Source organism: uncultured Bradyrhizobium sp., assembly GCF_947648125.1.
In the GTDB taxonomy this organism is placed as follows: Bacteria; Pseudomonadota; Alphaproteobacteria; order Rhizobiales; family Xanthobacteraceae; genus Bradyrhizobium.
Genome location: NZ_CANSMR010000006.1, coordinates 226,507 through 332,589 on the forward strand (window position 1 = coordinate 226,507; position 106,083 = coordinate 332,589).

General features: G+C 65.0%; 98 protein-coding genes and 1 riboswitch (1 of these 99 only partly in view). Of the genes, 69 read left to right on the plus strand and 29 right to left on the minus strand.

The genetic code is table 11. The features are described 5' to 3' along the window. Nucleotides 1-249, plus strand: partial view of a benzoate-CoA ligase family protein gene (locus tag Q0030_RS14165; protein ID WP_298367786.1) — the end only. It extends 1,395 nt beyond the left edge of the window; only the last 249 of its 1,644 coding nucleotides appear in the window; its start codon lies beyond the left edge, outside the window; its stop codon occupies nucleotides 247-249. A gap of 35 nt (nucleotides 250-284) precedes the next feature. Here Q0030_RS14165 and Q0030_RS14170 read toward each other — a convergent pair whose 3' ends face one another. Both Q0030_RS14170 and Q0030_RS14175 read right to left on the minus strand, forming a co-directional pair. Continuing rightward, on the minus strand, nucleotides 285-1,820 hold the full coding sequence (locus tag Q0030_RS14170) for a DHA2 family efflux MFS transporter permease subunit (protein ID WP_298368046.1): 1,536 nt from the start codon (nucleotides 1,818-1,820) through the stop codon (nucleotides 285-287). An 86-nt stretch (nucleotides 1,821-1,906) separates the two neighbouring features. Then, nucleotides 1,907-3,094, minus strand: coding sequence for an HlyD family secretion protein (locus Q0030_RS14175; protein ID WP_298367789.1), 1,188 nt, complete (start codon nucleotides 3,092-3,094; stop codon nucleotides 1,907-1,909). Between the two features lie 156 nt (nucleotides 3,095-3,250). Here Q0030_RS14175 and Q0030_RS14180 point away from each other — a divergent pair, with 156 nt between their 5' ends. Together Q0030_RS14180 and Q0030_RS14185 are read left to right on the plus strand one after the other, a co-directional pair. Then, nucleotides 3,251-3,961 carry a TetR/AcrR family transcriptional regulator gene (locus tag Q0030_RS14180; protein ID WP_298367791.1) on the plus strand — a complete coding sequence of 237 codons (711 nt, stop codon included), beginning with the start codon at nucleotides 3,251-3,253 and terminating at the stop codon, nucleotides 3,959-3,961. Further along, on the plus strand, nucleotides 3,961-4,377 hold the full coding sequence (locus Q0030_RS14185; protein WP_298367793.1) for a hypothetical protein: 417 nt from the start codon (nucleotides 3,961-3,963) through the stop codon (nucleotides 4,375-4,377). Before Q0030_RS14180 ends, Q0030_RS14185 begins: the two co-directional genes overlap by 1 nt. 22 nt (nucleotides 4,378-4,399) lie before the next feature. On the opposite strand, the gene Q0030_RS14190 is transcribed toward Q0030_RS14185, so the two are convergent. Further along, nucleotides 4,400-6,097 carry an ATP-binding protein gene (locus Q0030_RS14190; RefSeq protein ID WP_298367796.1) on the minus strand — a complete coding sequence of 566 codons (1,698 nt, stop codon included), beginning with the start codon at nucleotides 6,095-6,097 and terminating at the stop codon, nucleotides 4,400-4,402. Between the two features lie 157 nt (nucleotides 6,098-6,254). Continuing rightward, entirely contained in the window at nucleotides 6,255-7,181 is a 927-nt protein-coding gene (locus tag Q0030_RS14195; RefSeq protein WP_173641924.1) for a LysR family transcriptional regulator, read from the minus strand. A 167-nt stretch (nucleotides 7,182-7,348) separates the two neighbouring features. Between Q0030_RS14195 and Q0030_RS14200 the strand changes: the two genes are divergently transcribed. From Q0030_RS14200 to Q0030_RS14255, 12 genes are all read left to right on the plus strand, one after another. Continuing rightward, nucleotides 7,349-8,368, plus strand: a complete 1,020-nt coding sequence (locus tag Q0030_RS14200; protein ID WP_298368049.1) for a class 1 fructose-bisphosphatase — start codon at nucleotides 7,349-7,351, stop codon at nucleotides 8,366-8,368. A gap of 12 nt (nucleotides 8,369-8,380) precedes the next feature. Then, complete coding sequence (locus Q0030_RS14205; RefSeq protein ID WP_298367803.1) at nucleotides 8,381-9,256, plus strand: phosphoribulokinase; 876 nt, start codon at nucleotides 8,381-8,383, stop codon at nucleotides 9,254-9,256. Then, a complete protein-coding gene (gene tkt, locus Q0030_RS14210) occupies nucleotides 9,253-11,274 on the plus strand; it encodes a transketolase (RefSeq protein WP_298367806.1) in 2,022 nt (673 codons plus the stop codon). The genes Q0030_RS14205 and tkt overlap by 4 nt, the downstream gene beginning before the upstream one ends. A 15-nt stretch (nucleotides 11,275-11,289) precedes the next feature. Continuing rightward, entirely contained in the window at nucleotides 11,290-12,372 is a 1,083-nt protein-coding gene (fba, locus tag Q0030_RS14215) for a class II fructose-bisphosphate aldolase (protein WP_298367808.1), read from the plus strand. Between the two features lie 30 nt (nucleotides 12,373-12,402). After that, nucleotides 12,403-13,866, plus strand: coding sequence for a form I ribulose bisphosphate carboxylase large subunit (locus Q0030_RS14220; protein ID WP_097670781.1), 1,464 nt, complete (start codon nucleotides 12,403-12,405; stop codon nucleotides 13,864-13,866). 12 nt (nucleotides 13,867-13,878) lie between these two features. After that, complete coding sequence (locus Q0030_RS14225) at nucleotides 13,879-14,304, plus strand: ribulose bisphosphate carboxylase small subunit (RefSeq protein WP_298367811.1); 426 nt, start codon at nucleotides 13,879-13,881, stop codon at nucleotides 14,302-14,304. A gap of 110 nt (nucleotides 14,305-14,414) precedes the next feature. Further along, nucleotides 14,415-15,344 (plus strand): CbbX protein, encoded by a 930-nt coding sequence (gene cbbX, locus Q0030_RS14230; protein WP_298367814.1) that lies wholly within the window; start codon nucleotides 14,415-14,417, stop codon nucleotides 15,342-15,344. After that, a complete protein-coding gene (locus tag Q0030_RS14235; protein ID WP_298367817.1) occupies nucleotides 15,341-16,057 on the plus strand; it encodes an HAD family hydrolase in 717 nt (238 codons plus the stop codon). Before cbbX ends, Q0030_RS14235 begins: the two co-directional genes overlap by 4 nt. A gap of 603 nt (nucleotides 16,058-16,660) precedes the next feature. Continuing rightward, the gene (chvE, locus tag Q0030_RS14240; RefSeq protein WP_298367819.1) at nucleotides 16,661-17,734 is read left to right on the plus strand and encodes a multiple monosaccharide ABC transporter substrate-binding protein; all 1,074 of its coding nucleotides are present in this window, start codon (nucleotides 16,661-16,663) and stop codon (nucleotides 17,732-17,734) included. Between the two features lie 57 nt (nucleotides 17,735-17,791). Beyond that, complete coding sequence (gene mmsA, locus Q0030_RS14245) at nucleotides 17,792-19,372, plus strand: multiple monosaccharide ABC transporter ATP-binding protein (RefSeq protein WP_298367822.1); 1,581 nt, start codon at nucleotides 17,792-17,794, stop codon at nucleotides 19,370-19,372. Beyond that, the gene (gene mmsB, locus Q0030_RS14250; RefSeq protein WP_298367825.1) at nucleotides 19,369-20,559 is read left to right on the plus strand and encodes a multiple monosaccharide ABC transporter permease; all 1,191 of its coding nucleotides are present in this window, start codon (nucleotides 19,369-19,371) and stop codon (nucleotides 20,557-20,559) included. The genes mmsA and mmsB overlap by 4 nt, the downstream gene beginning before the upstream one ends. A gap of 57 nt (nucleotides 20,560-20,616) precedes the next feature. After that, nucleotides 20,617-21,450: an inositol monophosphatase gene (locus Q0030_RS14255; RefSeq protein WP_298367827.1), complete on the plus strand. Its 834-nt coding sequence runs from the start codon at nucleotides 20,617-20,619 to the stop codon at nucleotides 21,448-21,450. Between the two features lie 273 nt (nucleotides 21,451-21,723). Here Q0030_RS14255 and Q0030_RS14260 read toward each other — a convergent pair whose 3' ends face one another. Next, on the minus strand, nucleotides 21,724-22,950 hold the full coding sequence (locus Q0030_RS14260) for an ABC transporter substrate-binding protein (protein ID WP_298367830.1): 1,227 nt from the start codon (nucleotides 22,948-22,950) through the stop codon (nucleotides 21,724-21,726). 174 nt (nucleotides 22,951-23,124) lie between these two features. Here Q0030_RS14260 and Q0030_RS14265 point away from each other — a divergent pair, with 174 nt between their 5' ends. Beyond that, a complete protein-coding gene (locus tag Q0030_RS14265; protein WP_298367831.1) occupies nucleotides 23,125-24,756 on the plus strand; it encodes an NAD(P)/FAD-dependent oxidoreductase in 1,632 nt (543 codons plus the stop codon). Nucleotides 24,757-24,925: 169 nt separating this feature from the next. Here the strand turns inward: Q0030_RS14265 and Q0030_RS14270 are convergent, their stop codons facing one another. The 6 genes from Q0030_RS14270 to cobU form a co-directional block, all read right to left on the minus strand. Next, on the minus strand, nucleotides 24,926-25,972 hold the full coding sequence (locus Q0030_RS14270; protein WP_298367833.1) for a LacI family DNA-binding transcriptional regulator: 1,047 nt from the start codon (nucleotides 25,970-25,972) through the stop codon (nucleotides 24,926-24,928). 164 nt (nucleotides 25,973-26,136) lie between these two features. Further along, nucleotides 26,137-26,874 carry a CbtA family protein gene (locus Q0030_RS14275; protein ID WP_298367835.1) on the minus strand — a complete coding sequence of 246 codons (738 nt, stop codon included), beginning with the start codon at nucleotides 26,872-26,874 and terminating at the stop codon, nucleotides 26,137-26,139. Between the two features lie 10 nt (nucleotides 26,875-26,884). Continuing rightward, the gene (locus Q0030_RS14280; RefSeq protein ID WP_298367837.1) at nucleotides 26,885-27,097 is read right to left on the minus strand and encodes a CbtB-domain containing protein; all 213 of its coding nucleotides are present in this window, start codon (nucleotides 27,095-27,097) and stop codon (nucleotides 26,885-26,887) included. After that, nucleotides 27,094-27,438 carry a hypothetical protein gene (locus Q0030_RS14285; RefSeq protein ID WP_298367839.1) on the minus strand — a complete coding sequence of 115 codons (345 nt, stop codon included), beginning with the start codon at nucleotides 27,436-27,438 and terminating at the stop codon, nucleotides 27,094-27,096. Before Q0030_RS14285 ends, Q0030_RS14280 begins: the two co-directional genes overlap by 4 nt. After that, the gene (bluB, locus tag Q0030_RS14290) at nucleotides 27,416-28,048 is read right to left on the minus strand and encodes a 5,6-dimethylbenzimidazole synthase (RefSeq protein ID WP_298368051.1); all 633 of its coding nucleotides are present in this window, start codon (nucleotides 28,046-28,048) and stop codon (nucleotides 27,416-27,418) included. Before bluB ends, Q0030_RS14285 begins: the two co-directional genes overlap by 23 nt. A 32-nt stretch (nucleotides 28,049-28,080) precedes the next feature. Then, complete coding sequence (cobU, locus tag Q0030_RS14295; RefSeq protein WP_298367841.1) at nucleotides 28,081-28,584, minus strand: bifunctional adenosylcobinamide kinase/adenosylcobinamide-phosphate guanylyltransferase; 504 nt, start codon at nucleotides 28,582-28,584, stop codon at nucleotides 28,081-28,083. A 167-nt stretch (nucleotides 28,585-28,751) separates the two neighbouring features. On the opposite strand from cobU, the gene cbiB reads away from it, so the two are divergent. Together cbiB and cobD are read left to right on the plus strand one after the other, a co-directional pair. Continuing rightward, nucleotides 28,752-29,675, plus strand: coding sequence for an adenosylcobinamide-phosphate synthase CbiB (cbiB, locus tag Q0030_RS14300; RefSeq protein ID WP_298368053.1), 924 nt, complete (start codon nucleotides 28,752-28,754; stop codon nucleotides 29,673-29,675). 11 nt (nucleotides 29,676-29,686) lie between these two features. Further along, a complete protein-coding gene (gene cobD, locus Q0030_RS14305) occupies nucleotides 29,687-30,652 on the plus strand; it encodes a threonine-phosphate decarboxylase CobD (RefSeq protein ID WP_298367843.1) in 966 nt (321 codons plus the stop codon). Here the strand turns inward: cobD and Q0030_RS14310 are convergent. Both Q0030_RS14310 and cobO read right to left on the minus strand, forming a co-directional pair. Continuing rightward, nucleotides 30,649-32,097 (minus strand): cobyric acid synthase, encoded by a 1,449-nt coding sequence (locus Q0030_RS14310; protein ID WP_298367845.1) that lies wholly within the window; start codon nucleotides 32,095-32,097, stop codon nucleotides 30,649-30,651. The genes cobD and Q0030_RS14310 overlap by 4 nt on opposite strands. Nucleotides 32,098-32,111: 14 nt before the next feature. Beyond that, a complete protein-coding gene (cobO, locus tag Q0030_RS14315; RefSeq protein ID WP_298367847.1) occupies nucleotides 32,112-32,765 on the minus strand; it encodes a cob(I)yrinic acid a,c-diamide adenosyltransferase in 654 nt (217 codons plus the stop codon). Between the two features lie 36 nt (nucleotides 32,766-32,801). Further along, a riboswitch (cobalamin riboswitch) is annotated at nucleotides 32,802-33,018 on the plus strand. Nucleotides 33,019-33,110: 92 nt separating this feature from the next. Here cobO and Q0030_RS14320 point away from each other — a divergent pair. Genes Q0030_RS14320 through cobJ form a run of 7 tightly spaced genes read left to right on the plus strand, consistent with a single transcriptional unit; the run spans nucleotide 33,111 to nucleotide 41,018 of the window. Continuing rightward, the gene (locus tag Q0030_RS14320) at nucleotides 33,111-33,485 is read left to right on the plus strand and encodes a DUF1636 domain-containing protein (protein ID WP_298367849.1); all 375 of its coding nucleotides are present in this window, start codon (nucleotides 33,111-33,113) and stop codon (nucleotides 33,483-33,485) included. Continuing rightward, complete coding sequence (gene cobW, locus Q0030_RS14325; RefSeq protein WP_298367851.1) at nucleotides 33,482-34,516, plus strand: cobalamin biosynthesis protein CobW; 1,035 nt, start codon at nucleotides 33,482-33,484, stop codon at nucleotides 34,514-34,516. Before Q0030_RS14320 ends, cobW begins: the two co-directional genes overlap by 4 nt. Further along, nucleotides 34,516-37,764: a cobaltochelatase subunit CobN gene (gene cobN, locus Q0030_RS14330; protein ID WP_298367854.1), complete on the plus strand. Its 3,249-nt coding sequence runs from the start codon at nucleotides 34,516-34,518 to the stop codon at nucleotides 37,762-37,764. The genes cobW and cobN overlap by 1 nt, the downstream gene beginning before the upstream one ends. Next, nucleotides 37,761-38,924 (plus strand): precorrin-3B synthase, encoded by a 1,164-nt coding sequence (gene cobG / locus Q0030_RS14335; RefSeq protein WP_298367856.1) that lies wholly within the window; start codon nucleotides 37,761-37,763, stop codon nucleotides 38,922-38,924. Before cobN ends, cobG begins: the two co-directional genes overlap by 4 nt. After that, on the plus strand, nucleotides 38,924-39,553 hold the full coding sequence (locus tag Q0030_RS14340; RefSeq protein WP_298367861.1) for a precorrin-8X methylmutase: 630 nt from the start codon (nucleotides 38,924-38,926) through the stop codon (nucleotides 39,551-39,553). Before cobG ends, Q0030_RS14340 begins: the two co-directional genes overlap by 1 nt. A gap of 2 nt (nucleotides 39,554-39,555) precedes the next feature. Then, nucleotides 39,556-40,287: a precorrin-2 C(20)-methyltransferase gene (locus tag Q0030_RS14345; RefSeq protein ID WP_298367864.1), complete on the plus strand. Its 732-nt coding sequence runs from the start codon at nucleotides 39,556-39,558 to the stop codon at nucleotides 40,285-40,287. Continuing rightward, nucleotides 40,284-41,018 (plus strand): precorrin-3B C(17)-methyltransferase, encoded by a 735-nt coding sequence (gene cobJ, locus Q0030_RS14350; RefSeq protein ID WP_298367867.1) that lies wholly within the window; start codon nucleotides 40,284-40,286, stop codon nucleotides 41,016-41,018. The genes Q0030_RS14345 and cobJ overlap by 4 nt, the downstream gene beginning before the upstream one ends. Here the strand turns inward: cobJ and Q0030_RS14355 are convergent. Next, nucleotides 40,994-41,743 carry a cobalt-precorrin-6A reductase gene (locus tag Q0030_RS14355; RefSeq protein WP_298367869.1) on the minus strand — a complete coding sequence of 250 codons (750 nt, stop codon included), beginning with the start codon at nucleotides 41,741-41,743 and terminating at the stop codon, nucleotides 40,994-40,996. The genes cobJ and Q0030_RS14355 overlap by 25 nt on opposite strands. On the opposite strand from Q0030_RS14355, the gene cbiE reads away from it, so the two are divergent. From cbiE to cobF, 6 genes are read left to right on the plus strand one after another with little or no spacing between them, the layout of a single operon-like run. Then, nucleotides 41,742-42,923 carry a precorrin-6y C5,15-methyltransferase (decarboxylating) subunit CbiE gene (gene cbiE, locus Q0030_RS14360; RefSeq protein ID WP_298367872.1) on the plus strand — a complete coding sequence of 394 codons (1,182 nt, stop codon included), beginning with the start codon at nucleotides 41,742-41,744 and terminating at the stop codon, nucleotides 42,921-42,923. The two genes, Q0030_RS14355 and cbiE, sit on opposite strands and share 2 nt — an antisense overlap. Next, entirely contained in the window at nucleotides 42,920-43,288 is a 369-nt protein-coding gene (locus tag Q0030_RS14365; RefSeq protein ID WP_298367876.1) for a cobalamin biosynthesis protein, read from the plus strand. The genes cbiE and Q0030_RS14365 overlap by 4 nt, the downstream gene beginning before the upstream one ends. Beyond that, nucleotides 43,285-44,070, plus strand: coding sequence for a precorrin-4 C(11)-methyltransferase (cobM, locus tag Q0030_RS14370; RefSeq protein WP_298367878.1), 786 nt, complete (start codon nucleotides 43,285-43,287; stop codon nucleotides 44,068-44,070). The genes Q0030_RS14365 and cobM overlap by 4 nt, the downstream gene beginning before the upstream one ends. Beyond that, nucleotides 44,067-45,377, plus strand: a complete 1,311-nt coding sequence (locus Q0030_RS14375; protein WP_298367881.1) for a cobyrinate a,c-diamide synthase — start codon at nucleotides 44,067-44,069, stop codon at nucleotides 45,375-45,377. The genes cobM and Q0030_RS14375 overlap by 4 nt, the downstream gene beginning before the upstream one ends. Then, the gene (cobA, locus tag Q0030_RS14380) at nucleotides 45,374-46,102 is read left to right on the plus strand and encodes a uroporphyrinogen-III C-methyltransferase (RefSeq protein WP_298367884.1); all 729 of its coding nucleotides are present in this window, start codon (nucleotides 45,374-45,376) and stop codon (nucleotides 46,100-46,102) included. The genes Q0030_RS14375 and cobA overlap by 4 nt, the downstream gene beginning before the upstream one ends. Before the next feature lie 7 nt (nucleotides 46,103-46,109). Further along, nucleotides 46,110-46,859, plus strand: coding sequence for a precorrin-6A synthase (deacetylating) (cobF, locus tag Q0030_RS14385; protein WP_298367886.1), 750 nt, complete (start codon nucleotides 46,110-46,112; stop codon nucleotides 46,857-46,859). A 37-nt stretch (nucleotides 46,860-46,896) separates the two neighbouring features. On the opposite strand, the gene Q0030_RS14390 is transcribed toward cobF, so the two are convergent. From Q0030_RS14390 to Q0030_RS14400, 3 genes are all read right to left on the minus strand, one after another. Next, nucleotides 46,897-47,091 carry a hypothetical protein gene (locus Q0030_RS14390; protein WP_223968606.1) on the minus strand — a complete coding sequence of 65 codons (195 nt, stop codon included), beginning with the start codon at nucleotides 47,089-47,091 and terminating at the stop codon, nucleotides 46,897-46,899. Nucleotides 47,092-47,446: 355 nt separating this feature from the next. Then, nucleotides 47,447-47,953, minus strand: coding sequence for a DUF417 family protein (locus tag Q0030_RS14395; protein WP_298367890.1), 507 nt, complete (start codon nucleotides 47,951-47,953; stop codon nucleotides 47,447-47,449). 36 nt (nucleotides 47,954-47,989) lie between these two features. Continuing rightward, nucleotides 47,990-48,526 (minus strand): peroxidase-related enzyme, encoded by a 537-nt coding sequence (locus Q0030_RS14400; RefSeq protein ID WP_298367893.1) that lies wholly within the window; start codon nucleotides 48,524-48,526, stop codon nucleotides 47,990-47,992. Nucleotides 48,527-48,656: 130 nt separating this feature from the next. On the opposite strand from Q0030_RS14400, the gene Q0030_RS14405 reads away from it, so the two are divergent. Then, entirely contained in the window at nucleotides 48,657-49,652 is a 996-nt protein-coding gene (locus tag Q0030_RS14405; protein WP_298367895.1) for an AraC family transcriptional regulator, read from the plus strand. 53 nt (nucleotides 49,653-49,705) lie between these two features. On the opposite strand, the gene Q0030_RS14410 is transcribed toward Q0030_RS14405, so the two are convergent. From Q0030_RS14410 to Q0030_RS14425, 4 genes are all read right to left on the minus strand, one after another. Then, nucleotides 49,706-50,380: a peroxiredoxin-like family protein gene (locus Q0030_RS14410; RefSeq protein WP_298367898.1), complete on the minus strand. Its 675-nt coding sequence runs from the start codon at nucleotides 50,378-50,380 to the stop codon at nucleotides 49,706-49,708. A gap of 165 nt (nucleotides 50,381-50,545) precedes the next feature. Further along, entirely contained in the window at nucleotides 50,546-51,424 is an 879-nt protein-coding gene (locus tag Q0030_RS14415) for a LysR family transcriptional regulator (RefSeq protein WP_298367901.1), read from the minus strand. A gap of 95 nt (nucleotides 51,425-51,519) precedes the next feature. Then, entirely contained in the window at nucleotides 51,520-52,446 is a 927-nt protein-coding gene (locus Q0030_RS14420) for a response regulator transcription factor (RefSeq protein ID WP_298367902.1), read from the minus strand. After that, entirely contained in the window at nucleotides 52,436-55,804 is a 3,369-nt protein-coding gene (locus tag Q0030_RS14425; RefSeq protein ID WP_298367905.1) for an ATP-binding protein, read from the minus strand. Before Q0030_RS14425 ends, Q0030_RS14420 begins: the two co-directional genes overlap by 11 nt. 168 nt (nucleotides 55,805-55,972) lie before the next feature. Here Q0030_RS14425 and urtA point away from each other — a divergent pair, with 168 nt between their 5' ends. The 7 genes from urtA to Q0030_RS14460 all read left to right on the plus strand — a co-directional run bounded on the left by urtA (nucleotide 55,973) and on the right by Q0030_RS14460 (nucleotide 62,667). After that, nucleotides 55,973-57,235, plus strand: a complete 1,263-nt coding sequence (gene urtA / locus Q0030_RS14430; RefSeq protein WP_050400067.1) for an urea ABC transporter substrate-binding protein — start codon at nucleotides 55,973-55,975, stop codon at nucleotides 57,233-57,235. Nucleotides 57,236-57,356: 121 nt separating this feature from the next. Beyond that, nucleotides 57,357-58,283: an urea ABC transporter permease subunit UrtB gene (gene urtB / locus Q0030_RS14435; protein ID WP_298368056.1), complete on the plus strand. Its 927-nt coding sequence runs from the start codon at nucleotides 57,357-57,359 to the stop codon at nucleotides 58,281-58,283. 17 nt (nucleotides 58,284-58,300) lie between these two features. Continuing rightward, the gene (gene urtC / locus Q0030_RS14440) at nucleotides 58,301-59,437 is read left to right on the plus strand and encodes an urea ABC transporter permease subunit UrtC (protein ID WP_298367912.1); all 1,137 of its coding nucleotides are present in this window, start codon (nucleotides 58,301-58,303) and stop codon (nucleotides 59,435-59,437) included. 12 nt (nucleotides 59,438-59,449) lie between these two features. Beyond that, a complete protein-coding gene (gene urtD, locus Q0030_RS14445; RefSeq protein ID WP_298367915.1) occupies nucleotides 59,450-60,205 on the plus strand; it encodes an urea ABC transporter ATP-binding protein UrtD in 756 nt (251 codons plus the stop codon). 11 nt (nucleotides 60,206-60,216) lie between these two features. Beyond that, nucleotides 60,217-60,906, plus strand: coding sequence for an urea ABC transporter ATP-binding subunit UrtE (gene urtE / locus Q0030_RS14450; protein WP_050400072.1), 690 nt, complete (start codon nucleotides 60,217-60,219; stop codon nucleotides 60,904-60,906). An 87-nt stretch (nucleotides 60,907-60,993) separates the two neighbouring features. Beyond that, nucleotides 60,994-62,223, plus strand: coding sequence for a formamidase (gene fmdA, locus Q0030_RS14455; protein ID WP_176532317.1), 1,230 nt, complete (start codon nucleotides 60,994-60,996; stop codon nucleotides 62,221-62,223). A gap of 96 nt (nucleotides 62,224-62,319) precedes the next feature. Further along, entirely contained in the window at nucleotides 62,320-62,667 is a 348-nt protein-coding gene (locus Q0030_RS14460; protein ID WP_298367923.1) for a zinc ribbon domain-containing protein, read from the plus strand. A gap of 182 nt (nucleotides 62,668-62,849) precedes the next feature. Here the strand turns inward: Q0030_RS14460 and Q0030_RS14465 are convergent, their stop codons facing one another. The 5 genes from Q0030_RS14465 to Q0030_RS14485 all read right to left on the minus strand — a co-directional run bounded on the left by Q0030_RS14465 (nucleotide 62,850) and on the right by Q0030_RS14485 (nucleotide 67,660). Continuing rightward, nucleotides 62,850-63,635 carry an ABC transporter ATP-binding protein gene (locus Q0030_RS14465; RefSeq protein ID WP_298367925.1) on the minus strand — a complete coding sequence of 262 codons (786 nt, stop codon included), beginning with the start codon at nucleotides 63,633-63,635 and terminating at the stop codon, nucleotides 62,850-62,852. Further along, nucleotides 63,632-64,405, minus strand: a complete 774-nt coding sequence (locus Q0030_RS14470) for an ABC transporter permease (protein ID WP_298367928.1) — start codon at nucleotides 64,403-64,405, stop codon at nucleotides 63,632-63,634. The genes Q0030_RS14465 and Q0030_RS14470 overlap by 4 nt, the downstream gene beginning before the upstream one ends. Before the next feature lie 78 nt (nucleotides 64,406-64,483). Next, nucleotides 64,484-65,428 carry an ABC transporter substrate-binding protein gene (locus Q0030_RS14475; RefSeq protein WP_298367930.1) on the minus strand — a complete coding sequence of 315 codons (945 nt, stop codon included), beginning with the start codon at nucleotides 65,426-65,428 and terminating at the stop codon, nucleotides 64,484-64,486. A gap of 133 nt (nucleotides 65,429-65,561) precedes the next feature. Next, nucleotides 65,562-66,305 carry a histidine utilization repressor gene (gene hutC / locus Q0030_RS14480; protein ID WP_298367933.1) on the minus strand — a complete coding sequence of 248 codons (744 nt, stop codon included), beginning with the start codon at nucleotides 66,303-66,305 and terminating at the stop codon, nucleotides 65,562-65,564. Beyond that, a complete protein-coding gene (locus Q0030_RS14485) occupies nucleotides 66,302-67,660 on the minus strand; it encodes a formimidoylglutamate deiminase (RefSeq protein WP_298367935.1) in 1,359 nt (452 codons plus the stop codon). Before Q0030_RS14485 ends, hutC begins: the two co-directional genes overlap by 4 nt. Nucleotides 67,661-67,745: 85 nt before the next feature. Between Q0030_RS14485 and hutI the strand changes: the two genes are divergently transcribed. From hutI to hutU, 3 genes are read left to right on the plus strand one after another with little or no spacing between them, the layout of a single operon-like run. Further along, nucleotides 67,746-68,960: an imidazolonepropionase gene (hutI, locus tag Q0030_RS14490; protein WP_298367938.1), complete on the plus strand. Its 1,215-nt coding sequence runs from the start codon at nucleotides 67,746-67,748 to the stop codon at nucleotides 68,958-68,960. Then, a complete protein-coding gene (gene hutH / locus Q0030_RS14495) occupies nucleotides 68,957-70,516 on the plus strand; it encodes a histidine ammonia-lyase (RefSeq protein ID WP_298367941.1) in 1,560 nt (519 codons plus the stop codon). Before hutI ends, hutH begins: the two co-directional genes overlap by 4 nt. 18 nt (nucleotides 70,517-70,534) lie before the next feature. Further along, a complete protein-coding gene (gene hutU, locus Q0030_RS14500; protein ID WP_298367943.1) occupies nucleotides 70,535-72,205 on the plus strand; it encodes a urocanate hydratase in 1,671 nt (556 codons plus the stop codon). Between the two features lie 47 nt (nucleotides 72,206-72,252). Here the strand turns inward: hutU and Q0030_RS14505 are convergent, their stop codons facing one another. Both Q0030_RS14505 and Q0030_RS14510 read right to left on the minus strand, forming a co-directional pair. Next, nucleotides 72,253-73,455, minus strand: a complete 1,203-nt coding sequence (locus tag Q0030_RS14505) for an ABC transporter substrate-binding protein (protein ID WP_298368059.1) — start codon at nucleotides 73,453-73,455, stop codon at nucleotides 72,253-72,255. A 54-nt stretch (nucleotides 73,456-73,509) separates the two neighbouring features. Further along, nucleotides 73,510-74,649, minus strand: a complete 1,140-nt coding sequence (locus Q0030_RS14510) for an acyl-CoA dehydrogenase family protein (protein ID WP_298367945.1) — start codon at nucleotides 74,647-74,649, stop codon at nucleotides 73,510-73,512. Between Q0030_RS14510 and Q0030_RS14515 the strand changes: the two genes are divergently transcribed. The 4 genes from Q0030_RS14515 to Q0030_RS14530 are packed head-to-tail and all read left to right on the plus strand — an operon-like array spanning nucleotide 74,587 to nucleotide 79,914. Then, nucleotides 74,587-75,597 (plus strand): GntR family transcriptional regulator, encoded by a 1,011-nt coding sequence (locus Q0030_RS14515; protein WP_298367948.1) that lies wholly within the window; start codon nucleotides 74,587-74,589, stop codon nucleotides 75,595-75,597. The two genes, Q0030_RS14510 and Q0030_RS14515, sit on opposite strands and share 63 nt — an antisense overlap. A 56-nt stretch (nucleotides 75,598-75,653) precedes the next feature. After that, nucleotides 75,654-76,463: an enoyl-CoA hydratase-related protein gene (locus Q0030_RS14520; protein WP_245452754.1), complete on the plus strand. Its 810-nt coding sequence runs from the start codon at nucleotides 75,654-75,656 to the stop codon at nucleotides 76,461-76,463. A 9-nt stretch (nucleotides 76,464-76,472) separates the two neighbouring features. Continuing rightward, a complete protein-coding gene (locus Q0030_RS14525) occupies nucleotides 76,473-78,710 on the plus strand; it encodes an acyl-CoA dehydrogenase family protein (RefSeq protein ID WP_298367954.1) in 2,238 nt (745 codons plus the stop codon). Nucleotides 78,711-78,720: 10 nt separating this feature from the next. Next, nucleotides 78,721-79,914 carry a CoA transferase gene (locus Q0030_RS14530; protein ID WP_298367956.1) on the plus strand — a complete coding sequence of 398 codons (1,194 nt, stop codon included), beginning with the start codon at nucleotides 78,721-78,723 and terminating at the stop codon, nucleotides 79,912-79,914. Nucleotides 79,915-79,923: 9 nt separating this feature from the next. On the opposite strand, the gene Q0030_RS14535 is transcribed toward Q0030_RS14530, so the two are convergent. Beyond that, the gene (locus Q0030_RS14535; protein WP_298367959.1) at nucleotides 79,924-80,400 is read right to left on the minus strand and encodes a MarR family winged helix-turn-helix transcriptional regulator; all 477 of its coding nucleotides are present in this window, start codon (nucleotides 80,398-80,400) and stop codon (nucleotides 79,924-79,926) included. Nucleotides 80,401-80,614: 214 nt separating this feature from the next. Here Q0030_RS14535 and Q0030_RS14540 point away from each other — a divergent pair, with 214 nt between their 5' ends. The 23 genes from Q0030_RS14540 to Q0030_RS14650 all read left to right on the plus strand — a co-directional run. Next, a complete protein-coding gene (locus tag Q0030_RS14540; RefSeq protein WP_298367962.1) occupies nucleotides 80,615-80,941 on the plus strand; it encodes a hypothetical protein in 327 nt (108 codons plus the stop codon). 13 nt (nucleotides 80,942-80,954) lie between these two features. After that, nucleotides 80,955-82,274, plus strand: coding sequence for a Rieske 2Fe-2S domain-containing protein (locus Q0030_RS14545; protein WP_298367965.1), 1,320 nt, complete (start codon nucleotides 80,955-80,957; stop codon nucleotides 82,272-82,274). Between the two features lie 12 nt (nucleotides 82,275-82,286). Continuing rightward, entirely contained in the window at nucleotides 82,287-83,249 is a 963-nt protein-coding gene (locus tag Q0030_RS14550; protein ID WP_298367967.1) for a PDR/VanB family oxidoreductase, read from the plus strand. A gap of 28 nt (nucleotides 83,250-83,277) precedes the next feature. Further along, complete coding sequence (locus Q0030_RS14555) at nucleotides 83,278-84,501, plus strand: ABC transporter substrate-binding protein (protein WP_298367969.1); 1,224 nt, start codon at nucleotides 83,278-83,280, stop codon at nucleotides 84,499-84,501. A gap of 53 nt (nucleotides 84,502-84,554) precedes the next feature. Then, nucleotides 84,555-85,838, plus strand: a complete 1,284-nt coding sequence (locus Q0030_RS14560; protein ID WP_298367972.1) for a CoA transferase — start codon at nucleotides 84,555-84,557, stop codon at nucleotides 85,836-85,838. Next, nucleotides 85,835-87,031 (plus strand): acetyl-CoA acetyltransferase, encoded by a 1,197-nt coding sequence (locus tag Q0030_RS14565; protein ID WP_298367973.1) that lies wholly within the window; start codon nucleotides 85,835-85,837, stop codon nucleotides 87,029-87,031. Before Q0030_RS14560 ends, Q0030_RS14565 begins: the two co-directional genes overlap by 4 nt. Next, on the plus strand, nucleotides 87,028-87,477 hold the full coding sequence (locus Q0030_RS14570; RefSeq protein WP_298367975.1) for an OB-fold domain-containing protein: 450 nt from the start codon (nucleotides 87,028-87,030) through the stop codon (nucleotides 87,475-87,477). Before Q0030_RS14565 ends, Q0030_RS14570 begins: the two co-directional genes overlap by 4 nt. A 274-nt stretch (nucleotides 87,478-87,751) precedes the next feature. Beyond that, entirely contained in the window at nucleotides 87,752-88,906 is a 1,155-nt protein-coding gene (locus Q0030_RS14575) for a transporter substrate-binding domain-containing protein (RefSeq protein WP_198961004.1), read from the plus strand. Beyond that, on the plus strand, nucleotides 88,903-89,544 hold the full coding sequence (locus tag Q0030_RS14580; RefSeq protein WP_092125390.1) for an ANTAR domain-containing protein: 642 nt from the start codon (nucleotides 88,903-88,905) through the stop codon (nucleotides 89,542-89,544). The genes Q0030_RS14575 and Q0030_RS14580 overlap by 4 nt, the downstream gene beginning before the upstream one ends. Nucleotides 89,545-89,671: 127 nt before the next feature. After that, entirely contained in the window at nucleotides 89,672-90,922 is a 1,251-nt protein-coding gene (locus tag Q0030_RS14585) for a transporter substrate-binding domain-containing protein (RefSeq protein WP_173641995.1), read from the plus strand. Between the two features lie 125 nt (nucleotides 90,923-91,047). Further along, nucleotides 91,048-91,917 (plus strand): urea ABC transporter permease subunit UrtB, encoded by an 870-nt coding sequence (gene urtB, locus Q0030_RS14590; protein WP_298367989.1) that lies wholly within the window; start codon nucleotides 91,048-91,050, stop codon nucleotides 91,915-91,917. Nucleotides 91,918-91,933: 16 nt separating this feature from the next. Further along, a complete protein-coding gene (gene urtC / locus Q0030_RS14595; RefSeq protein ID WP_298367991.1) occupies nucleotides 91,934-93,073 on the plus strand; it encodes an urea ABC transporter permease subunit UrtC in 1,140 nt (379 codons plus the stop codon). Continuing rightward, nucleotides 93,070-93,822, plus strand: coding sequence for an urea ABC transporter ATP-binding protein UrtD (gene urtD, locus Q0030_RS14600; RefSeq protein ID WP_298367993.1), 753 nt, complete (start codon nucleotides 93,070-93,072; stop codon nucleotides 93,820-93,822). The genes urtC (Q0030_RS14595) and urtD (Q0030_RS14600) overlap by 4 nt, the downstream gene beginning before the upstream one ends. After that, on the plus strand, nucleotides 93,815-94,507 hold the full coding sequence (gene urtE / locus Q0030_RS14605; RefSeq protein WP_298367995.1) for an urea ABC transporter ATP-binding subunit UrtE: 693 nt from the start codon (nucleotides 93,815-93,817) through the stop codon (nucleotides 94,505-94,507). The genes urtD (Q0030_RS14600) and urtE (Q0030_RS14605) overlap by 8 nt, the downstream gene beginning before the upstream one ends. 32 nt (nucleotides 94,508-94,539) lie before the next feature. Beyond that, the gene (locus tag Q0030_RS14610; protein WP_092125395.1) at nucleotides 94,540-95,577 is read left to right on the plus strand and encodes an aliphatic amidase; all 1,038 of its coding nucleotides are present in this window, start codon (nucleotides 94,540-94,542) and stop codon (nucleotides 95,575-95,577) included. An 81-nt stretch (nucleotides 95,578-95,658) separates the two neighbouring features. Beyond that, nucleotides 95,659-96,993, plus strand: coding sequence for a cytosine permease (locus Q0030_RS14615; protein ID WP_298367998.1), 1,335 nt, complete (start codon nucleotides 95,659-95,661; stop codon nucleotides 96,991-96,993). Nucleotides 96,994-97,027: 34 nt separating this feature from the next. Beyond that, on the plus strand, nucleotides 97,028-98,047 hold the full coding sequence (locus Q0030_RS14620) for an alpha/beta fold hydrolase (protein ID WP_298368000.1): 1,020 nt from the start codon (nucleotides 97,028-97,030) through the stop codon (nucleotides 98,045-98,047). Nucleotides 98,048-98,096: 49 nt separating this feature from the next. Continuing rightward, nucleotides 98,097-98,909, plus strand: coding sequence for a CbbQ/NirQ/NorQ/GpvN family protein (locus tag Q0030_RS14625; protein WP_298368002.1), 813 nt, complete (start codon nucleotides 98,097-98,099; stop codon nucleotides 98,907-98,909). A gap of 14 nt (nucleotides 98,910-98,923) precedes the next feature. After that, entirely contained in the window at nucleotides 98,924-101,212 is a 2,289-nt protein-coding gene (locus Q0030_RS14630) for a VWA domain-containing protein (protein WP_298368004.1), read from the plus strand. Between the two features lie 203 nt (nucleotides 101,213-101,415). Continuing rightward, nucleotides 101,416-102,090: a TonB family protein gene (locus Q0030_RS14635; protein WP_298368006.1), complete on the plus strand. Its 675-nt coding sequence runs from the start codon at nucleotides 101,416-101,418 to the stop codon at nucleotides 102,088-102,090. A 10-nt stretch (nucleotides 102,091-102,100) separates the two neighbouring features. Beyond that, complete coding sequence (locus tag Q0030_RS14640; RefSeq protein ID WP_176532285.1) at nucleotides 102,101-102,604, plus strand: RNA polymerase sigma factor; 504 nt, start codon at nucleotides 102,101-102,103, stop codon at nucleotides 102,602-102,604. A 94-nt stretch (nucleotides 102,605-102,698) separates the two neighbouring features. Continuing rightward, the gene (locus tag Q0030_RS14645) at nucleotides 102,699-103,697 is read left to right on the plus strand and encodes a FecR domain-containing protein (RefSeq protein ID WP_298368009.1); all 999 of its coding nucleotides are present in this window, start codon (nucleotides 102,699-102,701) and stop codon (nucleotides 103,695-103,697) included. A 145-nt stretch (nucleotides 103,698-103,842) separates the two neighbouring features. After that, on the plus strand, nucleotides 103,843-106,083 hold a 2,241-nt coding region (locus Q0030_RS14650; protein WP_298368011.1), incomplete at its 3' end, for a filamentous hemagglutinin N-terminal domain-containing protein.

A 106,083-nucleotide genomic window follows, 5' to 3' on the forward strand; every position in this document is an offset into this window, starting at 1 on the left:
GGGCATCCCGATGTCGCGGAATGCGCGGTGATCGGCGCACCCGACGAGGAGCGGGGGCAGATCGTCTCGGCCTTCATCGTGCTGAAGCAGGGCGCGCGCAACGACGATGGCGAGGTCAAGGCGTTGCAGGATCACGTCAAGGCGACGATCGCGCCGTACAAATACCCCCGCGCGATCGCTTTTGTCGAAGCGCTGCCGAAGACCCAGACCGGGAAGATCCAGCGCTTCAAGCTGCGCGAGGCAAGTTAGGGGAGGGCGACGGCCTGCGGCCGCCGCCCGAGAGATCAATGCGCTGCGCCGCCGCCGGCGACATTCTTCGGCTTGCCGGTCAGCACGATCGCGATCGCGGCAAGCACCAGCACCACGCCGATCACCGCGAAAGCATCACTGAAGCCGAGCACCAGCGCCTGGCGCTTCACAATGTTGCCGATCGCCACGATCGCCTGGTTGTGTGCGGTTGCGGGGTCCGAGATGCCGTGGCTGAGGAAGTAGTTGGTGACCTCGGCGATCCGGGTACGCACTTCCTCGCGGCCCAGATGCACGGACTGGCCGATGATGTTGGAGTGGAACTGCTCGCGCTTGGTGACGATGGTGCTGAGCAACGCGGTGCCGATCGCGCCGCCGAGGTTACGCATCATGTTGGAGATGCCGGAGGCCGCCGGCGCATCCTGCGGCGCAACGCTGCCGAGGCTGACGGCTGACAGCGGTGCCAGCATGATCGCCTGGCCGACCGCACGGACGATATTCGGGACGAAGAACTGGTCGCCGGAGTAATCGAGCGACATCTGTATGTTCATGAAGGATGAGACCGCGAACAGGATCATGCCGGTGAAGGCGATGAAGCGCGCGTCGAAGCGCTGCATCAGCTTCGGTACCAGCGGGATCAGGATCAGCTGCGGCAGGCCGGTCCAGGCCAGCACCTGGCCGATCTGCTCGGCATTGTAGCGCTGCACCTGGCCGAGATAGGCCGGCAGCAGGTAGACCGAACCGAACAGCGCGAAGCCGACGAACACCGCCGAGATGGTGCCGAAGCCGAAGCTCCGTTGGGTCAGGAGGCGCAGCCGGAGCAACGGTTTCTCGACCACGAGCTCGATCCAGACGAACAGGGTCAGGCTGACGACGGCGATCACCGCAAGCTTGACGATGAAGGGCGAGCCGAACCAGTCGTCCTTGTTGCCCTCCTCGAGCACAGCCTGCAGCGACGCGAGGCCAATCGCCATCGTGATGATGCCGAGCCAGTCGCCCTCGCGCAGCAGATGCAGCTGCATCGGCTGACGTTCCAGCGTGAGATAGAGGGTGACGACCATGACGGCGGTCGGAACCACGTTGACGAAGAAGATGGTCTGCCAGCCGTAATTCTCGGTCAGGTAGCCGCCGATGGTCGGGCCGATCGCCGGGGCAAACGTCACGGCGAGCGCGAACATCGCAAGGCCGATCGGCTGTTGCACCTTCGGCAGCTTGGTGAAGACAAGCGTGAAGGCCATCGGGATCAGCACGCCGCCGAAGAAGCCCTGCAGGCCGCGCATCGCGATCATCGAGGGCAGGTCGTGGGTGAAGGCACAGGCGACCGAGAAGATCGCAAACAGGGTGGCGAAGCCAATGATGATCTTGCGGAACGAGAACACCCGGCTGAGAAAGTCGGTCAGCGGGATCACCACGATCTCGCCGATCAGGTAGGACGTCGAGATCCAGGAGCCGTTGTCGACGCCGGTGCCGATGCCGCCCTCGATGTTGAGCAGCGAGGCGTTGGTGATCTGGATGTTGAGGATCGCCATGAAGGCGCCGATCATCGCGGCGACGATGGAGATCCAGACGGCCATGCTGGCGCGGTTGGGGTCGACTGCTGCGGCTACCGCGCGGGGCGCAGCAGCCGGGGAAGAGAGCGCGAGGTCGGACATGACATCACCTATTTGAAAGAGGCGACAGCGAGCTTGGGAGAGGCGCTGGAGCGCGGAGTTTCCTCGGCGGGATGCGACAGCGTCGCGATGGACGGGATCACCGACATGCCCGGCCGCAGGTCGACATTGGTTGCGTCGAGCACGATCTTCACCGGGATGCGCTGCACCACTTTGGTGAAGTTGCCGGTGGCGTTGTCCGGCGGCAGCAGCGCGAACTCCTGGCCGCTGGCGGGCGCGAGGCTGTCGACATGGCCGCGCACGACCTGACCGGGGAACATGTCGACTTCGATCTCGACCGGCTGGCCCTTCCGGACATTGGTGAGCTGCGTCTCCTTGTAATTCGCGATCACGTAGGCGCCGGTGGCCGGCACCAGCGACATCAGTTGCGTGCCGGCCTGGACGAACTGGCCGGTGCGCAGGGTGCGGTTGCCGACGACGCCGTCGATCGGCGCGGTGATGGTGGTGTAGCCGAGATTGAGTTCGGCTTGATTTTGCAGGGCGGTAGCCCGTCCCAACGCCGCAACCGCCTGGGCGATCTCGGCCTTGAGCAGTTCGACCTGGCGTTCTGCAGAGGCGAGGTTTGCGGTGTCGCGGGCGATGGCGGCCTGCGCGCTGGCGTAGCGCGACTGCGCCTGCTGCGCATTCTGCACGCTGCCGTAGCCGGTGCCAGCGAGGTCGGTGTAGCGCTTGTTCTCCTGCTCGGCGAAGGTCTGCGTCGCGGTATCCACCGCAAGCGTCGCGCGCGCCGCCTCGATCACCGAGTGCTGCACGTCGAGCTGGGCGCGTTTGCTGGTGATCGCAGCTTCAGCGGCAGCGACGTCAGCCTTCGACTGATCAAGCGCGACCTTGAAATCGCGCTCGTCGATCCGCGCCAGGATCTGGCCGGCGCGTACATGTTCATTGTCGCCGACCAGCACCGCGCTGAGATAGCCTGACACTTTCGGTGCGATCGTGGTGTTGTCGGCCTTCACATAGGCGTCGTCGGTCGAGACCTGAAAGCGGCCGACCGTCCAGTAATCCCAGCCATACCAGGCGCCGCCCGCGAGCAGGGCGAGGGCTGCGCCGGTCATGAGCAGGCGGCGAAGCTTGCCCTTGGCTGCGGGCGGCTTGGCCGCCTCCGGATTTGCGATCAACTGCTTGGCGGTCTCGGCCGGAACCTGGCTCTCGGCCTTGAAGGACGTTTCGTGCTGGCTCATGGCAGGTGCTCCTGATCGTTCTATCCCTCTGGGAAACCGTACGAATTCGGATTTCGGCGACCCGGGATAATTAGGAAACTTGATGTTTTCCAAAATAGAGCCCATATTGGGACTGTCAATAGAATGACAGTCATCATCTAAAAGCATGGCTCGCGGATGAACCGGAATGGCAAAGACCAGACAGAGCAGACCGCGCCGGCGCCGGAACGGCGCGGGCGCGGGCGGCCGCAGCTTCGTTCCGACGACGAGACGCGTGCGCTCATCTATGAGGCGGCGCGGCGTGAGTTCTCGGAGCGCGGCTTCGCCGCGGCCAGCATCGCCGACGTCGCCTGCCGCGCCGGCGTTTCCACCAAGACGCTCTATCGTTTGATCCCGACCAAGCTGGCGCTGTTCGAAGGCATGGTGACCGACCGGGTGGACCGGTTCGTGTCCATCGTGAATCTCGGCGCCTGCGATGGCCGCAACGTTGCGGCGGCCCTGGAGGCCGCGCTGCTGACCTGCGCCGAGCTCATTCTCGATGCCGAGGTCATCGCGCTGCAGCGGATCATCCTGGCCGAGAGCGACAAATTCCCTGACATCGCCGAGACGTTCTATGAAAAGGCCATGCAGCGCTCGATCGCCGCGCTGGCGAATTGGCTGGGCGTACAGCAGCGGCGAGGGCGGATCGTGCTCGATGACACCGAAGCCGCAGCCGGCATGCTGCTCGGCATGTTCGTGTTCAAGCCGCAGCGTGACGTCATGTTCGGCCACAAGCCGGTGCCGGCGCGCAGCGAGATCGAAGCGCGCGCCAAGGCCTGTGCTGCGCTTTTCCTGTCCGGATGCGCCGTGCCGGCCGACCAGACCAACAAGCAGAGCGGAGGCGCGTGATGCCGGAGCCGGCCGCGACCGTCGAAGCGCAGATCGCGCGCGACGACCAGGCCAAATGCGAGGATGTGCTGACGTGCTGGATGGCGGCGCTCAATCGCTATGATGCGTCCGCGATGGACGCACTGATGCACTTCCCGCATGTGCGGATCGCCGGCGGCGTGGTCACCGTCTATCAGCAGCCCGGCAACAATCCGATGGACTTGTTCGAGCGGCTGCGCAAGCAGGACGGCTGGCATCACAGCGCCTGGAACGAGACCAAGCTCGTGCAGTCCTCACCGGCCAAGGCGCATTACGCCGTCCGCTATGCGCGCTACCGCGAGGACGGATCGCTGATCGGGGTCTACGATTCCCTCTATGTGCTGAGCCTGCTCGGCGGCGCCTGGAAGATCCAGAGCCGCTCGAGCTTCGGTCCCTGAGCAAGCCGCGCTACAAGTCGCGCTACTTGGCCGCCACCGCCGATGCGGGAGGCTGGGTCAGCACCTGCCGGATCATCCGGGCGAGATCGGCCTTGCGATAAGGCTTGGGCAATAGCGTCACGTCCGGGTCGAGACGGCCGTGATGGATGATCGCGTCCTCGGTATAGCCCGAGGTGAAGAGCACGCGCACCGAGGGCAGCTTGGCGATCACAGCGTCGGCCACCTGCCGGCCGTTCATGCCGCCGGACATGATGACGTCGGTGAACAGCACGTCGCAGACGAAGCCCTTCTCGACCGCAGCCAATGCTTCCGGACCGTTGGCGGTAACCATCGTGTGGTAGCCGAGCTGCTCCAACTGGGCGGCGACGTAATTGCGGACCAGCGGATCGTCCTCGACGACCAGGATGGATTCGTGGCCGCCACGCGTGTCGACCGGTGCGGGCGGCTCGACGTCGACCATGTCGCCCATGCTGCGCGGCAGATAGAGCTTGATCGACGTGCCGTGGCCTTCTTCGGAATAAATCTTGAGGTGCCCGTTGGACTGCTTGATGAAGCCGTACACCATGCTGAGCCCGAGGCCGGTACCTTTACCGGTATCCTTGGTGGTGAAGAATGGTTCGAACACCTTGTCGCGGATTGCCGCGGGGATGCCGCCGCCGGTGTCGCTGACCGCGACCATTACATATTCGCCGGCCCGCACATCGGGGTTGGCCGCGGCATAAACCTCGTCGAGGATGACGTTGCTGGTCTCCAGCATCAGCTTGCCACCATCGGGCATCGCATCGCGGGCATTGACGGCGAGATTGAGCAGCGCGGTCGCCATGTGGTTGGGGTCGATGAAGGCGGGCCAGGCGTCGGCCTCGAGCGCGGTATCGATTTCGAATTGCTCGCCGAGCGACGGGCGCAGCAGCCGCGCGGTGTCCTGCACCAGCGTGTTGAGGTTGGCTTCACGCGGTTGCAGCGGCTGCTGGCGCGAGAAGGCCAGCAGATGCTTGGTCACCTCGGCGCCGCGGAAGGCGGCATCGCTGATCATCTTGGTGACGGACGACAGCGCGGCGTCGTGCTCGACGGCTTCGGCGAGGATGTCGATCAGGCCGGTGATGACGGTCAGGATGTTGTTGAAGTCGTGCGCGATGCCGCCGGTGAGATGCCCGACGGCCTCCATCTTCTGCACCTGGCGCAGCTTCTGCTCGGCCTCGAGCTGCTCCCGCGCGGCCTCGACCTCGCGGGCGCGCATGAAGATTTCGGCTTCCATCTGCTCGGTGCGCTCGCGCAGCCGGTCGGTCAGCTTGTCCTGCTCGGCGCCGCGCTGCTTCAGCTGAATGAAGCTGGTGACGTCTTCCACCCGATGGATGATGTAGCTGAACTGTCCGCTCGGCCCGAACACCGGCGTATTGCGCGGGCTCCAGTAGCGCTCCTCGAATCCGCCGCCTTCTGACTCCGGCTTGCGGATATCGTATTTCTGTACCGACATCGTGTCGGGGCGACGGAACTGGACCACACGTTCCAGCGAGGCGCGCAGGTTGCGCACCCCGTCGGCGGCCGGATCGTCCGGATTATCCGGAAATACGTCGAACAGCCCGCGCCCAAGGATCGCGGCGCGCTCGGTCTTGGTGGCGCGCAGATAGGCGTCGGTTACTGCCACGATGCGGAAGTCAGGCTGCGTCAGCACCAGATAGAGGCCGGGCGCCGCCTCGAATAACGCCTTGAAGTCAGGCATCGGCGGGGACTGGTTCTGCAGTTCATCCTCCCTCGCAGGGATACGGTCCGCACGTGACCGCAACCAAGATGTGGCACGCGTTCGTGGGAACTTCAATGCTTAACATACGGCGTTAACTCGATTTTCTCGATCGAACGGGCCTTCCGGCGGCGCGCGGCTAGCGCGAATTCGGCAGATAGCGCCAGCCCTCCTTGCCCAGGAAGTCCAGCATGGCCTGCGCGGGCGGCAGCAGGATCTTGTCGGTGCGCCTGATTGCGTGCCATTGCCGGACGATCGGCAGGCCCTTCACCTTGAGCACCACCAGCCGGCCATCCTCCAGCTCATGGAACACCGTGTGCTGGGAAATGAAGGCGATGCCGAGCCCGGCCATCACAGCCTGCTTGATGGTCTCGTTGCTGTCCATCGCCATGCCGAGCTTCGGCTCCAGTCCGACCCGCTCGAAATATTGCTGCATCAGCATCCGCGTGCCTGATCCCTGCTCGCGGGTGATGAAGGTTTCATTGGCGAGCTCCGATGTCGCGACGTGCCGCCGCCGCGCCAGCCGATGATCGGGCGCGGCGATGATGAAGTGCGGATGCCGGCCGAGCGGCTTCATCTCGACCTCGACATCGGCCGGCGGCCGGCCCATCACGGCGATATCGAGATCGTAGCCGCGCAGCGCGTCGCGGATCTCCTCGCGGTTGCCGATCCTGAGCGTGACCTCGATCTTGGGAAAGCGCCGCGAGAACGCCGCGATCGCGAATGGCACGAAGTATTTCGCGGTCGAGACTGCGCCCATCGCGACGCGGCCGCCGCTGCGGCCCGCGATCATGTCGAGCGACTGCTCGCAGTCCTTCAGCGCTGCCTCGATCCGCTCGATGAGCGCCAGAACATGCGCGCCGGCATCGGTCAGCGCCATGCCGTCGCCGGTGCGCTGGATCAGCGGCAATCCCGCGAGCGCCTGCAGGTTGCGGAGCTGCAGCGTCACCGCCGGCTGCGTCAGGTTCAGCTGGTTGGCCGCCGACGTGATCGATCCGGCTCCGTGCACGGCCGACAGCGCGCGCAGCTGGCGGATGGTGAGGTCCCGCGAGAAGTTCCCGGCCATCACAAGCTCCATAAGAAATACTTTGCCCAGACCAAAGATAATAAAATTTCCCTAATTATGCAATTCGCGCGTTGATACGGCGAAGGCGACTCCCCTGAGGTCGCCTCTCGACACCTCGGGACAGAGGGCGCGATCAAAGGGAGAGGCCGGTGGAGATTCGTCCTGCATTGCATGCCCATCTGGAGTGGCCGACGCAGCACAACCCGTTGCGCGCCGCGACCGTTGCGGTGATCGAAGCCCTTGCCGGCGCCGCGATCGAGCTCTCGCGCATCATCGCCGCCGGCCCGCTCGCCGGCATCGGCGGCGAGAGCGGTGGAATCAATCCCGACGGCGATCGTCAGAAGACCATCGACATCGTCGCCGATAGCCTGATGCGCGAGGCGTTGCGCACCGCGCCGGTCGCCGCGGTGCTCTCGGAGGAGGTCGAGCTGCCAGAGACGCTCGATCCCGATGCGCCGCTCTGTGTCGCGATCGATCCGCTCGACGGATCGGCCAATCTCGAGAACAACATCTCGATCGGCACGATCTTCTCGATCCGGCCGAAGGGCAACGACATCCTCTCGACCTTCTTCGAGCCCGGCACGGCGCAATGTGCCGCAGGCTGCTTCATCTACGGTCCGCAGACCGTGCTGGTGCTGGCGCTCGACCAGTGCGTCGACTGCTTCACGCTCGACCCGCGAACCGGCGAATTCGTCCTGACCGCGCGCGACCTGCGGGTGCCGCAGGATGCGTCGGAGTTCGCCATCAACGCCTCGAACCGGCGGCACTGGAGCGGCCCGGTGCGCAACTACATCGACGACTGCCTTGCCGGCGTGAACGGCGAGCGCGGCCAGGACTTCAACATGCGCTGGATCGGCTCGCTGGTGGCCGAGGCCTACCGCATCCTGATGCGCGGCGGCGTGTTCCTGTATCCGGCAGATGCGCGCCAGGGCTACCGTGAAGGCCGGCTGCGCCTGCTGTATGAGGCGCATCCGATCGCACTGATCATGGAATGGGCTGGCGGCGCCGCCTCGAGCGGCCGGTCACGCATCCTCGAACTTTCGGCACGTACGCCGCATCAGCGCGTGCCGCTGATCATGGGATCGGCCCGCGCCGTGCGCGACGTCGATGCGATCCACCTGACCGTCGAGCCGTTGTTCGAGAGCAGCGATGCCCCGCTGTTCGCGCGGCGCGGCCTGTTCCGCTGAAGGGGGGAGCGCATGTCTCGTCGACATCCCATCATCTCGATCACAGGCTCGTCGGGCGCCGGCACCACTTCGGTGAAGAAGACCTTCGAGAACATCTTCCGCCGCGAGAATGTGGTCGCGGCCTATATCGAGGGCGACGCCTTCCACCGCTACGACCGCGCCGAGATGCGCAGCCAGATGCTGGATAGGGCCGAGCGCGGCGACAAGCATTTCAGCCATTTCAGCCCCGAGACCAATCTCTTCGAGGAGCTGGAGAAGCTGTTCAGCGACTATGCCGAGACCGGCACCGGCACGACACGGCACTATGTGCACGACGAGGAGGAATCGCGGCTCTACGGCGCCAAGCCCGGCACCTTCACCGCGTGGGAAGCGTTGCCGGAGAATTCCGACCTCTTGTTCTACGAGGGCCTGCACGGCGCCGTGGTCACCGACAAGGTGAACGTCGCGCAACACTCCGACCTCAAGATCGGGGTCGTGCCTGTCATCAACCTCGAATGGATCCAGAAGCTGCATCGCGATCGCAGCCATCGCGGTTACTCCACCGAGGCGGTGACCGACACCATCCTGCGCCGCATGCCCGACTACGTGAACTACATCTGCCCGCAATTCAGCGAGACCGACATCAACTTCCAGCGCGTGCCGACGGTCGACACGTCGAACCCGTTCATCGCGCGCTGGATCCCGACGCCGGACGAATCGATGGTCGTGATCCGGTTGAAGAACCCGCGCGGCATCGATTTTCCCTACCTGCTCTCGATGATCCCGAACAGCTTCATGTCGCGCGCCAATTCGATCGTGATTCATGGCGCCAAGCTCGACCTCGCGATGCAGCTCATCCTGACCCCGCTGATCCTGCAACTGATCGAACGAAAGAGGCGAACGATATGACCGCACTTGCGTCCGTTGCCAGCCGGCCCGACGTCAGCCATGACGAGATGGCCAACGCCATCCGCTTCCTCGCCATCGACGCGGTGGAGCAGGCGAAGTCCGGCCATCCCGGCATGCCGATGGGCATGGCCGATGTCGCGACCGTGCTGTTCACCGACTTCCTGAAGTTCGATCCGGCCGACCCGGCCTGGCCCGACCGCGACCGCTTCGTGCTGTCGGCAGGGCACGGCTCGATGCTGCTCTATGCGCTGCTCTATCTGACGGGCTACGAGAGCATGACGCTCGATCAGCTCAAGGCCTTCCGGCAATGGGGATCGCAAACCCCTGGACATCCCGAGTATGGGCATACGCCGGGTGTCGAGACCACGACCGGGCCGCTCGGGCAGGGGATCGCGACCGCGGTCGGCATGGCGCTCGCCGAGCGCTTGATGAACGCGCGCTTCGGCGACGATCTCGTCGATCACTACACCTATGTGATCGCCGGCGATGGCTGCCTGATGGAAGGCCTCAGCCATGAGGCGATCTCGCTCGCCGGCCATTTGCGGCTGAACCGGCTGATCGTGCTGTTTGACGACAACCAGATCTCGATCGACGGCGCCACCTCGCTGTCCTGTTCGGACGACCAGACGGCGCGGTTTGCGGCCAGCGGCTGGAACGTCTGCCGTATCGACGGCCACGATCCGCAGGCAATCTCTGCCGCGATCAGGCAGGCGCGGTCGAGCGATCGTCCGTCGCTGATCGCCTGCCGCACGGTGATCGGGTTCGGTGCGCCGAACCGGCAGGGCAGCGAGAAGGTGCATGGCGCACCGCTCGGCGCCGATGAGGTGGCGAAGACCCGCAGTGCGCTGCGCTGGCCGTATCCGGCGTTCGAAATCCCCGATGCGGTGCTGGCCGAGTGGCGCGAGCTCGGCGGCCGCGGCCGTGACGCACGGCGGGCCTGGATCGAGCGCTCGCGCAGCGCCTGCAATGGCGACAAAGGCGAGCGCTCTCCGTTCCACGATGCGCTGAACCGGAAACTGCCCTGCGCCTATGCCGAGGCGATGGCCAGGCTTGTCGGGCGGTTTGCCACCGAGCGGCCGAAGCTCGCTACGCGGCAGGCCTCGCAGCAGGTCATCGACGTAATCGCCGAAGCGTTGCCCAATCTCCTTGGTGGCTCGGCCGACCTCACGCACTCCAATCTCACGCTGGCGAAGTCGCAGGTCTCGGTGCGGCCGGAAACGCTTGATGGCAGCTACATCCACTACGGTATCCGCGAGCATGGCATGGCGGCTGCGATGAACGGCATCGCCCTGCATGGCGGGTTCATTCCCTATGGCGGCACCTTCCTCAGCTTCGCCGATTACAGTCGGCCGGCGATCCGGCTTGCAGCATTGATGGGCATCCGCGTCATCCATGTGATGACCCATGATTCGATCGGGCTTGGCGAAGACGGGCCGACGCATCAGCCGGTTGAGCATCTCGCGGCGCTGCGGGCGATCCCGAATGTGCTGGTGTTCCGTCCGGCCGATGCGGTCGAGACGGCGGAAGCCTGGGACTGTGCGCTGAAGGCAGAGACCTCGCCGTCGATCCTTTGCCTGTCGCGCCAAGCGCTGCCGACGGTTCGCGACGGCAGCAAGGACAACCAGGTCGCGCTCGGCGCCTACGTTCTCGTCGAGCCGGCCTTCGGGCGTGACGTCACCCTGATTGCAACGGGTTCGGAGGTGTCGATCGCGCTCGAAGCCGCAAAGCTGCTGGCGGAAGAAGGGGTACAGGCCGCGGTCGTCTCGGCCCCGTGCTTCGACCTGTTCCGCCAGCAGCCGCGCGACTATCGCGCCCAGGTGCTGGGCAGCGTCCCGCGCGTCGGCGTGGAAGCGGCCGTCGAGGGTGACTGGGCCCGCTGGCTCGGCGACGACGGCGTATTCGTCGGCATGGCCGGCTTCGGCGCGTCGGCGCCGGCGGACGTGCTCTACCGCGAATTCGGCATCACGCCGGCGGCGATCGCAGCTGCAGCAAAACAGCTCATGCAACGAGCGAATTGAAAGGAGGACGCCACCATGGCGCGGATAACACTGAGGCAATTGCTGGACCACGCCGCCGAACGCGGCTACGGCGTGCCGGCCTTCAACATCAACAACATGGAGCAGGGCCTCGCCATCATGGAGGCGGCGGCGGCCTGCGATGCGCCGGTCATCATCCAGGCTTCGCGCGGCGCGCGTTCCTATGCCAACGACATCATGCTGGCGAAGATGATCGACGCGCTGGAGGAGATGTATCCGCAGATCCCGCTCTGCCTGCATCTCGATCACGGCAACGAAGAGGCCACCTGCGCCACCGCGATCCGCTACGGCTTCACCTCGGTCATGATGGACGGCTCGCTCAAGGCCGACGCCAAGACCGCGGCCGATTACGACTACAACGTCGATATCACCCGCCGGGTCGTCGACATGGCGCACTGGGTCGGCGCGTCGGTCGAAGGCGAGCTCGGCGTGCTTGGTTCGCTCGAGCACGGCGGCGGCGAGCAGGAGGACGGTCACGGCGTCGAAGGCAAGCTGAGCCATGATCAGCTGCTCACCGACCCGGACCAGGCGGTCGATTTCGTTCGCGCCACCAAGGTCGATGCGCTCGCGATCGCGATGGGCACCTCGCACGGCGCCTACAAGTTCACGCGCCGCCCCGACGGCGAGATCCTGGCGATGCGCGTGGTCGAGGAGATCCATACGCGGCTGCCGAACACGCATCTGGTCATGCACGGCTCGTCCTCGGTGCCGCAGCCGTTGCAGGACATGTTCAACCAGTTCGGCGGCGAGATGCCACAGACCTGGGGCGTGCCGGTCGAGGAGATCGTCCGCGGCATCAAGCACGGCGTGCGCAAGGTCAACATCGACACCGATTGCCGCCTCGCGATGGCCGCCGCCTTCCGCAAGGTCGCCGTGCAGTCGAAGAGCGAGTTCGATCCGCGCAAATTCCTCAAGCCTGCGATGGATGCGCTGCGCGAACTCTGCCGTGACCGCTTCGAGCAATTCGGCACGGCCGGCAATGCCGCCCGGATCAAGGTGGTTGCGCTGCCGGAGATGGCCCGACGCTATCGCGCCGGCGCGCTCGATCCGCAGATTGGAAAGATCACCCAGGCCGCCTGAGCAAATGGCAGCGAACGACAGGAGATTTCGATGAACATACAGCAGTCGATCACGGTGCGCGGCAAGGATCGCTACAAGTCCGGCGTGATGGAATACAAGCGGATGGGCTATTGGGAGCCGAACTATGAGCCCAAGGACACCGACGTCATCGCCTTGTTTCGCGTCACGCCGCAGGACGGCGTCGATCCGACCGAAGCCTGCGCGGCGGTGGCGGGCGAATCCTCGACTGCGACCTGGACCGTGGTGTGGACCGATCGGCTGACCGCCGCGGAGAAATACCGGGCCAAGTGCTATCGCGTTGATCCGGTGCCGAACTCGCCGGGCAGCTACTTCGCCTATATCGCCTATGATCTCGACCTGTTCGAGCCGGGCTCGATCTCGAACCTGACTGCCTCGATCATCGGCAACGTGTTCGGCTTCAAGCCGCTGAAGGCGCTGCGGCTGGAGGACATGCGGCTGCCGACCGCCTATGTGAAGACATTCCAGGGCCCGGCGACCGGCATCGTGGTGGAGCGCGAGCGGCTCGACAAGTTCGGCCGTCCCTTGCTCGGCGCCACCGTGAAGCCGAAGCTCGGCCTGTCCGGCCGCAACTACGGCCGCGTCGTCTATGAAGCGTTGAAGGGCGGGCTCGACTTCACCAAGGACGACGAGAACATCAATTCGCAGCCCTTCATGCACTGGCGCGAGCGCTTCCTGTACTGCATGGAGGCGGTCAACCGCGCGCAGGCCGCGACCGGCGAAATCAAGGGCACCTATCTCAACGTCACCGCGGCGACCATGGAGGACATGTACGAGCGCGCCGAGTTCGCCCATGAGCTCGGCTCCAACATCGTCATGATCGATCTCGTGATCGGCTACACGGCGATCCAGTCGATGGCGAAGTGGGCACGCAGGAACAACATGATCCTGCATCTGCATCGCGCCGGCCATTCGACCTACACCAGGCAGCGCAGCCACGGCGTCTCGTTCCGCGTGATTGCGAAGTGGATGCGGCTCGCCGGTGTCGACCACATCCATGCCGGCACGGTGGTCGGCAAGCTCGAAGGCGACCCCAACACCACGCGCGGCTACTACGACATCTGCCGTGAGGACTTCAATCCGATGCAGCTCGAGCACGGCGTGTTCTTCGACCAGAACTGGGCGAGCCTCAACAAGCTGATGCCGGTGGCCTCCGGCGGCATTCATGCCGGCCAGATGCACCAGTTGCTCGATCTGCTCGGGGAGGACGTCGTGCTGCAGTTCGGCGGCGGCACGATCGGTCATCCCCGCGGCATCCAGGCCGGCGCCACCGCCAACCGCGTCGCGCTGGAAGCCATGATCCTCGCCCGCAACGAGGGGCGCGACTACGTCCATGAAGGACCGGAGATCCTGGCGAAGGCGGCGCAGACCTGCACGCCACTGCGCGAGGCGCTCGATGTCTGGAAGGACGTCACCTTCAACTACGAGTCGACCGACGCCCCCGATTTCGTTCCCACGCCGAGCATGGCGGTCTGACAGGAGTTTCTCATGCGCGTGACCCAAGGTTGCTTCTCTTTCCTGCCCGATCTCACCGATGAGCAGATCGCCGCACAGGTGCAATACTGCCTCGACAAGGGCTGGGCAGTGAACATCGAGTTCACCGACGATCCGCACCCCCGCAACACCTATTGGGACATGTGGGGCCTGCCGATGTTCGACTTGCGCGATGCGGCGGGCATCATGAAGGAGCTCGCCGATTGTCGGCAGGTCTATGGCGACCGCTACATCAGGATCTCCGGTTTCGATTCCAGTCCCGGCTGGGAGTCGGTTCGCATCTCCTTCATCGTCAACCGGCCGCCCGAGGAGCCGGGCTTCCGGCTCGATCGCCAGGAGGCTGCCGGACGCAACCTCCGTTACGCGACCCATTCCTATGCGGCGACGCGCCCCGAGGGCGAACGCTACACCGATCGTTGACCGCGTCCGGCTGGCAAGCCAGGCGGGTTGCTCCCTCGACCGTCTGGTCCGGATGCACTTCTCCGTCGTCGCCGCAGCGGCGACGGAGCTTTTCTCGAAGCGAGAGGATGATGACCCAAGCGCAAGAACAGATCCGCGAGACGCCGCCCGAGACCATCGACCTCCGGCATGAATTCGCTGACCTCGGCATCGGTGACGTGCTTGACCAGCTCGATTCCGAATTGATCGGCCTCAAGCCGGTGAAGACCCGCATCCGGGAGATCGCATCGCTGTTGCTGGTCGAACGCATCAGGCAGAAAATGGCGCTGGCGACGACATTCCCGACCCTGCACATGTCGTTCACCGGCAATCCCGGCACCGGCAAGACCACGGTCGCACTCAGGATGGCCGGCATCCTGCACAAGCTCGGCTTCGTCCGCCGCGGTCACGTCATCAGCGTCACGCGCGATGACCTTGTCGGGCAATATATCGGCCACACCGCGCCGAAGACCAAAGAGATATTGAAGAAGGCGATGGGCGGCGTGCTGTTCATCGACGAGGCGTATTACCTGTACCGCCCCGAGAACGAGCGCGACTATGGACAGGAGGCGATCGAGATCCTGCTGCAGATCATGGAGCAGCAGCGCGAGGATCTGGTCGTGATCCTGGCTGGCTACGGCGACCGCATGGAGAAGTTCTTCCAGAGCAATCCGGGGTTCCGCTCGCGCATCGCGCATCACATCGACTTCCCGGACTATTCGGACGGCGAGCTGCTCTGGATCGCCGAACTGATGTTGCAGCAGCAGAATTATCGTTTTTCCCCGGAAGCACGCGAGGCCTTTACCCGGTACATCGGCATTCGCAAGGAACAGCCGCTGTTCTCCAATGCGCGCTCGATCCGCAACGCGCTCGACCGCATCCGGCTGCGCCAGGCCAACCGGATCGTGGCCAAGCTCGACCGCACGCTCACGGCTGACGACGTGATGTCGATCGAGGCCGGCGACGTGCTTGCCAGCCGCGTGTTCGCGAAAGGGGCGGGTGCGGCGGGCGAGGGACGATGAACCAGGCGCTCGCAGCGATCCGGGCCGCCGGGATGCGCGATATCATTGCGGGGGCGCGCGCCTTGATCTTCGATGTCGACGGCACGCTCGCCGAAACCGAGGAAGTGCATCGCCGTGCCTTCAATGAGGCGTTCGCCGAGGCCGGCCTCGATTGGTTCTGGGACCAGGTCACCTACGCGCGGCTGCTCCGGGTCGCCGGAGGCAAGGAGCGCATCCGGGCGTTCGACCAGCGCAACGCGGTTCCGTCGCTGACATTCGCCGACATCGCCGACCTGCACGGCATCAAGACTGCGCGCTACGCCGCGTTGATTGCGGCGGGCGGCTGCCCGTTGCGGCCGGGCGTGAGGGCCTGGCTCGCCGGCGCGCGCAGCCGCGGCCAGCGCCTGGCGATCGCCACGACGACATCGCATGGCAATATCGATGCCCTGCTGTCGGTCGCGTTGGGGCTGGACTGGGCCGATCTGTTCGAGGCGATCGTTGCCGGCGACGACGTGCCGCGGAAGAAGCCGGCACCCGATGTTTACATCGAGGTGCTGGCTCGGCTCGGGCTCGGACCTTCGGGTTGCATCGCGGTGGAGGATTCCGGTAACGGCCTCGCCGCCGCGGCGCAGGCCGGCGTCCCCGTGGTCATTACCCGCAGCACCTATTTCAGCGACGACGATTTCACCGGCGCGTTGCTGGTTGTTGACGATCTCTCTGACATCGACGCCTGAAGGCCGCTGCCACCGCCGCGCGGCAGTTCGATTAATTTATTCGTACAGTGAAATAAATGGTACTTGCGTCCATCGCATGGTAGAGGCACAATCTCACCAAAGGTTGCGAGAATCCATGCCGCCCTCCAGCGGACTGAGGGATTTGCCAACAATTTCGGGAGACAACGCCCTATGATCCTCCGCTCTCCGGTCAATTTATTCGTGTGCTTAAATAAATGACCGGTCGGTGCTTGCATCGATATGGTGGGGACAACGTCCACCAGAGGTTGCCAGAAAAGAGTGCCACACCGCCAGAAGTTCTGGCGGACGCTGGCGCTTGCCAACAATCCCGGAAGACAGGCGCGTCATGATCCTCCACGTCATTCCTGCGCCTCGTTCGTCCCACGACATGACTCGCGGGTGAACTCGGCATTGCAGGATCGTGCGGAGTGAGCATTGGCGCTGTTGACGGGTTCAATCGACATTCTGCAATTTCGGCTCGTGACGGCCCCGGCGCCGATCCGACATCGCCGTAGATCTGCGGCCAGCCCACGAACGATAGCCGTCGATTGATGCTGTCCACGGGAGTGGTACCCCAACTCAAAAAAACCAAGGGAGTGAAGCATGTTCAAATTGAAGACCACCTTGTTCGCGCTCGCGCTGGCCGGCCTTGCCGCGACGGTGTCCGATCGCGACGCGATGGCCCAGGCCAAGCCGACCGTCGGGATCGCGATGCCGACCAAATCCTCGGCGCGCTGGATCGATGACGGCAACAACATCGTCAAGGTACTGAAGGAACGCGGCTACGGCACCGACCTGCAATATGCCGACGACGACATCCCGAACCAGCTCTCCCAGGTCGAAAACATGGTGACCAAGGGCGCCAAGGTCCTGGTCATCGCGGCGATCGACGGCACCACGCTGTCCGACGCGCTGAAGCAGGCCAAGGCGCAGGGCATCACCGTGATCGCCTATGACCGCCTGATCCGGGATACGCCGAACGTCGACTATTACGCGACCTTCGACAATTTCCAGGTTGGCGTGCTGCAGGCGCAATCGATCGAGAAGGCGCTCGGACTGAAGGACGGCAAGGGTCCCTTCAACATCGAGCTGTTCGGCGGCTCGCCCGACGACAACAATGCCTATTTCTTCTACGACGGCGCGATGTCGGTGCTGAAGCCCTATATCGACGGCGGCAAGCTTGTCGTCGCCAGCGGCCAGATGGGCATGGGCAAGGTCGCGACCCTGCGCTGGGACGGCGCCACCGCGCAGGCACGGATGGACAATCTGCTCAGCGCCTTCTACGGCAAGAAGCGCGTCGACGCGGTGCTGTCGCCATATGACGGCCTGTCGATCGGCATCATCTCCTCGCTCAAGGGCGTCGGCTACGGCAGCAAGGACCAGCCAATGCCGTTCATGAGCGGCCAGGACGCCGAGGTGCCCTCGATCAAGGCGATGCTGCGCGGCGAGCAATACTCGACCATCTTCAAGGACACCCGCGATCTCGCCAAGGTCACGGCCGACATGGTCGATGCCGTGCTGAGCAAGAAGGAGGTCACCGTCAACGACACCAAGACCTACAACAACGGGGTCAAGGTGGTTCCGTCCTATCTGCTCAAGCCGGTCGTGGTGGATAAGACCAATTGGGAGAAAGTCCTGATTGACAGCGGCTACTACAAGCGCTCGCAATTCGACTAAGGCGGGCGAGCGGGGCTGGTAGCGCCGAGGCCGAGTGACGTTGCGGGATGTGATCCGATGACGGCGATGCTTGAGATGCGTAACGTCAGCAAGAGCTTTGCCGGCGTGCAGGCATTGCGCGACGTCAATTTCACCGTGGAAGCCGGGCAGATCCATGCGCTGGTCGGCGAGAACGGTGCGGGCAAGTCGACCCTGATGAAGGTGCTGAGCGGGGTCTATCCCGCCGGCAGCTATGAAGGGTCGATCCTGTTCGACGGCGAGGAGCGCCGGTTCCGCGACATCAACGACTCCGAGGCGCTGGGGATCATCATCATCCACCAGGAGCTGGCGCTGATCCCGCTGATGTCGATCGCCGAGAACATCTTTCTGTCGCGGGCGCCGTCGCGGTTCGGGGTGGTCGACCGCAACGCGGTGTACCGGCGGACGGCGGAGCTGCTGGCACAGGTCGGCCTGCGGGAATCGCCGGATACCCTCGTCACCGATCTTGGCGTCGGCAAGCAGCAGCTGGTCGAGATCGCCAAGGCGCTGTCGAAGAAGGTGCGCCTCCTGATCCTGGACGAGCCGACCGCGAGCCTCAACGAGGCCGATAGTGCCGCGCTGCTGGACCGGCTGCTGGCCTTCCGCGAGCAGGGCATCGCCTCGATCCTGATCTCGCACAAGCTGAACGAGGTCGCGCGCGTCGCCGACCGGATCACGGTGCTGCGCGACGGCCGCACCGTCGACAGCCTCGATTGCCGAACCGAGCAGGTCGACGAGGACCGCATCATCCGCAGCATGGTCAACCGTGATCTCGCGCATCGCTTCCCGGAGCGACAGGTTGCGATCGGCGATCCCGTGATGACGGTGGAGAACTGGTCGGTGTATCACCCGCTGCACACCGCCCGGCAGGTGATCAAGAATGTCGATTTCAGGGTGCGCCGCGGCGAGGTGGTCGGCATCGCCGGCCTGATGGGCGCCGGCCGCACCGAGTTCGCCATGAGCCTGTTCGGCAGGGCCTGGGGCTACAATATCTCCGGCAGGATCAGCCTTGACGGACGCGAGGCGGACCTGGCCAGCGTGCCGGCTGCGATCCAAGCCGGCCTCGCCTATGTCACCGAGGACCGCAAGCAGCTCGGCTTGATCCTCGCCGACGACGTCCGCAAGAACGTGACGCTGGCGAGCCTGCGCCAGGTGTCGGATCGCGGCGTGATCGACGATGTCGTCGAGCTGAAGGCCGCGAGCGATTACCGCAACCGGATGCGGATTCGCTGTTCCGACGTCTATCAGGAGGCCGGGCAGCTCTCGGGCGGCAACCAGCAGAAGGTGGTGCTGTCGAAATGGCTGATGACCGATCCGCAGGTGCTGCTGCTGGACGAGCCGACCCGCGGCATCGACGTCGGGGCAAAATACGAGATCTATTGTATCATCAACGAGCTCGCGGAGGCCGGCAAGGGCGTCGTGGTGATCTCGTCGGAAATGCCGGAATTGCTCGGCATCTGCGACCGGATTTGCGTGATGAATGACGGCGCTTTCGTCGGCGAGTTCACCAAGGGCGACGCGACGCAGGAGAAGATCATGCGCGCCATCATGCGCAATGTCAGGATGTCCGGAAGCGGGGCCGGTGGCAGCGCGGTGCGGGCGGGAGGCGGAGCACAATGACCGACAAGACGGTGTCACTTCCCGAGACCCCCAAGCATTCCGGCTTCATCAAAAACAATCTGCGCAACTACGGCATGCTGCTGTCGCTGCTCGCGATCATGCTGTTCTTCGAGATCGTGACCGACGGCACGCTGCTGCAGCCGGTCAACCTCACCAATCTCGTGCTGCAGAACAGCTACATCGTGATCATGGCGCTCGGCATGCTGCTCGTGATCGTCACCGGGCATATCGACTTGTCGGTCGGGTCAGTTGCGGGCTTCGTCGGCGCGGTCGCCGCGGTGCTGATGGTGAGCTACCATGTCGACTACCCGACCGCCTTCATCGTCTGTCTCTTGGTCGGTGCGGCGATCGGCGCGGCGCAGGGCTACTGGGTTGCCTATTTCAAGATTCCGTCCTTCATCGTGACGCTGGCCGGCATGCTGGTGTTCAAGGGCCTTGCGCTCGCGGTGCTGCAGGGCCGGTCGGTCGGGCCGTTTCCGCCGACCTTCCAGAAGCTGTCGTCGGGCTTCATCCCCGAGCTGTTTCCGAGTGCCGGCACGCTCTATCCGACCTCGCTCTTGATCGGCGTCGTGCTGGCGTTCGCGCTGGTGCTGGCGAGTGCCAAGAGCCGGGCGCGCGAGCAGTCGCACGGCATCGAGGTCGAGCCCTATGCGTTCTTCATCGCCAAGAGCGTCGCGCTGGCGGGCGCGGTGCTCTACTTCACCTATCTTATCGCCTCGCATCGCGGCCTGCCAAACGTGCTCGTCATCATGACGGTGCTGATCGCGCTCTACGGTTTTGTCACGCGGCGGACCGTGATCGGCCGGCAGATCTATGCGGTCGGCGGCAACGCCAAGGCCGCGAAGCTCTCGGGCGTCAAGACCGAGCGGCTGACCTTCTTCACCTTCGTCAACATGGGCGTGCTGGCGGCGCTCGCCGGGCTGGTGTTTGCCGCCCGCCTCAACACCGCGACGCCGAAGGCGGGCCTCGGCTTCGAGCTCGACGTGATCGCCGCCTGCTTCATCGGTGGCGCCTCGGCCTATGGCGGCGTCGGCCGGGTCGGCGGCGCGGTGGTCGGTGCCATGATCATGGGCGTGATGAACAACGGCATGTCGATCCTCGGCATCGGCATCGATTATCAGCAAGTGATCAAGGGCCTCGTCCTGCTGGGCGCCGTCTGCATCGACGTCTACAACCAGCGCCGGTGATTGCCGCGCAGTCATGATCCTGCGATAGGATGGCGGCGCAACGCAGGAGAATGCCGCGTGAAACTGTCCCATGCCGATGCGCTGAACATCGGAAACATCCTCGCCGAAGTCGGCCGCACCGAGATCATGCCGCGGTTCCGCCGCGTCCGGGAGATCGAGGTCCGTACCAAGACCTCGGCATTCGACGTGGTCACTGAGGCCGACGAACTCGCCGAGCAGGCGATCTCGGCCGCGCTGCTCCGGGCATTTCCGAACGCGGTCGTGATCGGCGAGGAGGGCACGGCACGCGATCCGGCCGCGCTCGATCGGGTCGGAACCGCGGAGCTCGCCTTCATCATCGATCCGATCGACGGCACGCGGAATTTCACCTCGAGCCTGCCGCTGTTCGGCACTATGGTGGCCGCCACGATGCGCGGCGAGATCGCGTTCGGCGCGATCCATGATCCCGTCAGTAACGACACCGCGTTCGCGCTGCGCGGCGAGGGCGCGTGGCTCGAGATGCCGGATGGCAGGCGGCATGACCTGAATGTGGCCCCGGCGGGGCCGGTCCAGCAGATGGACGCGGTAGTCGGCGTCAACTTCCTGCCGGAGCCGTTGCGCGCGACTGTCGCCGGCAATCTGTCCAAGCTTGGGGCCAGCGCCTGGCTCAGATGCGCCGCGCATGAGTATCGCATGGCGGCGTCCGGTCATTGCCATCTCTTGTTCTACAACAAGCTGATGCCGTGGGATCATGCCGCGGGCTGGCTGTTGCATCGCGAGGCCGGCGGCTACAGCGCGCATTTCGACGGATCGCCCTACAAGCCGGTCAACCTGACCGGCGGCTTGCTCTGCGCGCCCGACGAGGAGAGCTGGCACGCGGCACAGCAGGCGATCCTGACGCCGGCCGGGTAGGGGGATGTGCGAGTTCTGATCCAATTGTCAAACAGCTTCGGTGTCGTCCCTGCGAAAGCAGGGACCCATAACCACAGGACCATGTTGTTGAAATGGGCTGTGGCTCCAGCTCTGCAAGCCAATTCGCATTCGTGGTTATGGGTCCCGGCTCAAGGCCGGGACGACATCGAATTTGTTGCACGGTCTGTGAGTCATACGCGCGCTGTCGCGACGCGAATTGCCTCAGCTTTGCGTCTCGTCCCACCCTCTCATTGAACAGAGCGCGCAGGGGGCCTATTCGCTGCCGACCTCGCCGGTGATGATGTTGCCGAACAGCTTCCAGCTCTCGCCTTCGAATCGCATCAGCTGCGACTGTTCGATCGGACGGAAGTCAGTCGCGCTGGTATTGATCCTGATCCCGGGCAGGATCATCTTCGGCGCAAAGTCCTTCAGGCCGACGGCCTGCTTCATCACGTTCTCGCGCGTGAGATCGTCGCCGCACTGCTTGAGCACCTGCGCGAGCGTTTGTGCGGCAGCGTAGCCATAGACGTGATTGCCGTTGGTCTTGTCGCCGTCGGGCATGTACTTGTCCATGAACGCCCGCCATTCCCTGGTTTCGGCATCATCATTCCAGATCGTGTCGGTCGGATCCTTGAGGTAAGCGACCGAGATGATGCCCTGCGAATGCTCGATGCCGGCGGCGCGCATGACAGAGGCGACCGACGTCGCGGTCGAGGTCAGGAAGAAGGTCGGCTTCCAGCCGAGCTCGGCGACCTTCTTGATGGTCTGCGCCGCGCCCTTCGGCGCCGCCCAGGTGAACAGGATGTCGGCGCCGGAGGCGCGCAGCGCCACGATCTGCGAATCCAACGTCGGATCGGTCAGCTCGTAGGATTTGTCGGCGACGATCATGCTGCTCGCCTTGTCGCCGAGGCCGTCGCGCAGCCCCTTGAGCGCATCCTTGCCGGCATCGTCGTTCTGCCAGAGCACCGCGATCTTGCCGTTCGGGAATTTGTCGAGGATGTATCTGGCGTAGATCCGCCCTTCGCTCTGATAGTTCGGCTGCCAGCCCATCGTCCAGGGAAAGCCTTGGGGATCGCCGAAGCGCGTCGCGCCTGATGCGATGAAGAGGTGAGGGACCTTCTTGCCGTTGAGATATTTCTGGATCGCGACATTGGGCGCGGTGCCGAGCGGCTGGAACACCAGCAGCACTTCGTCGCCCTCGACCAGCTTGCGCGCCTGCTCGACCGATTTCGGCGGCGAGAAGCCGTCGTCGTAGCTGACGAAGTTGATCTTGCGGCCGTTGATACCGCCTTGATCGTTGATCATCCTGAAATAAGCCGCCTCGGTCCGGCCGATCGCGCCATAGGCCGAAGCAGGGCCGCTATAGGGCATGATGTTGCCGATCTTGATCTCGGTATTCGAGACCCCCGGGCCGTAGTTCTTCTGCGCGAGCGCCGGCGACAGCGCGCCGATCGTCACTGCAGCCGCCAGGCACGCACGAAGCCAAAATCCGTCCAACATCCCTCAGTCACTCCCTGATGTGATCGCCTTGTGACGTATCGGCGGCTCCCCTTCGGGGCCGGCGCGTTGACGCCCGGCGACAATTATCGTATGCGCTTCCAGTCTGGAAACGTTTCCAGACTAGCGCGCGTTCCCACCGATGGCAATATTCCTGCGGCCGGAGAGATGTGACAAATGAGCAGACTGGAGCAGACGAGCCCGGACCGTGGCGCGAGGCCGCCGTTGATCGCCGAATGCGATGCGGTCGTGGTCGGTGCCGGCTTCGGCGGGCTGTATGCGATCTACCGGTTGCGCGAGCTCGGGCTGAAGGTGATCGGCATCGAGGCGGCGTCCGACGTCGGCGGCACCTGGTACTGGAATCGCTATCCCGGCGCGCGCTGCGACATACCGAGCCTGTTCTATTCGTACACCTGGTCGGAGGAGCTGCGGCAGGAATGGCGCTGGAGCGAGAAATACGCCGCCCAGCCGGAGATCCTGCGCTACGCCCAGCGCGTCGCCGACCGGTTCGATCTGCGCTCTATGATCCGCTTCGACACCCGCGTGACCAGCGCCGACTGGGACGAAGCAGGCGAGAGCTGGACGTTGCGCACCGATCGCGGCGATTGCATCGTCGCATCGACTTGCGTGATGGCGACCGGCAATCTCTCGGTGCCCAACAAGCCGAAGCTCGCGGGCCTCGAACGCTTTCGCGGACCGGTCTATCACACCGGGCAGTGGCCGCATCAGGAGATCGACTTTTCCGGCTTGCGCGTTGCCGTGATCGGCACCGGCTCCTCGGGTGTGCAGACGATCCCGATGGTCGCAAAGGCGGCGAGCCGCCTGACCGTATTCCAGCGCACGCCGAACTACTCGGTGCCTGCACGCAATGCGCCGCTGTCCGAAGCCGACATCGCAGCCGCCGAGCCCATGATCGCGAAATATCGCGAAAGCCTCGAGACGCCGGAATTCGGGCGGGTCCCTGCGAATGCCTTCGACGCACCGGTGCCCGAGCGTGACGCGCAGTGGGCGCGCTATGAACAGCTTTGGGAGCAGGGCGGCGGCGGCATCCTGACCGCGTTCCCGAACATCCTGACCGACGAGGCCGTCAACGACGTCGCCTGCGATTTCGTGCGCGACAAGATCCGCGGCATCGTGAATGACCGGGCGACGGCGGAGGCGCTGTCACCGAAGGATTATCCGCTCGGCGTCAAGCGCATCTGCATCGATACCGGTTACTTCGCGACCTATAATCTGCCGCATGTCGAGCTGGTCGATTTGCGCACGGAGCCGCTGGAGACCGTCACCGAGACCGGCGTCGAAACCGCGACGCGAGCCTTTGCGCTCGACGCACTGGTGCTGGCGACGGGCTATGACGCGATGACCGGGGCGCTCGCCGCGATGCGGATCCGCGGGCGCGACGGCACGACCCTGAAGGAGGCCTGGGCCGACGGGCCCAGCGCCTATCTCGGCCTGATGGTGTCGGGCTTTCCGAACCTGTTCGTCGTGACCGGACCGGGTAGCCCTTCTGTGATCGGCAATGTGATCCATGCCTGCGAGAACCATGTCGAATGGATCACGGCTTGCCTCGGCGGCATGCGCGCCAAGGGATTGACGCAGATCGAGCCGGAACACGACGCCGAGCGCGCCTGGATGGCGCATGTTGCCGATGCCGCCAGCCGCACGCTCTATCCGAAGGCCAATTCCTGGTACCAGGGCGCCAACATCGCGGGCAAGCCGCGGGTGTTCATGCCCTATGTCGGCCAGGGCTACCGGCACCGTATCGCGCAGATCGCGCAGCGCAACTATGAAGGTTTCGTGCTGCGCTGAGAGCGCCGGCTCCTTCCGTCATTGCGAGGAGCGAAGCGACGAAGCAATCCATCGTTCCGCACGCTCGGTGGCAGTGGATTGCTTCGCGTCGCTCGCAATGACGTGGATGGAGTGGAGCTATCTGATCGAATGACTGGAACCGTTTCCAGTAACGGCTTGTTTCGCCGGACTACTTCCGACCTCGCGCGGGCGCCGGCGGCGCGGCGCAGGAATGCCGCAGGATGAAGCGCGTCGGCAGGAACACCGGGGCGCCGCTGTCGGCCTTGTCGGGCTCGCGGATCTGTTCCAGCAACAGCCGCGCAGCGGTGCGGCCGACCTCGTTCATGTCCCAGCTCAAGGCCGAGATCGCGGGCGTCGCATGGCGGGCGAGATCAGTGTCTCCGCTGCACACGATCGATACGTCCTGCGGATAGCGCAGGCCGTTGCTGGTGATCGCCTCCAGCACCTCGGCCAGCATGCTGGTGCCGAGCGAGATGATCGCGGTCGGCGGTTTCGTCGATTGCAGCAGCTGGCACACCGAGCTGAAGGCGGTGTTGGCGCCCTGCATATGCGGGCGGATCAGGCTGGGATCGACCTCGATCTTGGCTTCCTGATGCGCCTGCCGGTAGCCCGCGAGCCGCTCCGTGCTCGGCAACACCGCGGCGCTGCCGGTCAGCAACGCGATCCGGCGATGGCCGAGGCCGATCAGGTAGCGCGTCGCTTCCAGCGCGCCGCCGCGGTGATCGACGCGAACCATGACGCTATCGGGCACCTCGCGGTCGACGGTGACGCAGGGCAGGTCGAGCGTCGCCAGTCCCTTCATGAAATCCTTGTGCGAATTGTCACCGGCGAACAGCAGCAATCCGTCCATCTGGCGCCGCCGCACCGCCGACAGGAACGCCGCCTCGCGCGCCTCCTCATGCTTGGTCGCCGCCAGCATCAAGAGGAAGCCGGCGCGCTGGAATTCCTCCTCCGCCGCGCTCACCATGCCGGTGTAGTGTGGGTTGGAGAAATCGGCCACCATACAGCCGATCGTGTTGGACGCCCGCGAGCGCAGCGCCTGCGCCGCCTGGTCGGGCTCGAAGCCGAGACGCTTCACCGCGCGCATGATGCGCGCATGCAGTTCCGCGCTGGTATAGATGCCGCCATTGAGCGTGCGGCTGACGCTTGAGACGGAGACGCCGGCCTCGGCCGCGACGTCACGAATCGTCGGTCGTGTCCGTCGCGTCCTGGTCATCGGTCGTCGGGCCCTGTCGGTTCGGCATTGCCGCCGTCCGTCGCGCCAGTTGCGGCGGGCAGAAGACGGCACCACCGAATCTAATCAGGCTCGGCCCCGAATCTCAAATGATTCCTATCGCCAGGCCACCGGGCCGATACGTTCCTTAGGGCGAGACCGTGGTGTCACGCCGATGCGGGCCGGTCGAAATAAGCGAACGCGGCGCTGGTCAGGCCGCCCAGCAGCGACCAGAACACCAGGCTGGTCAGCGTGACTGCGACGACGAACTGATGCGACAATGACGAGGGCACGTTGGTCTCGACATGCTCGAGCTCGGGCGCGCCGATCAGATGCGGCAGCATGATCAGGACCACGCCGGCGATGGCGGCCGGCATCGAGCGCCGGAACACGATCAGTCCGAGGCCGGCTGATGTCGCCAGCACCGCTGTGGTCCACCAGATCTGACGCGAGAGCAGTGGGGCAGCAGGAACGCCCGGCAGTTCAGGCGGCAGCCCAAGGCCCGGCGCAATGGTGAAAACGGCAAAGCCTGCGAGGCCCCACATCAACCCTTCGTGCCAGGAGGTCGGCTCGCCGGTCGCGCCACTGCGAATCGAAAAGAAGCCGCACAACAGTAGCGCAAAGCCGATCCCGGTCAGGATGTTTGCGCCTGCCGTATAGAGGTTGCGCTCCAGCCCGTCGCGCGGTTCCCACGCCTCGGCGCCATGATCATGATCCGCATGATCGTGGACGAGGATGGCCCGCGGTTGCGCGGCGGCTTCGTGCTTGTGCTCGGCCGCCTTCTCGTAGACCTCGGCCTTCAGGATCAGCGGAACGGTGCCGAACTGCTGGACCGCGGTGACGATCAGGCCAACGATGAATCCGGCAATGACCGAGGAGAAGACGATCGAGCGAAACGTGCTCATGCGAGCGGGGTCAGTGGCAGGGGAAGGCGTTGGAGTGGCGCACATCGTGCGCGGCGTTGTGGATCACGTCGATGTGCGAGAAGCCGACAACGCCAACGATGAACAGGCCGAGCGACATCGCCATCAGGGACTGGGCAAGCCGTCCGACCTGTCGGGCGGCGACCGGCAGATGCGTGACTTGTGCTTGCGCGACCTGGGCTTGCGCGGACTGGGACTGGCTCATGGTCGTTCTCCACATTCGATTTGGTCGGCTTCTAGCAGCTTTCGAGCGATGTCGCGACTGGTAAGATGCAGATTTGTTCCAACAGGGATGTGCTTGCGCAGGATCTTGGCGCGTGCCGCGGCCCTGAACGCGTCTTCAAACCGTGTGAAATAACCGATGCAGCCGTCCGGCGTCGGGTCGGCGCCAAGCAATGTCCGAAACGCGCCCCGATGCACCGCGCAGATGGCGCCGTGCTCCGGGAGCGGAAAAACCAGGGAGGCAATGTCGGCGCGCCAGTGGGCAGCGCTGTTCTCGGCGCCGCTGCCGGTCGGAGATTGGTCAGCGCCGGATGGTGAATTCATCCGGACCTCGTCGCGATTCCCACTTGGCCTGCTCAAGCTCCGGACGGTCGCACTCCGCCTGGGGGTAGCCGATGCACAGGTAGCCGATGAATTTCCACGTATCAGGTATCTCCAGGATCTCTTGAACGCGGCCTGGATTGAGGATCGAGACCCAGCCGAGCCCGATGCCTTCCGCGCGCGCGGCGAGCCACATCGCGCAGATCGCGGCGACCACGGAATATTCTGTCGTCTCCGGCATCGTCGCGCGCCCGAGACCGGAGCCGATCTGGTCGGACTTTTCGGCAAACACAGCCAGATGGCCGGGCGCCTCTTCGAGGCCAGATAGCTTCAATGCTGCATATTTCGCTGCGCGCTCACCGGAATAGGATCGCAGCGCGTCGGCGTTGCAGGTCTTGAAGTCCTCGATGACAGCGCGGCGCCGTGCCGCATCGTCGACAATGACGAACCGCCAGGGCTGGCTCAACCCGACCGAAGGCGAAAGGCAGGCGATCGCGATCAGCCGCTCGATCGTACCGTCGGGCAGCGGATCGGTTCGGAAGCGGCGCACGTCGCGCCGCCACACGAACAGCTCGTGCAGTTGCCGGCGAAACGCATCGTCGAATGCGACCATCGCGGGGCCTTTGGCGGGATCGATCGCGTTGCTCATTTCAATTTCATCGGCAGGCCCGCTACGACGAACTCGACCTCGTCCGCCGCGCCGGCAATGCTCTGGTTCATGAGACCTGCGGCGTCGCGGAAGGTCCGCGCCAGTGCGTTATCGGGCACGATGCCGAGGCCAACCTCGTTGGTGACCATGATGACCGGGCTGCGCTGGCGCGGCAACGCGGTCGCCAGCCGCGCGACTTCCTGCGACCAGTCGCGCTCCGCATGCAGCAGATTGGACAGCCACAGCGTCAGGCAATCGACCAGCCTTGCGCCGCCGCCATCGGTCTCGGCCAGTGCCTCCACCAGGTCGAGCGGCACCTCGCGTTCGATCCAGTCGCTGCCGCGGCGTGCGCGATGCCTGGCGATGCGCTCATCCATCTCCGCGTCGAGCGCCTCGGCAGTCGCAACATAGACCGGCTGACCTGGAAAGCTGCGCGCGCGCAATTCGGCGCGGCGGCTTTTTCCGGACCGGGCTCCGCCGGTGATCAGAATGACGGCCATATGGTCTCCTGTTGCGAACCGGTATCCGCTTCGCCTCGAAAACGCTCTAACCACCAATCGCAGCAAAAGACAAAGCCGAAATCCGTCCCGGAGGGCTTGCACTCGGCCGACGTCTTGCGCATCAGGGGGATCGCGGTGAGGAGAGGCGCGTGGGTTTTGCGGGAGCGATGGCGGTGGCGATGGCTGTGGACGCCTTGATCGGCTGGCCGGCTTGGCTGTTTGCCCGCATCGGCCATCCCGTGACCTGGCTCGGCCGGCTGATCCATCTCGTCGATACCGCCTGGAACCGGGCTTCCGATCCGCCGGCGTTTCGTCGCGCCGCCGGTGTCGCGGCCGCCATCCTGGTGATCGCGCTGGCGACGGCGCTGGGTTGGGCCGTGCAGTCTCTGCTCGCATCCGGATGGGTTCGCGTCGTCCTTGTCGGTGTGTTGGCGTGGCCGCTGGTGGCGCTGCGCTCGTTGCATGATCATGTCGCGGCAGTGGCCAATCCGCTTGTCTCCGGCGACATCGCGGCCGCGCGTGTGGCGGTCGCGCAGATCGTCGGACGTGATCCGGCAACGCTCGACGACGCCGGCATCGCGCGCGCGACCATCGAGAGCCTTGCCGAGAATGCATCCGACGGCATCGTCGCCCCGGTGTTCTGGGGCGCGCTGTTCGGCCTGCCGGGAATTCTTGGCTACAAGGCGATCAACACGCTGGACTCGATGATCGGCCATCGCACCGAGCGGCACGAGGCGTTCGGCTGGGCCGCCGCCCGGATCGACGATCTCGCCAATCTCATCCCGGCGCGGCTGACCGGCCTTCTGTTCGTGCTGCTTGCTCCGCGCTTCTCGCAGGCGTGGTCCTGCATGTTGCGCGATGCGCGGCGCCATCGCTCGCCGAATGCAGGCTGGCCGGAAGCGGCGATGGCCGGCGCACTCGGTGTGCGGCTCAGCGGGCCTCGCATCTATCACGGCAGTATCGCGGATGAGCCCTGGCTGAACGAGGGCGGGCGTGATCCGGCTGCCGCTGATATCCCCACCGGGCTGAAACTCTATCGTTACGCCATGATGCTGTTGGCCGCGGCGTTCGTGGCCCTGGCGCTGGCGTGAAGGAGCGGCGCATGCGCGAGCATGGTGGGAATCTCGATGTGGCGCAGCAGCGCTTCGGCGGGGCTGCGGAAGACTGGATCGACCTGTCGACGGGGATCAATCGGGTGCCGTATCCTGACGTCGCTGTCGAGCCGCGGCAATGGGGCCCATTGCCGTCGCGATCCGAGATCGAGTCGTTGCACCACGTCGCGCGGCAGGTCTACCTCAGCGACGCGCCGATGGTAGCAGTGAGCGGCGCGCAGGCCGCCATTCAGTTGCTGCCGCATCTGGCGCCGCGCGGGCGAGCGCGGATTCTTGCGCCGACCTACAATGAGTACGCCGCGATGTTGTCGGCCGCCGGTTGGGACGTTGCCGAGGTGTCCGATCTTGCGGCGCTTGCGGGAGCTGATCTTGCCGTCGTGGTCAATCCGAACAATCCGGATGGCAGACGCCATGATCGGCGCGAACTGCTCGCGCTGTTGCCGCACGTCGGCCGGCTGGTCGTAGACGAGAGTTTTGCGGACGCGATACCCGAATTGTCGCTTGCGGGAGAGGCAGGACAGCCGGGGCTCCTGATCCTGCGGTCATTCGGCAAATTTTACGGACTTGCCGGCTTGCGGCTCGGCTTCGCCCTCGGCAGCGCGCCGGATATCGCCGCGCTTGCCGCGATGGCGGGACCATGGCCGGTCTCAGGTGCGGCAATTGCGATCGGGCGGCGGGCCTTGCTCGATCGCGACTGGGCGAAGGCGACGATTGCCCGGCTCACGGACGACTGCGTCAGGCTCGATGCGGCGGCGCGATCGCAGGGCTGGACGCTGCTCGGCGGCACACCGCTGTTCCGGCTCTACGAGACCGGCGATGCGCTCGCCGCGCAGGACAAGCTTGCTCGATCGCTGATCTGGTCGCGCGTCTTCCAGCAAAAGCCGGGATGGTTGCGCCTTGGTCTGCCGGGCAGCGAGGCCGAATGGTCCCGTCTTGCCGCCGCGTTGTCGGTTTAGCGCGCCAGCGCGAGCAGGCCCTCGACATCGAGATGGGTCTCGATGTGCGCGGCAAGCGCGTCGAGCGCGCTCTCGACCCTGGCGCCGTACGGCTGATCCGCCGCGGGGATATCGAGCTGTGCAAGAAACGCCCTGCGGAATTCGTCCGAGGTGAACAGGCCATGCAGATAGCTGCCGTGAACGCGTGCGTCACGCGACATGGCGCCTTCCGGCGAGCCGTCAAGTATTGAAAAGGGCCGCGCGCGATCCGGGCCATCGGTGCGTCCGATGTGGATCTCGTAAGCGCTGATCGGTTGACCGGTCGCAGCATGCACCGCGCTGACCCGGGTCAGCGTCTTCTGTTCGGTCATGGTGGTCGCGACATCGAGCAGCCCGAGCCCGCGCGTTTCGCCGGCGGGACCTTCGATCCCATCAGGGTCGGCTACGCTCTGCCCAAGCATCTGGTATCCGCCGCACAGGCCGAGGACGTGACCGCCGCGGCGATGATGCGCCACCAGGTCGATGTCCCAGCCTTGCGCGCGCAGGAAAGCGAGATCGCCGCGGGTCGATTTCGAGCCGGGCAGGATGACGAGCCGCGCATCGCCGGGGATCGCTTCGCCCGGACGCACCATCACGAGATCGACGCCGGGTTCGAGCTTCAGCGGATCGAGGTCGTCGAAATTGGCGATCCGCGACAGCGCCAGAAACGCGATCTTGCACTGGCCGGGCTTGCGCGCGTCGCCGAGCCCGAGCGCGTCTTCGGCCGGAAGCTCACCGGCGCGAACGAACCAGGGGAGCACGCCAAAGCCGCGCCACGCGGTCCGGGCTTCGATCAGCCGATAGCCGTCGTCGAACAGCGTCGGATCGCCGCGGAATTTGTTGATGACAAAACCCTGGATCATCGCGGCATCATCGGGATCGATCACAGCCTGGATGCCGACGAGCTGCGCGATGACGCCGCCGCGGTCGATGTCGCCGACCAAGACCACGGGCACGTCGGCCCTGCGCGCAAAGCCCATATTGGCGATATCGGACTTGCGCAGGTTGACTTCGGCGGGGCTGCCGGCGCCTTCGACCAGCACCAGGTCGGCGCGCTGCCTCAGGCGTCCAAAACTCTCCAGCACCGCGCCCATCAGCGACGGCTTCATGGCGGCATATTCGCGCGCGCGGGCGGTCGCGATCCGCTTGCCGTGCACGATGACCTGCGCGCCGACATCGGTTTCGGGCTTCAGCAACACCGGGTTCATATCGGTGTGCGGCTCGACGCCGGCGGCGAGCGCCTGCAAGGCCTGCGCGCGTCCGATCTCGCCGCCGTCGACGGTCACGGCGGCATTGTTGGACATGTTCTGCGGCTTGAACGGCAGCACGCGCAGGCCGCGCCGTCGGGCTGCGCGCGCAAGGCCCGCGACGATGAGCGACTTGCCCACGTCCGAGCCGGCTCCCTGGATCATCAATGCGCGCGCCATGATCGATTATCGCATCAGAACTCGACGCCCGGTTGCGCCTTGATGCCGGACCGGAAGGGGTGCTTCACCAGCGTCATCTCGGTGACGAGATCGGCGATCTCGATCAATTCGTCCTTGGCGTTGCGCCCGGTGAGCACGACATGCGTCATCGGCGGCTTCGACGTCGTCAGGAAGTCGACGACATCTGCAATCGCCAGATAATCGTAGCGAAGCGCGATGTTGATCTCGTCGAGCACGACCATCCGCAAGCTCGGATCCGCGATCAGCTGCTTGGCTTTTTCCCAGCCGGCCTGCGCTGCCGCGATGTCGCGGGCGCGATCCTGCGTCTCCCAGGTAAAACCTTCGCCCATTGCGTGGAATTGACAGAGGTCGCCGAAATGCCCGGTGAGCAGGCGGCGTTCGCCGGTATCCCAGGCACCCTTGATGAATTGCACCACGGCGCAGGGAAAGCCGTGCGCCACGCAGCGCACGATCATGCCGAAGGCGGAGGAGGATTTTCCTTTGCCGGCGCCGGTATGAACGATGATCAGGCCCTTTTCACCGCTCTTGGTCGCCATGATCTTGTCGCGGGCGACCTTCTTTTTCGCCATCTTGGCCGCATGGCGCGCATCCAGTGAGGGGTCGGTGCCGACGGCGCCGTCCTCAGCGTCGTTTCCATCAGAAATCATCACGTTCCTTCGGCTTGACAAGTGCGAGGCTAGGCCGAATGGTGACCCCGCGTTGGTTCCTGTCCTACGACAGGCGAAGAGGGAATGCGATAGGGCTCGGACCGCAGGGTTTGCCCAAAGCGCAGCCGCCCCCGCGACCGTGACCGGAGAGATGCCCAAGCCACTGATTCCCTGATGGAGTCGGGAAGGTGGGCATCAAGGGAGAAATCCTACTCCGCAAGCCGGGAGACCTGCCGACGCGATGTGTTTGAGACCGGCGGACGGGGTGTTCCGCGACGGGGAACGAACCTGTTCGCGTCAGGTTCGTGTGCCTCATCGCTTCCCGCAGTCAATCCAGGAAGGGCGATGAGCGTTACACTTCATGTCTGTATCACCTGCCGCGCGGGCCAGACGCTCGCGGAAGGTGAGGTCGCGCCTGGTGCGCGCCTGCACGCCGCGCTTGTTGAGGCCGGCGTGCCCGATGACGTCAATCTGGTTCCCGTCGAATGCCTGTCGGCCTGCAGCCAAGGCTGCTCGGTCGCGCTGAGCGCGCCGGGGCGATGGTCTTATGTCTACGGCCGCCTGTCCGAAGCGAATGCCAAGGATGTGATCGCCGGCGCCTCTGCCTATGCGTCGGCGCCTGACGGCATCGTGCCGTGGCGCAGCCGTCCCGAAATCTTTCGCAAGCAATCGCTTGCCCGCATTCCACCCATCGCCGTCGTGCCGGAGGCCGCAGAATGACGACGCTCGCCAAGGTTCCGGTCACCGTCGTGACCGGCTTTCTCGGGTCCGGCAAGACGACGCTGATCCAGCACCTGATCCGGAATGCCAACGGCAAGAAGCTCGCGGTGCTGGTGAACGAATTCGGCAGCGAAGGGGTCGACGGCGAGATCCTGAAGTCGTGCGCCGACGCCAATTGTCCGACCGAGAACATCGTCGAGCTCGCCAATGGCTGCATCTGCTGCACCGTTGCCGACGATTTCATCCCGGCGATGGAGCAATTGCTCGCACGCCCCGTGAGGCCCGATCACATCGTGATCGAGACATCCGGTCTCGCTTTGCCGAAGCCCTTGCTGAAAGCGTTCGACTGGCCGGAGATCCGCTCGCGGATCACGGTCGACGGCGTGATTGCGCTGGCCGATGCCGAGGCCGTTGCGGCCGGCCGGTTTGCGCCGGATCCCGCCGCCGTGGATGCGCAGCGCGCAGCCGACGACAATCTCGATCACGAGACGCCGCTGTCCGAAGTGTTCGAGGACCAGATCGCCTGTGCCGATATCGTGCTGCTGACGAAGGCCGATCTCGCCGGAGCGGAGGGGATCAGCGCAGCGAAGGCGGTGATCGCGGCCGAGATGCCGCGCGAGGTGCCGATGTTGCCCATCGTCGACGGCGCGATCGACGCCCGCGTGATCCTCGGCCTTGAGGCTGCGGCGGAGGATGACCTCGCGTCGCGGCCGTCTCACCATGACGGCGAGGATGAACACGAGCACAACGATTTCAATTCCGTGGTGATCGACCTTCCGGAGATTTCGGATGTCGATGGATTGGTCGCGTCGATCAAGGGGCTGGCACGCGAGCAGAATGTGCTGCGCGCCAAGGGCTACATCGCGGTCGAAGGCAAGCCGATGCGGTTGCTGGTGCAATCGGTCGGCGAGCGGGTGAGGCATCAGTTCGACATGCCCTGGGGCGTGCGGGCGAGACAGTCAAAGCTCGTCGTGATCGGCGAACACGGCGATATCGATGAAGCCGCGATCAGGGCGCGTCTAGGTGTCTGATGCACGTCGTCTTCCGCGAGAGCCGCGGCCTTGAGGAGACCGCGACACCAAGAGACCTCGGCCAGGATCCGGCCGATCTCGTGGTGTTGTCGTTTTCCGACAGCGATCTCGCCGCGTTCGCGGCCGGCTGGCGGCGGGGCCGCGCCGCGCTGCCGTCGCTGCGGCTCGCCAATCTCGCGGAGCTGCGCCATCCGCTCTCGGTCGATACTTATATCGAGCGGACGCTGTCGCATGCGCGCGGCATCCTGGTGCGGCTGATCGGCGGCGTACCCTATTGGTCATACGGACTGGCCGCAGTGCATCGGCTGGCGAAGGAGCGCGGCATCGCCCTGGTGGTGCTGCCGGCGGATGGCCGCGACGATGTGCGGCTGGATGAATTCTCGACCTTGCCGGTCTCGACGCTGCGCCGGCTTAAGGTGCTGTGCGACAAGGGTGGCCCGGTTGCCGCGCAAGCCGTGATCGCGCAACTGGCGCTGGCATCCGGGCTCTACGCCGGGCCTGTCGTCGGTGAGATCGATCTTCCCGAGATCGGCGTCTACGATTCAAGGCGAGGCGCCGTGGCGGCGCTGCCGGCATCGGATGGCCGGCCGCTTGTGCTCGTGACCTTCTATCGCTCCTATCTGGCGGCCGGCGACACGGCGCCGGTCGATGCGCTGATCGAGGCTTTGCGCGAAAAGGGATTCGATGCCCACGGCGTGTTCGTCACCTCGCTGAAGGCGGCGGGCGTGGCCGATTGGATGCGCGCTCAATTCGCGCAATGCCCGCCGGCCGCCATCGTCAATGCGACCGCATTCTCCGCGGCCGGTGATGACGGCACGACGCCATTCGATGCCGCATCATGTCCAGTGTTCCAGGTCGCGCTGTCCACGGCGCGGCGCGAGGATTGGGCCTTGTCGCTGCGCGGCCTGTCGCCCGGCGATCTTGCGATGCATGTGGTGTTGCCGGAAGTCGACGGTCGCCTGTTCGCGGGCGTCGTCAGCTTCAAATCATCAGGCGAGCGCGATCCCGATCTGCAATTCGCGCATCTTGCGCACCGGCCGGATGCCGAGCGCGTCGCAGCGGTTGTCGCGCGCGTGGCAGCCTGGCACCGGCTTGCCGGCAAGCCCGCCCGGGACAAGCAGCTTGCCGTCGTGCTTTCGAACTATCCCGGTCGTCCGCATCAGATTGCGCATGCCGTTGGTCTCGATGCAATTGCCTCGGCGGAGACGTTGCTGGCCGATCTCGCGGCTGCGGGCTTTGATCTTGAGCCGGTGGAGTCGCTGGGGGGCGTGCTGCTGCACCGGCAGCTGACATGGGACGTTGCCGAATATCGCGCACTGATCTCCAGCCTCCCGCAGCAGCTCCAGGACGATCTTGTGCGCGCATGGGGCGCGCCGGAGGACGATCCCGATTGCCGCGACGGCGCATTTCATTTCGCGGCGATCCCGAGCGGCAAGTCGATCATCGCGGTTCAGCCGGAACGCGGCGATGTCGGCCGGCGCGATGCCGACTATCACGACCTCTCGCGCACGCCGCGCCATGCCTATGTCGCGTTCCATCTGTGGCTCAGGCAGCAGGGCATCGATGCCGTCGTCCACATGGGCGCGCATGGCACCCTGGAGTGGCTGCCCGGGAAATCGGTTGCGCTATCATCCGCTTGCTGGCCGGAGGCGCTGACCGGCGATCTGCCCGTCGTCTATCCCTTCATCGTCAACGACCCCGGCGAGGCCGCGCAGGCCAAGCGCCGGATCGGCGCCGTGACGATCGGCCATCTGCCGCCGCCGTTCGCGCAGGCGGCGGTACCGGAGGGCTTGCGCAGGCTCGAGCGCTTGCTCGATGAGTATTCGACTGCGGACGGTCTCGATCCGGCGCGGCGGCAGCGCCTGATTGCCGCGATACGCGAAGAAGCGCGCATCGCCGGGCTGGAGGACGATCTCGGTCTCGCGGCGTCGGTCTCCGCGGCCGAGGCCATTCCGCAGATCGATCGTTTCGTCTGCGATCTCAAGGAAAGCCAGTTCGGCGACGGCCTGCATGTGTTCGGGCAGGGCGCTTGCGGCGAGGCGGAGAGGGCGGCGTTGCGCGATGCGCTCGCGGGGCGACGTATTGCGCCGGGGCCGTCGGGCTCGCCCTATCGCGGGCGCAGCGACGTGCTGCCGACCGGACGCAATTTGTTTGCGGTCGATCCGCGCGCGGTGCCGACGCCGTCCGCGCATGCGCAGGGCGTGAAGCTCGCCGAGGAGCTGCTGCGCCGTCATTTGCAGGATCACGGCGACTGGCCGAAAGGGCTCGTCGTCGATCTCTGGGGCTCGTCGACGATGCGCACGGCCGGCGAGGATTTTGCGATGGCGCTGCATCTCGCCGGGATCGCGCCGCGCTGGGATCATGGGTCGGGCCGGGTGTCGGGCTACGACATCATCGCGCCGGCGGAACTCGGCCGTCCGCGCATCGACGTGACGCTGCGCGTGTCGGGGCTGTTCCGCGACGTGTTTACGGGGCTGGCGCAGTTGTTCGAGGCTGCGACGGAGGCGTTGTCCGAACGCAGTGATGAGGCGGACGAAAATCCCTATCGGCAGCGCACCTCGCGCGTGTTCGGGCCTCGCCCCGGACATTATGGCGCGGGCATTGCATCTGTCCCGGATGTCTTCACAGCGGAGGCGCGCGAGGCGGCCGGCGAAGCCTGGCTGTCGGCATCGTCCTGGGCGGTCGCATCCGACGGCGAGATGCGGCCCGATCGCGCCGGCATCGAGGCGAGGCTCGCTGCTGCCGACAGCTTCGTCCATACCCAGGACTTGCCGGAGACCGATCTGCTGCTGGCGGCGGACTATGCCGCGCATGAGGCCGGCATCGCCGCGGCGGCGCGGCGGCTCGGCGCAAAGGTCCCGTCGCTCTATCACCTCGATGCGACGCGGCCGGATCAGCCGCATGCGCGGTCGCTGACCGAGGAAATCTCGCGGGTGGTGCGGGCGCGCGCGGCCAATCCCGCGTGGATCGCGGGCATGATGCGCCATGGCTTCCGCGGTGCCGCCGAGATAGCGGCGACGCTGGAGCACATGGCGGCGTTCGCGCATCTTGCCGGCGCGGTGCCGCCGCATCTGTTCGACCTCTATTACGACGCGACGCTCGGCAATGACGATGTTCGCGCCTTCATGGCGCGCGAGAATCCGGCGGCGCTGGCTGCGATCGAAACCTGCTTCACCCGGCTGCATGACGCGTCGCTCTGGCAGACCCGGCGCAATTCGATTGCGGCAGCGCTCCAGGAGGCCTCATGAGCGCCATCGCGATCAAGGGCTGGTGTCCCGGCGCGCTGCGGCCGATGCAGTCGGGCGATGGCCTCGTGGTGCGCATCCGTCCGCGCGGCGGACGGCTGGATGCGGCGCAGGCGGCGGCAATTGCTGATCTCGCTACGCGATACGGCAGCGGCCTGATCGATCTGACCAGCCGCGCCAATCTCCAGATCCGCGGCGTCAGCGATCAAAGCTATGCGCCCTTGATCGATGGGCTCGCCGAGCTCGGATTGCTGGACGCGGACTCGGATACCGAGGCGCAGCGTAACGTTCTGGTGACGCCATTCTGGACCGCCGGTGACGATACCCGCTCGCTTGCGGCCGAGCTTGAACGGGCGCTCACCGGCGCGTTGCTCGATCTTCCCACCAAGTTCGGTTTCGCAATCGATAACGGCAACAACCGCGTGCTCGCTGGCGCGTCGGCGGATATCCGGATCGAGCGCGATCGCAACAGTGGACTGCTGGTGCGTGCGGACGGCGCACAGTTCGGGCTTTCCGTCGCGCGGAGCGAGGCCGTGCAGGTCGCGCTGACGCTTGCCGAATGGTTCGTGGCTTCCGGCGGAGCGAGAGGGGAGAAGCGACGGATGGCGGCTCATCTGGCCCGCGGCGCGAGCTTGCCGCAGTCGCTTCGCGGCGATGCCGAGCCGGTGGCTCGATCGGCGGACCCGGTGCCCGGTCTCTATCCGATCGGTGCGATGGTTGGCGTGACCTTCGGACAACTGACGCAGCAGACGCTCAGCCATCTCGCCGGCTGCGCGCAGGCTCTCCGTATGACGCCGTGGCGGATGGTGCTGGCGGAGGGGATGCATGAGATGCCTCGTGGGGCGGACCTCGTCACTGATCCCAATGATCCGGCGCTCCGTGTGGTCGCTTGCAGCGGCGCACCGCGCTGTCGTGAGGCGCATGCCGATACGCGTGCATTGGCATCGGCACTTGCATCGTTTGTCCCGGCGGATGCCCGGCTTCACGTGTCCGGCTGCGCCAAAGGCTGTGCCCATTCCGGCTCCGCGGATGTCACCCTCGTTGCGTCAAGCGAGGGCTTCGACCTCATCCGCTGCGGCACGACGCGGGACGTGCCGGTCCTGCGAGGGCTGACCCGTTCGGGTCTCCTCGCAAATCCCTCCGTGCTGATGGGAGGCGATTGATGCCGCACGTCTATGAGACTGATGGTGCGGCGATCTATCGCCAGTCCTTTGCCACGATCCGGTCGGAGGCGGACCTTGCGCGCTTTACATCAGACGAGGAGCCCGTCGCCGTGCGCATGATCCATGCCGCGGGCATGGTGGGCCTGGAAGCGCATATCCGCTTCACGTCAGGCATGGCCGCAAGCGCACGGGCGGCCTTGCAGCAGGGCGCGCCGATCCTCTGCGATGCGCGCATGGTGTCGGAGGGCATCACGCGCGCACGGCTGCCGGCGGGCAACGCCGTGATCTGCACGCTCGGCGATGTCAGGATTCCTGCACTGGCACAATCGATGCGCAATACTCGCTCGGCGGCGGCGCTCGAGCTGTGGCGGCCGCATCTGGCCGGGGCCATCGTCGCGATCGGCAACGCGCCGACGGCGCTGTTCCATCTGCTTAACATGCTGGAAGATGCCGATTGTCCACGGCCGGCGGCGATCATCGGCTGTCCGGTCGGCTTCGTTGGCGCTGCCGAGTCCAAGGCGGCTTTGATGGCCGCGCCGCCGGCGCCGGCGCTGACGGTTGAGGGGCGTCTCGGTGGTTCGGCGATCACGGTCGCCGCCGTCAACGCGCTGGCGAGCCGGAGCGAATAGTGATGGGACGCATCATTTGCTGCGGGCTTGGCCCTGGCGATCCGGATTTGATGAGCGTGCGCGCCGACCGGACGGTGCGTGCCGCGAAGCACGTCGCCTATTTTCGCAAGAAGGGCCAGCACGGACAGGCGCGACGCATTGTCGAAGGCATGCTCGCCGCCGACGTCAGCGAGTATCCGATGGAATATCCGGTCACGACCGAGATCGCGTTCGACAGTCCGGACTATGCGCGGCTGCTTGCGGGCTTCTATGACGAATGGACCGAGCGGCTGGCGCGGCTCGCGCGCGCGATCGACGTCGTCGTGCTCTGCGAGGGCGATCCTTATTTCTATGGCTCGTTCATGCACCTGCATACGCGCCTGCAGGGGCGGGTCGAGATCGAGGTGATTGCCGGCATTCCCGGAATGGTCGGTTGCTGGAATGCGGTCGGCCGGCCGATCGCGCTCGCCGACGATGTGACCACCGTGCTGATGGGCACGCTGCCGGAGGCTGAGCTCGAGCAGCGGATGCGCGGCTCCGACGCGCTGGTCGTGATGAAGACCGGCCGCAATCTGAAAAAGATCCGCCGCGCGCTCGCGTCCGCGGGCCGCATCGACGATGCGTGGCTCGTCGAACGCGGCACCATGCCGGATCAGCGGGTCGCGCGGCTCGCCGATCTCGCTGAGGCGGACTGTCCGTATTTTGCGATCGTGCTGGTGCACGGGCAGGGGCGGCGCAGGGAGGCGGCGCAATGACGGGCACGCTGACCATCGCGGGGCTGGGGCCGGGCGACGAGTCGCTGATCACGCCGGAGGTCTCAGCTGCGCTCGCAACGGCGACCGACATCGTCGGCTATGCGCCTTATGTGACTCGTGTGCAGCCGCGCGACGGGCTCACGCTGCATCCCTCGGACAATCGCGTGGAGTTGCAGCGCGCTAGCGAGGCACTGCGGCTAGCGTCTGAAGGCCGGCGCGTCGTGGTGGTGTCATCAGGCGACCCCGGCGTCTTCGCAATGGCGTCCGCCGTGTTCGAAGCACTCGAGGACGCGCCGCAATGGCACGACCTCACCATTCGCGTCCTGCCCGGCGTGACCGCGATGCTGGCGGCGGCGGCGAGTGCCGGCGCGCCGCTCGGCCATGATTTTTGCGCGATCAACCTCTCCGACAATCTAAAACCCTGGCCGCTGATCGAGCAGCGCCTGCGGCTCGCGGCCGAAGCCGATTTCGCGATCGCGATGTACAACCCGCGCTCGGCCAGCCGGCCGGAAGGTTTTGCGCGGACGCTCGAGATCTTGAAAGAGGCGGGCTGTGGCGAGCGGATCGTGATTTTCGCGCGCGCCGTCAGCACGCCCGAGCAGCGGATCGAGACGGTCGAACTGCGCGACGCGAAGCCCGAGATGGCCGATATGCGGACGCTTGTGATCGTCTGTAATTCGACGACGCGGCGGGTCGGCCGCTGGGTCTATGCGCCGAGGCAGGTCCGATGACCGAGCCATTCCATCACCTCGCTCACGCTTTCCACCCGCTGCCTCTCGGGCAGCGGCGGCCGCGTGATCATGATGACGGGAAGGCCGAGCGTGCGGGCGGCGTCGATCTTGGCGCGCGCGCCACCTCCGCCGGAATTGCGGGCGACGATCCACGCGATGCGACGCGCACGCATCATCTCGAGCTCGTTGTCGAGCGTGAATGGCCCGCGCGAGACGATGACGTCGGCACCGGGCAATGGCAGCCTCTCGTCGGGTGGGTCGACGAAACGCAGCGTATAGGCATGCTGCGGCTGGCTGCCGAAGGGCGCGATGTGCTGGCGGCCGATCGCGAGGAACACGTTGGCGCGGCTGTCCGGCAAGGCCGCGACCGCCGATACGACGTCCGCGACCTCGATCCAGCGATCGTCGGATGTTTTGTCCCAGGGCGCACGTTCGAGCGCGAGCAGCGATGTTGCGGTTTGCGCGCAGGCGGCGATCGCGTTGCGGCTCATCTCGGCCGCGAAGGGGTGCGTCGCGTCGATCACATGCGTGATGCCTTCGCGACGCAGATAGTCGGCAAGACCATTGACACCGCCGAAGCCGCCGATCCGCGTCGGCAGCGGTTGTTCAGCGGGAGCGGCGGTGCGTCCGCCATAGGAATAGACCGCGTCGATGCCCGCGCGTGCGATTGTCGCGGCAAGCGAACTGGCGTCGGCCGTTCCGCCCAGGATCAGGGCGCGCATCATGGGTAGTCCCTGGTTGACCATCATCGGCATCGGCGAAGATGGCCTTGCCAGCCTCTCCGACGCAAGTCGAAAGGCACTTCGCGAAGCCGAAACGATTTTCGGCGGTGAACGGCATCTCGCTCTGGCCGGCATCACCGACCGCGGCCGTGCCTGGCCGGTGCCGTTCGATGCGGATATCGTGCTTGAATGCCGGGGGCGGCCGACTGTGGTGCTCGCCTCGGGCGATCCGTTCTGGCATGGCGTCGGCGGAAGCCTTGTCGGGAAATTGCAGGCCGGAGAGTGGGTCGCGCATTCCGCACCGTCGACGTTCTCGCTGGCGGCGGCACGTTTGGGCTGGCGGCTCGAGAACGTCGTCTGCCTCGGCCTTCATGCCGCACCGTTCGAACGGCTGTTGCCGCATCTCGCGCGCGACGCACGGATCATCTGCCTGGTGCGCGATGGCAGCGCGGCTTCCGATCTCGCGCGATGGCTCACGGACCACGGCTGGGGTCCGTCGGCGATGTGGACGCTTTCCGCACTTGGCGGACCGCGTGAATCCATCGCGCAGCATCGCGCCGCCAGCTACGCTGGCGATTCAAACGACAGCTTGGTCGCTGTTGCACTGGAGGCGACGGGAGCGCAGGGGATCGCGCGCAGCTCGGGTCTTCCCGACGCACTCTTCGTGCACGACGGACAACTGACGAAACGGCCGGTCCGTGCGCTTGCGCTGTCGGCGCTTTCGCCGCGGCCTGGTGAGCGGCTATGGGACGTCGGCGCGGGCTCGGGCTCGATCTCGATCGAATGGGCGCTCTGTGGCGGGACGGCGATCGCCGTCGAGGCTCGCGGCGAACGCGCCGCCAACATCCGCAGCAATGCTGCGAGCTTTGGCCTGACGCATCGGATTACGATCATCGAAGGCGAGGCCCCCGGCATTCTGTCAGACCTCGAAGCGCCTGATGCCGTGTTCATCGGTGGCGGCCTCGATGCTGATATGTTCGATGCAATCTGGTCGCGCATCGCGCCGGGCGCGCGGCTGGTCGCGCATGCTGTGACCTTGGAAACCGAGGCGCTGCTCTCCGATCTGCACCAGCGCCATGGCGGCGAATTGATGCGCCTGGAGATCGCTCAGGCCGAGCCGTTGGGCCGGTATCGCTCCTGGAAGGCGGCGCGGCCGATTGTCCAATGGAGCGTGGCTCGATGAAGGTCGTGGGCCTGGGATTCAGAAGCAATGCCAGTGTCGTGTCCTTGCGCGATGCGCTCGATGCGGTCGGCGGTTCCAAGGGGCTTGCGGCGATTGCAACAGTGAGTGACAAGGCCGATGCGGCGGCATTGAAGGCGCTGGCCCAGGAACTGGGATTGCCGATCCGAAGCATTCCTGCCGAGATGTTGGCTAAGATAAAGACCGCAACGCAATCCGAACTCATCAAGGCCAGGTTCGGGACGGGATCGGTTGCCGAAGCCGCCGCAGTCGCTGCCGCAGGGCGCGGCGCTCGCCTGATTTCGGTCAGGGCCGTGTCGCAGGATCGGATGGCTACTGCGGCGATCGCAGAAGGAGACGGCGAATGACGGTGCATTTCATCGGCGCAGGGCCGGGCGCCGCCGATCTCCTGACCCTGCGCGGGCGCGATCTCATCGCCGCTTGCCCGGTCTGTCTCTATGCCGGGTCGTTGGTCCCCGCGGGCGTGTTGGCGCATTGCCCGAAGGATGCGCGCATCGTCAACACGGCATCGATGTCGCTCGACGACATCATCGCCGAGATCGCCGCGGCGCATGCCGAGGGCAAGGACGTCGCGCGGCTGCATTCGGGCGATCTCTCGATCTGGTCGGCGATGGGGGAACAGCTGCGCCGATTGCGCGCGTTGCAGATTCCCTATTCGGTCACGCCCGGCGTGCCGGCTTTCTCGGCGGCCGCGGCGGCACTGGAGGCCGAGCTGACGCTGCCCGGCCTCGCACAGTCGGTGGTGCTGACCCGCACGCCGGGCCGCGCCAGCGCGATGCCTGACGGCGAGACGCTCGCAGCCTTTGCCGCGACCGGCGCGGTGCTCGCCATCCATCTGTCGATCCATCTGCTGGACAAGGTCGTCGCTGAGCTCACGCCGCATTATGGCGCCGACTGCCCGGTGGCGATCGTCTGGCGCGCGAGCTGGCCGGAACAGCGCATCGTGCGTGCCACGCTTGCGACCCTCGATGCCGCGGTCGGCCCCGAGCTCGAACGCACCGCGCTTATCCTGGTCGGCAAGACGCTCGGCGCCGGCGAATTCGCCGAGAGCCGTCTCTATGCGGCCGACTATGACCGCCGCTATCGGCCGGTGGGGCCGGAGCCGCGCTTTCCGGACTCATCGCGATGACCGCGGGGCTCGTGATCTCGGCACCGGCATCCGGCGTCGGCAAGACGACGCTGACCCTGGCGCTGGCGCGCGCCTATCGCAATCGCGGGCTGAAGGTGCAATGCCTCAAGAGCGGGCCCGACTACATCGATCCCGCCTTTCACGCGGTCGCAACGGGACGCGCATCCGTCAACATCGATAGCTGGGCGATGGCGTCGGGTGCGATCGCGCATCTGGCAGGCCGCGGTGCGGACGCCGATCTGGTGCTGGCCGAAGGCTCGATGGGATTGTTCGACGGCGTCGCCGCGCGTGGTGTCTCGGGCACTGGCGCCACCGCCGATATTGCAGAGATGATGGGATGGCCTGTGCTGTTGGTGATCGATCCCTCCGGCCAGGCACAGACCGCTGCGGCCGTCGCGGCGGGATTGCGCGATTTTCGCGCCGGCGTGCGGCTTGCCGGTGTCGTCCTAAATCGCGTCGCCAGTGCGCGGCACGAAGCGCTGGTGCGCAGTGCCATGGCGGGGGCGGGCATTCCGGTGTTGGGTGCGCTTCCCCGCCACGCCGAGATCGCCTTGCCGAAGCGGCATCTCGGCCTGGTGCAGGCCGAGGAGCAGGCCGAGATCGACGGTCTGATAAGCGAGGCCGCGCGCTTCGTCGTCGAGCATGTCGATCTCGACGCCGTGTTGCAATCGGCGCGCGCCTGGTCGCCGCAATCGGCCGCGCAGGGCATCAAGATCACGCCGCCGGGCCAGCGGATTGCGCTCGCGCGCGACGCCGCATTCTCGTTCGTCTACCCGCACGTGCTGGAAGCATGGCGCGCGGCCGGCGCAGAGATCGTGACGTTCTCGCCGCTTGCCGACGAAGGTCCCGACGCGAACGCCGATGTGTGCTGGCTGCCCGGCGGCTATCCCGAGCTGCATGCCGCACGGCTTGCTTCCAACACGCGATTTCTTGGGCAGTTGCGCGCCTTTGCTGAGACGAAGCCGGTTCATGGCGAGTGCGGCGGCTACATGGTGCTGGGCACGGCGTTGACCGATGCCGAAGGCGTGCGCCACCCGATGGCGGGCTTGCTCGGCCTTGAGACCAGCTATGCCAAGCGCCGCATGCATCTGGGCTACCGGCTCGCCGAACTGGCCGCGGCGATGCCCGGGCACGGTCCAGGCGCGCGCCTGCGCGGCCACGAATTTCACTATTCGACGATCATCACGCAGCCGGACACGCCGCTCGCGGTGGTGCGCGATGCGACCGGCGCGATCGTGGCCGAAACCGGATCGCGGCGGGGTAACGCAACGGGTACATTCTTCCATCTGATCGCGGAGGACCGATGAGCGGATTCGTCTCCTTCGTCTCGGCCGGCCCCGGCGATCCCGAACTCCTGACCATGAAAGGGGCCGCGCGGCTGCGCGAGGCCGATGTGGTTCTCTACGATGACCTCGCCTCGGGTGCGATCCTCGATCTCGCGCGCTCCGGCGCCAATCTCGTCGCAGTCGGCAAGCGCGCCGGCCGCCTCTCGGCGAAGCAGCATCATGTCAGCCGGCTGCTGGTCGACTACGCGGCGGCCGGCGTGCGCGTGGTGCGGCTGAAATCCGGTGACGCCGGCATCTTTGGGCGGCTCGAGGAGGAGATCGAGGCGTTGCGCGCGGCCGGCATCGGCTATGAGATCATTCCCGGCGTGACCTCAGCCTCGGTTGCAGCGGCGCAGGCCGGCATTCCGCTGACGCGGCGGCTGACCTCGCGCCGGGTCCAGTTCGTGACCGGCGCCGACGTCACCGGCGAGTTGCCCGCGGATTTGAATTGGGCAGCGCTGGCCGATCCGGAAGCCACCACCGTCGTCTATATGGGCCGGCGCACCTTTCCGGCCTTGGCCGCGAAGCTGATCGCACATGGCCTTTCCCCCGAGACGCCTGCGCTGCTGGCGGAGTCGCTTGGCCACGCCGACGAGCGGATTGTCCGCACCACGATCGCAGAGCTGGCCGAACGGCTCACGCATGCAGGCGCTGCCACCGCGGCTGCCGTCATTCTGTTCGGCGCGCTGGCGCCGGATCAAGGTTGATACGGCCATGTTGACGCTGTCCCTGATCGGTATTGGTTGTGGCGATCCCCGGCAGCTCACCCTTGCTGCGATCGCCGCCATCAATGCCGCCGACCTGGTCCTGATCCCGCGCAAGGGGACCGCGAAGTCCGATCTCGCCGATTTGCGCCGAACGATCTGCGCAGAGGCGTTGAACAACGACCGTACGCGCATTGCCGAGTTCGACCTGCCGGTGCGTGACGCCGGTGAGGAGGACTATCGCAAGGGCGTCGACGATTGGCACGATGCGGTCGCCGCGGCCTGGTCACAGGAAATCGCGCGCCATCTCGGCGGCGAGGGGCGCGTCGCCCTGCTGATCTGGGGCGATCCCTCCCTCTACGACTCGAGCCTGCGGATCGCGCAACGGCTCGATCCGTTGCCGTCGATCGAGGTGATCCCGGGCATCACGTCGATCCAGGCGCTGTGCGCGGCGCATGCGCTGCCGCTCAACGAGATCGGCGAGCCGTTCCTGGTCACGACAGGCCGGCGGTTGCGCGAGGCCGGCTGGCCCTCCGGCGTCGACACCATCGTCGTGATGCTCGACGGCGGCGCAGCCTTCCAGACGCTGGATCCGGAGGGCTTAAAGATCTGGTGGGGCGCCTATCTCGGCATGCCCGATCAGATCATCATGGCGGGGGAGTTGGCCGAGGCGGGCCCTCGCATCGTCGCTGCGCGGCGTGATGCGCGTGAGCGGCACGGCTGGATCATGGACAGCTACGTCCTCAAGCGGCGATCGTGATCGAGGAATTGCGTCGGCATTCCACGGAGCAGGGCGGCTATCCGGTCTTCAGCCCGCGAATCGAGGGTTGTATCGTCAGGCGGTAGGCCACGAGCTTGTCGCCATCGAACTGTTCGAGGGTTGTCTCGCAGACCGGGCAGCGATACTCGCCCTTGCTCCCTGATCCGGATGACAGCTCAAGGCGCCGGAATCCGGCCCCGCAGCGCGGACATGTGACGTCGTCCTTCTTCATCAACTCACCCCAGAACAACACCGGCGGTATCTTGTAACCCGGACCGCACGACAGAACTATGGTCATGGCCGGGAGAGCGACCGATCATTCCTGCATGGCAACGCCGATGCGATCCAGATCGAACATCCCGACCGCCAAACCGATCCCGCCCAGGAACGGACCGGCAACTGCAACGCATTCCGCAAACTCGGCAACAGCTTATGGCGTAACGTCGAAGCACGGTCTGACCCTTGCCCGCAGCGCAACAATGGGCTGCAATGTCGCGACGCCCGCAGTCCCTCCGATCCCCGATCAACGCGCGATCGCCGGCGAACGCGAGGTTCGCCGGCGATCCTTCGCCATCAGCGGACGCCACCTATTGCCGCATCAGGCGAACCACGTCCTGCCGCAGCAGGTAGAGCGACACGGCGAGCAGAACGACGTCCTTCATAAGGAAGGGCACGTTGCCGGTCATCGCGGGGAAGCCTCCGGCGGCAACGTCCCAACCATCAGGCATGAACGGGATGATGGTGACCGTCGCGATGAAGGTGCCGGTCGAGCCGATGGCGCCGAGCACGCCGAGGCGCTTGTCCCAGAAGCCCGCCAGCAGCAGCGAGCCGAACGTCCACTCCGAGGCGCCGAGGAAGTAGCTGGCGCCGGCATGGCCGAAGGCTGGATAGAGCCACCAGATCAGTGGCCCGTTGCTGATGAACGGGACCAGCCGTTCGAATTCGTACGGAAACCATTTCTGGTACCCGAAGAACAGAAACATGATCACCATCGCGGCCCGGACGACGTGGTAGTCGAGATCCTCGGCAAGCAGGCCGGACCTGTAGAGTGCGCTGGCAAGTGGACTTTGCGTGGTGTTGGTAAGTGTGCTCATGGTCGTGATCTCTTCGTGTGACATCGTTCGGTCGCTCTAGGCGACCGCGGGGAAGTCGATGTCGGTGTCGTTGATGCGGTTGAAGACGTTGGTGAAGACGATGGTCGCGAACGCCAGGCTGATCTCGACCAGCTGCGCGTCGCTGTAGCCGGCGGCCTTGATCGCGGCGAAATCTTCGTCGCTGACGGTGCCGCTCGACTGTGCGAGCTTGCGGACAAAGCCGATCAGCACATCGGACTTGGCATCACCGGTCGGCGCGCCGTCGCGGATCTGCTTCAATGCGTCAGCCTTCACGCCGGCAAGCTTGGCGAGGTGAGAATGCGCGGCGACACAATAGTCGCAGCCGCCGGCCGCGCTGATCACGAGCTTGATGATCTCCCGATCGCGCTTGGAAAGGCTGCCGCCAGCGAGCACCGCATCGGCGGCAAGCATCGACTTGAGCGCGGCCGGGCCGTGGGCGGCGATCGCCGCGTAGGCGTTCGGGACGCTGCCGGCCGTCTTCTTGATCTGGGCGTAGATCTGGCCCGACGGACCGGTATCGGTTTCGAGATTGGGAACTGAGAGACGAGACATGGTGACACTCCGTGTTGGGGTTGGTGAGCGATTGCGGAGTGACAATAGGATCGGGATATGAGACACTGAATGTCTGTTGAGCTCATATATATGCTCAATCGTCTCAATCCGGTCATATGAGGGGACTGCCATGGACTGGCTCAGCCGGCTGTTCGAGATGATGCCGGTGCGTGGGCGGCTCGATATTCGCTGCAGCTACAGCGTGCCCTGGCGCATCGACCAGGGGCCGGGCGCGACTAACGAGATCCCCTACCATGCAGTGCTTGCCGGCTCGGCGATCCTGGACGATCCCACAGGCGGTCGGCCGTTGCTGCTGAAGACCGGCGACATTCTTCTGCTGCCCGGCAACCCGCGACACGTGATGCATGACGGCAGCGGGACGCCGCCGCTGCCGGCGCGCAACCGGGCTGCACAGAATTTCACGATCAGCGAGAACCTGGGTTCGGACGAGCGGCTTGATTTGCTGTGCGGACACTTCGCGATTGCACCTCCGCACGACCGTCTGTTGCGCACCTATCTTCCGCCGCGTCTTGTCGTGCACGCCAGCCCGCGGATGGGAAAAGGGACGGCCGCGCAGCTCGCCGGACTGGTGTCCCTGATGCGCAGCGAAACGGCCGACGATCATCTCGGCGGCCGCGCCATGCTGGACGCGCTGTCCACTGCGATGTTTGCGCTTGTGCTGCGGCTTGCGAGTGAGACCGATGACAGGTCACACGGTCTGCTTGCGCTGGTCGGCGATCCCCGTCTTGCGCCGGCGGTGGCGGCGATGTTCAACCAGCCTGCGCGCGCATGGTCGCTGCCGGAGCTTGCGCGTGTCTGCAACATGTCGCGCGCCACGCTCGCACGCCAGTTCCAGGAGAAGCTCGGGCGATCGCCCAGCGATCTGCTCACCGATATCAGGATGACGCTTGCGGCGAACGAGTTGAAGAGATCATTGCATTCGACCGGCGCCGTTGCGGAGATGGCCGGCTACCAGTCCGAAGCCGCATTTCAGCGCGCCTTCAAGAGCCACATGGGTGTGACGCCGGCGCAATGGCGAAAGACGCAGCACTCCGTAGAGGATGGGCTGGCCGGACCTGGCACACCGGCAGATCCGAATGGGAGTTCGCCGGCTGCGCATGAATAACCTGCAAGAGACAAGCGGCCGATGGCTGGTCGCCACCGGCCGCTTGCGCGCTGTCATGCCTTCACGGCGGCCGCCTGCTGGAGAATTGCGATCATGTCCTCCGGCTCCGGGCGGCGGGTATAGTCGGGGTTCACCTCCGAGTAGAGGATCACGCCGTCCTGTCCGATGACGTAGCGGGCCGGCATCGGCAACGTCCAGCTCGGATCGTCGTTGAAGGTCGGCAGGTCGTTCTTCAGCTGCTTGTAGAGCGCGACCAAATAGTCGGGCAGATGGAAGCGCAGTCCGAAGGCGTCGCCGATCTGGCCCTTCGCGTCGGACAGGATCGGGAAGGAGAGCTTGTTCTGGCGCACCGACTTCCGGCTGTTCGGCGCGGTCTGCGGCGAGATCGCGACCAGCGAGGCCCCGTATCTGTCGAATTCCGGCTTGGCGGCTTCCAGCGCCTGCAGCTCCATGTTGCAATACGGGCACCAGACGCCGCGGTAGAAGCTGAGCACCAGCGGGCCGCGCTTCAACAGGTCGGCCGAGTTGACGATATTGCCGTCGGGGCCCCGGAGCGAGAAGGCAGGGGCGACATCGCCCGCCTTCTTGGCGCGCTGGGCGGCACCGGATGCGATCAGCTCCGCGGTGGCGCGGTGCATGATCTCGATGACGGCTGGCGGAACGTTGTAGGGCGGCTTTCCGGCTTCGAAATCGGTCTTGAAGGCGTCGAGCTTGGCTTGAAGCGACATGGCGGTTCTCCTTGGCTTCTGCGTGGTGGACGGCAGCGCCGTCCGTTTGTTGAAATCACACGCGGGAAGCTAAAGGAGATGGCCGCGCAGGGTAGCGCTGCCGCTGGACTAAGGCTTATTCCCGTTCGGAATAGGCGCCGATCGCTTCACCCGCCGGATGACGCGTCATGCATTGAAGCAGCGCTCAAAGAAGTTCACGAATGCGCGGGCCTTGGCGGTCGCGGCGCGCCCGGTCGGCAGCACGGTCCAGAGATCGAGCGCGGGCAGGCTCCATTCCGGCAGGACCGCACGCACCGTGCCCGATTTCAGTTCGGGGCTGAACATCCACTCCGAGGCGATCGCGAGCCCGGCATCGGCGAGCACCGCAGCCCGGACGCCTTCGGCCGCGGTCACCCGCAACCGGCTCCGCACCGTGACGGCCAGTTCGGTGCTCTCGCGCTGAAAGGACCACACGCTGCCCTCGCGGAGATAAACGACGGCCTGGTGCCGGCTCAGTTCGCTCGGCGTGGCAGGCGTGCCGGCGCGGTCGAAATACGCCGGCGTACCCAGCACGAGGCGCCTACATCTTGCGACACGGCGTGCGGTCAGCGTCGAATCCGTCATCTTGCCCATCCGCAGTGCGACGTCGATACCTTCCTGCACAAGATCGATCTGGCGGTCGTCGAGCACGACCTCGAGCTCCAGCTCCGGATGCTGCGCGAGAAACTTCGGCAGCATCGGAATGAGATGGATCCGGGCGAAGGTGACGGCGGCGCAGATCCGCAATCGGCCCTTGAGACCCGCTCCGGCGCCGCGCGCCGCGATCTCGGCCTCGGCCGCCTCTTCAAGCGCGCGCCTGGCGCGCTCGAGATAGCCGAGCCCCGCTTCGGTCGGGGTGAGCCCATGGGTCGAGCGCGTGAGCAGCTTGACCCCGAGAAATTCTTCGAGCTGCGCGACCGATTTCGAGACCGCCGGCTGGCCGACCCGGAGCTGTCGCGCCGCTCCGGAGAACGAGCCGGTCTCGACCACCCGCACGAATGTCTCCATCGCCGCCAAGCGATCCATGGCTATTCTCCACAGGAATGAGCGATCATGCCCATCCTGTCACGGTCCGAGGCGATTGGCCATTTCAGACGCGCGCCGGCAGCGGAGCTGGCAGGCTACGACTTGCGATGCCTGGCATTAACCGCGATCGCGGCGGCGGCGGTGCGGTTCTCGACGCCGAGTTTGGCGTAGATCTGCTCGAGGTGCTTGTCGACGGTGCGTGGGCTTAAGCCCAGGATCTGCGCGATGTCGCGGTTGGTCTTGCCCTTGGAGAGCCAGGACAGCACCTCGCCCTCGCGGGTGGTCAGGCCGAGCTCGCTGGAGAACTCGGCCGGCATGTCGCCGCTGGTGTCCTTGGCCAGCCGCAGCAGGAATTCGTTGGGCCCGAGCTTGCCCATGAATTGCAGCCGAAGCTGCTCGCTGCCGGGGAATGTCGCTACCGTCGCGGTCTTCGCCCCGGCCTTGCCTTTCTGCGCCTGGTCAAGCCATTGCGGCATCGGCTCGGGCAGCACGAAATTGTCGGCGGCGTCGGCGAGCGTATCCGAGAGGAGTCTCTGCGCCTGTGGCGTTGCCCATAGCAGCGTGCCCGAGCTGTTGACCGCGAGCAGATAGCGGCCGGAGACGTCGAGCGCGGCGCGGGCACTCTGCGTCATCCGCGCGTTGGCGAGATGGACCCGGATGCGCGCCAGCATTTCCTCGATCACGATCGGCTTGGTGACATAGTCGACGCCGCCGGCCTCCAGCCCACGCACGATGTGCTCGGTTTCGGCCAGCCCCGTCATGAAGATGATCGGCACGCCGTCGAGCCCGGCGTCGCGCTTCAGCCGCCTGCAGGTCTCGAAGCCGTCCATGCCGGGCATCACGGCATCGAGCAGCACGATATCGGGGGTGATCTGGTCGACGATGCGCATCGCGGAGGCGCCGTCGAGCGCGACCATCACGGTCATGCCGGCGCCGTCGAGCGCGTCGGTCAGCAGGCGCAACGTCTCGGGCGAGTCGTCGACGACAAGGGCAACGTCGCGCTTTCGCTGTTCAATGGTCATAGCTGTGCAATGTTTTCAACGTCGCCATATATTGATCAAGATCGAACCGGTCGATTAGCGTGCGCATCTGGCCGACGAAATCGGCATGTTCGGGACATTCGTTGCCGATCTCGTCGAGCTTGAGCTGGATCGCCCTGATATAGCCGAGCTGGCCGAGGCTGATCAGCTCTTCGACATATTTCACCGGTGGGCGCGAACCCGTGTCGGGCTTCCATTGCGGGGGTGGAATCTGCTCGGCCTCATATTGCCACTCGATCTTGAGCAGCTGGCGGATACTCTCGAGTAGCCGCGGGATGTCGATTGGCTTCATCAAATAGCCGTCGTGGAACGGTTGCGCCAGCGGCGAGCCATGGGCTTCCAGCGCGCTGGCCGAGATCATCAGGATTCGTGCCTGGTGATGGCCTTCGGAGCGCAAGGTTTCAGCAACCGTCCAGCCGTCCATGCCCGCCATCGAGATATCGAGCAGGAACATGTCCGGCCGGCAATGCTGCGCGAGGGCAAGGCAGCCCGGCCCGTCCGGTGCGCTGAGCAGGATGAAGCCGAGCGGCGCCAGGATCTCGCGCAGCAGGTCGCGATGCGTCGGGTCATCGTCGGTGATCAGGATGGTCTTGCGCGGGCCGTGATAGCCGTAAACCGGAGCGTCGACCGGCGCATCGCGGCGTGGATTGGTGACCTCGGAGAGCAACAGCTTGACGCGGAAGGTGCTGCCCGTGCCGACCGTGCTCAGGACCTTGATGTCGCCGCCCATCACGCCCGCGAGCAGGCGGCTGATGGTCAGGCCAAGCCCGGTGCCGGTCTGCGGCTGAGTGACGCCGAGCGCGCCGCGCTCGAAGGGCGCGAAGATCCGCTCGAGATCGTCGGGCTGGATGCCCGGCCCGGTATCGATCACCTCGAACTCGGCGACAGGGCTGCGGTAATGCACGATGAATTGCACCTTGCCGGTCTGCGTGAACTTGATCGCGTTCGAGAGCAGGTTGATCAGGATCTGCCGCAGCCGCTTCTCGTCGGCATAGACCACGAGGGGCAGCACGGCCGGCCGCCTGAACACGAAGTCGATGCCCTTGGCCGCGGCCTGCAGGCGGAACATGCCGACCAGCTGCTCAAGGAAGTCGTTTAGCCGCACCTCGTCGCGCGACAGATAGAGACGGCCGGCCTCGATCTTGGAGATGTCGAGGATGCCGTCGATCAGTCCCGACAAATGGTCCGCGCTCCGACGGACCACGCGCACTTGCCCGCGTGGCCGCACCTGGAGGCTGTCGTCCTGCTCCAGCAGCTGCGCGTAGCCGGAGATCGCGTTCAGCGGCGAGCGGAGCTCGTGGCTGAGACCGACGACGTATCGGCTCTTGGCGAGATTGGCGGCCTCGGCGACTTCCTTGGCACGCTGCAATTCGGCATCGGTGCGCTTGTGGGCGTCAATCTCCTGGATCAGCAGCGTGGTCTGGCGGCGTGTTTCGTCTTCCGCGGCGCGCCGGCTCTGTTGCGCCAGCACGAACAGCCAGGCGACGACGCCGATGATCAGGGTCAGCGCAAAGAACACCTTCCACAGCACGTCGGCCAGCAATTCGTTGGCATGCACGGCCGCGGTGGTCTGCAGGTAGATCAGGCCGAGCACCAGCGCCACGAGGCCGGCCGAGACCGCGAACACGCCGAGGTAATGGCCGAGCTGCGAGTTGATGCGGGCGTAGATCGGCTGCGGCATCACTTTGCCCAAGGCGTCCGACACTTGCGCGCCGATCCGCCCATGCGGCTTGCAGAGGTCGTGGCAGCGTGCGTCGAGCGAGCAGCACAATGAGCAGATCGGGCCGGCATAGGCCGGGCAGGCGGCCATGTCCTCGGGCTCGAACGCATGCTCGCAAATACAGCACTGGATCGATTCAATGTTCTGCCAGCTCCGCTTCGGCTTGCGGGCGATGTAGTACTTGCCGTCGGTCGCCCAGGCAATCAGGGGAGCCGTGATGAAGGCGACCGCAAGCGCGACGAAGGCGGACAGCGCTTTCGCGGTCGGGCCGAACAGGCCGTAGAACGCGCTGATCGAGACCACAGTCGCGATCGTCATCGCGCCGACGCCGACCGGGTTGATGTCGCAGAGATGGGCGCGCTTGAACTCGATGTGCTGCGGCCGCAAGCCGAGCGGCTTGTTGATGACGAGATCGGCGACCAGCGCACCGACCCAGGCGATCGCGACATTCGAGTAGAGCGCCAGCGTCTGCTCCAGCGCCTTGTAGACGCCGATCTCCATCAGCAGCAGCGCGACGACGACATTAAACACCAGCCACACCACGCGGCCGGGATGCGAATGGGTGAGGCGGGAGAAGAAGTTCGACCAGGCGATCGAGCCGGCATAGGCATTGGTGACGTTGATCTTGACCTGCGACAGGATCACGAAGGTCCCGGTCAGCGCCATTGCGAGATCCGGCTGCGACAGCACGTAGCGGAAGGCTTCGAGATACATGTTGGCCGGCTCGGCCGCGTGCTCCGCCGAGACGCCGTGGCTGAGCGCGAAGAAGGCCAGGAACGAGCCGGCCAGCAGCTTGAGCGCGCCGAGCACGATCCAGCCGGGACCGGCAGACAGCAACGCGATCCACCAGGCCTTTCGCGAGGTGCGGCGGTCGCGCGGCAGGAAGCGCAGGAAGTCGACCTGCTCGCCGATCTGCGCGACCAGCGCGAACACGACGGAGGCCGCCGTGCCGAACAGCAGGAGATCGAGGTTGCCCGCGGGGTCGCCGTGCTCGCCGGCGAACTTGCGCCACTCGGTGAACGAATGCGGATTGGCCCAGGCGATCGCCGCGAACGGCATGATGTGGAGGATCACCCACAGCGGCTGGGTCCAGAGCTGGAAGCGGCTGATCAGCGTGATGCCGTAGACGACGAGCGGAATGATCACGACCGCGCTGATCAGGTAGCCGATCGGCCGCGGGATGCCGAAGCACATGTCCAGCGCGCTGGCCAGGATCACGGCCTCGATCGCGAAGAAGATGAAGGTGAAGGAGGCGTAGATCAGCGAGGTGATGGTCGAGCCGATATAGCCGAAGCCGGCGCCGCGGGTCAGCAGGTCGATGTCGATGCCGCTTTTCGCGGCATGGTAGGCGATCGGCAGTCCGCAGAGGAAGATGATGACGCTGACGACCAGGATCGCGGCCGAGGCGTTGATCGCGCCGTAGTTCAGCGTGATGGTGCCGCCGATCGCTTCCAGTGCGAGGAAGGAGATCGCGCCGAGCGCGGTGTTGGCGACGCGGGCGGCGGACCAGCGCCGCGCGCTCTTGGCGGTGAAGCGCAGCGCGTAGTCTTCCAGCGTCTGGTTGGCGACCCATTGATTGTATTGGCGCCTGACGCGGTCTATCCGCTGCCGCCCTGCCACTCGCTCTTACTCCTGGTCCACGATGCTTCGATCGCGGGCAAATCCCGTACCAAAAACCTACGTCGCTATTTTGCGGTGCAGTATACGCGATCTCACGTATCAGTGCGCTGCACAAAAGTGAGCAATCCTCGCCCGATCAATAAGCGTTCTCGAACCAATGGGGTGCTCATGTCAGACGAAACCAAACCAGGCCTGAAGTCTCCGCTCCGGCGCAAGCTCTTGATGGGAATGGCGGCTTTGCCGGCCGTTTCGATGCTGGGCCGTCCGGCATTTGCCGACGTTCCTGCAACCTCCGCGGTCAACACCACGGGTCTTGCAGTCACCGATAGCGAAGTCACGGTCGGCATCCTGCACTCGGTGACCGGCACCATGGCGATCTCGGAGACCGGATCGGTCGAGGCCGAGAAGCTCGCGATCGAGCAGATCAACGCCGCCGGCGGCGTGCTCGGCCGCAAGATCAAGTTCATCCAGGAAGACGGTGCGAGCGACTGGCCGACCTTCGCGGAAAAGGCCAAGAAGCTGCTGGTCAATGACAAATGCGCTGCCGTGATGGGCTGCTGGACCTCGGCCTCGCGCAAGGCGGTGCTGCCGGTGTTCGAGCAGTACAACGGCATGCTGTACTACCCGACCTTCTATGAAGGCCTCGAGCAGTCCAAGAACGTGATCTACACCGGCCAGGAAGCGACGCAGCAGATCATCGCGGGCCTCGACTGGGTCAACAAGACCAAGGGCGCCAAGAGCTTCTATCTGCTCGGCTCGGACTACATCTGGCCGCGCACCTCGAACAAGATCGCGCGCAAGCACATCGAGAACCATCTGCAGGGCTGCAAGGTGGTCGGCGAGGAATACTTCCCGCTCGGCTCGACCCAGTTCAACTCGGTGATCAACAAGATCAAGCTGACCAAGCCCGACGTGATCTATGCGATCATCGTCGGCGGCTCCAACGTCGCGTTCTACAAGCAGCTCAAGGCGGCCGGCATCGACCTGTCGAAGCAGACGCTGCTGACGATCTCGGTCACCGAGGACGAGATCGACGGCATCGGCGGCGAGAACATCGCGGGCGCCTATGCCTGCATGAAATACTTCCAGTCGCTCGACAATCCGAACAACAAGGCCTTCGTGCCCGCGTTCAAGAAGATGTGGGGCGAGAAGACCGTGATCGGCGACGTGACGCAGGCCGCCTATCTCGGCCCGTGGCTGTGGAAGTTGACGGTGGAGAAGGCGGGCTCCTTCGACATCGACAAGATCGCGGCGGCTTCCCCCGGCGTCGAGTTCAAGGGTGCGCCGGAAGGCTATGTCCGGATCCACGAGAACCATCACCTCTGGTCGAAGACCCGTGTCGGACGCGCCAAGGCCGATGGCCAATATGAGCTGATCTACGAGACCGCCGATCTCGTCGAGCCGGATCCGTTCCCCAAGGGCTACCAGTGAGTTCTGGCGCGTAAAGCGCAACCTCACTTCAACGCATCGTGGCGTGGACGTCATCGTCCACGCCACGGAACGAGCGCCGCTTGACCGGCGGCGCGCGCCCCTTGGAATGACGGAGGACCAGATGTTCGGCGACTATTCGATCAGCGATCTCGGCGCCATCCTTGCGATGCAGGGATTTGCCGGGCTCATCCTGTTCTCCGTCTATGTGCTGATGGCGCTGGGGCTTGCCGTCATCTTCGGCCAGATGGGCGTCATCAACATGGCCCATGGCGAGTTCATGATCCTGGGCGCCTACGTCACCTGGATGACGTCGAACGCCGTGCAGCACGTCGCGCCCTGGCTGTTCCCCGGCTACTTCTTCATCGCGATGATCCTGGCGTTCATCGCCTCCGGCGCGCTCGGCATGCTGGTCGAATGGGCGCTGATACGCCATCTCTACAAGCGTCCGCTCGATACGCTGCTGGCGACCTGGGGGCTCAGCCTGATCCTGCAGCAGGCCTATCGCTCGATCTTCGGCGCGCGCGAGGTTGGCGTCGAGCTGCCGGACTGGATGATGGGATCCTGGCAGGCCACCGACTCGATCCAGATCCCGATCAACGGCATGTTCGTGATGGCGCTGACCATGCTGATCACGATCGCGGTCGCCTACGTGCTGTTCTGGTCGAGCTGGGGCAAGCAGGTGCGCGCCGTGGTGCAGAACCGCGTGATGGCGGGCGCCGTCGGCATCAATACCGAGAAGGTCGATCGCTACACCTTTGGTCTGGGTTGCGGCATCGCCGGGATCGCGGGCTCGGCCTTCACCATGATCGGCTCGACCGGGCCGACCGCGGGCCAGCTCTATATCGTCGATACCTTCCTGGTCGTCGTGTTCGGCGGCGCAGCCTCGCTGTTCGGTACCATCGCCTCCGCCTTCTCGATCTCGCAGACCCAGTCGACGCTGGAGTTCTTTCTGTCGGGATCGATGGCGAAGGTGATCACGCTGCTCACGATCGTCGCGATCCTGATGGTGCGTCCGCAGGGGCTCTTCGCGCTCAAGGTCCGCAAATAAGAACAAGCAGGCAGGTCATGGTCATCAACTCGCGCTTCTTCAATCGCTCCGAACTGCTCGGCTTCCTTGCGCTCGCGGTGCTGCTGCTTGTCATCCTGCCGCTGTCGCTGGATATCTTCCGCCTCAACCTGGTCGCCAAATATCTGACCTACGCCTTCGTCGGCATCGGGCTCGTGCTGTGCTGGGGCTATGGCGGCATCCTCAGCCTGGGGCAGGGCGTGTTCTTCGGCCTCGGCGGCTACTGCATGGCGATGTACCTCAAGCTCGAGGCATCCTCGGTCGCGAACACCAAGATCCAGTCGACGCCGGGCATCCCGGACTTCATGGACTGGAATCAGATCACGCAGCTGCCGCTGTTCTGGAAGCCGTTCCATAGTTTTCCGGTCACGGTGCTGGCGATCTTGCTGGTTCCCGCCTTCTTCGCGCTGATCATCGGCGCTGCGATGTTCAAGCGCCGGGTCGGCGGCGTGTACTTTGCAATCATCACGCAAGCGATCGCCGCGATCCTCACCATCCTGATCGTGGGGCAGCAGGGCTACACCGGTGGCATCAACGGCATCACGGATCTGCGCACGCTGCACGGCTGGGACATCCGTACCGATCACGCCAAGTTCATTCTGTATTTCGTCGAGGTTGTGCTGCTGTTCGGATGCATCGTTGCCGCGCAATTCATCCGGCTGACAAAACTCGGGCGCATCCTGGTGGCGATGAGGGAGCAGGAGGATCGCGTGCGCTTCTCCGGTTACAGCGTCGCCAATTTCAAGATCTTCGCGTTCTGTGCCGCGGCGGTGTTCGCTGCGATCGGCGGCGCCATGTTCACGCTCGAGGTCGGCTTCATGTCGCCGTCCTTTGTCGGCATCGTGCCGTCGATCGAGATGGTGATCTACACGGCGGTCGGCGGCCGGATGTCGATCTTCGGCGCGGTCTGGGGCGCGTTGCTGGTCAATTTCGCCAAGACCAGCCTCTCGGAATCCTTCCCGCAGCTCTGGCTGTTCGGCCTCGGCGCGCTGTTCATCGCGGTTGTGCTGGCCTTCCCGAACGGGCTCTCCGGCATCTGGGCTGATCATATCCAGCCCCGCATCGATCGCCTGTTCGCATCACGCAAATCGAAATCGGCGGCCGGCCTGATCGCCGACGGCGCACCGGCCGAGTGAGGAGGGACCATCATGCTCGTCGGCAATCAGCCCAAGGACTTCCTGCTCGCGGTCTCCGGACTCACCGTGTCCTTTGACGGCTTCAGGGCCGTCAATGATCTCTCCTTCTATGTCGAGGAGAACGAGATCCGCGTCATTATCGGCCCGAACGGCGCCGGCAAGACGACCGTGCTCGACCTGATCTGCGGCAAGACCCGGGCCACGTCTGGCTCGATCCAGTTCCGTGGCCAGGAGCTGACCCGGCTGCGCGAGAACGAGATCGTGCAGGCCGGCGTCGGCCGCAAGTTTCAGACGCCGTCGGTGTTCGAGGACCTCACCGTGTTCGAGAACCTCGAAATCTCCTACCCGCGCGGCCGCACCGTGTTCGGCTCGCTGACCTTCCAGCGCGACGCCGCGGTCAAGCAGCGGGTCGAGGAGGTCGCCGAGATGATCTTCCTGAAGGACCGGCTCAATACCTATGCCGACCAGCTCAGCCACGGCCAGAAGCAGTGGCTCGAGATCGGCATGCTGCTGATCCAGGACCCGGACCTCTTGATGCTGGACGAGCCGGTCGCCGGCATGAGTGTGTCCGAGCGCGCCAAGACTGCCGAGCTGCTCAACCGCATCATCAAGGACCGTTCGGTGCTGGTGATCGAGCACGACATGAAGTTCGTCGAGGACATCGCGCACAAGGTGACGGTGCTGCACCAAGGCCAGATCCTGTCCGAGGGAACGATGGAGCACGTCAAGAACGATCCAAAAGTGATCGAAGTTTACCTGGGCCATTAAGGAACACCGCGATGCTGGCAATCAATGATCTTCACGTCGCCTACGGCCAGAGCGAGGTGCTGCACGGCCTCAATGTCTCCGTCGCGCCCAACGAGATCGTCGCGATCATGGGCCGCAATGGCATGGGCAAGACCACGCTGATGAAGTCGCTGATGGGCATCCTGCCGGCCAAGAGCGGCAAGGTGACCATGGACGGCACCGAGCTTGGCGCGATGAAGAGCTACGAGCGGGTGGCGAAGGGGCTCGCTTACGTGCCGCAGGGCCGCATGATCTTCTCCACCATGACGGTGAAGGAGAACATCGAGACCGGGCTCGTGGTGTCAGGCGGCTCCGAAGTGCCCGGCGACATCTATGAGCTGTTTCCGGTGCTGCTCGAGATGAAGGGCCGCCGCGGCGGCAATCTCTCGGGCGGACAGCAGCAGCAGCTCGCGATCGCCCGCGCGCTCGCCACCAAGCCGAAGGTGTTGCTGCTGGACGAGCCGACCGAAGGCATCCAGCCGTCGATCATCAAGGATATGGCCCGCACCCTGAAGCGGATCCGCGACGAGCGGGGGCTGTCGATCGTCGTCTCCGAGCAGGTGCTGAGCTTCGCGCTCGACATCGCCGACCGCGTGCTCGTCATCGAGAACGGCGAGATCGTCCGCGACGATCCGCGCGCCAGCGTCGATGCCGCGCAGATATCCAAATACTTGTCTGTCTAACAGAGCGTGATCCGGAAAAGTGTGAAGCGGTTTTCCGATCAGATCACGCTCAAACTTTTAACTATGTAAACGAAGGGGAGCATCTCGATGCCTGATACACTGATCAAGGTCGATCTCAGCAAGTCGGCCTATGAAAACGACAAGATTCACAACCGCTGGCATCCCGAGGTTCCGATCGTCGAGTGGGTCAGCCCCGGCGACGACTTCATCATCGAGACCGTCGACTGGACCGGCGGCTTCATCAAGAACAACGATTCCGCCGACGACGTGCGTGACATCGATCTGTCGATCGTGCACTTCCTCTCGGGTCCGATCGGCGTCAAGGGCGCCGAGCCCGGCGATCTCCTCGTCGTCGACTTGCTCGACGTCGGTCCGCTGAAGGAGAGCCTGTGGGGCTTCAACGGCTTCTTCTCCAAGCAGAATGGCGGCGGCTTCCTCACCGACCATTTCCCGCTGGCGCAGAAGTCGATCTGGGACATCAAGGGCCTCTACACCTCGTCGCGTCACATCCCGGGCGTGAATTTCGCCGGCCTGATCCATCCCGGCCTGATCGGCTGTCTGCCCGATGCCAAGATGCTGGCGGCCTGGAACAAGCGCGAAGCCGAGCTGATCGCGACCAACCCGACCCGTGTGCCGGGTCTCGCCAATCCGCCGTTCGCGCCGACCGCACATGCCGGCCAGGCCAAGGGCGACGTCAAGGCCAAGATCGGCCTTGAGGGCGCTCGCACTGTGCCGCCGCGCGAGCATGGCGGCAATTGCGACATCAAGGATCTTTCGCGCGGTTCGAAGATCTATTTCCCGGTCTATGTACCGGGCGGCGGGCTTTCGATGGGCGACCTGCATTTCAGCCAGGGCGACGGCGAGATCACCTTCTGCGGCGCCATTGAGATGGCCGGCTGGCTGCACATCAAGGTCGACGTCATCAAGGACGGCGTCTCGAAATACGGCATCAAGAACCCCGTGTTCAAGCCGTCGCCGATCACGCCGAACTACAAGGACTATCTGATCTTCGAGGGTATCTCGGTCGACGAGGCCGGCAAGCAGCACTATCTCGACGTCCACATCGCCTATCGCCAGGCTTGCCTGAACGCGATCGAGTATCTGAAGAAGTTCGGCTACTCCGGCGCCCAGGCCTATTCGATCCTCGGCACCGCGCCATGTCAGGGCCATATCTCCGGCGTGGTTGACGTGCCCAACGCCTGCGCCACACTGTGGCTGCCGACGGAGATCTTCGACTTCGACGTGATGCCGTCGTCGGCGGGACCGATCAAGCATATCAAGGGCGACGTGCAGATGCCGATCTCTCCCGACAAGTGATCCGTGATCCCTGCGCGAAGGATGCGGGACGGCTGCGTATTGGCCGCCCCGCATCCGCCGCCAGACGTCACACACGACTGCGCAAGGATTAAGGAAATGCCGATCTACGAATATCTCTGCAACGACTGCGGCCCGTTCACCGACATGCGGCCGATGGCGGAATGCGACCTGCCGCAGGACTGCCCGCAATGCGAGACGACGTCGCCGCGGGTGATTCTGACCGCGCCGGCGTTCTTCTGCATGCCGTCGGATAAACGCAAGGCGTACGCCACGAACGAGCAGAGCCGGCACGCGCCGAAGACGCTCGATCAGTACAAGGCCGCGCACGGCCCGGGCTGCGGCTGTTGCTCTACGGACAAGAAGAAGCCGGCACGGCTGATGACCAAGACCAAGAGCGGCGCCAAGGGCTTTCCGACCGCGCGTCCCTGGATGATCAGTCACTGACGGCGTGGCCAATCGTCGGTTTTCCTCAAACTGGCGCTGCTTCGTCATGGCCGGGCTTGTCCTGGCCATCCATGTCTTTCTTGCCCGATTGAAGCAAAGACGTGGATGCCCGGCACAAGGCCGGGCATGACGGAGCTAGTTAAGAAATCTCGATTTCGTTGCTCGCACTTCGAAACAGGCTCTCAGGCCTGTTCGGCGACCTTCAAGGCCTCGGTGCGGATCTCCTCGACCAGCCGCTCCTTCAGGGCGACGAATTCGGGCGTGGTCTTGATCTTGTAGGAGCGCGGATGCGGCAGGTCGACCGCGATCTCGGCCTTGATGCGGCCGGGACGCGCGCTCATCACAATGACCCGGCTGCCGAGGAAGATCGCCTCCTCGATGTCGTGGGTGACGAACAGCACCGTCTTCTGGTCGCGCTCCCAGATCCCGAGCAGCATCTCCTGCATCAATGCGCGCGTCTGGTTGTCGAGCGCGCCGAACGGTTCGTCGAGCAGCAGGATCTTCGGATTATTGGCCAGCGCCCGGGCGATCGCCGTGCGCTGCTGCATGCCGCCCGACAGCTGCTTGGGCCAGTGGTTTTCGAAGCCCGATAGCCCGACGCGGCGGATGAAGGCGTCGGCGACGTCATGGCGCCCTTGTTGCGGAACGCCGCGCTCGCGCAGGCCGAAGGCGATGTTCTCGCGCACGGTCAGCCACGGAAACAGGGTGTAGGACTGAAACACCATGCCGCGATCGGCGCCGGGGCCGGTGACCTCACGGCCATCGAGCGTGACGCGTCCGCTGGTCGGCCGGTCGAGCCCGGCGATGATCCGAAGCAGGGTGGACTTTCCGCAGCCGGACGGGCCGAGGATGGTGACGAAGTCGTTGTCGCCGACATCGAGCGTGGTCGGCTCGAGCGCCCTTGTCGGCGCGTTGCCGGCGCGGGCGGGGAAGGTTCGCGAGACCTGATCGATCCTGAGCGCGGTCATGCGAGCTTCCATGGGAACAGCCAGGCGTTGAACGCCTTGAACAGGAAGTCGGAAATCAGGCCGATCAGCCCGATGACGATGATGCCGAAGATGATCTGGCCGGTGTTGAGCAGCGCCTGGCTGTCGGTGATCATGTGCCCGATGCCGGACGACGAGCCGATCAGTTCGGCCACGATGACGTAGGTCCAGGCCCAGCCCAGCACCAGCCTCAGGATCTCGGCGATCTCGGGCGCGGCGGAGGGCAGCAGCACGCGGCGGATGACACCGCTGTCGCGGGCGCCGAGCGTGTAGGCGGCTTCGACCAGGTCGCGCCGTGTGGCGCCCACCGTGACGGCCACCATCAGGATGATCTGGAACACCGCGCCGATGAAGATCACCAGCAGCTTTTGCAGCTCGCCGATGCCCGCCCACAGGATCAACAGCGGGATGAAGGCCGATGCCGGCAGATAGCGCGCAAAGGAGACGAAGGGTTCGAGGAAGGCCTCGACCGGCTTGTAGGCGCCCATCAGCACGCCGAGCGGCACGGCGATGATAGCTGCAAGGGCAAAGCCGCCGATGACGCGCCAGATCGTCATGCCGATGTCGAACAGGAAGCCTTGCTTGGCGAGCAGCTCATAGCCTTCCTGCACCATAGTCAGCGGGTTGGCGAGGAATGTCTTTGATACATGGCCGCCGAACGTCGCCCAGGACCAGAGGGCGACGAACAGCACGAAGAAGGCGAGGCCGTAGGTCACGCGCTGCTTCGATGTTGTGGGCTCGAGGGGACGCATCAATTGATCCAGGCGTATCTCATGTGCCGGTCCCGCTCGCTTTGCCGCGAGGCGGGACCGGCCGAAATGATGGCTGCGTTACTTGATGAAGCTCGCGTCGTAGATGTCTTCGACCTTCGGCGCGGCCTTGATGATGCCGACCTCGAGCAGGAGCTCGGCGGCATCCTTGTTGAAGGTGAGGAAGTCGCCGGCGAAGAATTTCTGGTTGGCGGCCTTGTCCTGCCAGCGCAGGTACTTTGCCGAGTTGCCGAACTGCTCGCCGGACTGCTTCACGTCGGCGCCCATGATCTCATAGGCCTTGGCCTGATCCTTGGCGATCATGTCGAGCGCCTCGAAATAGCTGTTGGCCAGCGCCTGGGCCGCCTTCGGATTGTCGGTCAGGAATTTCGGGGTGCAGCCGAACGTGTCCATCACAATCGGATAATCGAGCGTGGTGGCGATGATCTTGCCCTTGTCGGGCGCGGCGCGCACCGTCGACAGATAAGGCTCGTAGGTCATTGCGGCGTCGTTCTGGCCGGAGACGAAGGCCTGCGCCGCGGCGGCCGGCTCAAGATTCACGACAGTGACATCCTTCACCGAGAGGCCGTTCTTCTTCAGCATCCAGGCCAGCGCGAAGTAGGGCGAGGTGCCCGGCGCCGATGCCGCGACGGTCTTGCCCTTCAAGTCCTTGATCGCGGCGACGTCGTTGCGCACGGCCATGCCGTCGGCGCCATAGCTCTTGTCGAGCTGGAAGATCTGCTTGGTCGCGACGCCATTGGCGTTCCAGGAGATCCAGGTCTCCACCGTCGTTGCCGCGCACTGGATGTCGCCCGAGGCGATCGCGAGATGCCGGTCCTTCTGCGGAATCTTCTTCAAGGTCACGTCGAGGCCGTTCTTCTTGAAGATGCCGGCCTCCTTGGCGAGCGTCAGCGGCGCGAAGCCGGTCCAGCCGGAGATGCCGACGCCGACCTTGACGTCATCCGCGAACGCGGCGGTGGACGCGAGCAAGGCTGCGATTGCGGGCAATAGCTTGAACGAACGCATGATTGTCGACCCCTTGGACGATGGATTGAACCTGTTGATGTCTTCACGTCGGTCGCGGCGGATTGCCGCATCAGAAACGTTGGTGGATGGTGGCCCATGATGCATTGCATCAAATATGCCGCGCAAGCCGTCTTCAGCCTCCTTTGAAGCGAGCCACCAGCCGGTGCGTCTCGCCTGGATAATGCAGCCGCACCGCCGTCACCGTGCGCGCGCTGCGCCAGGTGTAGCGGTCGATCACGAGGCAGGGCGCGCCGACCGCGATGCCGAGCGCCTTCGCCGTGCGATCGTCCGCGACAACCGCACTGATCGTGTGTTCCGCCTCGGTCCACGGCACATGATGCAGCAGCCATGATCCCGGCGGCTCGCGCGCAAAGTCCGCCGTCGCGGCTTCCGGAACCGTGGAGAGATCGATCAGCCTGTCCTCGACAGCAAACGGCACATTGTCGGCGCTGTGCCGGCAGGCGATCGCGATCACCTTGCCGGCCGTGCTCACCCCGAGCCGGGCACGATCGGCCGCGGTCGCGGTGCGCCGTCGGCAATCGATCAGCTGATAGCCGTAGCTGCGGCCGAGCGCGGTGATCTCGGCACGCATGTCGGCAATCTTGAGCACCGCCGACAGGTGCTGCGGGCGGCGTACGAATGAGCCGGCACGCCGCCGCCGCTCGATCAGGTCAGCCTGCGCCAGTTCGGACAACGCCTTGTTCACCGTCATGCGCGAGCAGCGATAGCGCGCCATTAACTGGTGTTCGAACGGGATACGGTGACCCGGGGGCCATTCGCCGGTCAGGATCCGCGTCTCGATATCGAGCCTGATCCGCTTGTAGAGCGTCGGCTTGTTGGCCGCGGCAGGGCGGGCCCGATCGGAGGCGAGGCTCATGCGACGAGCCTCCGGACGCTGGCATTGAACCGCTCGCGCGCCTTGTCGCGCAGCCGGTGCCGTCCGCCTGCGACCACCTTGTCGCCGCCGGCCCAGACGCAGTCGATCGCATCGCTTCCTGCCGCAAACAGCCAGCCGTCGAGGATCGTATCGCCGGACCGTGCCGCCAGGGACGGGTGTGACGTGTCGAGGGTGACGATGTCGGCGCGGGCGCCGGGCGAGAGCCCCGCCTTGGTCTGCGCCAGGGCCTGCGCGCCGCCCGAAAGCGCGTGGTCGAACAGAGCACGGCCGGTGGATGCGCCGGGACGCCCAGAAAGCACGTTGCGCTCGCGGTGTTTCAGCCGCTGGCCGTATTCGAGTTGACGAAGCTCGTCGGCGACCCCGACCAATACGTTGGAATCCGTTCCGATGCCGAACCGGCCGCCGGCGGCAAGGAATTCGCGCGCCGAAAAGATGCCGTCGCCGAGGCTTGCTTCGGTCACCGGGCAGAGGCCGGCAACTGCGCCGCTGCCGGCGAGCGCTGCGACTTCCCGATCCGTCATGTGGGTTGCATGAATCAGGCACCAGCGCCGGTCGACGGGCGCATGTTCGAGCAGCCATTCGACCGGCCGTTGCCCCGACCAGGCCATGCAATCCTCCACCTCACGCACCTGTTCGGCGGCGTGGATGTGGATCGGATCCGTCCCGGCGAGCGGAATGATCGCCGCGAGCTCATCGGGCGCCACGGCGCGCAGGCTGTGTGGGGCAATGCCGATGTTCGCGCCGGGAAGCTTTCGGATTGCCTCGCGCGAGGCGGCCATCAGCGCAGCGAACTGATCGACCGAGCAGCTGAAGCGACGCTGCCCGGCATGCGGTGCTGCGCCGCCGAAAGTGCCGTGGGCATAAAAGCTCGGCAGCAGCGTGAGCCCGATGCTGGACGCCTCGGCTGCTTCCGCAATACGCGCCGCCATCTCAGCGGGGTTGGCGTAGGGCGAGCCGTCGCGGTCATGGTGGAGATAGTGAAACTCGCCGACGCGGGTGAAGCCGCGCTCGAGCATCTCGACATAGAGCAGGGTCGCAACGGCCGCGACGTCGTCCGGCGTCATCGTCAGCGCAAAGCGATACATCGTCTCGCGCCAGGTCCAGAACGTATCGGTGGTGTCGCCGCGCAGTTCGGCAAGGCCGGCCATGCCGCGCTGAAACGCGTGGCTGTGCAGGCTCGCCAGTCCCGGTACCGCCAATTGGTGACGCTCATCTCCGGCGGCGGGGGGCACGCCCGCCGTCACCGAGGTGATCGCACCGTCGGTGACCACAACTTGCACGTCATTGGCCCAGCCCGAAGGCAGCAGCGCGAATGCGAAATGCAGTCGTGTCATTTTTCCATGCCGGCTGGACAGAACTCCGACACGATTATATGTCTAGACATATAAGTCAAGCATCCCACCTCAAGGGGACGATCGCATGGCAGAGCGTTTCGATCGCATCTGGCACAACGCCCGGCTCGCCACGATGCGTGGCGATCGCGCCGATCTCGGCGAGATCGAGCAGGGCGTGATCGCGGCGCGCGGCGGCCGCATCGTCTATGCAGGCACGCAGTCCGACTTTCCGGTGAATGCAGACGCCGTCGAGCGGATCGACTGCGGCGGCCGCTGGATCACGCCGGGACTGGTCGATTGCCACACCCATCTCGTCTTTGGCGGCAATCGCGCGCACGAATTCGAGCTTCGTCTGAAAGGCGCGAGCTATGAGGAGATCGCGCGCGCTGGCGGCGGCATCGTCTCGACCGTTGCCGCAACGCGGAGCGCGACCGAGGCCGAGCTCGTCGCCGGCGCACTGCCGCGGCTGGACGCGCTGATCGGCGAAGGGGCGACCACCGTCGAGATCAAGTCCGGCTATGGCCTTAACGTCGAGACCGAGATGCGGCAGCTTGCGGCGGCACGCAGCCTCGGCCGCTTGCGGGAGGTTACGATCCGCACCTCTTTTTTGGGTGCTCACGCTTTGCCGCCCGAAGCCAATGGCGACAAGGACCGCTACATCGATCTGGTCTGCAACGAGATGCTGCCGGCCGTGGCCAAGGCCGGCCTTGCCGATGCCGTCGACGGCTTCATGGAGGGCATCGCATTTTCCGGAGAGCAGACGGCTCGGGTGTTCGCGGCGGCACGTGCGCTCGGGCTGCCTGTCAAGCTTCATGCGGATCAGTTGTCGAATCTCGGCGGCGCGGCGCTCGCGGCACAATTCTCCGCGCTGTCAGCCGATCATCTGGAGCACACCGATGAAGCCGGTGCGGTTGCGATGGCAAAGGCCGGCACGGTTGCGGTGCTGCTGCCCGGTGCGTTCTATTTCATTCGCGAAACGCAGAAGCCACCGGTCGAGCTGTTCCGCAGCCACGGCGTCAACATGGCGCTGGCGACCGACTGCAATCCCGGCAGTTCGCCGCTGACCTCGCTGCTGCTTGCGATGAATATGGGCGCGACGTTGTTCCGCATGACCGTTGCCGAATGTCTTGCCGGGGTGACGCGGGAAGGCGCGCGCGCGCTCGGCGTGCTCGCCGAGACCGGCACGCTGGAGGCCGGCAAATGCTGCGATCTGGCGATCTGGGACATCGAGCGTCCCGCCGAGCTGGTCTACCGCATCGGCTTCAATCCGCTGCACAGCCGGGTGTGGAGGGGCCAATGAGCGATCCGGATGTTCCGATTGTCGTGAAGCCCGGAACGGTCGGCCTCGACGTGCTGGCACGCGTGCTCGCCGGCGCACCCATCGTGCTCGATCCATCGTTCTGGCCGCTCGTCGAGGCGGCCGCGGAGATCGTGGCGAAGGCCGCGCGTATCGCCGTTCCCGTGTACGGCATCAATACCGGCTTCGGGAAGCTGGCCTCGACGCGTATCGCGCCTGACCAGACCGTGCTGCTTCAGCGCAACCTCATCCTGTCGCATTGCTGCGGAGTGGGCCCGGTCACGCCTGAGCCGATCGTGCGCCTGATGATGGCGTTGAAAGTGATATCGCTCGGCCGTGGCGCGTCCGGCGTACGTCGCGACGTCATCGAGCAGTTGCAGGGCATGCTGGCGCGCGGCGTCTCACCGCTCGTGCCGCAGCAGGGCTCGGTCGGCGCCTCCGGCGATTTGGCGCCGCTCGCCCATATGACCGCAGTCATGATCGGGGAGGGGCAGGCATTCCTCGATGGCAAGATCGTGCCGGGTCATGAGGCGCTTGCCGCTGCCGGTCTCGCGCCGCTGACGCTCGGTCCCAAGGAGGGACTCGCGCTGATCAACGGCACGCAATTCTCGACTGCCTATGCGATTTCCGGCCTGTTACGCGCGCATCGTCTCGCCTGTGCCGCACTGGTGACCGGCGCGCTGTCGGTCGATGCGGCGATGGCCTCCACGGTGCCGTTTCGTCCGGAGATCCAGTCCTTGCGGGGCCATGATGGGCAGATCGCTGCGGCTGCGGCCCTGACCGCCTTGCTCGACGGCAGCGACATCAGACAATCGCATCTCGAAGGCGATGAGCGCGTGCAGGACCCGTATTGCCTGCGTTGCCAGCCGCAGGTCGCGGGCGCCGTGCTCGACCTGCTGGCGCACGCCGCGCGCGGACTGACGATTGAGGCCAATGCGGTGACGGATAACCCGCTGGTCCTGGTCGAGACCGGCGAGATCGTCTCGGGCGGCAATTTTCATGCTGAGCCGGTGGCGTTCGCTGCCGACCAGATCGCGCTGGCGCTTTCGGAGATCGGCGCGACCAGCGAGCGCCGGATCGCGACCCTCGTCGATCCCGCGCTGAACTTCGGCTTGCCGCCGTTCCTGACACCCGAGCCCGGCATCAACTCCGGGTTCATGATCGCCGAGGTGACGGCGGCGGCGCTCTATGCCGAGAACAAGCAGCGCGCGATGCCGTGCTCGATCGATTCCACGCCGACCAGCGCCAACCAGGAGGATCACGTCTCGATGGCCGCGCACGCCGCGCGCCGGCTGTCCGACATGGCCGACAATCTCGCGGCCATCCTTGGCATCGAGCTTTTGGTCGCCGCGCAGGGCATCACGCTGCGCGCCCCGCATTCGACCAGCGCGCCGCTCGCTGCGGTGATTGCCGCATTGCGCGAGCACGTTCCGGCGCTCGCCGCGGACCGCTACATGGCCGACGATCTCGCGCGCGCCGCGTCGCTGGTCGAAGCTGACGCGTTGCCCGCCGCTGCGATCGCAGTCCTTTCGTCCGATCCGTTTCCAAAACTTGCTTAGCCGACAGGGACATCCGTCATGAACCGCCGACTGGATAACGAACGTATCATCCGCGCGCCCCGCGGCACCGAGATCAGCGCGAAGAGCTGGCTGACCGAAGCGCCGCTGCGCATGCTGATGAACAATCTGGATCCGGATGTCGCCGAGCGTCCGAGCGAGCTTGTGGTCTATGGCGGCATCGGGCGTGCGGCGCGCGACTGGGAGAGCTTTGACCGGATCGCCGCCTCTCTGCGCAAGCTCGAAGGCGACCAGACGCTGCTGGTGCAATCCGGCAAGCCAGTCGGCATTTTCCGCACCCATGCGGATGCGCCACGCGTCCTGATCGCGAATTCGAATCTGGTGCCGCATTGGGCGACGCTCGATCATTTCAACGAGCTCGATCGCCAGGGCCTGATGATGTTCGGCCAGATGACGGCAGGCTCCTGGATCTATATCGGCAGCCAGGGGATCGTGCAGGGGACCTATGAGACGTTTGTCGAGGTCGGCCGCCGGCATTATGGCGGCAGTCTCGCCGGCAAATGGATCCTCACGGCGGGCCTTGGCGGCATGGGGGGCGCCCAGCCGCTGGCCGCGACCATGGCCGGCGCCTCGATGCTCGCCGTCGAATGTCAACCGAGCCGCATCGAGATGCGGCTGCGCACGGGTTATCTCGATCGGCAGGCGACGACGCTCGATGAAGCATTGGCGATCATTGCCGACGCGGCCAAGACGCGGAAGCCGGTGTCGGTCGGCCTGCTCGGCAATGCGGCCGAGATATTTCCCGAACTGGTGCGACGCGGCGTGCGGCCGGACATCGTCACCGATCAGACCAGTGCGCATGATCCGATCAACGGTTATCTGCCCAAGGGATGGACCCTCGTCGACTGGGAGACGCGGCGCGCCGCCGATCCGAAGGCGGTCGAGACGGCGGCCAAGACCTCGATGGTCGATCACGTGCAGGCCATGCTGGATTTCCACGCGCAGGGAATTCCGACGCTCGACTATGGCAACAACATCCGCCAGATGGCCAAGGACATGGGCCTGAAGCAGGCGTTCGATTTCCCGGGTTTCGTTCCGGCCTATATTCGTCCGCTCTTCTGTCGCGGCGTGGGGCCATTCCGATGGGCGGCGCTGTCGGGCGATTCCGAGGACATCTACAAGACCGACGCCAAGGTCAAGGAGCTGATGCCGAACGACAGCCACCTGCACAACTGGCTCGACATGGCGAAGGCACGCATCAAGTTTCAAGGGCTGCCGGCGCGCATCTGCTGGGTCGGGCTCGGCGACCGCCATCGGCTTGGCCTTGCCTTCAACGAGATGGTGGCGCGTGGCGAGCTCAAGGCGCCGATCGTGATCGGCCGCGATCACCTCGACAGCGGGTCGGTAGCAAGCCCGAACCGCGAGACCGAGGCGATGCGCGACGGCTCCGATGCGGTGTCCGATTGGCCGTTGCTCAATGCGCTGCTCAACTGTGCGAGCGGCGCCACCTGGGTGTCGCTGCACCATGGCGGCGGCGTCGGCATCGGCTATTCGCAGCATGCCGGCATGGTGATCGTGGCGGACGGCACGCCGGAGGCGGCGCGCCGGCTCGAACGCGTGCTGTGGAACGACCCGGCCACCGGCGTCATGCGCCACGCCGACGCCGGCTATGAAACCGCGATCGAATGCGCCCGCGCCAACGGGCTCGATCTGCCGAGCCTGCGCGCCTGAGATAACGTTGGCGAGAAGCCGCTGATGGTGGTTCTCGCCAACCCGCCTCAATCGGCCGACAGCGGCTCGCCGGTCAGCGACCAGCTCTCGCCGTCGAACGTCGCGATCCGCAACGTCCTGAACGGCGTGTAGTCGCCGGGCCGGGTGCTGATCGAGACGCCCGGAAGCATCATCGGCAGCCGCTCGCCGTTCAGCGACGTCGCCTGCTTGATCAGGTTCTCGCGGGTGAGATCGTCGCCGCATTTGCGCAACGCCAGCTCCACGGCGTGCACGTTCATATAGGCAACCAGCACCGAATAGTCGTCCGGGTTGGCCGAAGCTGCGTACGTCTTCAGGAAATCCTTGTAGGCCTTGACCTCGTCGTCTTTGGCCCAGGCCGGGTCGCCGGGCTGCTTGAGGAACTGGGTGGTGACCAGCCCCTTCGATGCTTCGAGGCCCGCGGGCTTCAGGATGGTTTCAACCGATGCCGTCGAGCCGCCGATCACGTGCAGCGGTTTCCAGCCGAGCTCGTAGACCTTGCGGATCGATTGCGCGGCGGCCTTCGATGACGACTGCTCGATCAGCGTGTCGACGCCGGCGGCCTTCAGCTGGACGATCTGCGAGTCGATCGTCGGGTCGGCAAGTTCGTAGGAGGCCTGGGCGACGATCAGCTCGGCCTTCGGACCGAGACCGGCGCGGAGGCCCTTGAGATAATCCTTGCCGTAGTCGTCATTCTGGTAGAGCACGCCGATCTTGGCGTCGGGTTTTGCGCGCAGGATGTACTTGGCGATCACGCGGCCTTCGGTTTCGAAGTCCGGATAGAGCGGGATCGTCCACGGGAAAGTTTTGGGATCGTTGAAGCGGCGTCCGCCTGCGGTGATGAAGAGCTGCGGCACCTGCTTGGCGTTGAGGTATTTCTGGATCGCGACGTTGGGCGCGGTGCCGATCGTGCCGACCTCGGCCAATATGCCGACGTCCTCGATCAGCTTGCGGGATTGCTCGACCGCCTTCGGCGCGCTGTAGGCGTTGTCGAGCTGGGTGAAGTTGATCTTGCGTCCGTTGATGCCGCCCTTCGTATTCAGCATCTCGAAATAGCCGACCACGGCGCGCCCGGCGCCGGCGCCGAACGCGGAGGCGGGACCGCTCAGCGGCGTCGACTGGCCGAGCTTGATCTCGGTATCGCTGGCGCCTGGTCCATAGGCCTTCTGCGCGTAGGCAGGCGCCGCCAGCAGGGCTGACAGCGCGACGGCCGCCAAAGCCCGGTCGATGATGTGGTTCAAGGTCGTTTCTCCCTGTAATTCGTTTCTTGTTGCAATCGATCTGCGCTAGAGCAGCAGCTCGCGGGCGATCACCACGCGCTGGATCTGGTTGGTGCCTTCGAAAATCTGCGTCAGCTTGGCGTCGCGCATCATGCGTTCGACCGGGTAGTCCATGGTGTAGCCGTAGCCGCCGAAGATCTGGACCGCGTCGGTCGTCACTTTCATGGCCATGTCGCTGCCGACGCATTTGGCCATGCTGGCAAGCGCGTTGAGCCGCTTCCAGTCGCCGGCATCGCCGGCGCGGGCGCATTCGTAGACCAGCGCGCGGGCCGCCTCGATTTGCATCGCCATGTCGGCGAGCATGAACTGCACGCCCTGGAATTCGGCGATCGGCTTTTTGAACTGCTTGCGCTCCTTGGCGTAGGCGATGCATGCATCGAGCGCACCTTGGGCGAGGCCGACCGACTGGGCGCCGATGGTCGGGCGGTTGAGGTCGAGCGCGCGCATCGACGCGCGAAAACCCTTGCCTTCCTCGCCGACAAGGTTGTCGGCCGGCACCCGGACATTGTCGAAGAAGATCGGGGTGTTGGGGGCGCCGCGAAAGCCCATCTTGCGCTCGTGGCGGCCGAACGTAATGCCCGGCATTTTCTTCGGCTCGACGATGAAGGCGCTGATGCCATCGGCGCCGGCTCCGTCACTGGTCCGCGCCATCACCACGATGTAGTCGGCGACGACGCCGTAGCTGCACCATTGCTTGCGGCCGTTGAGGACATAGCTGTCGCCGTCCCTCCGGGCGCGGGTGTTGAGCGCGGCGACGTCGGAGCCGGCCTGTGGCTCCGAGATCGCGATCGCCGTGACCACACCACCCTCGGCGATGATCGGCAAATATTTCTTGCGCTGCTCTTCCGAGCCGAAATGCAGCAGCGGCATGATGAACATGGTGTTGAGGGCCGCGATCGATGCGCAGGCGGGCGAGACCTTCGATATCTCCTCGCGCGCAATGCAGGCCATGGTGAGGTTGCCGTTCGGGCCGCCATAGCGCTCCGGCACCCAGAGCTGCATCAGCCCCATCTCGCCGAACAGTTTGACCAGCTCGAGCGGGAAACGGTCGGTCTCGTCGATTTCGGCGGCGATCGGCGCCACATGCCTGGCGACCATCCTGCGCACGTTGTCGCGGAAGGCGACCTGCTCCTCGGAAAAACTCATACGGGCTCCCGTCTGTTTTCTTTGCCGGAAGCCAAAAAAGGGGCTTCCATTGAATGGGTGATCCATTTAATAATTCACCGCATGAGCACCAAGTCAAGCCCTCGCGCGCCGCAGCGCCCCCGCACCGCCTCGCCGAACCGCAGGGAGCGGGCCACCGATCTTCGTGCGGCCGGCTCCGCGGCCGTGCCGACATTCAAGCCGATCCACACCAGGCGGACGTTCGAGGAGATCTGCGAGCGGATTCGCGAGCAGCTCGCGCTCGGCGTGCTGAAGCCCGGCGACAAGCTGCCGGCCGAGCGCGAGCTCGCCCAGCAGCTCGGCGTCAGCCGGAATGTGCTGCGGGAAGCGCTACGCAGCCTGGAGATGGCCGGCGTGCTGCGGCTGCAGAAGGGCGTCAAGGGCGGCGCCTTCATCCAGCAGGGCGACACCCGGCGCATGAACGAGGTCATGCGCGACATGCTGAGCCTCGGGACGATATCCGTGCGGGAATTGTCGGAAGCGCGGGTCCACGTGCTCGACCTTGTTGTGCAACTCGCGTGCGCAAATGCACGAAGGGGCGACCTCGATGCGCTGGAAGCCAATATCGAGCGAACGGAGCTTGCGACGAAGGAAGGTCGGCTGCTCGATCGGGTCGAATGCTCTCGCGAGTTCTACAAGCTGCTGGCTGCGTCGACTGGCAACAAGGTGATCGCGATGATCGTCGACTCGGTCACCGAGATCCACATGCGCTTCGTCTACGCCAAGGTCGCCTCGAGCGGGGTTGCGATGGCGCGGCTCGCCGAAAAGCGGCGGCAATTCCTGGCGGCGCTGAGCGAACGAAACGTGGCGCTGGCGAGCCGGCTGCTGCGTTCGCACCTGGAATCGGTGCAGCGCATGCTGGAGCAGGATCCGGGGGCCATGTCGCTTCACGTCGCATTAGCCGACGTGCAGCCCGGACTGCGCCGGTAGCGCGCCGCGCCGGCGAATAAATCAACACTCAAACAGCAATAACAACGGAGGCAAACGTGTCCAACTACGCCAAGTATGAATGCCTGACGGTCGAGGTCGCGGACAAGGTCGCGACCGTGACCTTGAACCGCCCGCAGGCGCGCAATGCCATCAACCAGAAGCTGATCCGCGAGTTGCGGACGATCTGGGACGACCTCGCCGACGATCACGCCGTCAATGCCGTGGTGCTGACCGGCGCCGGCGACTTCTTCAGCGTCGGTGGTGACGTGAAGGCGATGTCCGAACGGCCGGGCGGCGACGTGCTCGAGGAGGGCGAAGTCCACGATCCCATGATCAGCCGACGCGGCGTCACCCGCCAGCTCGAGCTCGACAAGCCGATCATTGCGGCGATCAACGGCGACGCCATCGGCTTGGCGGCGACCCATGCGCTGCTCTGCGACATCACCGTGATGGCCGAAGATGCCCGGATCGGCGACACCCACGTCTCGCGCGTCGGCCTGGTCGCGGGCGATGGCGGCACGGTGATCTGGCCCTTGCTGATCGGCATCAACAAGGCCAAGGAATTCCTGATCCGCGGCACGCTCCTGAAGGGCAAGGAGGCGGAACGGATCGGGCTGGTCAACCACGTCGCGCCGCGCGCGGAGGTGTTGGCCAAGGCCCGCGAGATTGCGGTCGAGCTCGCGAACGGTCCGACCTGGGCCATTCGCTGGACCAAGCTGTCGATCAACCAGATCGTCAAGGAGCGCGTGAACATGTTGCTGGAGGCCTCGATGGCGCTGGAGCAGGTGACGTTCGAGACCGCCGACCACAAGGAGGCGACCATGTCGTTCAAGGAGAAGCGCAAGCCCAGGTTCGGCCAGGCATAGGCTTGAGCCATGGCGACGACTGACGCGTCGAACGAGAATGTCACGGGAATGTTGCGCGACTCCTTGCGCGGCTTCCTGGATGAGCATTGGCGCTCGCTTGGTGCAACGGCGTCGTCCTCGTCGGAGGAGATATCGGCGATCTGGCGCAAGCTGGTCGGGCAGGGCGTCGCCGCGCTCGGTGCAGAAGGTGGCGAAGGCGGGCTCGCCGAGATTCTCGTCGTCATGGCGGAGCTCGGCCGCGCCGGGTGTCCGGCGCCGATGTGGTCTGCAGCGCTCGCCAATCTTGCGATCTCCGGATCGCAGGCCGATGTCGTGGTGGATCTGCTGGAGCGGCTGCACTCCGGGAAGGCGATCGTCGCCTTCTCGTTCGGTGCGCTGGACCCCGACCCTGGTACGGGCGCGATCGAGGTCACCGACCTCAAGGCAACGGGTGCGCTCCGCTTCGTCGAGGCGGCGGGAGGTGCCACGCATCTTCTGGTCGCGCTCGATCAAGCCCATCTTGCGCTGATCGATCTTGGCGGTCCCGGTGTCGAATGCGTCGCGACCCGCGCGATGGGAGCGTGGGGGCTCTACGAGGTCAGGCTGAACGGCGCGCCGCTCACGCGCATTTTGGTTGGAACGGTCGATCTGGACGATCTCCGCATCAAGGGCAGAGCGGCGTTGACCGCGCGCGCTTACGGCGCGGCGCGGCGGGCATTTGAGCTGGCCGTGGACTACGCCAAGGAACGGCAACAGTTCGGACAGCCGATCGGCAAGTTCCAGGCGATCCAGCACAAACTGGCGAATTGCCTGATCGCGCTCGAAGGCGTCAGGCTAATCCTCGAGCATGCCGCCAGACTGCATGATGGCAGCGACGACGACTGGCGCTACTTCGCCGATTGCGCGTCGGCGTTCTCCGGCAATGCGCTGCGGCAGGTCTCGCTGGAGACCCAGCATACATTCGGTGCGATCGGCTATGCCGAGGAGCACGAGGCGCCGATCCATTTCAAGCGCGTGCACCTCGATACGATCGCGCTCGGCGGCGCCTCGGACGCAAAACACAGATTGGCCACGCGACTGTTGGATGGGGGCGGCGCCGGGCTGCCGCAATACGACCTCGGGTCCGCCGGAAATGCGTTTCGCGAGCAGGTTCGGTTCTGGCTCGAACAAAACTGGACCGGAGACACAAAGCAAGCCTTCGACCGGAGGCCGTTCGCCAAGCGTGAGTTCGATACCGACTTCGCCCGCGAGATCGGCGGGACCGGATGGATCGGCCTTGGATGGCCGGAGCAGTTCGGCGGCCAGGCACGCTCTCCGCTGGAGCAGATCGCCTTCATGGAGACGATGGAGCGGGGCGAGGCGCCACGGATCGGCGCGGCGATCCAGGCCAATGCGCTGATGATGTTCGGCACATCAGAGCAGCAGCAAAAATACCTTCCGGAAATCCTGCGCGGCGAAGCCATGCACGGCATGGGTTACAGCGAGCCGCAGGCGGGCTCGGACCTCGCGGCGCTGCGCACCAGTGCGATCAGGGACGGCGATCACTGGGTGATCAACGGCCAGAAGATCTGGACGACCACCTGGTGGGGCAAATACATGTTCCTCGCCGCGCGAACCGACAAGGACGCGAGGCCGCCGCATGCCGGCATCAGCATGTTCATCGTGCCGATGGATGCGCCGGGCATCACCATCCGTCCATCCGTCACCATGTATGACGGCACGTTTGCCAACATCTTCTACGACAATGTCCGCATTCCCGCCGAGAACCTGATCGGCGAAGTCAATGGCGGCTGGAAGGTGCTGACCGGCGCGCTGGCCTTCGAGCGCGGGCTGGTCGGTGGCGGGATCGTCCTGAAGGTCGCGCACGCCTTCGAGCAGCTGCGTTCGCATGTGATGGCGGAGCAAGGTGAGCAGTCCCTGGCCGATGATCCGATCGTCCGCGACAGGATGGCGACCCTGGCGTCCGAGATCGAGATCGGCCGCCAATTGATGATGCATTGTGCCGAGCTTGCCGCCGATGGCGTGACGCCGCCGGAATATGGTGCGATCAGCAAGGTGTTCTCTGGAGAGCTGATGGAGCGTTTCGGTGAGGCTGCGCTCGACATTCTCGGGATGCGCGCCGCGCTGTCCGAACAGATGCCGGGCGCGATCGATAACGGCCGCTTCGAGCAGAATCTGCGGCACTCGCTGATGTGGGTCATCAGCATCGGGACCAACGAGATTCAGCGCAGCCTGATCGCGCAACGCGCGCTCGGGCTGCCGAGATAGGAGAGATCGGATGCAGAAGGATGGCGACAGGACGCCGCTCGCCGGTGTGCGCGTGCTGGATTTTTCCATCATGGTGGCGGGGCCGTATTGCGCGCGGCTGCTCGCCGACGTCGGGGCCGAGGTCATCAAGATCGAGCCGCCGGAAGGCGACGACATGCGGCTGCGGACGCCGCTGCGCGAAGGCCACAGCACCTATTTCGGCCAGCTCAATGCCGGCAAGCGCAGCCTGGCGCTGGACCTGAAGAACGCCGATGCCATCAAGCTCGTGCATCGCATGGTCGCGGAGGCGGACATCCTCGTCGAGAATTTCCGCCCGGGAGTGATGGATCGGCTCGGCCTCGGCTATGACGCGCTTCGCGAGATCAACCCGCGCCTGATCTATTGTTCAATCTCGGGCTATGGGCAGACAGGCCCAGCTGCCGAGCGCGCAGCCTACGCCATGATCGTGCACGCCGAAAGCGGGTTCGATACCTCGCTGATGCGCTATGCCGGCGACCGGGAGCGTCCGGCCGCCGGAGCGATCTTTGTCGCCGACATCCTCGGCGGCATCTTCGGATACTCGGCGATCCAGACCGCGATGGTCCAGCGCGAACGCACCGGGAAGGGGCAGCGCGTCGATGTGGCCTTGATGGACTGCATGCTCAACCTGCTGGTCTATGAACTCCAGGAAGCCCAGTTCCCGATCCGCTCGCCGCGTCCAACCTATGGGCCGGTCCGCACGCGCGATGGCGATATCCTGATCGCTCCGGTCACGCCGCGCAATTTTGCGGCGCTGTGCGAGGTCACGGGGCAGGACGAGCTGGCGAACGATCCGCGCTTTGCGACCATTCCGGCGCGCGGCGCCAACTGGACCGCCATGATGCAGGTGATCGAGCAATGGACCGAGCGTCACACCGTCGCTGAATGCATCGCGGCGCTTGATCGCGCCGGCGTGCCCTGCGCCGAGTACCGGACGCCGGGCGCGGCGCTGACCGATGCCCATTTGCGTCAACGTGGTGTGTTTGGCACGGTCTCGGATGGCGCCGGCGAATTCGTCGGCGTCAATGCGCCATGGCAGATGTCCGGGGCCGATACATCGATCGGAAGTCAAGTGCCCGGGATCGGCGCGCAGCGGGACGATGTGCTCTCGCGGATCCTCGGATTGTCACCGGAGGCGATCGCGGCGCTCGCCGCTGCCGGCACGTTTGGCAGGACGCCGGCCTAGGCAGCGATCTCAGGTATCGGACGGAGCGTCCGGCGGCGGAGCCTTCGCGATCGCGAGCAGGCATTTCAGGAAATGCGCGCGGTCCTCCTTGCGCAAGGGAGCCAGCATGATGCTTTGCAACTCGGCGGCGGCCGGAATGACGGCCAGAAGCGCTTCCTCGCCCTTGGCGGTGATCTGCACCTGGAGCGAGCGGCGGTCGTCCGGATTGTTCTTCTTCGAGACCAGCCGCCGCGCGACCATCCGCTTCAGCATTTCGCTGAGCGTGTTGCGGTCGCAGCTGATCCGGTCTGCCAACACCGAGGGGGTGAGAGGACCCAATTGGTACAGTGCCATCAGCACGCCGAATTGCCGCGGCGTGATGTCGCTCTGGCGGGTCATGCTCTGATAGAGCCCGTCGTAGCGGGCTTCCAGCAGCCGCAGCAGAAATCCGACGCCGCCTTCGAGTTGCCAGTCGTGCGCAATATCCGTGGCCGAACTCGTTTTCATACCCTTGTCGGCTGCCATGCCGTCGTTGGACTCCGATTTTTCGAATTCGCGCTAGCCGTTAGCAGCTTGGCCTGACGTCCTCAACCCTGCGGTGAACCGCACCCCGGTCCGTTCCCAGAACATGCAGCTACTTTCGGCTCTTGTCAGCTATCTGGCAATGTAGTACGTATACGTATCAAATGCGATGCCGAGACATCGTTCAGGGAGGTTGAAATTGGACCTGCGTGAGCTGCTGTCGATTCCCTATTTGCTTGAGGCCGAGGCCGTCGAAACCGAGCCGGGGCAGTGGCGGGTTCGGCTGGCCTATCCGGAGCTGCCGGGATGCACGGCGGAGGCCGCCGTCGTCGAGGACGCATTGCGGGAGCTGGAGCGGCGCCGCATCGAATTGATCGTCGGCCTGGTCGAGAAGGGCAAGCAGCCCCCCATGCCACGCAAGCCGCTCACCGCATCCGATCCGCTTTGGACCGCTCAGGATCTCGGACTGTCCGACCGCGTCGCCGTGCTTCTCGGCGGCGTAGCGGCCCCGACTACACGCAATTGAAGGAGGCAAACCCATGCTCTCGCGCGAAGACAATGAACGCCTGGTGAGGGTCGGCAAGGGCACGCCGCTCGGCGACCTGTTTCGGCTCTATTGGATTCCCTTCCTGCCGTCGGCCGACCTCGCCAAGGACGGACAGCCGAAGCGCATCCGGCTGCTCGGCGAGGATCTGGTCGCCTTCCGCGACACCGAGGGGCGGGTAGGGCTGGTCGATCAAGCCTGTCCGCATCGCGGCGCGCCGCTGATCTTCGCACGAAACGAGGATTGCGGGCTGCGCTGCGTTTATCACGGCTGGAAATTCGACGTCACCGGAGCGGTGACGGATATGCCCGCGGAGCCGGTGCGCAGCCGCCTCAAGGAGCGGGTGCGGATCAAGGCCTATCCCTGCAAGGAGCGCAACGGGATGATCTGGACCTACATGGGCCCGGACCAGGCCGAGCTTCTGCCGCTGCCCAACCTCGAATGGAATCTGGTGCCGGCCGAGCAGGTGCACATCTCGGTCCGCGTCCAGGAGTGTAACTGGCTGCAAGCGGTCGAAGGCGAGATCGACTCGGCGCACGCGCCGCTGCTGCACGGCCGGCTCGACGCGCAGGGCACGACCAGCGCCTGGATCCAGAAGCGCGACCTGCGGCCGACCTTCGAATGCATCAAGCAAGACTTCGGCATGAGCATCGCTGCGCGGCGCAACTACGATGCCAATACGCTGTACTGGCGCGTCAACCAGTTCATGCTGCCGTTCTATACGCTGGTGCCCCCGCTGTCGCCGTTCCCGGATCTGAGCGGGCACGCCTGGGTGCCGATCGATGACGAGAACACGCTCTGCATCATGTTCTCCTATCATCCGTCGGAACCGCTGCTGGAGAAGACGCGGCAGGTGTTCGCCGAAGGCCACAAGGGCCGCGAGAGTGGCCATGCCAGCCGCCACGCGCTGGTCCAGCACCCGGTGACGGTCCCGTATGCCGGCTACTGGACCAAATACAATCCGCAGAACGGATTTCAGTTCGACTACGAGGCGCAGCGCACCACCTGGTTCTCGGGCCTGCCGGGGCTTTGGGTGCAGGACGGCGCCTGCCAGAGCGGCGTTTCGCCGATCTTCGATCGCACCAAGGAGACGCTCTGCTCGAGCGACACGGGAATTGCGATGACGCGGCGCTTCATTCTGGAAGCGCTCGGCGCCTATCGCGATCACGCGATCAAGCCTAAGGGTGTCCTGGACCCCGATGTGTTCATGGTGCGCGCGGTGTCGCTGCGGCTGCCGCCGGAGGATTCCTGGGTCGACGTCGGCGCGCCGTTCATGCGGGCGAAGCTCGGCGCCGATTTCGGGTACGAGCTGTGAGCGCGTCCCGCGATGGCTGACGTGACGCAGGACGTGCTGGTCAAGCGCATCGGCTACGAGGCCGAGCGGATCAATTCCTATGAGCTGATCGCGCGGTCCGGCGGAGAGCTTGCTCCGTTCACCGCCGGCAGCCATATCGACCTGCATCTGCCGAACGGCATGATCCGCAGCTACTCGCTGGTCAACGATCAGCGCGAGCGGCACCGCTATGTGATCGCCGTCAATAAGGATGTCGAGGGCCGGGGCGGCTCCAGCTTCGTCCACGACTCCATGAAGGTCGGCGACATCATGACGATCTTCTGGCCGCGCAACAATTTCGCGCTGCACGAAGAGGCGGAGCATTCGGTCCTGATCGCCGGGGGCATCGGCATCACGCCATTGCTGTCGATGATCCGGCGTCTGGAGGTGCTCGGACGCCGCTGGGAGTTGTTTTACGCCGCGAGGACGCGCGCCGCCGCAGCATTCCTCGACGAGCTCGACACATTCCGATCCGATCTTCATTCCAGGATACATCTCGATTTCGACGATGAGCGATCGGGGCGTCTGTTCGACCTGCCGGCAATTGTCGGAAACGCACAGGCCCACGCGCATCTTTATTGCTGCGGTCCGGTGCCCATGCTCTCGGCATTCGAGGCAGCGGCGGCCGATCGGCCTTCGGATCGCGTGCATGTCGAATATTTCAAGGCGCGGGAAGCGCCGGTCACCGAGGGCGGCTTCGAGGTCAGGCTCGCGCGAAGCAATCGCACGATTGCGGTCGAGCCCGGCAAGACGATTCTCGATGCCTTGCTGGCTGCCGGCATCACCGCGAACTACGCCTGCGCCGAAGGGGTCTGCGGCACCTGCGAGACGCGCGTGCTCGAGGGCATACCCGATCATCGCGACCAGTTTCTGAGCAAGGAAGAGCAGGCGGCGAACACCAGCGTCATGATCTGCTGCTCGGGCGCCAGGTCCCGCACGCTCGTGCTCGATCTCTAGGACGACAACATACGACGGGTGGAAAGAAATGAAGTATCTTTCGCAAATTGCCGCAATGGCTTTGCTGGCCGCTTGCGCCAGTTCGCCCGCGTCGGCGGACGCTGCGCGCTCCCTCAAGATCGGCGTGCTCAACGACGCGTCCGGCCCTTACTCGGACAATGCCGGCGAAGGTTCGGTGACGGCGGCCAAAATGGCCGCCGAGGATTTCATGCGGCTTCATCCCGACTTCAAGGTCGAGATCGTCTCGGCCGATCACCAGAACAAGGCGGATGTCGGCGCCGCAATTGCGCGCCGCTGGATCGACCAGGAGAAGGTCGATGCGGTCGCCGACGTGCCGAACTGGGCTGTCGGGCTCGCCGTCAACGAGGTCGTGCGTGGCAGCAAGGCCGCGCTGATCGCATCGAGCGCGGCGTCCTCTGACCTGACCGGGAAATACTGTTCGCCCAACACGATCCAATGGACGTTCGACACCTGGGCAGCCTCGCACACGATCGGCACCTATCTAGTGCGTCACGGCGGCAAGAAATGGTACTTCATCGCGACCGACAATGCGCTCGGCAAGTCGATGGTGCGCGACGGCACGGCGGTGATCGGCGCCGGCGGCGGCACCGTTTTCGGGTCGGTCAATGTGCCGATCAACAATGCGGACTATGCCTCATTCATCCTGCAAGCCGAGGGCTCCGGCGCTGATGTGATCGCGTTCGCGACCGCCGGCGGCGACACGGTCAGCCTGATCAAGCAATCCGCCGAGTTCGGGCTGAAGCAGAGCGGGCGCACCTTCGCGGCGCTGTTGACCACCACCAACGATGTCGAGTCGAGCGGACTTGCGGTCGGGGAGGGGCTGATCATCACCCAGCCGTTCTACTGGGACCTCAACGATGCCAGCCGTGCCTGGTCGGCCAAATTCAGCGCGCGTCAGCACGGCCAATCGCCGACCGCGTTCCACGCCGGCGTCTACTCCTCCGTGCTTGCCTATCTCAACGCGGCGTTGGCGGCAGGAATCAATGACGCGCCGGCCGTGATCCGGAAGTTGAAGGAGAAGCCGATCGACGACGCCTTGTTCGGGCCGGTCGTGGTGCGCGCGGACGGCCGCGCCATTCACAACATGTACATCTTCAAAGTGAAGAGCCCGAACGCGTCGAAGAGCAAGTGGGACCTGCTGGAGCAGGTCGGCGTGCTGTCCGGGCCGGAGGCGTTTCGGCCGCTCGACCAGGGCGGTTGCTCGCTCGCCGAGCCGCCGAAGAGCAATTGACGACGAGTGCCGAGACCCTCGGATCAACACTTCTCAAACTGACGGACGTCCAGATGCTGGATCAGCTTGAAGCCGACTTCCCCGAGCACACGCCGCGCCCTGTCGATGCGCCAAGGGCGCTCGAGGGGGTCCGTGTGATCGATTTCTCGCATTTCATCGCGGGACCGTTTGCGACCATGATCCTCGCCGACATGGGCGCCGAGGTGATCAAGGTCGAAGCGCCCGGCCGCGGTGACGATTTGCGCCGCTATCCCCCGGTGCATCCCGATCTCAGGCACGGTGCGCCGTTCCTCTGGACCAACCGCAACAAGCGCAGCGTCGCCCTCGATCTCAAATCGCCCGAGGGCCTGAAGGTCGCGCGCGAGCTGATCGCAACGGCGGACGTCCTTGTCGAGAATTTTTCGGCGAGCGTGATGGCCCGGCTGGGGCTCGATTATGAGAGCTGCCGCAAGATCAAGCCCGAAATCATCTATTGCTCGGTGTCGGCCTATGGCCGCGACGGAGCGTTTTCGGACCGGCTCGGCTTCGATCCGATCGCGCAGGTCGAGAGCGGTTTTGTGTCCATGAACGGCTATGCCGACCGCGAGGGTGTGCGCGCATTGTCGCCGGTGATGGATATCAGCACCGCGATGATGGCCAGCAATGCGATCCTTGGCGCGTTGTTCGCACGCGAACGGAGCGGGCAGGGCCAGGCCATCGAGGTGTCGTTGTTCGAGAATGCCGTCCTGATGACCGGCTATGCGACCATGCAGTCGCTTTTCAACAATGCCGATCCGAAGCGAAGCGGCAACACCAGTCCGGATACGTGTCCGTCGGGTGTGTTTCAGGCCAGCGATTGCGCCTTCTATATCAATTGCGGCAACGACAAGATCTTTCAGCGCCTGATGGCGCAGGTTCTCGAACGCGAGGATCTCGCGGCGGCCGAGATCTACGCAACTGGCCCCGACCGAATCCGTCAGCGCGGGGAGCTGTTTGCGATTCTCGGCGATGCCTTTGCCCGGCAGCCCTGGTCGCACTGGCAGTCGCGGATGCGGGCGGCCGGGGTGCCCTGCGGTCAGGTGCGCACCGTCGGCGAGGCGATCCGCTCCGCGGAGGCAAGGGAGCGCGGGATCGTCACGAGGATCCCGCACGAGACGGTTGGTTGGGTGCCGAACGTGAACCTGCCGATCCGCTATTCGCGGACGCCGATCGTCGATCCCGTTGCGGCACCAGCCGTTGGGCAACACACCGAGAATGTGCTGCGCGAGTTGCTCGGCTACGATGAGGCCGAGATCGCGCGCCTTGCCGCAGTCGGGGCCTTCGGCAACCAGCCTTCGCGTCGGGATGCCAAGCCGTGACGGCGCGCGCGCGAGACGAGCGGACGCTGCGTGGCCGTGTGGCTGTGATCGGGATTGGCGAGACGGAATATTATCGCCACGGTGCATCCCCCGACCCGGAATTCAAGCTCGCGCTGAAAGCCATCCTGGCGGCGTGCGAGGATGCCGGACTCGATCCGCGCGAGATCGACGGGTTCTCGTCCTACAGCGACGATCGCAACGAGGCCTCGCGGCTCGCGGCGGCGCTGGGGACGCATCGGTTGCGTTCCGCCACCATGCAATGGGGCGGAGGTGGCGGCGGTTGCTGTGCTGCGGTTGCCAACGCGGCGGCCTCGATCGTCGCGGGCCTCGCCGATTGTGTCGTGGTGTTCCGCTCGCTGGCGCAGGGCCAATATGGCCGGTTCGGACAGGCGGGCGGGATCCACACGGTTTCGGGCGAACGGTCCTACCTGATGCCTTATGGTGTGCTGGCGCCACCGCAGCGTTTTGCCATGCGGGTGCAGCGCTACATGCACGAGCATGGCGTGCGGCAAGAGGCGTTGCGCGCGATTGCGTTGGCCTCGTATCACCATGCCCAGGCCAACCCGCGTGCCGTGATGCACGGCAAGCCGTTGGACGTTGCGAAATACGATGCCTCGCGCTGGATCGTGGAGCCCTTCCATCTCTACGATTGCTGCATGGAAAATGACGGCGCCGCGGCCTTGGTGCTGGTATCGGCGGAGCGCGCCGCGGAATTCCGCCACAAGCCGGCCTATCTGCTCGGAGCTGCGTTCGGATCCGGACATCGCGCGGCCGCGACGGCGCACAACGCGCCGCTCTACGCCACGGCAAGTTTCGACACCGTCGCCCCCGATCTCTACCGCATGGCCGGCGTCGGGCCGTCCGATGTCGGCGTGGTCCAGGCGTACGAGAATTTCACCGGCGGTGTCGTGATGGCGCTGGCGGAGCACGGCTTCTTCAAGCCGGAGGAAGCCAACGACTTCCTGACCTTCGACAATTTGATCGCGCCGTCCGGGCGCTTGCCGCTCAACACCAGCGGCGGCAACCTCGCCGAATGCTACATGCACGGTTTTGAGCTCGTCCTGGAAGCGGTTCGCCAGGTGCGCGGCACGTCGACGAACCAGGCTCGACGCAGCGAGGTCGCAATGGTCATCGGAGGTCCGATGGTCTCTCCCGCGAGCGACCTCATTTTGGGTTCGGAGGCCACCTTATGAGCAACCCGAGCGCGCGCTATCTCCCGGCAGGTTTGCCCATTCCGGTCGCGGAGCCCGACGGCCTGTCCGCGCCCTATTGGGAAGGATTGCGTCAGGGCAAGCTGCTGGTGCAACGCTGCGGCCACTGCAACACCTGGCAGTTCGGACCCGAATGGCTCTGCCACCGCTGCCACGCCTTCGACCCGGCATGGACCGAAGTCGCGCCGCGCGGCCGGATCTACAGCTGGGAGCGCGCGTGGCATCCGTCACATGTGGCGCTGAAGGGGCATGGACCGTACATCGCGGTGCTTGTCGAACTGCCGCATGCCGGGGGCATCCGCATGGTCGGCAATCTGCTCGGCGATCCCGAACAGGCGGTTGCAATCGGCGCCGATGTCGAAGGGGTCTTCGAGCATCACCCGGAGTCGAACCCGCCTTACTCCTTGCTGCAATGGCGCCGGGCGTAGGTTTCTTCGGAGTTACTATCCATCCCTGCGCTTGATACGGGCAATCGATCGCGCGTCTACCGGAGATAGATGGTCCATGGATCGCTGCACCTGTGATCCGTCGCGGGTGACATCTGGTTTGCCTGCTTTCGCGTCAGCGTCGCTGACAGGATGAGCTGCCTGGGTCCTTGTCTCGCGGCAGATGACATGCAATCTTCCGCCCCCGGCAATGCTGTTCGAGAGCAACAAGAACAATAATCCCTCTCGTCCCTCCAATTCTGTCGAGGGCCTGATCATGTCGAACCCTACCCAAGCGACCTCCGCTCCGTGGCGGATAGGCGTCCTGTTCTCGCGAACCGGCTTCATGTCGGTGATCGAGGAGACCCAGTATCAGGGCACGCAGCTTGCGATCGAGGAAGTGAACGAGGCGGGCGGGGTCTGCGGCCGTGAGCTGGTTCCCGTCGCCTACGACCCTGGCTCGGATTCGGCCGCCTATGGCCACTACGCCAAACGGTTGATGGTGGAGGATCAGGTCAGCACTATATTCGGCTGCTACACCTCGTCGAGCCGCAAGGCGGTGCTGCCGGTGGTCGAACGGCTAAACGGCCTGCTGTGGTACCCGACGCTCTATGAGGGTTTCGAGGCGTCGCCGAACGTCATCTACACCGGCGCCTCGCCGAATCAAAACAGCCTCGCGCTGTGTCGCTATTTGATGGATACGTTCGGAACACGATTCTATTTCGTGGGTTCGGACTACATCTATCCGCGCGAGTCCAACCGGGTGATGCGCGAACTGCTGAAGAGCAATGGCGGCTCGGTCGTGGGTGAGCGCTACGTTAATGTCTACGCGCGCTGGCAGGACTTTGTCCCGATCATCCAGGATATCAAGCGGGTCAGGCCCGACGTGATCTTCTCGACCGTCGTGGGGGAGGGCACGGTCTTTCTCTATCAGGCCTACGCGAATGTCGGGCTCGATCCAAAGCAAGTGCCGATCGCCAGCCTCACCACGACGGAAGCCGAAATCGCCGCCATGGGCTTCGATGTCGGCGAAGGACACGTCACCGCGGCGTCCTATTTCCAGGGTGTCGAGGGCAGTGCCAACAACGCGTTTGTGCAGCGTTTCAAGAAACGGTTCGGCGCCGACATCTCCACCAACATGTGCGCCGAGGCATCCTATTTCCAGCTGCATCTGTTTGCGAAGGCGCTCGAGCAGGTCAATTCGCTCGACACCGAAGTGCTCCGCTCGATGGTGTTCGGCACCAGCTTTGATGCACCGCAAGGTGCCGTCACCGTCAACCCGATGTCGGGTCATACCGATCTGTGGACACGCATCGGACGCGCCAACCGCCAGGGACAGTTCGATGTGGTCAGCCAGTCGAAGGAGCCGGTGCATGCGGATCCGTTCCTGATCGGGTATGGTCGTGCAACGCAAACAGGAAGCGTCCAATGAACGAGCAGTCGCGTAAGCCGTCGCTGAGCCGAGACGTCGGCGGACGCAAGACCATGGTTCAGGAACTTGCCGATCTGTCGGCTGTCGTGGTCGCGCCGGTCGACGATCAGGTCGGCATGCTGTTGCGCGAATTGCAGCGGTTCAGGATGCGGGTGCGTCAGGTCTGGCCGATGCCGGAGAGCGTGCCGGCCGATGCCGACGTGGTGTACTGCGAATATTCGCCTGATCTGGCGCGGCGCCTGCCGTGGATCCCCGGCGATGCGCGTTCGGCGCTGGTCGTGATCCTGCCGGCGACGGAAGCCGTTCACGCCGATGCGCTCTGTCATGCAACGCCCAACGCCGTTCTGCCGCGGCCGTTCACGCAGAATGCCGTGTTGTCCAGCCTCGTGCTGGCGCGCAGCCAGTTCAGCTACGAACGGCGGCTGCGCAGCAAGATCGAGAAGCTTGACGACAATCTGCGCTCGATGCGCACGGTGGAACGCGCCAAGGCGATCCTGATGGCGACGCGGCAGATGCCGGAAACCGAAGCCTATGGCTTCATTAGACGACAGGCGATGGATCGTCGCGTGTCGGCAAGCGCGGTCGCTGCGGCGATTGTTGACTCGTTCGAACTGCTTGGCTACGATCATCAACAGTAAGCCCCAATAGCGGGGCCGGCGGCGACAGCGCCGCCTTCGACACAACCGGCAACAAAGCCCTCCCAATGCTCGCGTAAGCGCGCATCGGGAGGGCTTTTTGTTTTTTCAGTCCTGAAGGGAGCTAGGGATGAGCATTTCACGGCGGACTTTGCTGAGGAATACCGCGGCGCTTGGCGCATTTGCCGGCGCCGGACTGCCGCATATCTGGATCAAGAACGCCGACCTCGCTTACGCCGCGGGCGGCGAGATCAAGGTCGGTGTGTTGTTCTCGCTGACGGGAACGACTGCGATCATCGAGGAATCGCTCAACAAGGCGACGCTGCTTGCGATCGAGGAAATCAACGCCGCGGGCGGCATCAAGGGCAGCAAGATCGTGCCGATCGTCGAGGATCCTGCGTCGGATCCGGCAACGTTCTCGGAGAAGGCCCGCAAGCTCGTCGTCGGCGACAAATGCGTGAGCGTGTTCGGCTCCTACACCTCGGCGAGCCGCAAGGCGGTGCTTCCGGTCTTCGAGCGGCAGAACAATCTCTATTGGTATCCGACGCTCTATGAGGGCCGCGAGTGCTCCAAGAACGTCATCTACACCGGCGCGGTGCCGAACCAGCAGCAGGACGAGTTCGTGCCGTGGCTAGTCAAGAAGTTCGGCAAGAAGTTCTATCTGATCGGCTCCAACTACATCTATCCGAAGGAAGAGAACAACTACTGCAAAAAGCTGCTCGAGAAGCTCGGCGGCGAGGTCGTGGCGGAAGAATATGTGCCGCTCGGCCATTCCGAATTCTCTTCCGTCATCAACAAGATCCGCTCGACGCAGCCGAACGTGATCTTCTCCACCGTGGTCGGCGATTCCGTGGTCGCACTGCATCGTCAGTACAAGGCGGCCGGTCTCGATCCCGAGAAGATGCCGATGGCGAGCCTGACGACGTCGGAGAACGAGGTCGCGGCGATGGGCGGAGAGGCGGCTGCCGGTCACTTCACCTCGGCGCCGTACTTCATGGTGCACAAGTCGCCTGAGAACGAGAAATTCGTCGAGGCCTACAAGAAGCGCTGGGGCGCCGACAAGGTGACGCATTTCGTCTCGGAGGCCTGCTACTTCCAGACCTATCTGTTCAAGCAGGCGGTCGAGAAGCTTGCGACCAGCGACCTCACGCCGCCGAACATCCGCGATGCGGTCAAGGGCCAGGAAGTGATCGCGCCGCAGGGCAAGGTGCGGATCGAGCCGGAGAATTTGCACACCTGGCTGTGGCCGAAGATCGCGCAGGCGAAGTCGAACGGCCAGTTCGAGATTCTCGTCGAGGCCAAGGATTGGCTGAAGCCGGTGCCCTATGCGGCCTATCCCGGGCAGTCCTGCACCGAGAAGGGCCTGGTCGAGAAGAGCTGACGGGGGCTGACGACGGCCGTCGGCGTGCGGCGCCGGCGGCCGGCTTCCCGCAACGAAACTGGCCTCTCGCACACATGCGAGGGACGCAGGACGCACCAAACCGAATATCGAAAGCGGATCCCGACGTGGACCAATTCATCGAACAAATCGTCACAGGCCTCAGCATCGGGTCGATCCTGCTGCTGGTGGCGCTCGGCCTGTCGATCATCTACGGCTCGATGGGCATCATCAATCTCGCCCATGGCGAGTTCGTGATGCTTGGCGCTTACGCGGCCTGGGTGTTCCACACCTATCTCGGGCTCGGCCTGCTGGCGAGCCTCGTTCCGATCTTCCTCGTGGTTGCCGCGTTCGGCTGGGTCATCGAGCGCTACGTCCTGAGCCTGCTCAACAACCGGCCGCTCGATACGATCCTCGCCACCTGGGGCGTTGGCATCATGCTGCAGCAGGCGGTGCGACTGATGGTCGGCAGCGAGCTGCGCTATGTGCAGCTGCCGCCGGCGCTGTCCGACAGCATGGACGTGTTCGGCATCCCGATATCGTCGTATCGGGTGTTCCTGTTCGTCGTGTCGATCGCGCTGTTCGGGGCGACCTGGTTGCTCATGAACCGCACCACGGTCGGGATGAAATTGCGCGCCATCATCCAGGACCGCTCGGTCGCCGCCTCGTTCGGCATCAACGCCAAGCGGGTCTATGCATTGACCTTCGCCTATGGCGCGGGGCTTGCCGGACTTGCCGGCGCGCTGGTGTCGCCGCTCAAGAGCGTGTCGCCCGATATGGGCACCGGCTACGTGGTCGACGCCTTCATGGTGGTCGTGCTCGGCGGCGTGCAGAGCCTCGCCGGCACGGTGGCGAGCGCCTTCATCCTCGGCGAGCTCTCCGGCGGCATCGCCTTCCTGCAGAACGACACGGTGGCCAAGACGATCGTGCTGCTCGCCATCGTCGTGCTCATCCGTTTCCGCCCCGAGGGGCTTTTCACCGCACGCGTGCGGGCCTGAGACAGATCGCTCATCTATGCCGTCGAATGCTCCCAACTCCAGCGGATTGCAGCGCCTGATCGCGCAACTTGCACCGTTGCTGATCGTTTCCGCGCTGGTTTTCGCGCTCCCGGTGCTGCTCAACAATGACTTCCTGCTCAACAAGGTCGCGCGCTATCTGGTGCTAGGCATCCTCACGATATCGCTCGGGCTGTCGTGGGGCTTCGGCGGCATCCTGAATCTCGGCCAGGCAATGAGCTTCGGGCTCGGCTCCTACGCGATGGCGATGGCGCTGAAGCTCAAGACCGTGCCGGTGCATACGGGGGCCAGCGGACTGCCGGACTTCATGGTCTGGAACAATGTCCAGCATCTGCCGTGGTTCTGGGAGCCGTTCCGGTCGCTCAGCTTCGCCATCGCTGCAGGCCTGCTCGTGCCGGCGCTGGTTGCAGCAGCACTCGGCTGGTTCATGTTCCGGGGACGGGTCACCGGCGTCTACGTCTCGATCATCACGCTCGCCACCATGGTGGTGATCAATCTCGTGATCATCGACCAGCAGAGCTACACCGGCGGCTTCAACGGCATCACCGATCTCGCCCAGCTCGAGCTGTTTGGCGTCGCGTTCGATGCCTATGGCCGCGCGACCTACTACCTCGTCGCCGGATGTGTGCTGCTCAGTCTGCTGGTGGCCTTTGCCTTCACCAAGTCCCGAGCCGGCCTGATCGTGCAGGCGATCCGCGACCACGAGAGCCGGGTGCGCTACTTCGGCTACGACGTCGCGCTCTACCAGATCTTCGTATTCGCGCTGTCGGCGGCGATCGCAGGCCTCGCCGGCATGCTCTACACGGTGGTGATGGAATTCGCCTCGCCGACCTTCCTCGGCGTGCAGCTCTCGCTCTCGGTGGTGGTGTGGTGCGCGGTCGGCGGCAGGCAGAGCCTGGTCGGTGCGTTCCTCGGCGCGGTGCTGGTCGCGGGCATGCAGGGCGCGCTGTCGGAATCCGCGGCGTTCCTGGAAACCTGGACGCTGGTGATGGGCGCGCTGTTCGTGCTCGTGGTGCTGTTCCTGCCGAAGGGGCTCGCCGGCCTCGCGCAGGCCACCTGGCGCTGGCTTGCCCAGCGCAGACAGGCCGCCAGCGGCGCGGTCGCACGGGGTGTCAGCCAGACGGAGGGCAGCACATGAGCTCCCATCTCGATCTTCGCGACGTCTCGGTCAGCTTCAACGGTTTCAAGGCGCTCAATTCGCTCAACATGAGCGTGCGCAAGGGCGAGCTGCGCTGCCTGATCGGGCCGAACGGCGCGGGCAAGACCACGGCGCTGGACATCATCTGCGGCAAGGTCAGACCGAGCGCCGGCACCGTCAGCTTTGACGGCACCCCACTGCAGGAGCTCGAGGAATACGAGATCGCCCGCGCCGGTGTCGGCCGCAAGTTCCAGGTGCCGAGCGTGTTCCGCGAGCTCTCGGTCAGCGACAATCTCGAAGTGGCGCGCGCGCGCCGTACCTCCGTGTTCGGCAATCTGCGCTGGAACATCGGCAATGCCCGGCGCGACGACATCGAACGTCTCGCCGAACTGGTCGGGCTCACCGAACAGCTCGACCGGCCGGCCGCCTATCTGTCGCACGGCCAGACCCAGTGGCTGGAGATCGGCATGCTGGTCGCCCAGGACGCCGAACTGATCCTGATGGACGAGCCGACTGCCGGCATGACGGCGCAGGAAACCCGCAAGACCGCCGAACTGTTCGTACGGCTGAAGGGCAAGCACACCTTGATCGTGGTCGAGCACGACATGGGCTTCGTCAAGGCAATCGGCGACATCATCTCGGTGATGCATATGGGCCAGATGCTGGCTGAGGGCACCGCAGCGGAGGTGGAGGCGCATCCGGAAGTGCGCCGCGCCTATCTCGGATCGGGAGGCATCAGCCATGCTTGAGCTGACCGACGTCGACGCCTTCTATGGCAACAGCCGCGCCCTGCAGGGCATCAACCTGATGGTCGGCAACGGCGAATTCCTGTCGGTGCTCGGCCGCAACGGCGTCGGCAAGACCACGCTGATGCGCAGCATCCTCGGCCTGATGGACCGGTGCACCGGACGTCTGTCGCTCGACGGCGCCGACATCTCGCCATTGCGGACCTATCAGCGCGCCAAGGCGGGCATTGCCTATGTGCCGCAGGGCCGTGGCATCCTGCCGCGCTTCACCGTGCGGGAGAATTTGACGCTCGGGACCTTCGCGGCGAAATCGGCCAACGGCATCGAGGAATGGGTGCTCGAGCTGTTTCCGGTGCTCAAGGATTTTCTCAATCGCTACGGCGGCAATCTCTCCGGCGGTCAGCAGCAGCAACTTGCGATCGCGCGCGCGCTGCTCGCCCAGCCCAAGGTCATCCTGCTGGACGAGCCGACCGAGGGCATCCAGCCGAATATCGTCGAGCAGATCGAGGACGTGATCGTCAAACTCAATCGTGAGCGCGGCATCACGGTCGTGCTGGTCGAACAGAATGTCGCGTTCGCGCGGCGCGCGTCTCACCGCTTCGCGCTGCTCGAAAAGGGACGCGTCGTCGCCAAGGGCGCGATCGGTGAACTCACCGATGATCTCATCCAGCTGCACATGGCCGTGTAGCGGGAATTATCGTTCAGAAAGGGAGTCGAGACATGTTGCATGGAGATATATCGAGCAGCAAGGACACGGTCGGCGTCGCCGTGGTCAATTACAAGATGCCGCGCCTGCATACCAAGGCCGAGGTGCTGGATAACGCGCGCAACATCGCCAAGATGGTCGAGGGCATGAAGCTCGGTCTGCCGGGCATGGACCTCGTGATCTTCCCGGAATACTCGACCCACGGCATCATGTACGACTCCAAGGAGATGTACGAGACGGCTTCGTCAGTGCCGGGTGAAGAGACCCGCATCTTCGCCGATGCCTGCCGCAAAGCGAAGGTCTGGGGCGTGTTCTCGCTGACCGGCGAGCGCCATGAGGAGCACCCCAACAAGGCGCCGTACAACACGCTGATCCTGATGAACGACAAGGGCGAGATCGTCCAGAAGTATCGCAAGATCATGCCGTGGGTGCCGATCGAGGGCTGGTATCCCGGCGACTGCACCTACGTCTCGGAGGGGCCGAAGGGGCTGAAGATCAGCCTGATCATCTGCGACGACGGCAACTACCCGGAGATCTGGCGTGACTGCGCGATGCGCGGCGCCGAGCTGATCGTCCGCTGCCAGGGCTACATGTACCCGGCCAAGGAGCAGCAGATCCAGATCTCGAAATCGATGGCCTGGGCCAACAACTGCTACGTCGCGGTCGCCAACGCCTCCGGCTTCGACGGCGTCTATTCCTACTTCGGCCATTCCGCGCTCATCGGATTCGACGGCCGGACGCTTGGTGAGTGCGGCACCGAGGAGAACGGCATCCAGTATGCCCAGCTCTCGGTGTCACTGATCCGCGATGCCCGCCGCAACATGCAGTCGCAGAACCATCTCTTCAAGTTGATGCACCGCGGCTATACCGGCCTGATCAACTCCGGAGAAGGCGATCGCGGCCACGCGGTCTGTCCGTACACCTTCTACAAGAACTGGATCACGGACCCCGAAGGTACGCGGGAGATGGTTGAAGCCATGACCCGTCCGACCGTCGGGACCGACGAGTGCCCGATCGAGGGCATTCCGAATCAGAAAGTCGCACATCGTTGATTGGAAAAGCCGAGCTGTGCCGGCGCGATCATTCGCGCCGGTGCGGTTCTGAAACTGTTGCAGCGGGAAACGGGGGTTACCATGAGCAGCGAAGCGAATAGCGGGCTGGTGCATCAGTCCGAAGGGCAGATCGACGACCTTCTCGGCCATGAATTCGAGCACGAGCCGGTGCCGATCAGCGCCCGGCGCAGCGCCTTCTCGGTCACCATGGTGTGGCTGGGCTTTCCGATGATCATCACCGGCGCGATGACCGGTTCGCTGCTGGTGCTGGGCATGGGATTCAAGAATGCGCTGGTTGCGATGATCATCGGCAATCTGATCATGTTCGCCTATGTGGGCGCGCTCGGCCTGATCGGCACCAGGCGCGGCATGAACTTCGCGCTGATCGCCAGCATCGTGTTCGGCAAGAAGGGTTATGTGCTGGCGTCGGGCCTGCTGTCGACCCTGCTGCTCGGCTGGTATGCGGTGCAGACCGGCATCACCGGCGCATTGATCTCCTCGACCTACGGCCTCAACTATGTGGCGATGACCATCGTCGCGGGCGTGCTCTATATCGGCATCACCTTCGTTGGCGTGAAGGGATTGCACTATATCGGGCTGGCGTCGGTGCCGTTGTTTGTGGTCCTCGGCCTCTGGGTCGCGGCCGATGCTGCGTCGACCACGTCGGCAGCGGCGATCTTCAGTTATGCCGGCAATAATGGCGTCGCCAGCATGTCGATGGGTGTTGGCCTCACGGTGGTGCTCGCGCTGTTCATCGACGCAGGCACGGTGACCGCGGACTTCAACCGCTGGGCGCCGAGTCCGGGGGCATCGCTGTTTGCGACGTTCAGCGCGTTTCCGTTCGCCAATCTGGTGGCGATGCTGGTCGGCGGCGTGATGACGGCGGCGCTTGCGGTGCCGAATGCCAACCCGTTCGGCGTCGACAACATGTTCGGCTACATGAACGGCAAGCAGCTGACCTGGCTCAGCATTCTCGCGTTCATCTTCCTCTACGCCAATCTCGGCTCGGTCTGCTCGCACTGTCTTTACAATGCGGCCACCGGCTGGTCGCGTATCCTCGGGACCAACATGCGGCTGATGGCCGTGATCCTCGGCGCCATCGGCATCGTGGTTGCCGCGGGGAATGTCTGGGCATTCTTCATCCAGTGGCTATCTCTGCTCGGCATCCTCGTGCCGCCGATCGGCGCGATCATCCTGGTCGATCAGTATTTGTTGCGCACCGGGGCGCGTGCGGACGCGGATTGGCGTGCGAAGCCGTTCATTGCCTGGGGCATCGGGTCGCTGTGCGCCTTTGCGGTTGAAAATCTGATGCCGGGGTTGTCCACTGCGATATCAGCCGCGCTGGTCGCCGGCATCGTGTACGGGGCGATCGCACGGGTGGAATCTTCCACCGAAAAGGTGGCGCGTCCTGCGTAAGCGACAAGCTCGATCAAGCAAGAAGGATACATCAATGAGCGTCGACTATCAGATCTATGATCTCGGCAATCTGACCTTGCAGCGCGGTGCGACCCTCCGCGACGGCAAGCTCGCCTACAAGACGTTTGGCCAGCTCAACGCGGCCAAGGATAACGTGATCGTCTATCCGACCTGGTACTCCGGCCAGCACTACGACAATGAATGGCTGATCGGGCCGGGCATGGCGCTCGATCCCGCGAAGTACTTCATCATCATTCCCAATATGCTGGGCAACGGCCTGTCTTCGTCGCCGAGCAATACGCCGGAGCCCTATAACGGGCCACGTTTTCCGCAGGTGACGGCCTACGACAATGTCCGCGGCCAGCATCGGCTGGTGACCGAGAAATTCGGCATCAAGCACATCCGCCTGGTCGTCGGCTGGTCGATGGGCGCGTTGCAAACGTTCCATTGGGGCGCGCTCTATCCTGACATGATGGATCTGCTGGCGCCGTTCTGCGGCTCGGCGAAATGCTCGCGCCACAACTACGTGTTCCTCGAAGGCGTCAAGGCCGCGCTCACGGCGGATGCGGCATGGAAGGAGGGCTGGTACACCGACAAGCCGGCCCGCGGCCTGCGCGCCGCCGCGCGGGTCTATGCCGGCTGGGGCTTTTCGCAGGCGTTCTATCGCGAGCAGCTCGATATCAAGACGCTGGGCTATTCGTCACTGGAGGATTTCCTGGTGGCGTTCTGGGAGGGCTTCTTCCTGCCGAAGGATGCCAACAATTTGCTCACCATGCTGTGGACCTGGCAGAACGGCGACATCAGCGACAACGAAATCTACAAGGGCGATTTCGAGGCCGCGCTGAAAGCCATCAAGGCCAAAGCGTATGTCATGCCGGGTCAGACCGATCTCTATTTCCCCACTGAGGATAGCGAGTTCGAGGTCGCGAACATGCCGAACGCCAAGTTCGTGCCGGTGCCGTCGATCTGGGGCCACTTCGCGGGCGGGCCGGGGACAAATCCGGTCGATGTCGCCTTCATCGATACCAAGCTCAAGGAATTGCTCGCATCGTGATGCCTATCGATTGCGAACGGCGGCCTGCGCGATCATGGGAGGCGTGAGCTTGTCCAATCCCGCTTTGCTGCTCGACCAGTACCGCATCCGCCAGGAGCCGTACTACCGGCCGCTCAAGGATGAGGTCGAACTGTTTGGTGCAGCGTATGCGAACCGCATGCCGGTGATGCTGAAAGGCCCCACCGGCTGCGGCAAAACCCGCTTCATCGAGTACATGGCCTGGCGGCTCGGCCGCCCGCTCATCACGGTCGCCTGTCACGAGGACATGACGGCAGCGGATCTGGTGGGACGGTGGCTGCTGGATGCGGAGGGTACCGTATGGAGCGACGGGCCGCTGACGACGGCCGTGCGGCTTGGCGCGATCTGCTACCTCGACGAGATCGTCGAGGCGCGTCAGGACACGACGGTCGTGATCCATCCGTTGACCGACGATCGGCGTGTGCTGCCGCTGGAGAAGCGTGGCGAGCTGATCCACGCGCATTCCGACTTCCAGCTCGTGATTTCCTACAATCCGGGCTACCAGAGCGCGATCAAGGACCTCAAGGAATCCACCAAGCAGCGCTTCGCGGCGCTGGATTTCAGTTACCCCGACCGGTCGGCGGAAACCGAGGTGGTGTCGCGCGAGGCCGGCATCGAACCCACTCTCGCCGATCTGCTGGTGAAGATTGCCCAGCACAGCCGCAACCTGAAGGGTCAGGGGCTCGACGAAGGCGCATCGACCCGGATGCTGGTCAATGCCGGCCGCTTGATCGGATGCGGCATCAGCCTCGAAAAGGCCTGCGAGACCACGATCGTCGTTCCCTTGACCGATGATGCGGACACCAGGAACACGTTGCGTGACGTGATTTCGGCCTCTGCGTAAACGGAAACTCGGAGGTGGCGGTCGCGCAAATCAGTTCGCTCGATGGCTTCCGATCCGGGCGCCGGCTTGCGGCCCTCTTGCGCGGCCACGATGAGATCGCCCTGGCGGTGCAGGCGGCGCGGGCCGTCTTGCACCGGATCGGTTCGTTCGATCGTCTGGCGGCCTGGGACGAGGCGGTGCACGACCTGTTCGAGGCCAACCTCGGCCAGGCCGTGCTTCTGGGCTTTCTAAAACTATCGGAGCAATGGCCGGCGCTGCGATCGACCGATGATCTGATCGCGATCGGACGCGCCGCAGGCGATATCGGCCGCAGCGCCGGAAGCCGCGTTGCCCATGCCTTGCTGACCGAATTGTCCAAAGTGCTGCCGCGGCTTGCGGGCGCCGGAGAACTCACCGCCGTTCTTGCTGCGCTTGGCCAACTCGCAGATGCAGGCCCGGAATCGGTAGGCCTTGCGATCGGCCGGCTGGAGCCGCTGTTCGCGCATGCCGGGGCCGACGAATTTTCCGCCTGGGTTTCGGCCGGCTTGCGCGCAAGCGGCGGCCGCGCATCGCGCCGGCGCGCCTATTTCGCGCTAGACGAACCGCTCTCGGTGCGGCTGTTCGCGGTCGGCCGAACCGGCGATGATTTCGCACGGCTGGAGAAGCGCCTCGCCGCAACCACGATCGCGCTCTGGAGCAGGAAGCCGCGTTTCCGCAAGCTTGCCGTTGCGCCGACGCCGGTGCCACGGCGCGCCTCGCTCGTCGCCGGCCTGATCGGGCTCCCGGAGACCTTCCCCGGTTTCGCGGGCGAGGCGGCAGATGCCATCTTTCTCGCCGCGGTCGCGCATGCCGGTGCGCATCTCGTGCATTCCACGGTCCGCTTTCCCGTGGGGCGGCTGAAGGCACTGCAGATCGCGCTGGTCTCGCTGATCGAGGATGCCAGGGTCGAGACGCTGGCGCTTCGCGAGATGCCCGGGCTGCGACGGCTGTGGCTGCCGTTCCACACCGCGACGCCAGCTGGCCAGGCAACTGCCGCCGGACTGATGATGCGGCTGGCGCGGGCGCTGATCGATCCGGACTATCAGGACCCGGATGCGTGGGTGAGCAAGGGGCGGGCTCTGTTTGCCGAAGCCGCCGACCGCTGGATTGATCCGGCCATCAGCCGCGAGATCGGCGGGTTGCTCGGCAACGACATCGGGCAGATGCGGCTGCAGTTCAACGCCAGGAGCTATGTCGTCGAACCGGCCTATCGCGATGATAATCTGGCGCTGTGGGATTTTGGCGATCAGCCGGACAGCCCGACCGAGACGATCGAGCTTGCGGTCGATTCCGTCCGGATCGAGCGCCGCGACGACGCCGATGGGCAGTCCACCGACAACAACGCAAAGCCCGACGAGACGCTGCGCGCGAAGGCCGCAGCGGTCACGCTGCTGGACGGATTTCCGGTCGCGACCTACCCGGAATGGGACTATGCCGCGCGCACCGAGCGAGCCGACTGGACCACGATCCTGGAGGCTGACGCAGCGGTTTCCGCACAGCCGTTCGACCCTTCGACAGATGCCGAGGCGATGCGCTGGATCACCGAGTTGACCCGCGACGCTTCGATCGGCCGCCGCATCAGACACAAGGGCCAGCGTGACGGCGAAGCGCTCGACATCGACGCGGCGATCGCACTGACGATCGAGCGCCGTGCCGGCAGTATCAGTGAGCCCAGGGTCTATCAGCGCGATGCGCCGGGACCGCGTGATCTTGCCGTTCTGCTGCTGTTGGACCTGTCGCAATCGACTGCGGACCGTGATTGTCGCGGCCGGACGGTTCTCGACGTCGAGCGTAAGGCCGCCGCGATCATGGCGACGGCGGTCGAGGCCGCCAATGATGCGATCGCGGTGCACGGCTTCAGCTCCGACGGCCGCGAGCGCGTGCGCTATCTCCGCATCAAGGGCTTCGACGAGCCGATGGACGCCGTCGTGCGTTCGCGTCTTGCGGGCCTTGGCAGCAGCCATTCCACCCGGCTCGGTGCCGCGTTGCGTCACGCCGGGGGCTACCTCGCGGGGCGGCGTGCGTTCCGCAAGGTGCTGCTAGTTCTGACCGATGGCGAGCCATCCGACGTCGATGTGCCCGATCCGCAATATCTCGTGGAGGACGCGCGCCGTGCCGCTCAGCAGTTGCGGCGGCGCGGCACCGATATTTTTGCCTTCGGCATCGGTGAGGACAGATTTCCCCAGCTCGATCGCATTTTCGGCGAGCGCCACGCTCTCCGGGTGCCCCGTATCGAGGTTTTGCCGCAACGGGTGATGCAGCTTTATGCGGAACTGAAGAAATAGGGCTGCCATCCCGGGCGGGCTCGGACCCTGTTCCGCGGGCCTACGCACCGCTGTCACACTTCGACGCTAACGTTGCAGATTGGACACAGTCGCCCGCCTGGGAAACAATCGACGCGGATACGATGAGCATTGGATATCTTTCGAGGGGCTTGGCAGGGCGCCCCTCAGACGCTCGTCGGTTGTGCGTTTTGATCTGCCTCTGCATGCTGGGCGCGGGCGGCGATGTCGCGATGGGGCAGGAGAGCCCGATCGCTCCTGCGCCGCGCCTCACGTTCGATATTCCGTCGCAACCCCTGACATCCGCACTGGAAAGCTATGGCGCCACGTCGCGGCGTGAGGTGCTTTACGACGCGCGGCTTGCGACTGGCCGGCTCTCAAGCGAGGTGCGGGGCGTTTTCGCGCCGTCCGAGGCTTTGCAGATCCTGCTCGATGGCACCGGCCTTGTCGGCCGCCTGACGTCGGAGAATGCCGTGGTGATCGTGCCTTCGGCTCCGGCTGCCGGTCAGCCGACGACGCCCGACGTCGATGCACGAAAAGGCGATCCAGTCGTTCGCGCGCGCTATTATGCCGTGGTGCAGGAGCGCGTTCGGGACGCCTTCTGCAGGGACATTCTGCTGCGGCCGGGCCGCTATCGGATCGCCGTGCAGTTCTGGATCGCTCCAACGGGATCCGTGCAACAGACCAGACTTTTGAGCAAGACAGGCGATGACCGCGTCGACCGCGCGATCGAGGCGACGCTTCGCGGATTGAGAATGAACGAGGCGCCTCCGCCCGGCATCTCGCAACCCCTCACGATGGTCGTTGCGCCGCGTCCGTCGGAACGGACGCTGGACTGTGCCGGTATCGACGCAATCCGGACCACCGGTGGGGTGAATTGAGCGTGCCGCAATGAGCGACGCAACCCGGACCATGTTGCGCAGCTTCCTGGCTGCCCGTTACGACGATCTCAAGCTGCGGCTGAGCCGTCGTCTCGGATCGGCAGAGCTTGCCAGCGATGCGTTGCAGGACACCTATGTGCGTCTCGGGCGGGCCGAGGTGGCGGGGTCGGTGCAAAGTCCGGCCGCCTATCTGTTCCGCATGGCCTTCAACGTCGCAATCGACCGGCAGCGGGCCGAGAAACGGCGTCTGGCGCGCAATGAGGTTCAGGATCTGCTTCATATTGTGGATGATGCGCCGGGGCCGGGTCAGATCACGGAGGCCCGCTTCGAGATCGAGGCGCTGGAGAAGGCGATCGCGGAACTGACACCGCGCCGCCGGGTCATCCTGTTGGCGGCACGGCTTCAGGGCATGCCGCAGCGGGAAATTGCCAGCCGGCTAGGGGTCTCGTTGCGCCTGGTTGAGAAGGAACTCCGCCTCGCCCAGGAACATTGCGCGCTGAAACTGGGAAAATAGTTGTGCGGTTGATGGCTATCGCGAACGTCAAGTGGATAGGCGGACGGTTCGGCCGCGGAGGCTGCCGTTTGCGCGCGCGGCGAGGCAAGTCCGCATGACGACGTACGAAGGCGGCAAATCGACGATAGGGCTCGGCGCGATGGAGCGGGAGGCACATGCCTGGGTGAGGCGCTTGACGTCCGGAGACGCGACGGTCGAGGACGCCGAGGCATTCCAGCTGTGGCGCCAGCAGAGCGCTGCCCATGCGATTGCCTTTGCCAGGGCTAGCAAGCTTTGGGAGACGGTTGGCCAAGCCGGCCATAACCTCCGGTATGACCCCGCGTCGCTGGGCGTGTTGCTTGATGGTGAGGCAAAGCGGGTGATGACCCGCAGGCTGGTGCTTGGCGGGGGACTTGCGACTGCCGCTGCTGCCGTCGGAGCGGTGACGCTGCGGCCCCCGCTCGAACTCTGGCCGTCATGGTCCGAGTTCGCAGCCGACTACCGGACCGGTACGGGAGAGCAGCGCAAGGTTGCCTTGAGCGACAATGTGTCGATCAACCTCGACACACGAACCAGCATCGCGCTGCGCCCGGATCACGGCGACACCAGCCGGATCGAGTTGATCACGGGACAGGCATCGATCGCGACGGCCCCGCAGCAGTCCCGACCCGTGACGGTGATCGCGTCCAGCGGTCAAACGGTTGCATCGCAAGCCTCATTCGACGTGCGCTACCTCGGAGCCGAGGTGCGTGTCACCTGTCTCGGCGGCGAGGTTCGCGTCGAGCATGAGGGAAACGCCCGTACCGTTCGTGAAAGGCAGCAGATCGCCTATGACGAGAGGCGCATGAGCGACATCGTCGCAATCGATCCGGCCGTCGAGGCGGCCTGGCAAGAGGGATTGCTGATCTTCCGTTACACGCCACTGCCCAAGGTGGTGGAGGAGGTGAACCGGTACCGGTCGGGCCGAATCTTCATCGTCAATGCCGAGCTCAACGCCCATCTGATCAACGGCCGCTTCCATATCGATCGGATCGACGAGGTTCTCCTGCAGCTCGAACAAGCCTTTGGCGTCAAAGCCAAAACACTTCCCGGCGGCATTGTGCTGCTCAGCTGAGGAGGCTCCCCGCGGCCTTGCAAAAAATTCTGAGTCCGGCGTGCGGGTCGGCCCATTCGGGATCGTCACAGCCGCGAGGGTCTCGGTACTGGCGCTGAGACGCGAAATCTTCGGCTGTCGTCGCCCGGCGCAAGAAAGCGATTCCATGGTTCCCCGCCTCTCCAGGTCTCTCACCCGCGCGACCGTTCGCACTGCATTGTTCGGCAGCGTTAGCGTCGTGGCACTTCTCGCCAATACGCCGGTGGTCGCGCGCCCGTTTGGATCGAGCTGGACGGTGTCACCGTCAGCCGCGGCGATGGCGGCTTCACAGTCGGCAGCGCAGGACGCGGCAGCAGCCGGCAAGCAAGGGCAGAATGCGATGGCGCGGGCCACGCGCGCGATCCAGGCGATCCAGGGCCTGCAGAACGCAGCGCGCGCCGCTGCGCAGACTTCGCAGCGTTCGGTGACGTTGCCGCAGGTATCGGTGCCCAACGGCCTTGCGCCCGGCGGCCTGCAGGTGGCGCCGGGATGGCAGGGCGCGAATGCGCCGACGCAGGCGATCGATGCCGCCGGCCAGACCCAGGTCGGCATCGCACAGACCAAGGCGCAGGCGATCCTCAACTGGAATTCATTCAACGTCGGCGCACGCACCACGCTGACCTTCGACCAGCAAGGCCATGCGAACTGGGTGGCGCTCAACCGCGTCGTCGGCAGCACCGCGCCGAGCCAGATCCTCGGCAATATCAAGGCCGACGGCTCGGTCTATGTGGTCAATCAGAACGGCATCATCTTCGGCGGTGCGAGCCAGGTGAATGTCGGCTCGCTGATCGCCTCGACCGCCAACATCACCGATACCCAGTTCCTCAACAACGGCATCTACTCGCAGCAGGCAAGTGGCAAATACGTGCCGAGCTTCACCGATGCCCGCGGTGCCGTGAGGGTCGAGGCCGGCGCGCTGATCTCGACCAATGCGCCGTCCTCGGTGACGCAGGGCGGTGGCTTCGTCTTGCTGATGGGAACCGAGGTCAGCAATGCCGGATCGATCAGCGCACCGCGAGGTCAGGTGCAGCTCGCCGCCGGCAACGACTTTCTGCTGCGGCCGGGTTACAGCACGGACGCCAACCAGGCCTCGACCACGCGCGGCAACGAAATCTCGCCGATCGTGCGCGACGCGATCGCGGCCGTCGGCAATTCCGGCCTGATCTTCGCCCAGCAAGGCGACATCACGCTTGCAGGCCGCAGCATCACCCAGGACGGGGTGCTTGTCGCCACGACCTCGGTCAACACCCGCGGCACCATCCATCTCCTGAACGCAGCCTCCGATGCCGCGGGCAGCATCACGCTCGCCAGCGGCAGCCTGACCGCGATCCTGCCCGAGCTCGATAGCAGCGACACCGCGCTCGACAGCCAACGCAGCCAGTTGGTCGCCGATTCCAAGGCCTTCACCCACGCCCCGATCGCCAACGCACAGTTCGATAACCTCTCGCTGCTTTCTGACCGGCTCGACCAGGGACGTATCGAGATCGTCAGCGGCGGCAGCGTCAACTTCAAGGACGGCTCGACCACGCAGGCGCAAGGCGGCCAGGTGGCGGTCAGCGCCGGCCGCCGCGTCTTCGCCGAGAGCGGATCGATCATCGACGTCTCGGGCGTGCGCGGCGTGCTGCTGCCGATGTCGACCAACAACCTCCTGATCAACGTGCAAGGCAACGAGCTGCGCGACTCGCCGGTCAATCGTGATCGGGACAATCTGAAGAACGCTGACGTCTGGATCGACGCGCGCGATCTGGTGCTGGTGCCGGCGGGCACCGGCGGCTATGCGACCGACCGCTACTATACGCCGGGTGGCCTGCTCGAGGTCTCGGGATATCTCGCCAATACCGCCCACCGGATCGGCGAATGGGCCGCGGTCGGCGGCACCGTCACGCTGTCGGCGCAGGAAGTCGTCGCGCAAAAGGGGGCGGTGTTCGACGTCTCCGGCGGCTCGGTCAGCTATCAGGGCGGCTACATCCGCACCACCAACTTCCTTGGCGCGGACGGCCGTCTCTACAGCGCCAACCAGGCCCGCGCCGATATGCAGTTCTTCGGCTTCGGCGCGGGTTTCATTCGCGAGCACATGCTCGGCGGCAAGGTCGCGCCGAACCTGACCGAGATCTGGACCAGCCCATTCGGCAAGGGCCGCGTGACGACCCGCTGGGAGGACGGCTACACCATCGGCCGTGACGCCGGCTCTCTCGTCCTGTCCACGCCGACGGCAGTCTTCGAAGCTGACATTGTCGCTGATGTCGTCAACGGCTCACGCCAGACGACGGCGCGGCCGGACGGCACCACCGACGGCTACAAGCTGTCCCAGAATGTCGCGCCGCTCCAGGGCAAGCTCGCGCTCGGTGGCTATTCGGGGCTTGGCCTC

Coding starts and splice junctions, on each gene's coding strand:
- Q0030_RS14570 (WP_298367975.1), top strand. CDS start 87,028: ATGAGCAACCCGAGCGCGCGCTATCTCCCGGCAGGTTTGCCCATTCCG.
- Q0030_RS14510 (WP_298367945.1), bottom strand. CDS start 74,649: ATGAGTTTTTCCGAGGAGCAGGTCGCCTTCCGCGACAACGTGCGCAGG.
- Q0030_RS14475 (WP_298367930.1), bottom strand. CDS start 65,428: ATGCGTTCGTTCAAGCTATTGCCCGCAATCGCAGCCTTGCTCGCGTCC.
- mmsB (WP_298367825.1), top strand. CDS start 19,369: ATGACCGACAAGACGGTGTCACTTCCCGAGACCCCCAAGCATTCCGGC.
- cbiB (WP_298368053.1), top strand. CDS start 28,752: ATGGCGGTGGCGATGGCTGTGGACGCCTTGATCGGCTGGCCGGCTTGG.
- Q0030_RS14460 (WP_298367923.1), top strand. CDS start 62,320: ATGCCGATCTACGAATATCTCTGCAACGACTGCGGCCCGTTCACCGAC.
- urtA (WP_050400067.1), top strand. CDS start 55,973: ATGTCAGACGAAACCAAACCAGGCCTGAAGTCTCCGCTCCGGCGCAAG.
- cobF (WP_298367886.1), top strand. CDS start 46,110: ATGTTGACGCTGTCCCTGATCGGTATTGGTTGTGGCGATCCCCGGCAG.
- urtC (WP_298367991.1), top strand. CDS start 91,934: ATGCCGTCGAATGCTCCCAACTCCAGCGGATTGCAGCGCCTGATCGCG.
- Q0030_RS14635 (WP_298368006.1), top strand. CDS start 101,416: ATGCTGGGCGCGGGCGGCGATGTCGCGATGGGGCAGGAGAGCCCGATC.
- Q0030_RS14280 (WP_298367837.1), bottom strand. CDS start 27,097: ATGAGCCAGTCCCAGTCCGCGCAAGCCCAGGTCGCGCAAGCACAAGTC.
- bluB (WP_298368051.1), bottom strand. CDS start 28,048: ATGGTCGCATTCGACGATGCGTTTCGCCGGCAACTGCACGAGCTGTTC.
- Q0030_RS14265 (WP_298367831.1), top strand. CDS start 23,125: ATGAGCAGACTGGAGCAGACGAGCCCGGACCGTGGCGCGAGGCCGCCG.
- cobU (WP_298367841.1), bottom strand. CDS start 28,584: ATGGCCGTCATTCTGATCACCGGCGGAGCCCGGTCCGGAAAAAGCCGC.
- cobD (WP_298367843.1), top strand. CDS start 29,687: ATGCGCGAGCATGGTGGGAATCTCGATGTGGCGCAGCAGCGCTTCGGC.
- Q0030_RS14585 (WP_173641995.1), top strand. CDS start 89,672: ATGAGCATTTCACGGCGGACTTTGCTGAGGAATACCGCGGCGCTTGGC.
- Q0030_RS14525 (WP_298367954.1), top strand. CDS start 76,473: ATGGCGACGACTGACGCGTCGAACGAGAATGTCACGGGAATGTTGCGC.
- Q0030_RS14375 (WP_298367881.1), top strand. CDS start 44,067: ATGACCGCGGGGCTCGTGATCTCGGCACCGGCATCCGGCGTCGGCAAG.
- Q0030_RS14340 (WP_298367861.1), top strand. CDS start 38,924: ATGCCGCACGTCTATGAGACTGATGGTGCGGCGATCTATCGCCAGTCC.
- Q0030_RS14620 (WP_298368000.1), top strand. CDS start 97,028: ATGAGCGTCGACTATCAGATCTATGATCTCGGCAATCTGACCTTGCAG.
- Q0030_RS14270 (WP_298367833.1), bottom strand. CDS start 25,972: ATGACCAGGACGCGACGGACACGACCGACGATTCGTGACGTCGCGGCC.
- Q0030_RS14545 (WP_298367965.1), top strand. CDS start 80,955: ATGCTCTCGCGCGAAGACAATGAACGCCTGGTGAGGGTCGGCAAGGGC.
- Q0030_RS14190 (WP_298367796.1), bottom strand. CDS start 6,097: ATGCCTGACTTCAAGGCGTTATTCGAGGCGGCGCCCGGCCTCTATCTG.
- cobJ (WP_298367867.1), top strand. CDS start 40,284: ATGACGGGCACGCTGACCATCGCGGGGCTGGGGCCGGGCGACGAGTCG.
- hutI (WP_298367938.1), top strand. CDS start 67,746: ATGGCAGAGCGTTTCGATCGCATCTGGCACAACGCCCGGCTCGCCACG.
- Q0030_RS14645 (WP_298368009.1), top strand. CDS start 102,699: ATGACGACGTACGAAGGCGGCAAATCGACGATAGGGCTCGGCGCGATG.
- cobO (WP_298367847.1), bottom strand. CDS start 32,765: ATGATTTCTGATGGAAACGACGCTGAGGACGGCGCCGTCGGCACCGAC.
- urtD (WP_298367993.1), top strand. CDS start 93,070: ATGAGCTCCCATCTCGATCTTCGCGACGTCTCGGTCAGCTTCAACGGT.
- Q0030_RS14410 (WP_298367898.1), bottom strand. CDS start 50,380: ATGTCGCTTCAAGCCAAGCTCGACGCCTTCAAGACCGATTTCGAAGCC.
- Q0030_RS14390 (WP_223968606.1), bottom strand. CDS start 47,091: ATGAAGAAGGACGACGTCACATGTCCGCGCTGCGGGGCCGGATTCCGG.
- Q0030_RS14610 (WP_092125395.1), top strand. CDS start 94,540: ATGTTGCATGGAGATATATCGAGCAGCAAGGACACGGTCGGCGTCGCC.
- Q0030_RS14535 (WP_298367959.1), bottom strand. CDS start 80,400: ATGAAAACGAGTTCGGCCACGGATATTGCGCACGACTGGCAACTCGAA.
- Q0030_RS14185 (WP_298367793.1), top strand. CDS start 3,961: ATGCCGGAGCCGGCCGCGACCGTCGAAGCGCAGATCGCGCGCGACGAC.
- urtE (WP_298367995.1), top strand. CDS start 93,815: ATGCTTGAGCTGACCGACGTCGACGCCTTCTATGGCAACAGCCGCGCC.
- Q0030_RS14550 (WP_298367967.1), top strand. CDS start 82,287: ATGGCTGACGTGACGCAGGACGTGCTGGTCAAGCGCATCGGCTACGAG.
- Q0030_RS14220 (WP_097670781.1), top strand. CDS start 12,403: ATGAACATACAGCAGTCGATCACGGTGCGCGGCAAGGATCGCTACAAG.
- cobW (WP_298367851.1), top strand. CDS start 33,482: ATGACGACGCTCGCCAAGGTTCCGGTCACCGTCGTGACCGGCTTTCTC.
- Q0030_RS14470 (WP_298367928.1), bottom strand. CDS start 64,405: ATGCGTCCCCTCGAGCCCACAACATCGAAGCAGCGCGTGACCTACGGC.
- urtD (WP_298367915.1), top strand. CDS start 59,450: ATGCTCGTCGGCAATCAGCCCAAGGACTTCCTGCTCGCGGTCTCCGGA.
- urtC (WP_298367912.1), top strand. CDS start 58,301: ATGGTCATCAACTCGCGCTTCTTCAATCGCTCCGAACTGCTCGGCTTC.
- chvE (WP_298367819.1), top strand. CDS start 16,661: ATGTTCAAATTGAAGACCACCTTGTTCGCGCTCGCGCTGGCCGGCCTT.
- Q0030_RS14355 (WP_298367869.1), bottom strand. CDS start 41,743: ATGATGCGCGCCCTGATCCTGGGCGGAACGGCCGACGCCAGTTCGCTT.
- Q0030_RS14225 (WP_298367811.1), top strand. CDS start 13,879: ATGCGCGTGACCCAAGGTTGCTTCTCTTTCCTGCCCGATCTCACCGAT.
- cobG (WP_298367856.1), top strand. CDS start 37,761: ATGAGCGCCATCGCGATCAAGGGCTGGTGTCCCGGCGCGCTGCGGCCG.
- Q0030_RS14180 (WP_298367791.1), top strand. CDS start 3,251: ATGAACCGGAATGGCAAAGACCAGACAGAGCAGACCGCGCCGGCGCCG.
- Q0030_RS14405 (WP_298367895.1), top strand. CDS start 48,657: ATGGACTGGCTCAGCCGGCTGTTCGAGATGATGCCGGTGCGTGGGCGG.
- Q0030_RS14170 (WP_298368046.1), bottom strand. CDS start 1,820: ATGGCCGTCTGGATCTCCATCGTCGCCGCGATGATCGGCGCCTTCATG.
- Q0030_RS14580 (WP_092125390.1), top strand. CDS start 88,903: ATGAACGAGCAGTCGCGTAAGCCGTCGCTGAGCCGAGACGTCGGCGGA.
- Q0030_RS14400 (WP_298367893.1), bottom strand. CDS start 48,526: ATGTCTCGTCTCTCAGTTCCCAATCTCGAAACCGATACCGGTCCGTCG.
- tkt (WP_298367806.1), top strand. CDS start 9,253: ATGACCGCACTTGCGTCCGTTGCCAGCCGGCCCGACGTCAGCCATGAC.
- Q0030_RS14415 (WP_298367901.1), bottom strand. CDS start 51,424: ATGGATCGCTTGGCGGCGATGGAGACATTCGTGCGGGTGGTCGAGACC.
- Q0030_RS14515 (WP_298367948.1), top strand. CDS start 74,587: ATGCCTGGCGACCATCCTGCGCACGTTGTCGCGGAAGGCGACCTGCTC.
- Q0030_RS14575 (WP_198961004.1), top strand. CDS start 87,752: ATGTCGAACCCTACCCAAGCGACCTCCGCTCCGTGGCGGATAGGCGTC.
- Q0030_RS14310 (WP_298367845.1), bottom strand. CDS start 32,097: ATGGCGCGCGCATTGATGATCCAGGGAGCCGGCTCGGACGTGGGCAAG.
- fmdA (WP_176532317.1), top strand. CDS start 60,994: ATGCCTGATACACTGATCAAGGTCGATCTCAGCAAGTCGGCCTATGAA.
- Q0030_RS14285 (WP_298367839.1), bottom strand. CDS start 27,438: ATGAATTCACCATCCGGCGCTGACCAATCTCCGACCGGCAGCGGCGCC.
- cbiE (WP_298367872.1), top strand. CDS start 41,742: ATGGGTAGTCCCTGGTTGACCATCATCGGCATCGGCGAAGATGGCCTT.
- cobN (WP_298367854.1), top strand. CDS start 34,516: ATGCACGTCGTCTTCCGCGAGAGCCGCGGCCTTGAGGAGACCGCGACA.
- Q0030_RS14420 (WP_298367902.1), bottom strand. CDS start 52,446: ATGACCATTGAACAGCGAAAGCGCGACGTTGCCCTTGTCGTCGACGAC.
- Q0030_RS14235 (WP_298367817.1), top strand. CDS start 15,341: ATGAACCAGGCGCTCGCAGCGATCCGGGCCGCCGGGATGCGCGATATC.
- Q0030_RS14275 (WP_298367835.1), bottom strand. CDS start 26,874: ATGAGCACGTTTCGCTCGATCGTCTTCTCCTCGGTCATTGCCGGATTC.
- urtB (WP_298368056.1), top strand. CDS start 57,357: ATGTTCGGCGACTATTCGATCAGCGATCTCGGCGCCATCCTTGCGATG.
- cbbX (WP_298367814.1), top strand. CDS start 14,415: ATGACCCAAGCGCAAGAACAGATCCGCGAGACGCCGCCCGAGACCATC.
- Q0030_RS14345 (WP_298367864.1), top strand. CDS start 39,556: ATGGGACGCATCATTTGCTGCGGGCTTGGCCCTGGCGATCCGGATTTG.
- Q0030_RS14485 (WP_298367935.1), bottom strand. CDS start 67,660: ATGACACGACTGCATTTCGCATTCGCGCTGCTGCCTTCGGGCTGGGCC.
- Q0030_RS14640 (WP_176532285.1), top strand. CDS start 102,101: ATGAGCGACGCAACCCGGACCATGTTGCGCAGCTTCCTGGCTGCCCGT.
- cobA (WP_298367884.1), top strand. CDS start 45,374: ATGAGCGGATTCGTCTCCTTCGTCTCGGCCGGCCCCGGCGATCCCGAA.
- Q0030_RS14195 (WP_173641924.1), bottom strand. CDS start 7,181: ATGGCCGGGAACTTCTCGCGGGACCTCACCATCCGCCAGCTGCGCGCG.
- hutU (WP_298367943.1), top strand. CDS start 70,535: ATGAACCGCCGACTGGATAACGAACGTATCATCCGCGCGCCCCGCGGC.
- Q0030_RS14530 (WP_298367956.1), top strand. CDS start 78,721: ATGCAGAAGGATGGCGACAGGACGCCGCTCGCCGGTGTGCGCGTGCTG.
- fba (WP_298367808.1), top strand. CDS start 11,290: ATGGCGCGGATAACACTGAGGCAATTGCTGGACCACGCCGCCGAACGC.
- Q0030_RS14205 (WP_298367803.1), top strand. CDS start 8,381: ATGTCTCGTCGACATCCCATCATCTCGATCACAGGCTCGTCGGGCGCC.
- Q0030_RS14560 (WP_298367972.1), top strand. CDS start 84,555: ATGCTGGATCAGCTTGAAGCCGACTTCCCCGAGCACACGCCGCGCCCT.
- Q0030_RS14365 (WP_298367876.1), top strand. CDS start 42,920: ATGAAGGTCGTGGGCCTGGGATTCAGAAGCAATGCCAGTGTCGTGTCC.
- Q0030_RS14320 (WP_298367849.1), top strand. CDS start 33,111: ATGAGCGTTACACTTCATGTCTGTATCACCTGCCGCGCGGGCCAGACG.
- urtE (WP_050400072.1), top strand. CDS start 60,217: ATGCTGGCAATCAATGATCTTCACGTCGCCTACGGCCAGAGCGAGGTG.
- Q0030_RS14395 (WP_298367890.1), bottom strand. CDS start 47,953: ATGAGCACACTTACCAACACCACGCAAAGTCCACTTGCCAGCGCACTC.
- cobM (WP_298367878.1), top strand. CDS start 43,285: ATGACGGTGCATTTCATCGGCGCAGGGCCGGGCGCCGCCGATCTCCTG.
- Q0030_RS14260 (WP_298367830.1), bottom strand. CDS start 22,950: ATGTTGGACGGATTTTGGCTTCGTGCGTGCCTGGCGGCTGCAGTGACG.
- Q0030_RS14465 (WP_298367925.1), bottom strand. CDS start 63,635: ATGACCGCGCTCAGGATCGATCAGGTCTCGCGAACCTTCCCCGCCCGC.
- Q0030_RS14175 (WP_298367789.1), bottom strand. CDS start 3,094: ATGAGCCAGCACGAAACGTCCTTCAAGGCCGAGAGCCAGGTTCCGGCC.
- mmsA (WP_298367822.1), top strand. CDS start 17,792: ATGACGGCGATGCTTGAGATGCGTAACGTCAGCAAGAGCTTTGCCGGC.
- hutH (WP_298367941.1), top strand. CDS start 68,957: ATGAGCGATCCGGATGTTCCGATTGTCGTGAAGCCCGGAACGGTCGGC.
- hutC (WP_298367933.1), bottom strand. CDS start 66,305: ATGAGCCTCGCCTCCGATCGGGCCCGCCCTGCCGCGGCCAACAAGCCG.
- Q0030_RS14615 (WP_298367998.1), top strand. CDS start 95,659: ATGAGCAGCGAAGCGAATAGCGGGCTGGTGCATCAGTCCGAAGGGCAG.
- Q0030_RS14555 (WP_298367969.1), top strand. CDS start 83,278: ATGAAGTATCTTTCGCAAATTGCCGCAATGGCTTTGCTGGCCGCTTGC.